The sequence below is a fragment of the Burkholderia sp. BCC0397 genome, from assembly GCF_902832865.1.
Classification (GTDB): Bacteria; Pseudomonadota; Gammaproteobacteria; order Burkholderiales; family Burkholderiaceae; genus Burkholderia.
The window spans coordinates 113,549-223,496 of the sequence record NZ_CADFDL010000007.1; the positions used below are offsets into that span (position 1 = coordinate 113,549).

Consider the following 109,948-nt stretch of genomic DNA (forward strand, 5'->3'; position numbering starts at 1 on the left):
GCGCGCGTCGATCTCGTCGGTGCAGCGGCAGTTGCGCATCGGCTACAACCGCGCGGCGCGGCTCGTCGAGCAGATGGAAGCGGCCGGCCTCGTGTCGGCGATGGGCATCAACGGCAGCCGCGAGGTGCTCGTGCCGGCCGCGGCCGACTGAGGCCGGCGGCCCGCCGGCCGCGATTCGTCGATACGGGCGCGTCGTGAAACCGGCCGCCTGAAATACGAAGGGCGCTGCATCGGCAGCGCCCTTCTTGCATCGCCCGGGAATCGACCGGGAGTTACTGCGCGACCGGCACCAGCTTGAAGTCGACCGGCTTGCCGACCGTGACCTTCTGCGGATTCGCGCCGAGCTGCCCCGTTTCGACATCACGGCTGAACACGTAGAACGTGTCGCTGTCCTGGTTGCCGACGATCAGCCACTTGCCGGTCGGATCGATCAGGAACTCGCGCGGCGTCTTGCCGAGGCTCGACTGGCGGCCGACGTGCTTCAGCCGGCCGTCGGCCTTGTTCACCGCGTAGATCACGAGGTCGTTCGCGTCGCCGCGGTTGCTCACGTACAGGAAGCGCCCGTCCGGCGACAGGTGGATCGCGCCGCCGCCGACCTTGCCCTTGAAGCCCGGCGCCGTCATCGGCACCGTTTCGACCGGCGTCAGCTTGCCGTCGTGATAGCCGAACACCTCGACCGACGCGTTGAGCTCGCTCGTCACGTACGCGAAGCGGCCGTCGGCGCCGAACACCATGTGACGCGGGCCCGAGCCGGCCTTCACCGGCGTGTAGCGCGTGTCGGTCGGGCCGATCAGCCCGCGGCTGCCGTCCACCGTGTAGCGGTAGCCGTAGATCTTGTCCGCGCCGAGATCCTGCACGAACAGGTAGCGGCCGTCCGGCGAAAACACCGTCGAATGCACGTGCGCGCCATCCTGGCGGCCCTTCACGGGCCCGGTGCCTTCGTGGTGGACCGTCAGCACGGCCTGGCCGGCCGCGCCGTCGTCGCGCAGCGGGAACACCGCGAAGCTGCCGCCAGGGTCGGCCGCGACCGAGTAGTTGGCCGTCACGAGGTACTTGCCGTCCGGCGACAGCGCGAGATAGCAAGGATCGTTCCCTTCCGACGACACGCGCTCGATGAACGTGAGCGCGCCCGTCTTCGCATCGAAGCGGAACGCGCTGACGCCGCCGCGCTGCGTCGCCGGCCCGTCGTCGCCTGGCAGCTCGTTGACCGCGTAGACGGTGCGACCGTCGCGGCTCGGCAACAGGTACGACGGGTTCACGGTCTTCGTCGACGACACCGGCGCGACGCTGCCGGTCTTGGTATCGAAGCGGTAAACGTAGATCCCGTCGCTGCCGCCGCCCGTATAGGTGCCGACGAGCAGGTTGTAGACGCCGTCGGCCGGGACGGATGATTGCTGCGCGAATGCGTGGGTCGCGGACAGGGAAAGCACGATCGCGAAACCTTTCATCCAGTGAGCGAACCTAAGCGGGAACCCTCGTGTCGAAGCGCGTGCGTCACGCTCCCGTAAACGGTTGGGCATTGAATCCTCCTTGCATCGAGTCGCTTCAAGTGTTGAGATAGGACGAAACGCCGGCCGTTCATGCGCTCCGCCGCCCGGCCGAGTATACGGGGCGCGGCGCCCGGGCGTGAAGTCCGGGCCGCCGACGTCCGCATTGTGAACTCGAATATTCAAGGATCGCCTGCCCATGCCCGCCCTGATCGAAGACTACGCCCTCGTCGGCGACGGCCACACGGCCGCGCTGGTTTCAAAAGACGGCTCCGTCGACTGGCTGTGCTGGCCCCGCTTCGATTCGGGCGCCTGCTTCGCGGCGCTGCTCGGCACGCCCGAGCACGGCCGCTGGCTGCTTGCTCCGGCCGCCGACGCCGCGATCACGCACACGACCCGCCGCTATCGCGGCGACACGCTGATTCTCGAAACCGATTACGAAAGCGCCGACGGCGCCGTCACCGTGATCGACTTCATGCCGCCCGGCAACGGCTGGTCCGAACTGGTGCGGATCGTCGTCGGCCGCCACGGCACGATGAAGATGCGCATGGAACTCGTGTTGCGCTTCGACTACGGTTTCTCGATTCCGTGGGTCACGCAACTGACCCGCGAGGATGGCATGAAGGCCATCGCCGGCCCGGATACCGTCGTGCTGCGCACGCCGGTGCCGCTCGCCGGCAAGAACCTCCATACGCTCGCGGAATTCACGGTCAGCGCCGACGAGCGCGTGCCGTTCTCGCTCGGCTACGCGGCGTCGCACATGCGGCTGCCGCCGGCGCGCGACCCGCTGTCGATGCTCGCGCGCACCGAGAACTACTGGCTCGAATGGTCGGGCCGCTGCCAGGTGCAGGGCCGCTACGCGGCGGCCGTGCGCCGCTCGCTGATCACGCTGAAGGCGCTCGCATACGAACCGACCGGCGGCATCGTCGCCGCGCCGACCACGTCGCTGCCCGAGAAGATCGGCGGCAACCGCAACTGGGACTACCGCTACTGCTGGCTGCGCGACGCGACGATCACGCTGCTCGCGCTGATGCGCGGCGGCTACTACGACGAGGCGCGTGCATGGCGCACGTGGCTCGGCCGCGTGATGGCCGGCTCGCCCGAGCAGATCCAGATCATGTACGGGATCGCCGGCGAGCGCCGGCTGCCGGAAATGGAACTCGACTGGCTGCCCGGCTACCAGGATTCGCAGCCGGTGCGGGTCGGCAACGGCGCCGCGAACCAGCTTCAGCTCGACGTGTTCGGCGAGGTGATGGCCGCGCTGCACCTCGCGCGCGTGGGCGGCCTGCAGGCCGACGACACGGTCTGGTCCGTGCAGTGCGCGCTGCTCGACCACCTCGAGAAAATCTGGCAGGAACCCGACGAAGGGATCTGGGAAACGCGCGGCGGCCGTCGCCATTTCACGTTCTCGAAGGTGATGGCGTGGGTCGCGTTCGACCGCGCGATCAAGTCGGCGGAAATGTTCCGGCTGCCCGGCTCGCTCGACCGCTGGCGCGCGCTGCGCGAGCAGATCCATGCGGACGTCTGCGCCAACGCGTGGCACGAAGGCAAGCAGGCGTTCGCGCAGAGCTACGGCAGCGACGAGCTCGACGCGAGCGTGCTGCTGCTGCCGCAACTCGGCTTCCTGCCGCCGGAAGACCCGCGCGTCGTCGGCACGGTCGCCGCGATCGAACGGGAATTGCTGCACGACGGGCTCGTGATGCGCTACCGCACGACCGAATACGACGACGGCCTGCCGCCGGGCGAAGGCACGTTTCTCGCATGCAGCTTCTGGCTGGTCGACAGCTACGCGCTGCTCGGCCGGATCGACGACGCGCATCGGCTCTTCAGCCGCCTGCTCTCGCTGTCGAACGACCTGGGGCTGCTCGCGGAGGAATACGACCCGGTCGCCGGGCGGCTCGTCGGCAACTTCCCGCAGGCGTTCTCGCACGTGGCGCTCGTGCATACCGCGATGAACCTGATGCACCATGAAGACGCGATGGCGCGCGCGGCCGGCCAGCCGACGCCGGCCGTGGCGACCGGGCGCTGAGCGGCAGCGCGAACCCTTGTTCATAGATCGTCAAATCGCAAAGATTTGATGAAAAAACCGGGAAATGTTGCATTGCACAACCGATCGTTGTCCGATATGATCGATGAGATTGTCCGGCTGCAATGCAACATGGCCGGCCGCTGACCCACACGGCACGCCGCGACGCCTCACGCCGCCCTTGCGCACCGTCCCCCCACGCGGGAGTAGCCTGCATGCTTTACCAACTGCACGAATTCCAGCGGGCAATGCTGAGCCCGCTCACGGCCTGGGCCCAGGCCGCCTCGAAGTCGTTCGCGAATCCGTCCAGCCCGTTCTCGCTGATGCCCGGCGCGCCGCGCATGGCAGCCGCCTATGAGCTGATGTATCGGCTCGGCAAGGATTACGAAAAGCCGGAATTCAACCTTCATCAGATCGTCAAGGACGGCCACAACATCCCGATCGTCGAGCAGACGATCATCGAGAAGCCGTTCTGCCGGCTGCTGCGCTTCAAGCGCTATTCGGACGATGCCGACGCCGTCACGCAACTGAAGGACGAGCCGGTCGTGCTGGTCTGCGCGCCGCTGTCGGGCCACCACTCGACGCTGCTGCGCGACACGGTGCGCACGCTGCTGCAGGATCACAAGGTCTACATCACCGACTGGATCGACGCGCGGATGGTGCCGGTCGAGACCGGCCCGTTCCACCTGCACGACTACATCGCGTACATCCAGGAATTCATCCGTCACATCGGCGCGCGCAACCTGCACGTGATCTCGGTATGCCAGCCGACGGTGCCGGTGCTCGCGGCGATTTCGCTGATGGCGAGCCGCGGCGAGGACACGCCGCTCACGATGACGATGATGGGCGGCCCGATCGACGCGCGCCGCAGCCCGACTTCCGTGAACTCGCTCGCGACGCAGCACTCGACCGCGTGGTTCGAGAACAACGTGATCCACACGGTGCCCGCGAACTATCCGGGCGAAGGCCGCCAGGTGTATCCGGGCTTCCTGCAGCACACGGGCTTCGTCGCGATGAACCCGGAGCGGCACGCGCAATCGCACTGGGATTTCTACCAGAGCCTGCTGCGCGGCGACGAGGACGACGCCGAAGCGCACCGCCGCTTCTACGACGAATACAACGCGGTGCTCGACATGGCCGCCGAGTATTACCTCGAGACGATCCGTGTCGTGTTCCAGGAATTCCGGCTCGCGGAAGGTACGTGGGACGTCGACGGCGAGCGCGTGCGGCCGCAGGACATCAAGCACACCGCGCTGATGACGATCGAGGGTGAACTCGACGACATCTCGGGCAGCGGCCAGACGCACGTCGCGCACGAGCTGTGCACCGGCATCCCGCAAGACGATCGCCGCAGCCTGACCGCCGAGAAGTGCGGCCACTACGGGATCTTCTCGGGCCGCCGCTGGCGCACGATCATCTATCCGCAACTGCGCGACTTCATCCGCGAGCATGCGCTGGAGCCCAAGCCCGGCGCGACGAAGTTGCCCGTCGATGCCCAGGATGCGACCACGATCGGCCTCGTGCCGGCCGCCAAGCCCCAGCCGGAAACGACGGTGCGCGTCACCGCCGCGAAACGCACGCGCGCGAAGGCGCCGGCCGTAACGGTCGCGCCCGCCAAGGCGCCCGCCGCGAAGGCCGCGCCCGCCGCGAAACGCGCGGCAGGCAGCCCGCGCGCCAAAACCGTGCGGGCCCGCAAGGCCGCCTGACGCGCCGCGTTCGGACGCAAAAACGCCGCCGTTGCTTGGCGCACGGCGGCGTTTTCTTATCCGGCCGCGGCCGCGAGCGGCCGGCTCATCGGCCCGACCATTCGGCGCGTCAGCGCCGCAGCAGATACGCGAGCAGCACCTCGGTGTTCATCCGGACCATCTCCGCGCGCTCGTCGGTGTCGGTGAAGTCGCGGCCGAGCGTCGCGGCGAGCGTGAAGCGGTTCGACACGATGTAGTAGCCGAGCCCCGACAGCGTCACGTAGAAGCGCAGCGGATCGACGTCGCTGCGGAACAGCCCGGCCTTCTGGCCGCGCATCAGCACGTTGCCGAGCTTCGCGACGATCGGCGACATCATCTCGCGGATCCGCGTCGACTTGTGCAGGTAGCGCGCTTCGTGCAGGTTCTCGTTGTTGATGAGCCTGAGCAGCTCCGGATGGTCGCGGTAGTAGTCCCAAACGAAATGCGCGAGCCGCGTGACGGCTTCGACCGGCGCAACGCCGTCGAGATCCAGCACGCGCTCGGCCTCGGTCAGCGCGGAAAACGCGTGTTCGAGCACCGCCGTGAAGAGCTGCTCCTTGCTGCCGAAATAGTAATAGAGCATGCGCTCGTTCGTTTCGGCCCGGCGCGCGATCTGATCGACGCGCGCGCCGAACAGCCCTCCATTCGCGAACTCTTCGGCTGCCGCCATCAGGATGCGGCGGCGGGTACCTTCAGGATCTCTTTTGATTTTTGGCTGATTCATGGTGGCGTTTTGCTATGTGAGCCGCTTGATCCGGACCGGCACCCCCACCGCCTCGGCGCCGGCCGCCCTGGAACGGGCGCCCCGCGGACGGCCGCCCTCCTGCTGAGCCCCTGCAAAAAAGCGGTTCGATTATGCGCATAGACGGCGTCCAGCGCAATGCGGGAAATCGGCGATAATTGAGCTTTGGCATACCTTTCCGGCCGCACGCGACGCAGCCGAGAGCCATTCGGCGCCGCTGCGCCTGTTGTCAGCCTGTTGTCACCGTGACCGACTCCAAAACACTCGCGGATCGCATCGAAGATCTGCTTCCCCAGACGCAATGCACGAAGTGCGGCTATAACGGCTGCCGTCCGTACGCCGAGGCGATCGCCGCCGGCGACGCGAACTACAACCAGTGCCCGCCCGGCGGCGCCGAAGGCATCGCGCGTCTCGCGAACCTGCTCGGCAAGCCGGTGATTCCGTTGAACCCCGTCAACGGCAGCGAGCATCCGCGCGCGGTCGCGTTCATCGACGAAAACCTGTGCATCGGCTGCACGCTGTGCATGCAGGCGTGCCCGGTCGACGCGATCGTCGGCGCGCCGAAGCAGATGCACACGATCGTCGCGTCGCTGTGCACGGGCTGCGATTTGTGCGTGCCGCCGTGTCCGGTCGACTGCATCGCGATGCTGCCGGTGACCGGCGATCGCACGGGCTGGGATGCGTGGTCGCAGGAACAGGCTGACGCCGCGCGCGAACGCCACGACCTGCGGCTCGCGCGCCAGCGTCGCGAGCGCGAGGCCGCCGAAGCGCGCGCCGCCGCCCGCCGCGCGGCCAGCACCGCGAAACCGGCCGCGGAACCCTCCGCCGCGCAGCCAGATGCGCCAGCCGCCGCGCCGGCCGCCGACGACGCCGAAGCGAAGAAACGCGCGATCATCGCCGCCGCGCTCGAACGCGCGCGCAAGAAGAAGGAAGAGCTGTCCGGGCAAGGCGCCGGGCCGCAGAACACCGAAGGCGTGAGCGCGGCCGTCCAGGCGCAGATCGACGCGGCCGAGGCCCGCCGCAAGCGGCTCGCCGAACAGCAGGCGCAGCGCGACGCCGAAGCGGCATCGGGCAGCCACGACAACGACGCAGGCAACGACGATCCGGACGGTCCGTCCACGCCGCCCGACCCGAACGCTCCATGAACGCCAGCAAACGACGCGCGATCTACGAAACGCTGCAGAGCCTCAATCCGCATCCGACCACCGAGCTCGAATACTCGACGCCGTTCGAACTGCTGATCGCCGTGATGCTGTCCGCGCAGGCGACCGACGTGTCGGTCAACAAGGCGATGCGGAAAATGTTTCCGGTCGCGAACACCCCGCGACAAATCGTCGCGCTTGGCGAGGAAGGCGTCACCGAGTACATCAAGACGATCGGTCTCTATCGCACCAAGGCGAAGAACGTGGTCGCGACGTGCCGGATCCTGCTCGAGCGCTACGACGGCGAGGTGCCGGCCGATCGCGAAGCGCTCGAAGGCTTGCCGGGCGTCGGCCGCAAGACCGCGAACGTCGTGCTGAACACCGCGTTCGGCCAGCCGACGATCGCGGTCGACACGCATATCTTCCGCGTCGCGAATCGCACCGGGCTCGCGCCGGGCAAGGACGTGCGGGCCGTCGAGGCCGCGCTCGAGAAGTTCACGCCGAAGGAATTCCTGCAGGACGCGCATCACTGGCTGATCCTGCACGGGCGCTACGTGTGCAAGGCGCGGCGGCCCGAATGCTGGCACTGCGCGATCGAGCCGCTGTGCGAGTTCCGGCCGAAGACGCCGCCGCCCAACGAATAAGCGTCAGGCACGACAGACGCGCCGCGCGGGCCGGCTCCGCACGCGCCGTCGCGATGCCCGCTTCCCTTTCCGACTACGCGTTGGATGTCGCCGTCGCGTCGTCGGCGGCCGCGCCGCCCGCGCGCACGAGCGCCAGCACGGCCGCGAGAATCGCGACACCCCCCGCCCACTGCAGCGGCGACAACGCTTCCCCGAACAGCAGCGCCGCGAGCGCGACCGTCACGACCGGTTCGAGCGTCGACAGCATCGACGTGCGCGCGGCCCCGAGCCGCTCGAGCCCGGCGAAGAACGCGAGCATGGCCGCGACCGTCGACACCAGCGCGATCGCGAGCATCGACGCCCAGCCGCCGGCCGTCGCGGGCCAGCGCGGCGGCGCGCCGAACGCCGCCGTTCGCACGACGGCGATCGCGACGAGCGTCGCGGTGGCCGACAGGCAGATGATCGCGGTGGTCGCGAGCGGATCGACGCCGCGCGTCGCCTTGGTGCCGCCGACGATGTACAGCGAATAGATCACCGCGGCGGCCAGCGCGAGCGCGATCCCGAGCGGCTCGCCATGCCCGCCGCCGACCATCAGCGCCGAACCCGCGACGCACAGCACCAGCGCGACGGCCTTTGCCCGCGTCAGGCGCTCGCCGAGCCACCACGCGGCCAGCAGCGTGACGAACGCCGGATACAGGTACAGCAGCAGCGCGACGAGGCTCGCCTGCGCGTGCTGCAGCGCGCTGAAATAGCAGAACGACTGCCCGACGTAGCCGAGCGCGCCCATCGCCACCAGCGGCGCGAGCGCCCGCCCGCGCGGCCATGCGACGCGACGGTGCCGCGCGATCGCGGCGAGCACCGCACCGCCGATCGCGAAGCGCACGATCAGCAACCCGAGCACGTCGACGCCGGCCGCATACGCGTAGCGGCCGAAAATCGCCATCGCGCCGAACGCGGCGGCGGACAACGCGACGTAGAGCGAGCCCTGCAGGGCGGCGGACGAGGGGCGAACGGTGGCGGTCATGATGAAACGGGCGAACCAGGCGCCGTGACGGAATCGTCGGAGTGTAGCGGCGCGGCGGCGGCAAGCCTAGCCCGCGCTTACCCGTTGCGCGGCGGGCGGCCGCAACGACCCGCGCCGTGCCGCCCGCCGCCAGCCGCCCCGGGGGCTGCCGCCAGCGCCGCACGCCGCTCCGGCGTACAATGCGCGACGCGGCATGACGCCGCCCGAATCACGACGTTTCCCCACCATGTTCAATCCAAGCCGCGACGAAGTGCGTCGCTTTTTCACCGAGACCTGGCGCAAGCAGCGCGCGGGCGAAATCCTGACGCCGCTGGAAGCGATCGCAGCCGACTGGATCGTCGAGCATCCCGAATACCACGACGAACTGGCCGACGCCGACGGCGCGGCCGCGCGCAACTACACGCCAGAAGAAGGCCGGACCAACCCGTTCCTGCACCTGTCGATGCACCTCGCGATCAGCGAGCAGTTGTCGATCGACCAGCCGCCGGGTATCCGCGCCGCGCACGACAAGCTGGCCGCGAAGCTCGACTCGACCCACGACGCGCAGCACGCGATCATGGAATGCCTCGGCGAGACGATCTGGGAAGCGCAGCGCACGAACACGCCGCCCGATACCGACGCGTACCTGCAGCGCATCCTGCGCCGCGCGTCGCGCGACTGAGCGCCCGGCCCGGCACACTCGTCTGCGCCGGCCGCGGCCAAAAAAATACCCCGCCGAGGCGGGGCATTTTTGCTGCTGCGCGAGCCCGTGAGGCCCGTCGCGCTTACTTCTTGAACACGAGGTCGGTTTCCTTCAGCGACTCGATGTAGGACGCGATGTCCTTCATGTCGCTGACCGACAGGTTCTGTACCTGCGCCTGCATGATCGCGTTGTTGCGGCCGAGCAGCGGGTTCGTCAGCCCCATCTGGTACTGGCGCATCGCCCACACGAGGTAGTCGGCGTGCTGGCCGGCGAGGCGCGGGTACTCCGCGTTGATCGGCTTGTTCAGCTGCGCGCCGTGGCAGGCCGCGCAGTTGTGCGATTCGACCAGTTCCTTGCCCTTCGAGATGTCCGCGGCGTGCGCGGTACCGATCGCGAGGCCGGCCGCCAGTGCCACCGCCGCCGTCTTGAATGCGTTGTTCATGAATGCTCCTGTCCCGCCGGAGAGATCGGCGGCGCGCGCTTTACTTGTAGGGGTTGTCCTTCGTGTCGGCCTTCTGGGCGGCGTAGTACGCCGACAGATCCGCGATGTCCTGGTCGGTCAGCGAACCGGCGATCGCATTCATCGACGGGAAGTGACGATCCTTCTTGCGGTAGGCCTTCAGCGCGTTCTCGAGGTATTGCTGGTTCTGGCCGCCGAGGACAGGCACCCGGTAGACCTCCGGGTACGCCGCGCGGTAGTCCTGGATGCCGTGGCAACCGATGCACATGGCGGCCTTGCTCGCCCCGTCCTTCGGGTTGCCGACCACACCGGCCGCCTGCGCGCTGCCCGCGAGCGCCACGAGCGCTGCGACAACAACGTGTTTGCCGACGAATTTGTTCATAGCTCTTGTAACCTAGCTTGAGGGGAAACTGGCGCCGAAGCGGCAACGGCCCGCGCCGTTGTGCTTATCGGATCGCCACGCAGGCCAAAAAAAACGGCCAGATTGTACCGCGTCGGCGGGGAACGCGTCCATACGGCGCCCCCGGTTCGCCCCGCCGCAGCCCCGCAACGATACGCGGGCGCGGCCCAACCGGACAGCCCTTCTGACTTATACTGGGTTTTTTCCCGATGAAGAAGAGCGCCGCCATGCGTTTCGAAGGGTCCTCGCAGTACGTTGCCACCGACGATCTGAAGCTCGCGGTCAATGCCGCACTGACGCTGCAACGCCCGCTGCTGATCAAGGGCGAGCCCGGCACCGGCAAGACCATGCTCGCCGAGGAAGTGGCCGCCGCGCTCGACATGCCGCTGCTGCAGTGGCACATCAAGTCGACCACCAAGGCGCAGCAGGGCCTGTACGAATACGACGCCGTGTCGCGGCTGCGCGACTCGCAGCTCGGTGATGAGCGCGTGAAGGACATCTCGAACTACATCGTCAAGGGCGTGCTGTGGCAGGCGTTCGACGCCGAGCAGCCGAGCGTGCTGCTGATCGACGAGATCGACAAGGCCGACATCGAATTCCCGAACGACCTGCTGCGCGAGCTCGACCGGATGGAGTTCCACGTGTACGAGACGCGCGAGACGGTCCGCGCGAAGCACCGCCCGCTCGTCATCATCACGTCGAACAACGAGAAGGAGCTGCCCGACGCGTTCCTGCGCCGCTGCTTCTTCCACTACATCCAGTTTCCCGATGCGTCGACGATGCAGAAGATCGTCGCGGTCCACTTCCCGAACATCCGCGAGGAGTTGCTGCGCGCGGCGCTCGAGAGTTTCTTCGAATTGCGCGGCGTGTCGGGCCTGAAGAAGAAGCCGTCGACGTCCGAGCTGCTCGACTGGCTGAAGCTGCTGCTCGCCGAGAACATCCCGGCCGACGCGCTGCGCGGCGCGGACGCGAAGCAGATCGTGCCGCCGCTCGCGGGCGCGCTGCTGAAGAACGAGCAGGATCTGAGCCTGCTCGAACGGCTCGTCTACATGAACCGGCACAACCGGTAATCCTCCCTCACCCGCGAAGGCCCGGCCATGCTGCTCAATTTCTTCTACGCGCTGCGCGCAGCCAAGCTGCCCGTCTCGGTGAAGGAATACCTGACGCTGCTCGAATCGCTGAAGGCCGGGCTGATCTCGCCGTCGATCGACGCGTTCTACTTCCTCGCGCGGATGACGCTGGTCAAGGACGAGCAGTACTTCGACAAGTTCGACCAGGCGTTCGGCGCGTATTTCCACGGCGTGTCCGCGCTGCCGTCCGAGGCGTTCGACATTCCGCTCGACTGGCTCGAGAAGCGCCTCGAGCGTGAGCTATCGCCGGAGGAGAAGGCGCAGATCGACGCGATGGGCGGGCTCGACAAGCTGATGGAGCGTTTGAAGGCGCTGCTCGACGAGCAGAAGGAACGCCACGAAGGCGGCAACAAGTGGATCGGCACCGGCGGCACGTCGCCGTTCGGGCACGGCGGCTACAACCCGGAAGGCGTGCGCATCGGCGGCCCGTCGAACGGCAACCGCACCGCGGTGAAGGTGTGGGAAGCACGCGCGTACCGCGACTACGACGATTCGGTCGAGATCGGCACGCGCAACATCAAGGTCGCGCTGCGGCGGCTGCGCCGCTTCGCGCGCGAAGGCGCGGCCGAGGAGCTCGACCTGCCCGGCACGATCCGCAGCACGGCCGCGAACGCCGGCTGGCTCGACCTGCGGATGGTGCCCGAGCGCCACAACAACGTGAAGGTGCTGATGCTGCTCGACGTCGGCGGCTCGATGGACGACCACATCAAGCGCACCGAAGAGCTGTTCTCGGCCGCGAAGGCCGAGTTCAAGCACCTCGAATTCTTCTACTTCCACAACTGCGTGTACGACCACCTGTGGAAGAACAACCGCCGCCGCCACTCGGAACGCACCGCGACGTGGGACGTGCTGCACAAGTTCACGCCCGACTACAAGCTGATCTTCGTCGGCGATGCGACGATGAGCCCGTACGAGGTGCTGCAGCCCGGCGGCTCGGTCGAATACAACAACCCGGAAGCCGGCGCCGTGTGGCTGCGCCGCCTCGCCGACCAGTTCCCCCATCATGCGTGGCTGAACCCCGAGCCCGAGCGGCTATGGGAGTACCGGCAGTCGGTCGCGGCGATCCGCGACCTGCTCGGCCAGCGCATGTATCCGCTGACGCTCGCGGGCCTCGAAACCGCGATGCGCGCGCTCAGCAAGTAACGAACCCCACCCGCAGACACGAAGGCCGCATCCGAGCGGCCTCCCCCCGGAGATAGCATGAACCCTTCGCCCACCGCGAGCGCTGGCCGCGCCGGCGGCCGCCGCTTTTTCGCCGATACGTCCGTGTCCGCGCTCGTCGCCGGCTTCGTCGCGATGATGACCGGCTACACGAGCTCGCTCGTGCTGATGTTCCAGGCCGGCCGCGCCGCCCACCTCACCGACGCGCAGATCTCGTCGTGGATCTGGGCGCTGTCGATCGGCATGGCGCTGACGACGATCGGCCTGTCGCTGCGCTTTCGCGCGCCCGTCGTCGTCGCGTGGTCGACGCCCGGCGCAGCGCTCTTGATCGCGTCGCTGCCCGGCGTGCCCTACCCCGAGGCGATCGGCGCGTTCGTCGTGTGCGCGCTGCTGTTGACGGCCGTCGGCGTGAGCGGGCTGTTCGACACGCTGATGAAGCGCATTCCGGCCGGCATCGCGGCTGCGCTGCTCGCGGGCATCCTGTTCGAGATCGGCATCGAGATCTTCCGCGCCGCGCAGTTCCAGACCGCGCTCGTGCTCGCGATGTTCTTCACCTACCTGATCGTGAAACGCCTCGCGCCGCGCTATGCGATCGTCACGACGCTGATCGTCGGCACGGCGGTGGCCGGCGGCCTCGGACTGCTCGACTTCAGCCGCTTCCACATCGCGCTCGCGCAACCCGTGTTCACGATGCCCGCGTTGTCGATCGCGTCGATCGTCAGCATCGGCATTCCGCTGTTCGTCGTCGCGATGGCGTCGCAGAACGTGCCGGGCATCGCGGTGCTGCGCGCGGACGGCTATTCGACGCCGTCGTCGCCGCTGATCGCGACGACCGGCCTCGCGTCGCTGCTGCTCGCGCCGTTCGGCTCGCACGGCGTGAACCTCGCGGCGATCACGGCCGCGATCTGTACCGGCCCCGAAGCGCACGAGGATCATGCGAAGCGCTACACGGCAGCCGTGTGGTGCGGCACGTTCTACCTGATCGCCGGCATCTTCGGCGCGACGATCGCCGCACTGTTCGCGGCGCTGCCGAAGGCGCTCGTCGTATCGGTCGCGGCGCTCGCGCTGTTCGGCTCGATCATGAGCGGGCTCGCGAACGCGATGCAGGACGTGAAGCAGCGCGAAGCCGCGCTCGTCACGTTCATGGTGACCGCGTCGGGCCTCACGCTGCTGTCGATCGGCTCGGCGTTCTGGGGGCTCGTCGCGGGCGTCGTCACGCAGGTGATCCTGAACGCGCGGCGCCCCGCGTGACGCGGCTCGGCGCCCGCCGCGGCGCACGCCGGGCACGCCAAAACGTGCTCGACACGAATCGGGCCTAAAATGATGGATCGGAAGCGGCGCCCGGCGCCGCTTCGCTTCGCCGCCGCGTTCGCGCGGCCCGTGAGAACCCGGCGCCCCGCGCGCTTCTTCCGAATCGCCATGACTACCGCACTCGACCAGTTGAAGCAGTACACGACCGTCGTCGCCGACACGGGCGACTTCCAGCAGCTTGCGCAATACAAGCCGCAGGACGCGACCACGAACCCGTCGCTGATCCTGAAGGCCGTCCAGAAGGATGCGTACAAGCCGATCCTCGAGAAAACCGTCCGCGATCATCGCAACGAAAGCACCGATTTCATCATCGACCGCCTGCTGATCGCATTCGGCACCGAAATCCTGAAGCTGATCCCCGGCCGCGTGTCGACCGAGGTCGACGCACGCCTGTCGTTCGACACGCAGCGCTCGATCGACAAGGGCCGCGAGCTCATCAAGCTGTACGAAGCGGCCGGCGTCGGCCGCGAGCGCATCCTGATCAAGCTCGCGTCGACGTGGGAAGGCATCCGCGCGGCCGAGGTGCTGCAGAAGGAAGGGATCAAGTGCAACATGACCCTGCTTTTCTCGCTCGTGCAGGCCGCCGCGTGCGCGGAAGCCGGCGCGCAGCTGATCTCGCCGTTCGTCGGCCGCATCTACGACTGGTACAAGAAGCAGGCCGGCGCGGAATGGAACGAAGCGACGGACGGCGGCGCGAATGACCCGGGCGTGCAATCGGTGCGCCGCATCTATACGTACTACAAGACGTTCGGCTACAAGACCGAGGTGATGGGCGCGAGCTTCCGCACGACCAGCCAGATCACCGAGCTCGCCGGCTGCGACCTGCTGACGATCAGTCCCGATTTGCTGCAGAAGCTGCAGGAGAGCAACGAGACGGTCGCCCGCAAGCTGTCGCCGGAATCGCTGCAGGACAAGCCGGCCGAGCGCGTCGCGATCGACGAGTCGTCGTTCCGCTTCCAGCTGAACGACGAAGCGATGGCGACCGAAAAGCTCGCCGAAGGCATCCGCGTATTCGCCGCCGACGCGGTGAAGCTCGAGAAGCTGATCGACGCGCTGCGCTGAGCCACGCTGCGCGTCAGCGGCTGTCAGCAAGACTGACAATAGGCGTCAGCACGCACGCTGCAAACGGTCGCGAACGTGATGTTCGCGGCCGTTTTTATTTTCATTCCATCGTCAAGCGCGCGCACTACAATCCACGTCACGGGTGCGACGGCCGCCTCCCGATGCGCCCTTTCCCCAGTCAAACTTGAACGACGCCACGCCAGCGCCGACGCGCCGGCACGGCTCATCCCAGGAGACAACGATGCAAGTCCAACCGTACCTGACGTTCTACGGTCGTACCGACGAAGCCCTTCAGTTCTACGAAAAGGCACTCGGCGCGAAGACGATGTTCAAGATGCACTTCAAGGACGCACCGCCGAATCCCGACTATCCGATGTCGCCGGAGATGAGCGACAAGGTGATGCACGCGAGCTTCACGATCGGCGACTCGATGATCATGTGCTCGGACGGCGACTGCAGCCAGCCGGCCGGCGCCGCGCACGCCGGCTATTCGCTGTCGCTGAACCCGGCGACGGTCGAGGAAGGCCAGAAGCTGTTCAATGCACTCGCCGACGGCGGCGAAGTGACGATGCCGTTCGGCAAGACGTTCTGGGCGCTCGGCTTCGGGATGGCGAAGGATCGCTTCGGCGTGCACTGGATGGTCAACGTCGAGGATCTGTCGCAGCGCGAGGATCTCGCGAAACGCGCGCAGGGCTGACGCAAAAGAAACGCCCGCCACCTTGCGGTGGCGGGCGCTTTCGTTGCTGCGCGGCGCGTACGCGGCACACGGCCGCGCACGGCCCGTATCAGCCTTCAACCACGTCGAAATAATCCTCCGGCCGCGTGCGATCCTCGGCATGCGCCATGCCCATCACGCGCACCAGCACGCTCACCGCCACCGACACCACCAGGTTCACGATCAGCGACCACACGGCCGCATAGCCGGGAATCGCGAGACCGAACAGGTGGATCGTGAAGATCGAACTCGCCAGCTTCAGCGAGATCGCCATCCACGTGCCGCACACGATGCCGGCCGCCCAGCCGGCCAGCAAGCCGCGATGGTCGAGCACGCGCGTGTACAGGCCGAGCACGATCGCCGGCAGCGTCTGGATGATCCAGATCCCGCCGAGCAGCTGCAACTGGATCGCGTAGGTCAGCGGCAGCCCGAGGATGAACGCCACCGCGCCGACCTTCACGATCAGCGACACGAGCTTTGCGACGTGCGTCTCCTGGTCGTGCGACATGTTGCGGTTCACGAACTCGCGGTGGATGTTGCGCGTGTACAGGTTCGCGGCCGCGATCGACATGATCGCCGCCGGCACCAGTGCCCCGATGCCGATCGCCGCGAACGCGACGCCGACGAACCACGACGGGAAATACTCGAGGAACAGCGCGGGCACCGCGAAGTTCGGGCCGAACGCCTTGAAGTACGGCGCGTACTGCGGCATGTCCTTCACGCCGGAGGCGAGCGCCATGTAGCCGAGCAGCGCCAACAGGCCGAGCACGAACGAGTACGCGGGCAGCATCGCCATGTTGCGGCGGATCGAGTTGCCCGACGACGACGACAGGATCGCCGTGACCGAGTGCGGATACAGGAACAGCGCGAGCGCCGAGCCGATCGCGAGCGTCGCATACGCGCTGTAGCCGTTCAGGCTCGCCGCGTCGGGCGCCTTCAGCAGCAGCTTCGCGGGCGGCACCGCGGCGAAGATGTGCCCGAAACCGCCGAGCTTCGCGGGGATCACGATGACCGCGGCGGCGATCGTGACGTAGATCAGCACGTCCTTCACGATCGCGATCATCGCGGGCGCGCGCAGCCCCGACGTGTACGTGTACGCGGCGAGGATCGCGAACGCGATGATCAGCGGCAGGTCGCCGACGAAGCCGGTCGTGTCGAAGCCGAGCGCGCCGATCACCACCTCGATGCCGACGAGCTGCAGCGCGATGTACGGCATCGTCGCGAGGATGCCCGTCACCGCGATCGCGAGTGCGAGCATCCGGCTGCCGTAGCGCGCGTTGACGAAGTCGGCGGCCGTCACGTAGCCATGCCGCTTCGCGATGCTCCACAGCTTCGGGAACACGACGAACGCGAACGGATAGATCAGGATCGTGTACGGCAGCGCGAAGAAGCCCATCGCGCCGGCGCCGAACACGAGCGCGGGCACCGCGACGAACGTGTAGGCCGTGTAGAGGTCGCCGCCGAGCAGGAACCACGTGACGATCGTGCCGAAGCGGCGTCCGCCAAGGCCCCATTCGTCGAGATGGGCAAGATCGCCGCGCCGCCAGTTCGCGGCCAGGAAACCGATGATCGTGACGCCGATGAACAGCAGGACGAAAACGAAGGTCGCGCCGAGATTCATTGCGCACCTCCTTGCGTGCCGCTCGCCTTCCACGCGTTCTTGGTCTTCAGATACACGAACGCGGTGATCACCGCGCTGATGAAGACCCAAAGCAACTGGTACCAGTAGAAAAACGGAAAACCGAACCATTGCGGTTCGATCTTGCTGTACGACGGCACCCAGACCATTGCGATCAGCGGCAGTACCAGCAGCCAGAGCCAGCGCTTGGCGGCCCGGTTGGCGTCGGCATCGTGAGCCATGACGTCTCCTCTTCTATCCCGGTTATCGATCTTGTTGAGCGGGTACGGCACCGAGAGGAGCGGCAAAACGGGTAGGCCGCGGCTCCCCTGGCTTCGCGCCAGTATAGGAGCCGCGAGCACGCGGTCAAGCAGGGGCGAACCCGAGGTGATCCGCCCCTTGTCGCGGGGTTGCACCGGCCTGCCGCCGGTGCATCCGGCGTCAGATCGCGAACGCGGTGTCGCGTGCGCCGGCCGTTGCTTTCAAAGCTTTCACCCACTTGCGCGCGGGCAGCTTCAGCGTGTCCTCGATCAGCTTCGCGCGGGCGTCGAGCTGCGCGAACGGCACGTCGAGCGCGGGGCCGGAAAACGCGATCGCGATCCGGTTGCCGTCGTGCACTTCGGGCAGCGCGATCACGCGGTGATCGAACGCCGCGTTCAGGTGCTTCATGTTGCGCACGAAGCTCGGATGATCGCCGAACAGGTTGATCGTCGCGATGCCGGCATCGGCGAGGCAGCCGCGCACCGCGCGGTAGAACGCGACGCTGTCGAGCACGGGGCCGCGCGCGGTCGCGTCGTACAAGTCGATCTGGATCGCGCCCGTCGTGCCGCGGTTGGCCGGGTCGTTGACGAAGTCCCATGCGTCGGCTTCGTGCACGACGAGGCGCGCGTCGTCGGGCGGCAGTGCGAACATCGTGCGCGCGGCGACGATCACGGCCGGGTTCAGCTCGACGGCCTCGACCTTCGCGTGCGGCAGGAAACGATGCGAGAACTTGGTCAGCGCGCCGGTGCCGAGCCCGAGCTGGACGACCCGCGCGGGCGTTTCGAGGAACAGCAGCCACGCCATCATCTGCTGCGCGTATTCGAGCTCGATATGCAGCGGCTTCGAGATCCGCATCGCGCCCTGCACCCACTCGGTACCGAAGTGCAGGAAGCGCACGCCGCCTTCTTCGGAGAACGTAACGGGTGCGAAACGCGGCTTGCGCGGCGCTTCGAGCACCGGCACGTCGTCGTGTTCGTCGATGTCCGGGCGGCGCTTCACGCGCGGCGGCTGGAGTTTTTCGGAGCCGTTGTAGGCAGACGGCTTGCGTTGCTTGAACGCGCGCGCCTCGGCGGACGCGCGCTTGATCAGTCGGGTCATGATGGTTGAATCTCGCTGGGTGAGGCTGGATGAGCGGACGAGAGGATAGCATTGGTGGGAGGCGGAGGCCGCGACGCGAGTCCGGCCACGCGTGACGCCAAATCCCGTCGGCGCTACGCTGCAGTCGCGGATCACAGGAGCGCGCATGACTTCGAACGACAAGAAGATCTGGTTTCCAGCGAAGCGCTACGGCTGGGGATGGGGGTTGCCGGTGGCGTGGCAGGGCTGGGTCGTGCTGCTGCTGTTCGCGCTCGGCATCGTCGCGAGTGCGTGGCTGCTGCCGCCGCAACGCTCGCCGATTGCGTACGGCGCGTGCATCGTGGCGCTGGTCGCGCTGCTGACCGTGGTGTGCTGGATCAAGGGCGAGAAACCGCGGTGGCGATGGGGCAAGGACGATTGAGCGTCGCAAGCGACAAAGCGCAACGGGCACCCTACACCGCAACGGCCGGTACGCCCCAAGGTTCCGGCCCATTCGACTGCTGATACGACGACCATCGAAATCCGCGAAACCCGCCGCCCGCCTGATCCGGGCACATATCGGTCATTGACTTTCTTGCAAATAAAAAGCCCGTTCGGTCGACCGAACCTATGCCAAACTGAAACGGCATTCGGGGAGGCTCGCAGCGGCCATGACTCATACAACGACGGACCACGCACCGCCAGATCGCCAGGGATGGCTCTCCAGGGAGCGGCTCGTCCTGTACAGCGCGGCGATCCTGTTGTTTCAGCTCGTGTTGCTGGGTATCTGGGCATTTTCGTACTGGGTGCTGCATCTCCCCGGCGTGCCGCCCCCGGGTATCGACTTCCGGGTTTTCTGGAGCGCGTCTTTCGTTTCCGTCCACAGCGGGCCGCTCGCCGCCTTCGACCTCCACCAGATGTTCGCGGCGGAAGCCCGATTGCTGCCGGACTTCCCGCCCGCGCAGATTTCCGCACCGTGGGTTTATCCGCCGACCTTCCAGTTGCTGGTTTATCCGCTGGCGTTGCTGCCCTACGCCGCTTCGTACGGCCTGTTCGTCAGCATCGGCATCGCAAGCGCGTTGGCGGCGTGCACGCTCGCAATGAAGGATCGCCCCCTGCCGTGGATCGCGCTCGTCGCGTTCCCCGGCATCTGGGTCGTGACGATCTGCGGCCAGAATTCCTTGCTGACCCTGGCGTTCGCCGCCGGCGCACTGGGATTGCTCGAACGACGTCCGGTTGTCGCCGGCGTATGCGCCGGCATGCTCGTCATCAAACCGCAGCTGGCGCTCCTGTTTCCCGTGCTGTTCCTCTGCGGCGGACATTTCCGCGCGGTTGGCGCGATGGCCGTCACGGCCGCGCTGTTCTGCGCGGTCAGCGCACTGGTGTTCGGCGTGCCGCTGTGGATGCGCTTTTTCGACACGCTGTCGTGGTTCAGCCACTTGATCCTGATGAACAATGCAGGCGGAATCTGGAACGCGATGCCGACGCCGTTCGCGATGTCGCGACGGCTGGGCGCCAGCCTGCCGACCGCCTTTGCCGTTCAGGCGGCCATCGCGATACCGGTCGTGATTGCGACCGCGAGTCTATGGGCGAGGAAGAAGCATGCCGACTTATGCGCGGCAGCGGCAATCGTCGCGACGCTGCTGACCCAGCCGTACCTCATCTACTACGATCTCGCGTGGCTGCTTCTCGCGATCATTTACGTGTGCAAATACGACCGGACAACCCGCGCGCTCGGGTGGGCGGACCATGCGGTCATGGCGTTGGCGTGGGTGCTGCCGGGGCTCTCGTTTTTCCTCGTGTTCAAGCCCGCGATGGGCCAACCGGGCGCCGTCCTGTTGCCGATCTTCCTGATGCTGATCGTCTACCGCGCATCGCGTCATCGCGCGGCTGACGCAAGCACATCGGTTGCCGCACGGCAATCGCCCGGCTAGCGCGGCGGCTCGCCGAGCACCACGCCAAGCAGCCGCCGGAACGGGTTGCCATTTTGTTCAGTTTGACACCGGCGTCGATCAGACAGCATGCTGCTGCGGCGCATGCATTTTCTTTCGACGTGCCCGGTTGTACCGTAACGTCATCGAAGCCTGCCAACATCCGCTCCAGCCATACCTGTTCCATCACACGGGATTTCGTAAGCATGAGTCACATCCACTTCATTGGCGGGGAAAAAGGCGGCGTCGGCAAATCGCTCGCGGCCCGCGTGCTGGCCCAGTATTTCATCGATCGGAGCATGCCTTTCGTGGGCTTCGATACCGACCGATCGCACGGCGCGCTACTGCGGTTCTATGCCGATTTTGCCGCGCCTGCCGTGCTCGACCAGCATGACAGCCTCGATCCGGTCATGGAATCGGCGCTCGAAGATCCGCAGCGGCGCATACTGGTCGACCTCGCGGCCCAGACGCGGCAGTCGCTCGCCAAGTGGCTCGACGATTCGGACGTAGTCGATTTTGCCGAAGAACACGGCCTCACGTTGACGTGGTGGCACGTGATGGACACGGGACGCGATTCGGTCGATCTGCTGCGGCAATGGCTGGACGAATTCGGCGGACGAATCAAGCTGGTGCTGGTGCTGAACGAAGTCCGCGGCGATCGCTTCGAGATTCTGGAGGCATCCGGCGAACGCGAGCGGGCCGAAGCCCTTGGTGCGAGCGTGATTACGCTGCGCCGCCTGCCCGATACGACGATGCAGAAGATCGATCGACAAAGCGCGAGCTTCTGGGCGGCGGTCAATCATCCCGACCGCGCCGCCACGGGGCTCGGCTTGCTGGAACGGCAGCGCGTCAAGGTCTGGCTGCATCGGACTTATGAGGAGCTGGGCACGCTCGCCTTGTAGCGCGGGCCCCCGCGACGGTGCGGAGGATGCGGCGAGTGGCTGGAATGGCTCATACCGGGAAAACTTGGAGGTTCAATGGCCGATCACGACAGACTGCATCCTCTACGTCCGTTCCTGAAAAACTGGATTTGGGAGCACGGTCGAATCGGGACGCGCTATCTCGACTGCGTCGATGGCGAAATCAAGTTCGACGAAGGCAAGAAATCGCATTTCGCTGCCGAGAAATACACCTACGTGCCCCTGGGCAAGGACGCTGACGACGACGCATCGGCGGAGGGTCCTGCGATCCACGAGGCGGGACTTGCCCGCTTCTTGCGGGCTGCGCAGTTGGGCACGCCCGGGGAAGCCGGTTCCGTGGCGGAGGTTCAGCGCGCCGTGCAGGATTGCGTGGAGATCGGCCTGTTCAGCGCGTATCAATGGGAGGCTCGACAGGCATTGGCCCGCTACGCGCAGGAACCCATGTTCGAGGACGAGATCCGCGCGGCGGTTGTCGACGACATCCGGCGAATTTACGTCGGCATGCGAGAGCAGCTGGCGCTGTACGATTTCAGTGTGCTCTACGGCTTGCCCACGCCGCTGCTGATCAGCGAGACACCCTTCATCGACTGGCGCGTGATCGCCAGCCCGGCACTTCCGTTCGTATCGCTTCCGCTGGGACCTTACTGCCTGCTGGTAGGCGCGCCGTCGGGCAGGAGTAGCCGAATCGGCCCGGTGGTCTGGAAGGCCGCTGCCGCGATGGGGCCATTGAAGGACCACAACCGTCGGATCGAGGAGCATGCACGTCTGTGGCTGGTGGCGACCACCGACGATCAACTCGTCGCTGCACAAAGTCGCATGACCTCGGCCACGGGCGCCAGGCAAGGCGACGCGAAGCCCTGACCGGTGGAGTCGAGTGGCGGCGCAGTATCGTTGAAACCGCCTCTCGACTCGAACACCTGCTGCCGCCCACCCGATACCGCTTCACCGAATACTCGGAATCCAACGCGTCTCAGGCGCGAAGGGCGCGCCAGAGCACCAGTTTCTGTTCGAACGACAACGTCGCATTCGCTGGACTCGACGAAGGCAACACGAGCGTCTCGTATCCGGCCTGGCCGATCACGTCGGCGAACCGCCCCGCCGTCTTGCCGTTGAAGCACACGCGCTTCAGCAATGGCGCATGCTCGCGCAGCGAATCGAAGTCGTTCGGCTTGGCATTGCGGATCGCCGAATCGAGACTGCCCTGGCGATGGCACGCATCGAGGACGTCCCAGATACCGATGCCGTGCGACAGCACGCGCGCCAGCCGCGCGTCGTACGGCAGTTCATGCAGCGTCGGCTCGCCGAGCACCGCGCCAAGCAGCCGCCAGAACTGGTTGCGCGGATGCGCGTAGTACTGCGCGGCGTCGAGCGACGCCTCGCCCGGAAAGCTGCCGAGGATCATCGTGTGCGTGTCCGGCGCGACGACCGGCGGAAAACCTTGCAGCATCACGCGTCTCCGTGCGGATCGACGGATCGCGGCCCGTCGCCGTGCGCGGCGAGATGACGCCACAGCGCCGGCAGCATGCACTCGGTGACCATCAGCGGCTTGCCGTGACGCTGGAACACCGAGCGCCGCGCGGCAAACGCATGCGGCGCGCGCACACCCTGCAACGCATGGCTCGCGAGTGCATACAGCGGATGACCGGCGATCACGCGCCGGCTCACGAGCGCCGAGCGCTCGACCTGCGGATCGCTGTACAGCAGCTCCGCGAGCGGCCGCGTGCGCAGCTTCCGCATCGCCTGCCACACGCCCTTGCTGGCCGCGAGCGGCGCGATGCTGTGCGCGGCGACGTACGGCGTGCCGTCGACCGACAGGATCACCTCGCGCACCCACATCGGTGCGCGCGGCGAACTGACGAGCGCGTCCGGCTCGTCGAACCACGGCGCGTCGACGGCCTCGCGCGTCACGCGCACGTTCACGCGGCCGAGCCGCGCGAGATGCGCGGTCAGCGATCCGCCGCGCGTCAGCCAGTCGCGCTGGTCGAGCGTGCAGCCGGGCCGGGGCGTTTCGCGCCAGCCCGCCTGTGCGGCGTCGAATCGCAGCCGTGCGTTCACGCGGCCCGCGACAGCAGCAGCGTGTTGGTCCGCTTCACGAAGCTCGCCGGATCGTCGAGCATGCCGCCTTCGGCCAGCAGCGCCTGATCGAACAGCAGATGGCACCAGTCGCCGAAATCGGCGCTGTCGGCGTTCAGCTGCTTCACGAGCGCGTGCTCGGGATTGATCTCGAGGATCGGCTGCATCGCCGGCGCGTTCTGGCCGGCCGCCTTCAGCATCCGCTGCAGGTAGCCGCTCATGTCGTTGTCGTCCGCGACGAGGCACGACGGCGAATCGGTCAGGCGGAACGTGACGCGCACTTCCTTCACCTTGTCGCCGAGCGCTTCCTTCATCTTCTCGACCACCGGCTTGATCGCCTCGCCGGCCTGCTCCTGCGCCTTCTTCTCCTCGTCGTTCAGCTCGCCGAGATCGAGATCGCCGCGGGCCACGCTCGCGAGCGGCTTGCCGTCGAATTCGTGCAGGAACGACAGCATCCATTCGTCGACGCGGTCGGTCAGCAACAGCACCTCGACGCCCTTCTTGCGGAACACTTCCAGATGCGGGCTGTTCTTCGCGGCCAGCCACGTATCGGCGGTCACGTAGTAGATCTTGCTCTGCTCGGGCTTCATGCGCGACACGTAGTCGGCGAGCGACACGTCCTGCGCGTCGGTGTCGCCGTGCGTCGACGCGAAGCGCAGCAGCTTCGCGATGCGCTCGCGGTTCGCGTGATCCTCGCCGAGGCCTTCCTTCAGCACCTGGCCGAACGCGCCCCAGAACGTCTTGTACTTCTCCTTGCCGGCATCCTCTTCCGCGTTCGCGAGCTCTTCGAGCATCGACAGCGCGCGCTTGGTCACGCCTTCGCGGATCGCCTTCACGTCGCGGCTTTCCTGCAGGATTTCACGCGACACGTTCAGCGGCAGGTCGGCCGAATCGACGACGCCCTTCACGAAGCGCAGGTATTGCGGCAGCAGCTGCTCGGCGTCGTCCATGATGAACACGCGCTTCACGTACAGCTTCAGGCCGCCGCGGTACTCGCGGTTCCACAGGTCGAACGGCGCGTGCGCCGGCACGAACAGCAACTGCGTGTATTCGCTGCGGCCCTCGACGCGGTTATGCGTCCACGTGAGCGGATCCTGGTGATCGTGCGCGATGTGCTGGTAGAACTGCGTGTACTGCTCGTCGGTGACGTCGCTCTTCGAACGCGTCCACAGCGCGCTTGCCTGGTTGACGGTTTCGTCCTCGTCCTTCAGGACCATCTCGCCCTTTTCCTGATCCCACTCTTCCTTCTGCATCAGGATCGGCAGCGCGATGTGGTCGGAGTACTTCTGGATGATCGACTTCAGGCGGTGCGACGACAGCAGGTCGTCCTCGCCTTCGCGCAGATGCAGCGTGATCGTCGTGCCGCGCTGCGCGCGCTCGATCGCGTCGATCGTGAAATCGCCCTCGCCCGCGCTTTCCCAGCGCACGGCTTCGTTCGCCGGCAGGCCCGCGCGGCGCGTTTCGACGGTGATCTTGTCCGCGACGATGAAGCCCGAGTAGAAGCCCACGCCGAACTGGCCGATCAGCGCCGCATCCTTCTGCTGGTCGCCCGACAGCTTCGTGAAGAATTCCTTGGTGCCCGAACGCGCGATCGTGCCGAGGTTCGCGATCGCCTCGTCGCGGCTCATGCCGATGCCGTTGTCGTCGATCGTGATCGTGCGCGCGGCCTTGTCGTAGCCGATGCGGATGCGCAGGTTCGGATCGTTCTCGTACAGCGCGTTGTTCGCGAGCCCTTCGAAACGCAGCTTGTCGGCTGCGTCGGACGCATTCGACACCAGTTCGCGCAGGAAGATTTCCTTGTTGCTGTAGAGCGAATGGATCATCAGGTGGAGGAGTTGCTTGACCTCTGCCTGAAAGCTCATCGTTTCGTGTGCCATGGATGCTGTTTCCTCTTACTTGAACTGAAAAGGGGTGACGCCGGCGCCCGGCGCGCGATGCCGGCGGACCCATGAAGGACGGCCCGTGTGGGACGGCCCGTGCGGGACGACCGCCTGGCGCCAGCGGTTTGCGCGCGTATCTGGGGACGGCGCGCGGCATTTCAAGAGCCGGCCTGCCGCGCCGCGTCACGACGCGCGCCGAACCGCCGAGTCGATATAGCGCGCCAGCAGCCCCGGCAGCGCCGGATCGCCACAGTTCGCAACGTTGAAGCGCATCCATGTGGACGGCGATTGCTGCGGCGAGAACAGGCTGCCCGGCGTCAGCAGGAAGCCGGCTTCGTGCGCGACCGCCGCGAGCGCGTCCGAATCGACGCCCGTGTCGGCCCACAGGAACATCCCGGCCGCCGGCATCGTGAAGAGCCCGAGCCCCGTGCGCTCGAGCATCCGCGCGGTCTTGTCGCGCACGCCGTCGAGCCGCGCGCGCAGCCGCTCGACGTGGCGCCGGTAATGCCCTTCGGTCAGGATCTTGTACAGCACGCGCTCGTTGAGCTCGGGCGTGGTCATCCCGACCAGCATCTTCTGGTCGGTGATCGCCTTCGCGATCTCCGGCGCGCAGGCCACGTAGCCGACCCGCAGGTTCGCCGCGAGCGTCTTCGAATAGCTGCCGAGATAGATCACGCGCTTCAACTGGTCGAGGCTCGCGAGGCGCGTGGCCGGATAGCTGGGCGGACACAGGTCGCCGTACACGTCGTCCTCGACGACGAGGAAATCGTAGGCCTCCGCGAGCTTCAGGATCCGGAACGCCTGTGCGGCCGACAGCGACGTGCCGGTCGGGTTCTGCAGCACCGAGTTGATCACGAGCATCTTCGGCCGCCACATCTGCACCAGGGTTTCGAGCGCGTCGAGGTCGGGGCCGTCGGGCGTATACGGCATCCCGACGAGCTGCGCGCCCTGCGCCGCGAAACGGCCGAACATCTGGAACCACGCGGGATCGCCGACGATCACCGCATCGCCCGGCCGCATGTAGATCCGCGAGATCAGGTCGATCGCCTGCGTGATGCCGGAAACCAGCACGATCTGCTCGGGCTTCGCGCCGATCTCGACTTCGGCGAGGCGCGTCTGCAGTTGCTGGCGCAGCGGCAGGAAGCCCTGTGCGGTGCCGAAGCCGAGCATCTGCGCGCCCGACTGGCGCCCGAGCGCGCGCAGCGCGCCGGTGATCAGCTCGCCGTCGAGCCAGCGGCCCGGCAGGTAGCCGAGGCCCGGGCCCTTCTCCGGGCTGACGGTGTGCAGCATGTTGCGCAGCAGCCAGACGACGTCGATCGTGTTGTGCACGGGCGCGGCCTCGGCCACGCGCGCGACGCCGTCGGCCGGCTGCGGGCCGGCGCCCGTGCGCTCGCGCACGTAGAAGCCGGAGCCGCGCCGCGAGTCGAGGTAGCCCTGCGCGACGAGGCGCTCGTAGGCCTCGACGACGGTGAAGCGCGACACGCTCTTGTCGAGCGCGAGCTTGCGAATCGACGGCATGCGCATGCCGGGACGGAATACGCGTTCGTCGATACGCCGCCGCGCCCACTGGACCAGCTGGTCGACGAGCGTGAGCGTGGCCGTGTCGTGCGGCGCGGGAATCTGGGCGAGTGGGACGGTGGACATGGGCGGCAGCTCCAACTGTACCGAAGGCTATCGCGCCGATTGTACCGTTACTGTGCCGGTAGCGACGATTACAGTTGACCGGAATGGCGATCCTGCGGCCGCCGCTCGGGCCCTGCCGCATGTGGCGCTGCGCCCGCCGGGCCGCCTCGCGGCCGGTACGCCGGCCGGTCCGGCCCCCGCCCGGCTCCTCGCCCGCTTACCATGACACTTTCGCTTCCCGACCCACGCTCATGCCAGCCCGCTCCCTGACACTCGACCACCTCGTGATTGCCGCGCGCACCCTCGACGAAGGCGTGCGCCATGTCGCCGACGCACTCGGCATCGAACCGGCCGGCGGCGGCCGCCATCCGCTGATGCGGACCCACAATGCGCTGTTCGGCGCGTGGGGCGGCCTCTACCTCGAAGTGATCGCGATCGACCCCGACGCACCCGCGCCGGACGACGGCGCAAAGCCGCCGCGCGCGCGGCTGTTCGGGCTCGACGATCCGGCGATCCACGCGCGGCTCGCGCAGGGCCCGTTTCTCGCGCACTGGGTCGCGCGCGTCGACCGCCCGCGCCAGCTTGCGCTGTGGCAGCGCCAGTATCCGACCCGCATCGCGCCCGTCGTCGCGATGCGGCGCGGCGACCTGAGCTGGGGCCTCACGGTGCCCGACGACGGCAGCTTCCCCGCCTGGCAAGGTGCGGGCGACGGCCTCGTGCCGTCGCTGATCCAGTGGGACAGCCCGCGCCATCCGGCCGAATCGCTGCCGGGCGACGGCGTCGCGCTGAAGGCGCTCAAGGGCGCCCACCCGCGCGCGGATACGATCCGCGAGCAACTCGACTGGCTCGGCGCCGCCCACCTGCTCAACGTCGAATCCACCGACGGTCCGCCGGCGCTCGTCGCCGAATTCGACACGCCGCAGGGCGTGCGCACGCTGCGCTGACCGCCCGCCGCCCCTTCGATTACATCAACCCGGCAATACGGAGACACCCACGACATGAATTCGCGCGAAACCCGGGGCATGCTGCTCGGCCTCATCGGCGTGATGATCTTCAGCCTGACGCTGCCGATGACGCGGATCGTCGTATCCGAACTCAACCCGCTGCTCAACGGGCTCGGCCGCGCGCTCGCCGCCGCCGTGCCGGCCGGCCTGCTGCTGTGGTGGCGCCGCGAGCCGCTGCCGACCCGCGCGCAGCTGAAAAGCCTCGCGATCACGTCGGCCGGCGTGATCATCGCGTATCCGGTGTTCTCGGCGTGGGCGATGAAATCGGTGCCGGCGTCGCACGGCGCGGTGGTCAACGGGCTGCAACCGTTGTTCGTCGCGCTGTACGCGGCATGGCTGTCGCACGAGCGGCCGTCGAAGGCGTTCTGGGCCAGCGCGGTGGCCGGCAGCGCGCTCGTGATCGCGTTCGCGCTGCGCGACGGCGGCGGCACCGTCCAGGCCGGCGACGCGCTGATGCTCGTCGCGGTCGGCATCGGCGCGCTCGGCTATGCGGAAGGCGCGCGCCTCGCGCGCCAGATCGGCGGCTGGCAGGTGATCTGCTGGGCGCTCGTCGTGTCGGCGCCGTTCCTCGTGCTGCCGGTCGGCTGGCTCGCGTGGATGCAGCACGCCGCGCATCCGGGCCCGCTCGCGCTGCGCACGTGGCTCGCGTTCGGCTACGTGACCCTCTTTTCGCAGTTCATCGGCTTTTTCGCGTGGTATGCGGGGCTCGCGATGGGCGGCATCGCGCGCGTCGGCCAGGTGCAACTGCTGCAGATTTTCTTCACGATCGCCTTTTCCGCACTGCTGTTCGGCGAAACGGTCACGTCGTCGACGTGGCTGTTCGCAGCCGCCGTGATCGCGACCGTGATGCTCGGGCGCCGCTCGGCGGTCGCCACGGCGCCGCGTCCCGCTCGCGCCGGCTGATGAGCTGCGCCATAATGGACGTTTTGCCTGATCGGTTTTGCCAGACTGGCCGTGCCTACCCAGCCGCGACGGCACGATCGCGCTCCCGCCCGCCCACCCGGCTGCGTCGACGCGCTCGGCCTGATCGACCTTTCTTGACTGACCACGCTATCCGAACGAGGAGACTATGAATCCGAGCGACCTGCATCCGCCGCACTGGCAGCTTTCCGAACGCGCCCGCAAGCTGACGAGCTCTGCGATCCGCGAGATCCTGAAGGTCACGGAACGCCCCGAGGTCATCTCGTTCGCCGGCGGCCTGCCCGCCCCCGCGACGTTCCCGGCCGAACGCATGCGCGCCGCCGCCGACCGCGTGCTGCGCGACGCGCCGGCCGCCGCGCTCCAGTACAGCGCGACCGAAGGCTACCTGCCGCTGCGCGAATGGATCGCCGAGCGCTACAGCGTGCGCGTGTCGCAGGTGCTGATCACGACCGGCTCGCAGCAGGCGCTCGACCTGCTCGGCAAGGCGCTGATCGATCCGGACAGCCCGATCCTCGTCGAAACGCCGACCTACCTCGGCGCGCTGCAATCGTTCTCGCTGTACGAGCCGCGCTACGTGCAGGTGCCGACCGACGAGCAGGGCCTGCTGCCGGAAGGCCTCACGCCCGAACTCACGCAAGGCGCGCGCCTGCTGTACGCGCAGCCGAACTTCCAGAACCCGACCGGCCGCCGCCTGCCCGTCGAGCGCCGCCGCGCGCTCGCCGCGTTCGCGCAGTCGAGCCCGTTCCCGGTGCTGGAGGACGATCCGTACGGCGCGCTGAACTACCAGGGCGAGCCGCTGCCGACGATGCTGTCGATGGCGCCCGATCATGTCGTGCACCTCGGCACGTTCTCGAAGGTGCTCGCGCCGGGCCTGCGGATCGGCTACATCATCGCGCCCGAAGAACTCCACTTCAAGCTCGTGCAGGCCAAGCAGGCCACCGACCTGCACACGCCGACGCTCACGCAGCGCATCGCGCACGAAGTGATCAAGGACGGCTTCCTCGACGAGCACATCCCGACGATCCGCGAGCTGTACAGCGCGCAGTGCGACGCGATGCTCGGCGCGCTCACGCGCCACATGCCGGAAGGCGTCACGTGGAACCGCCCGGAAGGCGGGATGTTCATCTGGGTGAACCTGCCCGCGCAGATCGACAGCATGAAGCTGCTCGCCGCGGCCGTCGACAACCACGTCGCCTTCGTGCCGGGCGCGCCGTTCTTCGCGGAGAATGCGCAGCAGAACACGCTGCGCCTGTCGTTCGTGACGGTGCCGCCCGAGAAGATCGAGGAAGGCGTCGCGCGCCTCGGCAAGCTGCTGCGCGAGCGCCTCTGATCCCCTTTTTCCTGTCACGACTCTCTACGAGGAATCGAACGCATGGCTAACGTCTACGACAAACTCAAGTCGCTCGGCATCGAGCTCCCGACCGCCGGCGCACCGGCCGCCGCCTACGTGATGAGCGCGCAAAGCGGAAACACGGTCTACCTGTCGGGCCACATCGCGAAGAAGGACGGCAAGGTCTGGGCCGGCAAGCTCGGCGCGGATCTGCAAACGGAAGACGGCAAGGCGGCCGCCCGCTCGATCGCGATCGACCTGCTCGCGACGCTGCACGCGCACACCGGCGACCTGAACAAGGTCACGCGCATCGTCAAGCTGATGAGCCTCGTCAACTCGACGCTCGACTTCACCGAACAGCACGTCGTGACGAACGGCGCGTCGGAGCTGATCGCCGAAGTGTTCGGCGACGCGGGCAAGCATGCGCGCTCGGCGTTCGGCGTCGCGCAGATCCCGCTCGGCGCATGCGTCGAGATCGAACTGATCGCCGAAGTCGCGTAACGGGCGCATCGCGATGCCAGCCCGTCTCGTTCGCTTCAAGCAGGTCGACGTGTTCACGTCGGTGCCGTTCAAGGGCAATCCGCTTGCCGTGGTGTTCGACGCCGATTCGCTCGGCGACGACGCGATGCTCGAGATCGCCCGCTGGACGAACCTGTCGGAAACGACGTTCGTCTGCGCGCCGACCGATCCGGAAGCCGACTATCGCGTGCGGATCTTCACGACGGGCGGCGAACTGCCGTTCGCCGGCCACCCGACGCTCGGCACCGCGCATGCGTTCCTGGAAAGCGGCGCGCGGCCGCGCACGCCGGGCCGGTTGATCCAGCAGTGCGGGGTCGGCCGGGTCGCGCTGCGCGAGCAGGCCGGCGGCTGGGCGTTCGCCGCGCCGCCGGCGCGCGTCACGCCGCTCGACCGTTCGGACTACGCGGCACTGGCCGCCGCGCTGCGCAGCGACGCGCTCGACCTGGACGCCGAGCCGTGCGCGGTGGACAACGGCGCGCCGTGGCTGGTCGTGCGGCTGAAGTCGGCCGACGCGTGCATCGGCCTGTCGCCCGATCCAGCCGCGCTGGCGGCGCTGACCCACCGCTACGGCGTGGACGGCCTGGCCGCCTACGCGCCGCACGCCGAAGGCGGCCCCGCGACGTTCGAGATCCGCTGCCTGATGACGGGCGGCAAGTTCGGCACCCCCGGCGAGGATCCCGTCACCGGCAGCGCGAACGCCGCGCTGGCCGGGCTGCTGACGCGGCAGGAACGCCGCCCCGGCCCGTCGTATACGGCCCGCCAGGGCACGGCGATCGGCCGCGACGGCCGCATCTTCGTCAGCTATGACGAAGACGGCACGACCTGGATCGGCGGCCACGTCGTCACGGTCGTCGACGGCACGTTCCGGTCACCCGCCTGACATTTCGCGATGTGCGATGGCGCCGGCTCGTCCGGCGCCCCACGCTTTGCCCAACTATCGCAAAAACGTTCCAGACAGTAATATCGGGCCTAATCCGTTGTTTCGGAGGTCTGTCCATGGTTGCGCGTCCCGCGAACGAACAGACGTCGGGACAATCCGAACCATAGCCGGCCATCCAGACGGATGGCGCACGCGAGCAGGACGCCGCCCTCTTCGATGAGCTCCGCCCGGTCCAACCACACGCCGCCGAACCGACCGCTGCGCGCGCCGCGCAAATCGCGCCGGCGGGCGCTGTTTGCCATCCCGCTGCTCGGGATGCTGGCGCTCGCGCTGCTGTGGGCCGTGATCATCGCGCGCCTGTCCGTTGAAAAGGACAGCGCGTACAAGGAAGCGGCCGCCTCCGCGGCGATCCTGTCGTCCGCGCTCGAGCAGCATACGGTCAAGGCGATCCACCAGGTCGACCAGATCACCCGCTTCGTCAAGTTCGAATTCGAGAAATCGCCGGCGCGCTTCAATCTCGCGAGCGCCGTCGAGAAAGGCGTCGTGCCGAGCGACACGCTGATCCAGGTATCGCTCGTCAACGCGAAGGGCATCCTGTTCGCGAACACCGCCGAACTCCATCCGCAGCCGATCAACCTGTCCGACCGCGAGCACTTCAAGGTCCACCTCGCGCACAACGACGACCGCCTCTTCATCAGCAAGCCCGTGCTCGGCCGCGTGTCGAGCCACTGGACGCTGCAGATGACGCGGCGCCTGAACAACCCGGACGGCAGCTTCGCGGGCATCGTCGTGGTGTCGGAAGACCCGAGCTACTTCACGAACGATTTCTACAACAACGCGGCCATCGGCAAGGAAGGCGTGATCGCGGTCGTGTCCGATACGGGCGCGGTGCTCGCGCGGCGCACGGGCTCGGTGAGCAACGCGCCGGGCGCGTTTTCGGCCTCGGGCGTCTATCCGATCGCGGAGCGCGTGACGGGCACGATCATCGATCCGATCGACGGCGTGACGCGCATCGTGTCGTACCGCCACCTCGACGGCTATCCGCTCGCGGTGATGGTCGGGCTGTCGCAGACGGAAGAGTTCGCGGACTACACCCATACGCGCAACGTCTACCTGCTGATGACGAGCTTCATCACGCTCGCGATGCTCGCGTTCTTCGGCGTCGCGACGGGCCTGATCGGCAAGCTGCTCGGCCGCGAGCGCGAAATGACGCAGCTCGCCGAATACGACCTGCTCACCGGCCTCGCGAACCGCTATGCGACGCTGCGCGGGCTGCGCAACGACGTGTCGATGCCCGCGAGCCTGTCGCGGCTCGGCCTGCTGTTCATCGATCTCGACAACTTCAAGACCGTCAACGATACGCTCGGCCACAACGCCGGCGACATCGTGCTGCAGATGACCGCGTCGCGCCTGGCCGATGCGGTCGAGGACGAAGGCTCGCTCGCGCGCATCGGCGGCGACGAGTTCGTCGTCGTGATGAAGGGCGACGACGTCGAGCGGCGCGCGGTGCGGCTCGCGGAAGCGATCATCCAGATGTTCAGCGAGCCGTTCGACGTGCGCGGCAGTTCGTTCGTGCTGCATGCGAGCATCGGCATCGCGCTGCACACCGTCGCGAACGAAAGCGAGATCGACCTGCTGAAAAAGGCCGACCTCGCGATGTACAGCGCGAAGGACGCCGGCAAGAACTGCTACCAGTTCTATGCGCCGCACCTGTCGCACCGCGCCGACCACCTGATGCGCTGGGAACAGCAATTGCGTGTCGCGCTCGCCGAGGGGCAGTTGTTCCTCGCGTACCAGCCGAAGATCGACCTCACGCACCGCACGATCACCGGCTTCGAGGCACTCGCACGCTGGGACCACCCCGAGCACGGCGTCATCTCCGCGAACGAATTCATTTCGATCGCCGAATCGACCGGCCTGATCGTGCCGATCGGCGACTTCGTGATCCGCACCGCGTGCGAGCAGATCGCGCGCTGGCGCGACGAGGGCCACGACACGCTGACGCTCGCCGTCAACATCTCGCCCGTGCAGTTCTGGCGCGGCGACCTGATCGAGACGATCTCGCAGGCGCTGCAGGACACCGGCATCGACGCGAACCGGCTCGAGATCGAAATCACCGAAACCGCGATGATGGAATATCCGGAACTCGTGTCCGAGAAGATCGTCGCGCTGAAAAAGCTCGGCATCCGGATCGCGCTCGACGATTTCGGCACCGGCTATTCGTCGCTGTCGTACCTGCACCGCTTCTCCGTCGACACGCTGAAGGTCGACCGCTCGTTCGTGCAGGCGATTCCGACCGATCGCAGCGTGTGCGTGATGGTGTCGTCGATCGTGCATCTCGCGCGCTCGCTCGGGCTGACCGTCGTCGTCGAGGGCACGGAGACCGAGGAACAGATCACGTGGCTGTCCGCGCTCGGCGAAATCGAGGCGCAGGGCTTCCTGTTCTCGCGCCCGGTGCCGGCCGATGCAATTCCCGCGCTGATCGCACGCTTCGGCGTGCGCGGCGATCATCCGAACGTCGTCGCGCATCGCGCGACCGGCAGCACGGGCACCTGAGCGCCGCACCGCCGCACCATGCAACCGTGGCGCGCGTTGCGCGCCGCCGCAATTATTACGTTTTCCGATCCGTTCGTTTAGTTCATCAACTAGCGTTTTCGCGCATGGCAGTGTCACGATGCGCGGCGGACAATCGGGAGGGCCTACGTGTCGGCGGGCCGCCGGCACGGCCATACGCGAGAGATCCGGCCCTGCGCCAACCACACAATCATGACAACCGTCGAAGTCGAAGCGACCGCTCGTGTCGAAGAGGCACCGGCATCCCTCTGGGCCTTGTTCAAGGTCGTCGCCGGCATTTCGGCCGTCTCGTGGGGCGGGCTTTCGATGATGGCGCAACTCGAACGCCATTACGTGGAGCGGCTGCAGCGCATCGAGCCGCACGTCTTCGGCGATCTCGTCGCGCTGGCGTGGCTCGTACCGGGCCCCGTCGGCTGCAATGTCGCCGTGCAGGTCGGCCAAGTGCTGCATGGTCGTGCGGGCGCATGGGTCGCCGGCATGGCGAGCGTGCTGCCGTTCTCGATCCTGATGACGCTGTTCGCGATCTTCTATCAGACGCCGCTCGTGCGCTCGCTTGCCGCGCCGATGCTGATCAATCACTTCGGGATGGTGCTCGCCGCGCTGATCGGCGTCACGTGGGTCAAGCAGGTGCGCTCGCTCGCGTGCACGCGGCTCGAACAGGCGATCGCCGCGCTATCGACGATTCTGCTCGCTTTCGCACATAGTCCGGCCGCTTTCGTCGGGATTCTGTTCGCTGCGTTTGCAGCGGGCTGGCTGACGGGGCCGTCGCAACGCGACGCGGTCGATTTCACGCTGTCGAAGCGCGACCGCAGCCTGCTCGTGCTGCTCGGCGTGCTCGTCCTGCTGTTCGCGGTGCCGCTGCCCGGCGATTACCAGGCGGAGCTGCTATGGCCGCGCCTCGCGGGCGCCGGCATGACGCTGTTCGGCGGCGGCTTCTCCGCGCTGCCGGTACTCAAGACGCTGTTCGTCTCGCCGGCGACCGGCATCTCCGATCACGACTTCACGCTGGCGTTCGCGCTGTCGCCGGTCGCGCCGGGGCCGTTGCTGAACGTCGTGCCGTTTCTCGGCTACCTGACCGACGGCTGGGTCGGCGCGCTGCTCGCCACGGCCGCGCTGTTCATTCCGTCGGGATGCCTCGTGGTGTTCGCGCAGAACCACCTGTCCCGGCTCAAGCGCCATTCGCGCTTCGAGTACGGGATGCGCCTGCTGCGCGCGGCGACGACGGGCTTTCTCGTGGTCGCCGTCGCGAAGATCCTGCATCGCGAGCCGGCCGACCCGGTTTACTGGCTGACGGGCGCCTTCGCGACGCTGTGCTTCACGCGCTTCAAGGTGCCCGTCTACGCCGTCTACGGCACGGTCGCCGTGGCGTGCAGCGTGTGGCTGTGGGCCGCCGCGCGCTGACGGGCGGCAGCCGCCGCCCCGCCCGAGTTAGCCTGCGTTACCGCCTCAACCAGCCTGCACCGCGACCCGGCGCGCCATCCAGCGGGCGCGCAGCGCGTCGTATGCGAGGTTGAAGCAGAACGTGTAAGGCAGGAAGAACAGCACGATGCCGAGGTCGAGCAGCAGCGCCTCGACGAGGCTCACGTTCAGCCACCACGCGGCCACCGGCACCACCATCGCGACGAGGCCGAGCTCGAACATCACCGCGTGAGCGACCCGCATGCCGAGCGTGCGCGACAACCCGGCCCGCCGCTCGAAGCGGTCGAACAGCGCGTTGAAGGTCATGTTCCACGCCATCGCGATCAGCGACACCATCACCGTCAGCACGCCGACGTGCGACACCGGCATGTCGAGCAGCCACGCGCCGATCGGCGCGCACAGCGCGATCGCCACCAGTTCGAACGTCAGCGCGTGCAGCAGGCGTTCCGTCACCGTTTTATTCATCTGTTTCATGATTCGCTCCAATGCATTACCTGATCCATGCCGGCCATTCTGATCGGCGATACCAGCTGAATCCAGTTTGATATCATCGGTTTTACCGATATAACGCCGCCAGGAGTACTGCATGCACCACGCTCCCGAAGCCCTGCTCGCGTTCGCCGAAGCGGCGCTGCTCGGCTCGTTTACGGCCGCCGCACGCAAGCTCGGCAAGCGTCAGTCGACCGTGTCGGAGGCGATTGCGAACCTCGAAATCGATCTCGGCGTGCAGTTGTTCGATCGCTCGACACGCACGCCGACGCTCACCGATGCCGGCCGTGCGCTGCTGCCGCAGGTGCAGCGCGCGCTCGAAGCCAGCGCGGCGATCGACCGCACGGCCGCCCGGCTCGCGCACGGCGAGGAAGCGCGGCTCACGCTCGTCGTGTCCGATACGTACCAGTCGAAGCGCTACGAGGAGACGTTGATGGCGCTCGAGCGGCGCTTTCCGGCGCTCGAGCTCGAATGCCAGATCGCCGAGCACGACGACGTGCTCGACCTGATCCAGCAGGGCCGCGCGCAACTCGGGCTGATGGCCGCGCGCGCGACCTACCCGGCCGATATCGGCGCGGCGACGGTGGCGGAGGAATCGGAGATCGGGCTGTTCGTCGGCCGCACGCACGCGCTCGCCGAATACGGCGACGCCGAGGTGCCGCACGCGGCGCTGCGCGACGTGCGCGAACTGCGCCTCAATACCTACGTGAAGACGGAAGGCCGCGGGACCGACGACCGGATCGTCGTCGGCACGCAGCACTGGCTCGCGCCGAGCTACCTGATGCTGCTGGAGATGGCCGTACTGGGGTTCGGCTGGGCGGAACTGCCGCGCTGGATGGTCGAGCACTTCGCGCGCGACCGCCTGTGCGAGCTGCGCTCGCGCGGCTGGCCGCGCCGCGTGCGGGTGGATGCGGTCTGGTCGCGCAACCGGCCGCTCGGACCGGCCGGTTCATGGCTGCTCGACGCGATGCTGGCCGCGTAGCGGCGCGTGCAGCCAGGCGTGCGGCCGAGGGCCGGCCGGTCAGAAACCGCGCGACAGCACGGCCGCGCCGATCGTGACGACGCCGAGCACGAGGTTCACGACGACGAGCAGGCGCACCGCGTTCACCGCGCGCGCGCCGTCCGGCCAGTTCTGCGCCTGCACCGCACGACGAATGCGCGGGAACAGCGCGAAGCGGATGTGCCCGAAGATCAGCATCATCACGACGCCGAGCCCGGCCATCGCATGCAGCGACCATGTCGCGTGCGCGCCGCCGAAGCTCGTCAGCAGGAAGCCGCCGGACAGCAGGATCACGATCACGGCCCCCGACACCCAGTTGAAGAAGCGGCCGAACACGCCTTCGATCAGCGGCAAGCGGAGCTGCGGCGACAGGTCGGACAGCGCCGGGCGCAGGCAGAAGTGCGCGAAGACCATCCCGCCCACCCACACGGCGACGGCCAGCAGGTGAAGAAACAGCGCGACGGCAACGGCGTGGGACATGGGGACGATCCTGTGATGAGTGAGGTGCAGCGAACGGCCGCGTCGCACGCGGCATCAAGCGACGTTCGACCCGCCAGCCGCGCCGCGGTTCAGGCCCTCGGCGCGATTTCACATTATTTTGCAAGTTCCGGGTGACAACGCCACGCTTGCTTACCCGAATCCCCACGCCAGAAAGAAAAAGCCGCACGCCCGCCGAAGCGGACGTGCGGCCTTCGATCGCGGCCGAACCGGGCGACCGCGCGCGGCGTCAGCCGAGCAGCGGACGCAGTTCGTTGACGACCTTGAGCTTCGTGTCCGGCGCGCGGCCCTTGCGTGCGCGCTTGCCGATGTGCGGCGCGAGCCCGGCATACGACAGCGTGTCGTCCTGCGCCTTGCCGCCGCGGCCGGTGCCGATCAGCACGACGCCCGCCGGATCGATCGCGAGCGCCTGCACGAGCGTTTCCTTGTCGTCGAGCGCCATCAGGATCACGCCGCGGCCGCCGCCGGACAGCGTCTTCATCTCGTCCATCCCGAACACGAGCAAGCGCCCGCCGCTCGACAGGCACGCGACCTGCGTCGCGTTCGGCAGCACCGGCATCGGCGCGAGCGGCACCGCGCCCGCATCGATGGTCATGAACGACTTGCCGGCCTTCACGCGGCTCACCATGTCGCCGACCTTCGCGAGGAAGCCGAAGCCGTTGCTCGACGCGAGCAGCAGTGGCTGGTCGGCCGGCGCCGCGTAGTAGTGCATCAGGTGCGAGCCCGATTCGAGCTCGATCAGCGACGTCACCGGTACGCCGTCGCCGCGCCCGCCCGGCAGCACCGACACGTCGACCGAGTACACGCGGCCGCTGCTGCCCCACGCGATCAGGCGATCCGGCGTGCGGCACTGGAATGCCGCGTACAGGTGGTCGCCCGCCTTGAACGTGAAGCCGGCCGGGTCGAGCCCGTGGCCCTTCAGCGCACGCACCCAGCCCTTCTGCGACACGACGACCGTCACCGGCTCGTCGACCACCTTCGCCTCGAACGTCGCGCGCTTTTCCTGCTGGATCAGCGTGCGGCGATCGTCGCCGTACTGCTTCGCATCGGCCTCGATCTCCTTGATCATCAGCCGCTTCATCGCGCTTTCGTTCGCGAGCAGTTCCTCGAGCTTCGCCTTCTCGTCGCGCAGCGCTTCGAGTTCCTTCTCGATCTTGATCTTCTCGAGCCGCGCGAGCTGGCGCAGGCGGATTTCGAGAATGTCCTCGGCCTGCCGCTCGCTGAGGCCGAACGCGCTCATCAGCGCGGCCTTCGGCTCGTCCGCCTCGCGAATGATGCGGATCACCTCGTCGATGTTCAGGAAGACGATCATCCGCCCTTCGAGGATGTGGATGCGGTCGTCGACCTTCGCGAGACGATGGCGGCACCGGCGCGTCATCGTCAGCTGGCGGAACTTCACCCATTCGTCGAGGATCGTCAGCAGGCCCTTCTGGCCCGGCCGGCCATCAGCGCCGATCATCACGAGGTTCAGCGTCGCGTTCGATTCGAGGCTCGTGTACGCGAGCAGCGTGTTCACGAATTCCGTCTGGTCGATCGTGCGCGACTTCGGCTCGAACACGAGCCGCACCGCCGCTTCCTTGCCCGACTCGTCGCGCACCGCGTCGAGCAGGTCGAGCATCGCCTTCTTCGTGTTGAGCTGCTCGGGCGTCAGCGTCTTCTTGCCGAGCTTGAGCTTCGGGTTGGTCAGTTCCTCGATTTCCTCGAGCACCTTCTGGCCCGACGTGCTCGGCGGCAGCTCGGTCACGACGAGCTGCCACTGGCCGCGCGCGAGATCCTCGATCTTCCATTTCGCGCGCACCTTCAGGCTGCCGCGGCCCGTTTCGTACGCGGCCGCGATTTCGGCGTCGCTCGAGATGATCTGGCCGCCGCCGGGGAAATCCGGGCCGGGGATCAGGTTCATCAGCTCCGCGTGCGTGAGCTTCGGATTGCGGATCAGCGTGACCGCCGCCGCTGCGACTTCGCGCAGGTTGTGCGACGGGATTTCGGTGGCGAGGCCGACCGCGATACCCGACGCGCCGTTCAACAGCACGAACGGCATGCGGCTCGGCAGCGTCTTCGGCTCCTCGAACGAGCCGTCGTAGTTCGGCATGAAATCGACCGTGCCCTGGTCGATCTCGTCGAGCAGCAGCTTCGCGATCGGCGTGAGGCGCGCTTCCGTGTAACGCATCGCCGCCGCGCCGTCGCCGTCGCGCGAGCCGAAGTTGCCCTGCCCGTCGATCAGCGGATAGCGCAGCGAGAAATCCTGTGCGAGACGCACGAGCGCGTCGTACGCCGACTGGTCTCCGTGCGGATGGTATTTACCGAGCACGTCGCCGACCACGCGCGCCGACTTCACCGGCTTCGCGTCGGGCCCCAGGCCCATTTCGTTCATCGCGAACAGGATCCGGCGCTGCACCGGCTTCTGGCCGTCGCACACGTCGGGCAGCGCGCGGCTCTTCACGACGCTGACCGCGTAGCTGAGATACGCCTGCTCCGCGTAGTTGCCGAGCGTCAGCGCGTCGCTCTCGGGCGCGTCGGGGCTGGCAAAGAGATCGGAAGTATTGTCGTCCATCTGAATTCCGTATTCGTAAGTGGCGTGAGGCCGGGCCGGGCGTCATGCCCGGCCGCGCGGAACGCTCCGCTTAAATATCCGCTTCGACGTCGTTGCCCTTTTCCTCGAGCCAGCCGCGCCGCGCGGCTGCCTCGCCCTTGCCCATCAGCATCGTCATGCGCGCGACGGTCGCCTCGTAGTCGAGCTCGCCGAGCTTCACCGGCATCAGGCGGCGCGTATCGGGATTCATCGTCGTGTCCCACAGCTGCTCGGCGCTCATTTCGCCGAGGCCCTTGAAGCGGCTGATGCTCCACTGCGTGTCACGCACGCCGTCCTTGCGCAGCTTGTCGAGGATCGCTTCGAGCTCGCCATCGTCGAGCGCATAGAGCTTCTGCGCGGCCTTCTTGCCGCGCGCGGGCGCGTCGACGCGGAACAGCGGCGGCCGCGCGACGCATACATGGCCGCGCTCGATCAGTTGCGGGAAATGCTTGAAGAACAGCGTGAGCAGCAGCACCTGGATGTGCGAGCCGTCGACGTCCGCGTCCGACAGGATGCAGATCTTGCCGTAGCGCAGGTTCGACAGGTCGACGGTGTCGTCCGGGCTGTGCGGATCGACGCCGATCGCGACCGAGATGTCGTGCACCTCGTTGTTCGCGAACAGGCGGTCGCGCTCGGTTTCCCACGTGTTCAGCACCTTGCCGCGCAGCGGCAGGATCGCCTGGTATTCCTTGTCGCGGCCCATCTTCGCGGAGCCGCCCGCCGAGTCGCCCTCGACGAGGAACAGTTCGTTGCGCGCGATATCTTCCGTCTCGCAATCGGTCAGCTTGCCCGGCAGCACCGCGACGCCCGAGCTCTTGCGCTTCTCGACCTTCTGGCCGGCGCGCGTACGCGCCTGCGCCTGCTTGATCACGAGTTCGGCGAGCTTCTTGCCGTGCTCGACGTGCTGGTTCAGCCACAGTTCGAGCGCCGGACGCGAGAACGACGACACGAGCTTCACCGCGTCGCGGCTGTTCAGCCGTTCCTTGATCTGCCCCTGGAACTGCGGATCGAGCACCTTCGCGGACAGCACGAACGACACGCGCGCGAACACGTCTTCCGCGAGCAGCTTCACGCCCTTCGGCTGCAGGTTGTGCAGCTCGACGAAGCTCTTCACGGCCTGGTACAGGCCGTCGCGCAAGCCGGACTCGTGCGTGCCGCCGGCCGGCGTCGGGATCAGGTTCACGTACGACTCGCGCACCAGCGAGCCTTCCTCGCTCCATGCGACGACCCACGATGCGCCCTCGCCCTCGGCGAAGGTGTCGTCGCCCGAACGCGAATCGGCGAAGCGCTCGCCTTCGAACAGCGGGATCAGCAGCTCGCTGCCGTTCATTTCGTCGAGCAGGTAGCCGCGCAGGCCGTCTTCATACTTCCACGTCTGACGCTCGCCGGTCTTTTCGTTGACGAGCACGACCTCGACGCCCGGCAGCAGCACGGCCTTCGAGCGCAGCAGGCGCTGCAGCTCGCCGAGCGGCAGGTTCGGCGAATCGAAGTATTTCGGATTCGGCCACACCTGCACGCGCGTGCCGGATTTCTTCTCGCCGCGGCCTGCGCCTTGCGTCGACAGCGGCTTCACGACGTCGCCGTCGGCGAAGCCGAGCTCGGCGATCTTGCCGTCGCGCCACACCGTCACGTCGAGACGCGTCGCGAGTGCGTTCGTCACCGACACGCCGACGCCGTGCAGGCCGCCCGAGAACGTGTACGCGCCGCCCGCGGCCTTGTCGAACTTGCCGCCCGCATGCAGGCGCGTGAACACGATCTCGACGACCGGCACGCCCTCTTCAGGGTGCATGCCGAACGGGATGCCGCGGCCGTCGTCTTCGACCGACACCGACTGGTCGGTGTGCAGCGTGACCGTGATCTGCTTGCCGTAGCCGCCGAGCGCCTCGTCGGACGCATTGTCGATGACTTCCTGAATGATGTGCAGCGGATTTTCGGTACGGGTGTACATGCCGGGCCGCTGCTTGACCGGCTCGAGACCCTTGAGCACCTTGATCGATGCTTCGCTATAGGCCGCGCTGGGTTTCTTTGTTGACATAGGCGCTGAATTTCGTCATTCATCGGGACGTTGTCCACACCTCGTGTGGATAACGTCGTGGACAAAACGTTGAGTTCCGTAAAAAAGCGAATCGAAACAACGGTGTGCTTGGACTGCTCCGAAAGCGGGCGCGCGGCGTGCGCTGCGCGACCCTGAACGCGCGGTATTCTACTGGTTCCGCGTGGCGCGCCAATCGCGGGATCGGCGCGCGCCGCACGCGTCACGCCGGCTTGCGCTTCGCCTCGAGCGTTTCCCACCGTTCGAGCGCGGCGAGCAGTTCGTCGTCGATCGCCGCGAACCGCTCGGTCAGGCGCGTGCCTTCCTGCGGATCCTTCGCGAAAATCGCGCCGTCCTCGAGCTGCGCATTGATCGTCTTCTGCTCCGCTTCGAGCGCGGCGATCTTCTCCGGCAGCGAATCGAGTTCGCGCTGCTCGTTGAACGACAGCTTCACCGTGCGCTGCGCGTTGCGGCCGGCCGCGCTCTTCGCCGGTTCATCCTTCGCGGGCGCCGCTTCCTTGACCGCGCGCTTCGCGGCTTCCTGCTGCGCGAGCTGCTCCGATCGTTCGCTCTGGATCTGCCAGTCGGTGAAGCCGCCGACATATTCGCGCCACTTGCCGTCGCCCTCGGCCGCGATCACCGACGTCACGACGTTGTCGAGGAACGCACGATCGTGGCTGACGAGCAGCACCGTGCCGTCGTAGTCGGCCAGCAGCTCTTCGAGCAGTTCGAGCGTCGGGATGTCGAGGTCGTTGGTCGGTTCGTCGAGGACCAGCACGTTGGCCGGGCGCGCGAACAGGCGCGCGAGCAGCAGCCGGTTGCGCTCGCCGCCCGACAACGACTTCACCGGCGAACGCGCGCGTTCCGGCGCGAACAGGAAATCGCCGAGATAGCTCATCACGTGCTTGCGCACGCCGCCGATCTCGACCCATTCGCTGCCGGGGCTGATCGTATCCGCGAGGCTCTTCTCCTGGTCGAGCTGCGCGCGCATCTGGTCGAAATACGCGACCTGCAGGTTCGTGCCGGTGCGCACCGTGCCTTCGTCGGGCTTCAGGTCGCCGAGGATCAGCTTCAGCAACGTGGTCTTGCCGGCGCCGTTCGGGCCGACGAAGCCGATCTTGTCGCCGCGCATGACCGTCGTCGAGAAGCGGTCGACCACCGTGCGGCCGCCGTAGCGCTTCGTCACGTCGGTCAGCTCCGCGACGATCTTGCCGGACTTCTCGCCCTGCGCGACGTCGAGCTTCACGTTGCCTTGCGCATTGCGGCGCTCCGCGCGCTCGTCGCGCATCTGCACGAGCCGCGCGATGCGGCCGACGCTGCGCGTGCGGCGCGCTTCGACGCCCTTGCGGATCCACACTTCTTCCTGCGCGAGCAGCTTGTCGAACTTCTCGTTCTCCACGCGCTCGACTTCGAGCTGCTGCGCCTTGCGCGTCTGGTACGCGGAGAAATTGCCCGGATACGACAGCAGCCGGCCGCGATCGAGCTCGACGATGCGCGTCGCGACGCGGTCGAGGAACGCGCGATCGTGGGTGATGAACAGCAGGCCCGCGCGCTGCGCGACGAGCAGCTCTTCGAGCCAGCGGATGCCGTCGAAATCGAGGTGGTTGGTCGGCTCGTCGAGCAGCAGCACGTCGGGCTGCAGCACCAGCGCGCGCGCCAGCGCGACGCGCTTCTGCATCCCGCCCGACAGCGCGTCGACGCTGGCATCGCCGTCCTGCAGGCCGATCTGCGCGAGCGTCATCGACACGCGCGTGCGCCAGTTCCACGCGTCGTGCGCATCGAGCGACGACTGCAGCGCGTTCATCCGCGCGAGCAGCGCATCGTGCTCGGCGCCTTCCGGTATCTCCGCGAGGCGGTGCGCGATCGAATCGTATTCTTCGAGCAGTTCGCGCGTATGCGCGAGCCCCGACGCGACCGCGTCGAACACCGTCGCGCCCGGCTCGAATTCGGGCTCCTGCGGCACGTAGACCGTCACGAGCTCCTGCTGGCGCGTGACCAGCCCGTCGTCGGGCTTCGCGAGATCGGCGACGATCTTCAGCAGCGACGACTTGCCCGCGCCGTTGCGGCCGATCAGGCCGACCCGCTCGCCGGCTTCCAGCGAGAAATCCGCGTGATCGAGCAACGCGACGTGACCGAACGCGAGCTGCGCGCCGGTAATGGAATAGAGCGACATGGGGAGACGGCGAAGAGAGAAATCGGAAGCGCCCATTGTACCGGGCGCGGAGGCCGGCATCGGCTCGGCTGGACGGACGAGTGCCGCGGGGTGCTCCTGGCGGGCGCCGACGCGGTATCGTGGGCGCGGTGTGGCCGACCTCCGGTTTTCGGATGCCGGCTACGGTTTGCGTGCCCGCATGAGCACGCGAATGCCGGCCGGATGCCCGGGGCCGGCCGATCGGTAGATCCCGCGCGCGGCGCATCGGGCGCCGGCGCGGGATGCACGGTTATTTCACGTTGACCGTGATCGTCGAGCTCAGTTCGGGACCGTACGAACGGTGCGCGCCGTCACCGAATTGCAGCGTCAGCGTGTGCTGCCCGGGCGGCAGCTTGATGTCGGTTTCGTTCTGGGCCTTGCCGAAGTGCAGCGAACGCTCGCTCGCGGGAATCACGTCGCCCTTCGGTACCGGCTTGCCGTCGATCAGCAGGTGATGGTGACCGGTATTCGGGGTCATGTCGCCGGCCGGCTTCAGCGCCATGCCTTCGAGACCGAACTTCACATGCACCGGATTCGACACCGTCGCACCGTCGCTCGGCGCTTCGAAATACACGCGCGCCTCGGCCCGCGCGATCGTCGACACGGCCATCGCCGCGACGCATACCGCACCTGCGATCCACTTTCTGTTCAGCATCGCATTCTCCTTATGATTGGACAGCCTTGGAAGCATACACCGCACGAACAGCGGGCGTGTTTCAGTTGCGTTGTTCGCGATGCGTACGTTTAAAACGAAGTTGCGCAGGCGTTCGGCGAAATTCCGGTACCATTGCGCCTTTCGTCCGCCGGCCAGGCCGCGGACGACATCGCCGAATTTTCATTATCCTGAGCGCAACATGAGCGAAGTAACCGAATACCAGAGCTGGGTCTGCCTGATTTGCGGGTGGGTCTACAACGAAGCGGAAGGACTGCCCGACGAAGGCATCGCGGCCGGCACCCGTTTCGCCGACATTCCCGCCGACTGGCGCTGCCCGCTGTGCGACGTGGGCAAGGAAGATTTCGTCGTCGTCGATTTCTGATTTTCTGTTCTGATCGCGGTTGATCACGCGATACGCGCGTTGGGGTGATGCATTCCGCCCCGCCGACGCGCCGCGCGTTTGCTATACTCTGCGCGCTGTCCACACCGCCGTCCGGCTCGCGTTTTTTTCGCGCGATTGCCCGGACTTGGCTCTCCCCGTAGTTCAGGGGATGGAATGATAAGCGCAAGGCTTATCCCGTAAGGCCCACACCCCTTGCTGTAGCAAATTTGTAGCACACACAAAAGCCCGCTTGCAGCGGGCTTTTGTGCTTCTGAGCGTCCATCCTGCCACTGATTCGAGACTCGGACGGGGCCGCCAGCGGTCGCCCCTCCTAAAGTAACTAGGTTGGCCTACGCGACGACCAATGAGAACATGGTTCGCGCCCGGTGTCGTTCCAGCGGGTGGAGAGTCCGATGAGCAAAGAGTCAAACGACGTCGCCGATCTGAGACGCTTCGCGATATCGCTGAGCGATGAGCTGGAAGTTGTCTCTGACGAGGTGGTCAGATTGATGCATTGCCTCGACGCATATCAAATGCTACTGGAGGGGCTGTGCGTCGCCCACCGAGATCCGCAGACCGTCCGACGGGAGGTCGAGAACCAGATCGAGCAGGTTGCCCGGATACTGTCGACCGAGCCGACGGCCCGAGACCGGTACCTCGGCCAGCTCATGGAGCACATCATTCCCCTACTGCTTGCACTTGGTCGACCAGGCTGCCCGTAATCAGGAGGAGCAACGGCAGCTTCGCCGCCAGCTACCGCACCCAAACTAAATCGTTGCAGAGGCAGCAGCCGACTCGCCACCGGCTAAACAGCTTTGCAGGCCGTCTCATTTCTTTTTAATTCAATAGCTTAACTTAATTAACCACTCAATCCAACCACCTCATCTCATCGAGATCCGCGATATGCACAGATCGCACGTAGGTCGATGTACGATGATGCCCTTCATCTCAAATATAAGAAGGAGCGGTCATGGCGACCCGTTCTGCCGAAGCAATTGAACGCGGGATCACCCGCCTGCAGGACCGGATCGATGCACTCAAAGCATTCGACTTCCAGGCTCTCACGACGGACGGAACCATGCCCGAGTTGGCAGCGCTGTCAGCCGCGATCGCGGATACGCTCGAACGGTGCTTTGGTCTGGATACGCCAGCTTTCCGCCGTTATAGGCCGGCGGCCACGCTGAGACCAATACGGCCAAGAAGCTACCGTAATAGCTTCTATCTTCGACAAGAAACCCGGGAACATTTCGAGCGTTCTGTCGCGCTTCTGCAAGATGCGCAGCGTGCACTTCGCGAAGACCTCGTAGATTCGGAGCATGAAATGCGATCAAAGAAACCGCCAACGCTTGCAGACCAAATGACATCCATTTCTCGACGTGTATTCGTAGTCCACGGACATGACGGCGAGCCCCGCGAGGCGGTCGCCCGCTTTCTGGAAAAAATCGGGTTCGAAGCAATCATCCTGCACGAGCAGGCGAACCAAGGACGCACAATTATTGAAAAAATTGAAGCCAACGACGACGTTAGTTTCGCGGTGGTGCTGCTAACGCCGGACGACGAAGGCTGTGTGAAGGGTGGCGAACTCAAGCCCCGGGCGCGACAAAATGTGATGCTTGAACTCGGCTATTTCATCGGTCGACTCGGCAGAGACAAGGTGTGCGCGCTCAAACGAGGCGAGCTTGAGATTCCAAGCGATTATCTTGGCGTAGTTTGGGTCGCAATGGATGCGGGCGACGATTGGAAACGGTCGCTCGGGCAGGAGCTTCAAGCCGCCGGGCATGACGTCGACTGGAACAAGGTTATGCGGTCGTAACACAGCCAAAGCAACTTTTCCCGGTCACACGAGCATGCACCCCACGGCAGCATCTGCAAACGTAACTCCAATGACGCAGCAGTACCTGAGCCTTAACTGACAAGGCTCAGGACGCAGACCTACGCCTTCGCGTCCCCGATAGACCGTAGCAGCGCTGACATCATGCGTTGCAACGATGCATTCGTGCTTACCAGCTAGTCAGCCTTAGCTTAAACAACATCAATCCCGGCGAAATTTACGAACGAACAGGATGCCACCGTCGTGCCCTACCCACGGATGGCACCTAGGCACCCGCACAATTGCGACGAATACGGCTACACTTATCCTGCAAGGCGCATCAAAAAAATTCAATTCGCCATATAAAAGCAAACGGGGTTATCGATGGTAACTAAACGGATTGTTATATTGGCCAACTCCGTAAAGGGAGCCGGTCATTGCGTTGCTGGTATCGAAATTCTGCCAGACGGATCGCTCGGCAATTGGATACGACCGATCGGTTCCGGACACGAAGACGCCCTCACGAATCGCGAGCAGGCTTACCCGAATGGCGCGAACCCCCAGCTACTCGACGTTGTTGATATGCGACTTTTGGGCCACGAACCCCAGGGCTGCCAAACGGAAAACTGGCGCGTCGATCCCACGTATAGGTGGGTCAAAGTCAACACCGCGACCATCGCACAAGCGTCCGCGCTTGCTGAAAGCCCCCCGATCTTGTTCCTCAACGCAGGGCGCTCGGGCAAAGGGTGGAACGATCAAATCGCCAATGACGTCGCCGACGCGCAAGTGACACGCTCGCTTCACCTGATCCACGTTGGAGCGGTGGAGATCCAGGTGACCCACGGCTATAACGGAGGCGCTCACGAAATTCGGGCCGAGTTCTTGCACCAGAGAGAGCTGTATCGCCTTAAAATTACAGATCCTGCGGTCAGGAACGCGTTTCTCCCAATGGGGATCGGATCGTACGATCTGGGCTCCTGCCTTTTGTGCATCAGCCTCGCAGCGCCCTTCCTGAAGGGCTCCGACGATATCTGGTATCGATACAAGGTGGTTGCGGGAATTGTTAGGCTGCCTTGAACTGTCCCATACTTGCTACGCACGCGGAGAACAGGATCGACATGGACGTTGCGACCATCGGATTTACCAACAAGTCGGCCGAGAAATTTTTTGGCTTGCTGCGCAAGGCTGAGGTGCGGACATTGCTGGATGTTCGTCTCAACAACATTTCGCAACTCGCAGGCTTCGCAAAAAAACCGGACCTTAAGTTTTTTCTGTCTGAACTTCTTGGTGCCCAATTCGTTGAGCTTCGCGAATTAGCGCCGGAGAAGGAAATGCTTAAGCGCTACCAGAAAAAGGAGCTATCTTGGGATAGCTACGCGACGGAATATATCGAACTGCTGGCAAAACGGCGAGTGGAGAGCAACCTCGACTTGTCTTTGTTTGACAGAGGATGTCTATTGTGCAGTGAAGACAAGCCGCATCATTGTCACCGTAGACTCGCAGTCGAGTATTTGAATACTCGATGGGATAACAGATTGAAGGTGACGCACCTATTCTGATGACAGATATGACGGCATCAAGCAAAGTAACATTACTCGTCGCTCTTTCGGAGGGTTTTGTATTCCCTCGCATTTTCGCTTCAAGAATGGATCGCATCATTGCCGCACTGACAGAGGTCGAGGTGGTGGTCGTTCAAGATCACAAGTTCATCGCACGCGACTACTTCGAGCGGTTAGCATTCCCAGTACGTGAAGAACGTGTCAACACCCGCATGGCTGCGAAAAGCGTTGTTGGCGCTTGCACGCATGTTGTTGTCTTCTGGGGCGGAAACGATCTTTCTGACATAATTTATTTTTCTCGACTACTCCAAAAGCAAACTCGTATCGTCCCGCTGCGCATCACAACCGTCAGGAATAAAAAAAAGGACGAAGAGTTCGATGTGTACATTGGTCGCGGAACCAGATGGGGGAATCCATTTGAAATTAGCCACGGCCCCGATGGAGCCTCGCGGGAAGAAGTAATTGAAAAATATCGCAAACACTTCGAGGCCGAGGTGTGGCCTGATCCGGAACAACGGTCGGCATTGCTGTCGCTGCGAGGTTATCGCCTTGGTTGTTTCTGCGCACCGTTACCATGCCATGGCGACGTAATTGCAGAGTATCTCAATAAATACGTGGATGAAGAGGAAACTTCCGGGGACGGCGAATAAGACTAGCTGCTGAACGGTGGATTTCAACTTAGCTCGGCCTTACGATATTGAATTAACGTTCCATCGCTTAAATGGGACCTGTCGCAACCCCAAAGCCGATTGCATCTCGCGTAAAAATAAAAGCTACTTTGGTCCGGCCCCCATCTCATCGGCTGGATAGAGCTGCAGCAGCGATCGCGCCGCTTCGATATTCGACGTGTGCAGCCACTCGTCATAGTCGGCCGGGCGCAACATCACCACGCCGCGCTTCTCGTCTTCCGGCCTGTGCATCAGCTTGAAGAGCGCGTGGTCGTCGGCATTGAGAGTCAGCATGGTCATGCCGAAAAGCACCTGTCCGTCGTCACCCTGATATCGTCGCCAGATCCCGGCAACGCAATACGCGCCCCAATCAGCGAGGCCGATCCGCTGCCACACGCACGGCCCACGATCCCATCCGCCGCCCGCCTTCGGTTTGGCGTTCGGATATGACGGCTCGACAACATACTCTGCGGGTATCAGGCAGCGCTGGCCGTCGTGCCACGCGCCCTTATACAGGCGCTTCTCTGCGACGTCTTCACCTCGCGCGTTGACGGTATCGAACTTCTTCAGCTTCTTGCCCTTGTCGTCGACTCTGTCTGGCTGTATGAACTTTGGCCAGAAGCCAAACACCCCAATCTCGACGAGTGAACCGTCACCGTCCGGAAGGATGACCGGCGCACGATAGTCGGGCCAGACATCGACATCCCACGGTTCGCGGCGAAACAAGTCGCCGATGCCGATCGTCAGCTCGTTGATGCCCGGATCTTCGTCTGGCGCTTTGTAGTTAGTGCACACGCGTCACGTCCCCTCTTCATTCGAGATGTCAGTGTCCGGCTAGTCATAGCCCAGCGGTGGAGGCGATTGAATCTGGTCCAGCGGTATAACGGGGCCGCTGAGCCAATCGTCCAGCGCGGTGCAAATGATGTCGTAATAGACCTCATCGAACCCGGAGCCTTCGGGCTGGCCCGGCGCGTCGGGGAACAATTCTCGGCCGAGCGTCACCTGATGCTCGCAGAAGCCATATTTCCCCACGACGATATTCCCTCCGAGATCGTTGCAGCACCGCGCTTCGTACCCTATGACCGTGACCTCCATGAGGCTTAGGATATGGTATTTGGCATCTGCAATACACATGTCGACGAATGCCGATTGCACGGCTGTCATGGGTCGCAACATATCACCCTCCGTCCGGTGGCCTCCCTCTTCAGATCTTACTGCGCCGCTCCTCGATCCCTATTTTTGGGACTTGACGGCACCATCTTGGCACAAGATAAACTGTATATCCATACAGTGTTATCCCCGCATCATGATATTGCCCCCATTTAGTCCGCCGCGCTTCGACGAGCTGTCGAAATGGTGGAACACGTGCACCTACGCCGAGGTTCATCGCCTTATTCTGGAGGTGCTGCACCTGCGGATTACGCTGAGGGAAATGGATTCGCTCACGGACGATGCCAAACGCATGATCGCGTACCTGGAGCAAGCGGATACGTTGAAATACGCGGCCCCGCTGCGACGCTTGTCGAACAAGATCGACAAAGAGATTACGCGGGCTGGCCGAATAGGCAACCCACGTGCGCCGGTCGCGCCGTTCTCTGACGAGTGGCGGGCACGCGAAGAGATGAAGCGCAGACTGTACGACACGCCCGGCGAGCCAGACCCCGGTTCCGATAAGGCCACCAAGTTGCCGGAGTTTCAGCGGCTGACATGGGCCGAGCTACGCGACGCGTGGAGCGCGACCCCGTTCCAGAAAAACAAGCTGCCGACTCTCGAACAGCGTTTCGTGCTGGAAGTTGTGCATGTCCGCCGAACACTGCGGCTCATGGAAAAAATGGTCTGCGCGGCCGAGCTGGAGTTGAAGAAGAACGGCTATCCGGATTCGTTCGCGCTCGACCAGCTCCGCCGAATGATCGACAGCGCTCGCTTCGACTGAAGCCGGCATTATGACCGGCATCGGCAGCGTTCAAATCTCGGCAAGAAGCGGGAGGAGATCCATCGAAATCAGTCGCGCCTCGATATTGTGTGCCACGGCCAGGTGCTCCTCATTGTCGGCCGAGAACACCTCATCCTTGATGCTGACAAGGATCGTCCCGAGCCGCCTCTTCCCATCTGCGGACAACACGGGAATGATCTCCTGCGCTTCAGGGATCTGTTGCACGGTCAGCTCCACCGGCAGATAGATCATCCATCCGACACCGGGACGATCCTGAAACGCCTGCTTCTCCGAATAACCGTCCGGCGCGGCCGAGATCACGGCCGGCAAAAACTCCTGTGCGGTCTTGACCACAATACTCGCCACAGTATCTTTGTGCTCGATGAACGCCCCGCGAGCTCCGAGCGAGACCGTGTCAGGGAAGTGCCCACCGCACGCGAAGACCTCGACCGATGCGCCAATGGAATCGTCCGTGCTACCGTCCCATATCCCGAGCGACGACGTTTCCTCGCCTCGGTATTCAGTCTCCAGCGCCGTTACCGCCGCGCTACTAGGCTGGCCATCGGCCGCATACACCTCGCCAGCCTGCGCCTCGTCGAGCGTATCGCCCTGCATACGCCACTTCGGACGCGCCAGTTCCGGAGCCGCGGCCGCCATTACATCAACAATTGCGCCGACCTTCGCAAGTGTTTGCGCGAATGCGAACACCTCGATCCCGCCGGCCTTGATGAAGGAATCAATTTTCATGATGGTAGGAAGTTACGGAAAATACTCCGACTCAATCGACATGGTCTTGAACCATACCGCCATTCGCTTATAGGTCAGCGGTCCTTGGAAATAGTACCGTAGCCGCGTTGGTGGGTTCGCCTTGACCCTCAACGCACGCTTGATCGCCTGATCGCGCATGTGGCGAAAGCCCTTGAAGAACTGTTCGGACTTCGGAATAGATCCATCAAGAAACTGGTCGTAGTTCCCCTTCGCTTCCTGCAGCAAACACTCTTGTGGCTTGAATCCGTCAAAATCGATCCCAAGCCACTCCCACTCGTCGCTCCACAGGCAGCTCTCCGCATCGAACGCGAAGCCGGTTACTCGCGCCTGATATCGATAAGCAGGCCAGTTGGCGCCGTGTCGGCTACGCACAAGTTTGCCGGTCTGTTCGGGCGGGCATTTCTTGCAGGGCGCAGTGGAGTCGGACATTGTCCGCGATTCCGTTTTTGCCTTCGCCTGCTCGTCCATCTTGCTAACGTCACCCCGAAGGCTACCTATCCCCGCTACTGCCGCGCCCCCCAGTAATACGCTTCCAATAGCCGACAATGCCGGCCCCGCTTCCGCCGCTGCGGCTGTCACTAGGGGGATTAACGGTGCCGCCATGCGGGACTCCTTTCAAGCTATCGGGATGTTGGGATCGCCAAGTGATCTCTTGGACGTAGACTTGGAAGCGCTCGTCAGCGTCGCGACCGGGCTTCGTCAGCCAAGCCCACGTTGCAGGCTTGTCGTAGAAGCTCGGCGAATACGCCTCGATTTTGAGGAACTGGACGAGGTGATCGCTTTGTTGGATGCCGAGCGTCCGCGCTGCTCGATACGCATCCCAGAGACGATGGTGAAGGTCGATGTCCTGCCCCAGGGTGGGGTCGGCCTTGATCAGATCGCGCCGCACGCCGTCGACGAAATTGCGCGCTTCACCTTCAGCGAGTGCCGACAGGTGCGCCGGGGTGAGATTAAGCGGCATAAGGGTGCGCCCTGAAGAGCTGTCCGTCGATCTCTATCAGCCAATCGAACGTCGGGGAAAAGAATATCGTCAGCTCGGTCGAGCTGAGTGCCGGCGCAAAATGGCGCATCACGCGCGCATCGTAGTAGCGAAGCATCACCGATCGACCGTCCGGAAGCGTACCGTCCAATCTCTCCCGAAGCTCGGCCGCGAGCTGGTTCGGCCCGTACGCGCTGATGACCCAGTTCACCCCATATTCGCTCTGCGCCAACTTCCCGATCCCGCGCCGGCAATCACCGTCGACAGCCGCGAAGTCGAATAGCCAAGGGCCGGCATCCGCGAGCGAGGCGTCCGGTGTTGCATCAAGCAACGCCATTGCCGAATCGCGCGCCCTGCGCGGCTCGGAACCGACCAGCTCGGAATACAACAGACCATCCACAAGCGCAAACAGACGAACCGGCAGGCTCGCCCGCTCCTGCACCGCCGAATAGATATCGTGAATGCCCATCACTGCTCACCCGCGAACGATCATCGCAGCCGCGTTCTTGGCAGCAGCAACCATGCACGAAAGACAGAATCCCTCTGATGGCTTCGGGGCAGCGAGTTCCAGCGCGACCGGACCTCCTGTCGCAGAGAAGCCCATTTTGACGAGTGCATCCGACTCGAAGGACTGAAACATCTCCGACTGCGATGCGATCATGGTCGGGAGCGGACTGCACCCGCATGCGACCTTATCGCCTTCCAGCGCAGCTTGGTGCCCCATCAAATTGCCCGGCCAACGCGGCCCGTCTGCAACGATGACGCCGACACGCTTGCACGCCGGACAAGTTACTTTGGCTCCAACGTAGGTAAGCCCAACCCCTTGGCAACTCATAGTCGGAATGCTGTCGACGACCACCCCGCCGCTGGTCGAATGATCTCCGACACGGAGATAGTTCCGCTTCACACGCAGGCCCTCTCGGTTTCTAATGATCCGACTATTACCCGAGCAACAGGCGGTTGTCGAGAGTCGGAAGGCGACTTGACCAAATGTGACATTTAGCCAATGCGCCTCCCGCCAAACAACCCCGCAGAATTGCGGGGTACGCCATAGGAACGGACCTGCGGCCGAGCCGTCCGCTAGAACAAACCGACCGGCTGCGCCGCGTCGTCCCAACTGAAAATGATCAGCTCGTTTCGCTCGACGCCCCTCCCACCGCCGACCGTGTATTGAATCGGCACGGTCTCGATGTGAAAGCCGTCGAACACGCGCCGAATGTCGGGATGGTCATTGAGGCTCACGATCGCGCGCCCTTTGATCGACCGCAGCCGTTGCGCCATCTTCTCGTACTCGTCGAATGGAAACGCCACGCCGTACCCTTCCGTCTCGTAATACGGCGGGTCCAAGTAGAACAGCGTATGGGGGCGGTCGTATCGATCAATGCAGGCAGCCCAATCCAGCCGCTCGATGAACGCGTTCGCAAGGCGCAGGTGCGCTGCAGACAGTTCCTCCTCGATACGCAGCAGGTTCAGACCGGGCGGCGTAGTTGTCGCCGTGCCGAATGTCTGCCCTTCGAGCTTCGCCCCAAAGCAACTTTTCTGCAGGTAGTAGAACCGCGCAGCACGCTGGATATCGGTGAGCGTTTCCGGGATCGTGTGCTTCAACCACTCGAACACCTGCCGGCTCGTCAACGCCCATTTGAACTGGCGCACGAACTCCTCCAGGTGATGCTGTACGACGCGATACAGGTTGACCAGCTCACCGTTCACGTCGTTGATGACTTCGACCTTGGCCGGCGGCCTCAGAAAGTACAGCGCAGCCCCACCCGCGAACACTTCGACATAGCAGTCGTGTGCCGGGAAACGCGGGATGAGGTGATCTGCCAGACGGCGCTTGCCGCCGATCCAAGGAATGATGGGATTTGCCATTGTGAAAGCCGTTTTTAAACTTGGTGTAGAATCCGGCCCGCCTACGTAGGTAAGCAGGGCCTTGGCTGATTCACTGGCTCAGACAGTGGAAAGGCGACCGGGAGAATGCTCCAACATTCCCCCGGTCGCCCTGTTTCTTTCGAGACCGCTCGGGCCTCGCCGCGCTACTGCGGCAAATTGGTTTGCGCGTCGCCGATCAACGCGTCGTAGCTGCGCTCGCACTGCTGGCCGGCGATGCCCCGCTCGTCAGCGATCTTCGCCAGCTCTCCCGCGCGCTCGTCAGCCCGGCCGAACATGTCGGCAAGCAGATCGAGGGCGTCGCCGGCTGCCGGGCTTCCGGCCGAAGCGCTGGCACGCCGGACGTCGGCAACGAGCACTGCGACCTGCTTGCGCAGGCCGTCAGCAGCAGCATCGGCAGTAGCGGCATCAGCGACCGCCTGATCACGTTTCTTTGCAGCATCGGTTGCGATCCCCTCTTGTGCCGCCAGCCGGTGGCGAATCTCGTTTCGTTCGTTCCGAAGGTCATCGATCTGCCTCGCCTGATCCGCGACCTTCGCGGATTGATCAGCGTCACGGTGTCCCTTGAAGTAACCGCAGGCCGAGCCGGCAATGACGCCGGCAACGACGAGCAGCCAGATACGCGGATCGATCCATGTCATGCGACCACCTCCCCGCCGGCCGCGCGATACGCGGCCAGCAAATGCTCGATGTCGTTCTCATGCTGGCCGTAGCCGGCTCCCGGCAAACTGGCCCATACGTTCGACACCTTGGCGATGGCTTCACGAAACCGTCCCGCGTCGATCAACGGCAAACCGCCTCGATCAGTGTCCCCGCCGTATTGAGGAAGCGGATAATTGATCTGGTGATCGTGGCTACCAGCGCCGGCCGTGTTGCCGTGGTGTGCGTGAAAGCCCTGCGAATCGGTCCAAGCGCCGTGCACGTGATCGCCGACCGCAGCAGCAGAAGCACCGTGCGCGTGCGAGCGATTCTGGCTGTCCTGCCACGTCCCGACTCGCCGGCCGGGATCGGCACCTCGACCTGCATCGGCACATCGGATTCCCTCACCCCGAAACTCCGGAATACGGAACGTGGTAGCTCCGTCGCCAGTCGAGAACGAGCCGAAGTTTCCGTTCCCCCAATCCTTGTCTTCGACCAGCGTGCCGCTACCTTGCGCGTATGCCCATAACGCCGGGTAGTCGGCGCGATTCAGCAACGTACCGTTCAACGTGAGACATCCTGCACGCGGCGCTGTCCGGGACTCGAAAATGATCTGGCCGATCGACGCCGATGCGATCGCGTCGACGACGTACGCTGTCGACGCTGCGTTATTCGACCTGTCACCGGCGGCAGGCGTCGGAACCTGTACCGCACGGTCGAAGATCGTGCCCTTGTTGGCCGTGAATCGTACGTTGACCAGACCGTTGCAGGTCACGCCAAACTCGCCGTCGGCGATGTGGTACAGACCGGTATCCGGCGCACCGTCCTTGTCGAACGTCAGCGACGGATTCTGCGGCGTACCTTCGGACAGGACGATGCGCGCCCCCGGAGCAAACGAGAGCGTGCCCTTCATAGTTCCGCCGACATTGAGATCGAGCGGCGTCAGGTTTCCCGAATGCCAGGCCGGTTTGCCGTTGATACGAAACGATCCGTCCGCCGCGTAGTATTGGAACGACCCGGCGTTGCCGCCCCACCAACCCACCGAAGTCGCATTACCGTAGAAGTACCCGTCTGCCGCCCCGACCTTGATCTGACCTTCGCCAGCCGCCGGCCCCACCGACAACTGACCGCCGATCCTTGTTCCCAAGCCGGTTCCATCGATCGTGACGTACCCGGTATCAAGCGACCACGCAAACGGCCGGTATGTGTTCCACGTGCCGAGCGGATCACCCTTCTTCGTCTGCAGCCAGTACGCCGACATGCCGTCGTGACGCAACAGCACCCCATAGTTAGGATCGGTCGTACGAAGGTGTCCACCGTCAGGCCCCTCCATCCCGGTGATTTGGAGGCCGTTCGCAAACGATGCGCGATAAGCGACCTGCAGCCCGTCCCGCCCGTTGTCCGCCATCGATCCGAGCAACAGTCGGCCCTCAGGCGTGAATCGACCACGCTCGACGCCGTTGGTTAAGAACGCAATCAAACCCGGCGAGCCGAGCGTCAAATTGTTGCCGAGCATGACGACGTACGGCACGCCGTTCGCCCCGAGCTGCAGATGGCCATCTGCCGGCGAGAACATGCCCGTATCGGGATCGCCATCGAACGCATACCCGACGTTTTTCGGATTGTTGCCAGCGATCGCACCGGGCTTCCCGAGCAGCGCCCCCGACACCGCACCGCCCGACTTGTCCAGCTTCCCGCTCCCGAGACCCGCGACGACCTTGTCGGCCGCATCCGCACGGTCTTTGAGGTATCGCGTCCGGTTGCCAAGTTGCTTGAGTGCGATGTTGTCGACACCGTCCGGGCCACCCTGCACCGGGTCTTCCGTCTCGAACTGGCGAATCCCCGGCTCCCACTTACTCTCTTCCTTCAAATCGGCCATGTTCCGATTACCCCTCGCGTATATTGACCATTGCGCGTCGCGCGTCCGTTATGCCGGATCGCAACCTCCGAAAAATCGAGCCACGCCAGCGCACTGCGGGCCGGCGCGTAGCGTTCGATAGCCCGCTTCAGGTTTTCCCCCTGATCCCGCGTCACCGGTTGCCGCAGCGTCACGATGTACTCGGCCCAAGCAGTCGAGCCGCCGTACCGGTATCGGCCGTTCCGCTTGAACGATCCGTCGCGGCGCTTGATCTGACGCCCCTCCTGAATATCGATCTCGCCGAACCCGAGCCGCCGCACGATCTCGCGAATCGCCCACGGCGTACCCTTGCGCTGGTAGATCGCCAGCGATGACTTGATCAGTGCGCGTCGCGCGTCTTCGGACTCCGCCAGCTCCCATCCGTCGACCGCGAGCGACCACGCGAGCCACGGCAGAAATGCAACCGGGCACCGATCCGCATCCCAGAGCGTGCGGATCACGTCAGGGTCAACGCTCGGGCGCATTACCTCCGCGAGCGCTGCCTCAAGGCTCGTCTGGTTTGTCGGCAGCAATGCTTCAGTCGTCATCGTTCACCTTTGGATTGAGCACGATCGACGTGCAGCGTGCGAACTCGTCAATCGCACACACGACATCGGCCGCAGGGAATTGCAGATCGACCCGCACGACGCCCGATTCCTTCGGATGCAGCGCCCCGGCTATCGCCGACCTCGGCATACCGACCCGCAATCCCCCACCTGCCGCAACAGCGATATCGAGATCCTGCCGTCGCGCAGCGAGCACAACGCCCGGATCAGGCCCCCGGCCGATGTAGACGTCAGCGACGATCGAGTAATTGACCGGTCGTGCCGGTACGACAAGCAGCGTGTCGTTGAGCGGCCGACGATCCTCTGGCGTAAGCGCGCGGCGCACTGTGTCGAGCAGCGCAGCACTTGCGATCCCGTCGTTCGAATACGACTTCACGACCACGCGCACAACACCCGGCTCGGGACGGTCGACGCGCGCGTCCGCGACATCCGCTGACGCGTCCATCGCGAGCGATCGATACGAGCCGAACGGCCCAGCCGTCGACGCCCGCTCGATCCCCATCTGGGTGCGCAGTCGCAAGCGCTCGTCGCGCTCGTACGTGACCGGAATCGGCGGGTGCGCCTCCGGATCTCCGGGATCGACGATCTCTTTCTTCAGGTTCCAGAGCGCCGCGAGGTGTTCGAGATCCGCCCCCGTTGCATAGGCCAGCAGCACGGCACGTCCGGCATCGTTGACACGCGCCCGAAACCGGATTTCTTCGTACGCGGCCAGCTCCAGCAGCTTCACGACCGGGTCGGATTCGAGCGCTGCGGTCCAATCCGGATAGATGCTTTTGAAGTGCTCCAGCTTGCGCTGATACACCTCCTCGAAGTCGAGCGTTTCGACGAGATCCGGCGGATCAAGCGCGGAAAGATCGATCACGGTCATATCGTCACCTCGAATACAACATCGTCGCCGTTGTACTGCCCGGCGATCCGAAAAGTTACTTTGCCGTCCACGACAGACAGCGCCTTCACGCTATCCAGTGCAATACGCGGCTCCCACCGTCCGATCGCACGCGCGGCTTCGGCCTGTGCCGCCGATATCCATCCGCGCGTGATCGGTAGGTCGACCATCGCAGGGATATCCGAGCCGTAATCGGGCCGCTGGCGACGGGTTCCCTTGCGCGTGCTCAGAATGTCCGCGATGCTCTGCACCAGATGCTCGACTCCGCCGATCAGTCGGCCCGTGCGGCGACACATACCGACCAGCGCGACCATCACCGCGCCTTCGTCGGAATGCGCTTGAAGCACTCGCGCGATTCGAGATATGCGATGTGCTCGGGCTCCGTCACCTCCGTTTTGCCGGCCAGCACGGCAACGTGTGAGCCGTCCGGAAACACGATCACGCGGCTGCGGAATTCGGTATCAATGAATGTCACGGGAGCCGCCGCCCCGCCTTGCTGTGCGTCTTTCGCCATAAACGCCTCCACAAATGAAAAACCCCGCACAGGGCGAGGCAAAGTAACTTTTGTTTAGAATTTCTCCGCACATCCGCACGGAGCCTACGCATGACCACACAACGCAGAACGACAATCAAGCGACGTACCAAGAAACCTGAAGCAACACGGAGCGATTCGATTGCTCATAAATTTCTTGCAGTGCTATCGTCGATTTGGCCGTATATCAACGCATTCCTGAAGCATCAATTTGTGCTAGTCGTAGTCGGATTCCTGCTTACCGGTTTACTCGCGACGCATCTCACCGAGAAGATCAACGACGAGCGCCGACAGCGAGAAGCGACGATCCACGACTACGATCAACTACGGTCCGCTATCGATGATCTACTCTCCTCGTTCGAGCTTTATGCTGCCGCGTCGAAGCATGCGATGCTTACACTTCAATCTCGGCCTACAGATGCAGTTCGCATGCAGTCGTACAAGGACTATCAGGCTGCTTATGCAACATGGATTCAACGTCAATCCTTTGACTACGTCTCGATTAATCAACGCTTCATACACGGCGAAACCGCGAGCACGATTAGCAAAATTGGCAGCCTTATGAAAATTGGTACCGAGCAGTTGGACAACTGCTTTCAGTCGTATTTCAACAACGCGGTACCACGCCAAGAAAATGGGCGAGCTAGTCTCGTCTGTTCCGCCAAACAGCCACAGGAGCCATTCACCATTGGATCAAGGCTATTCGCGATCCGGATGTGCATGGATTTTTTTGCGAGAGACATCAGGCTGCATCCTCTTTTCGACCTCAAAGGAGACGAAGCCCGAAATGCTGCAACCGCAATTCGACTCGATGGGATCGATTCCGTTTGCTCACCCGAGCGATTGGTCGGCCTCAAAATGCCACTGCGCGTTCTGCCCCGCAATATTCCGGAAGGCTCTAAACGGGCGGACTGACCAGCTCGCCATCACCTAGCTCACGGTGCCTGTGCTTCGTGAGCGACTTACCGCCGGCAACAACGTCGTCGGTATATTCAGCGCCACCCGCGATCTTCATCGCGACACCGCCCCCCTCGCCCGGCTTGCCCTGCATGCCGCCGTTGAACGTCAGCAGTTGTTCGGTCGTCGTGTTCCCCGTGAACGTAGAGTCCGGCACGTCCGCTAGCAACTTCGCGCTGCGCAGCATTGCGCCGTCCGCCTTCAACTCGAACTCCGTGCCACCGATGCGGAACACGATCCGACCACCGGCCGGCACCGACAGCACGTATTCATGGCTCGCATGGTTGTACTGCTCGAATGCGCCGTCCGGGAAGTCGGTCGCGGTCTCATCAGGACTCGACCGCCCGGACCCGCCGTGCTGCTCCGTGTAGTAGCCGGGCGCGACGAACGCACCGGCTAGATCGCCGGACGGTGCCCACAGGGCGACCTCTTCGTCGACGGACGGCGGACGCCAATGCCGAACCTTGCCGGCGGCACCGGCCTGCCATTTGAGCCAGTCGCTTACCCAATCGCCGACGCGGACTTTCACGCGTGGCGGGTCGTACGTGATCGCCTCCACGACCGCGGACTGCGTCAGGCACGCCATACGGCGATCCATCTCGCCAAGCTCGAAGTCGCTCATACGTCACCCCGCCCCTGTTCCGCTGGATTCCAGTAGTGGTCTTCGTGCCCCGGCCCCGTCTCCGGATCGACACCCCACACCACCGCACGCCCCTTCGTCGGCGGCTCGTACGCATCGCCCAGGTCGAATTCGTGCACCCACTCGACAAGCCAAACGAGATACGTATCCAGCTCGGGCCGAAACGGATCTTCACCGGCCGATCCGACCTGCTTGCCGGGCGTCATCGGCAGCCCCCATGTCGCGCCGTGCACCCGTGTACGTCATCGCGCCGAGCGCATCTTCGATCGCGTCCTGCACCTCGACGCACTTCTGGCGAATCTCGGTGGTCGCGGTCGACAGTTCGAACGGAATGACCGTCTGGTCGATACCGAAGTACTTCAGCAGATCGATCAGCACCGTCTTGCCGTCCGCGTCGAGCACTGCGCCCTTGATTGCGCCGATGCGGTGGAATTCGTGCGTCGCATCGAGCTGCTTACGCATCTTCGCGAGTCGGCGATTCACGACGGTCTGCAGCGCCTCCAGCTCCGTTTCGGAACCGAACGCACGCAGATTCGCGATCTCGTCGGCCATGATCACCGCGCGCTGCGGCAGATGCACCGTGTTGAACGGGATCATGTTGCGCTTGCTGCCCGCGACAACAGCGGCGGGGGCACCGCGCTGGCCAGACGCGACGAGCGACAGCGTGTCGCCGTCGCGCTCGATCTGGATCGTCGTCGTGGTGATGCCGTCCTCTTCGAACAGCCCGAGCGTGCCGATCCGGCCGGGAACATACGGCTGCTCGTTGATCGCAGCACTCAGGGACGACAGCGAAAACGCGTCGTCTTGAAACAGGGCGATATCCGCCATACAACCTCCGACATGAAAATGGATACAAAAAAGGCCACGCGGTCGGCGTGGCCTTGAATGGGGTGTGATGCGATCAGCGGACGATCACGTGTCGCTCGGCGAGATCCCCGCGACCGGCTGCATCGAGCCCCGTGAGCAGCCCGCCAGCGACTTCAGCCAACCGAACGACACCCGTCGCCGGTCGCGGCGCTTCGGACGCAGCCAGCGGCGCGTAGAGCACCGCTGCGGCGACTTCAGAACCGTCGTTCGCGGCGTTGTCGTACGGCGCGTATTCGCCGGTACTGGTCACGCCGAGCACCTGCCCGGCCGGCAGCGCCGGACCTGCCTTCACGATGATCCGCTCGCGCGAGATCTGCCCGTTACCCTCCGACACGAGAAATTCGGCCGGCAGCACCCCTTGTTGCTTCACATTCGACATGAGTTTTCCCCTCCTCGGGTTACGTCAAAGTTACTTGCCGCTCTTGCGAGCCGCGTAGATCGACGCCGCACGCGGCGCATTCGCGACCACGGGGGCGTCTTGCGACGCAACCGGGGCAGCACGATGGTTGATCGGCTTCTGCGAGGCCGTCACGCGCTCGAACAGCCGCGCTCGGACCTGATCGGGCGACAGGCCATCCGAGACAAAACCGGCCGTCAGTTCGGTCAGGCTCGCGGCCAGACAGATGCCCGCGATGTCCTGTGCGTTGCGGATGGCCGCGTCGACTGTCGCGCGATCCCGCAGGCCGGTCGCCAGCACGATGCCTTCGGCGCAATGCTCGATGCGCGCGTCACGGCATTCCGACGTACAAGGAAGGCGGCGGTCGATTCGCTGCATATGACGCTGTCGCCGACTACCTCGACCAAATGTCTGCCGAAGCGCGACGCATGGCAGCCTAATCCCCAAGTTACTTTGGAGTATCCAATTGAATCCAATTAGCGAAGAAGAAGCCCGCTATCGAGCGCTCGAACTGCTCAGAACACATTTCGACGGTATGTCGCTCGGCAACATCAAATATGTTCTTCGTCAGGCTGAAGGCTGGCTGAACGGGCAACTCGTCCTCGATTGCTCTACGAACGATTTTCGGACAGCATCTGCAGAATGCGCTCGCGCGATTGGGAAATAAGTCTCACTGCCTCGGGAAGGTAATAACCCGACGTTGTGTTTGTGTCCCTCTCACCCTGTATCAACTTCGCAAGAATCAGCACCTGCGTTACCAGCAAAGTATCAAGCTTGTCTTGTTCCATAAGGTCGCCTCTCGTCGAATGTCGGTTATAGCGGCAACCCGCATCCGCATTCTAACGAGAGGAGTACCCCACTCAATCGTTGTCCGCTGCAGCCACCCTCTCCTGCCCTTTCTTCGCCACCTGATCCGGCCGCAGGTTGGTGTACCGCTTCAGGTTACGCCAATCCTTGTGGCCGGTAACGGCAGCCACCTCCGGAATATCCCACCCGCCCTCGAAGAGCGCACTCGTCGCTTCGTGCCGCAGATCGTGCAGCCGAAGGTCGACGATGCCCTTGTCGACGCAGGCCAGCTTGAAATACTTGCTCGCCGTGCTCTTGTCGAACCGGAAAATGTACTCGTTCGGATGCGGCTCGATCTTCGGGTCCGCCTTGCGCTTCGCCTCGTATGCCGGTGGCACTGGATATCGCGCCTGACGCAGCAACACTTCGAGCGAGTCGCCGATCAGCGGCACCCACTCGTCGTTGCCCTTCTTCTGTCGCGGGTGTTTGCGATCGCGGACAAGCGCGAGCCGTCGCTCGACGTCGAGATCCGACCACGTCAACCGAAATAGCTCGCCACGCCGGAATGCGCTTTTCATCGCCACGCGGATGACATCCGGCACCGCCTGTTCGCGCTCTGGATGTTCCGCAAACCACTCGAAGATCTTCACGATCTCTTCACGAGTCGGCCGCCGATCGCGGTGCTTCCCCGGCCCGATGAGCTGCAGGTGATCGAGGGTCGGCCGCGCAATACTCGGAGCGTGCGGCAACCGCAGGTCGAGCAGCGAGGCCATGTGTTTGTACACCGTCCCGAGCTTGGATATGTCCATGTCGATCGTGTACTGCCCTGCACCCTCTTTCTTTCGCTCCTGGGCAAACTTGACCAGCCGCTTGGTCGATAGCTTCGCCGCCACCTCATCATCAAAGTGACTTTCGAGCCGCTTGAGCATGTAGTCTTCGTTCGACTTCTCGGCGACCGGCCGGCCGGAATCGTTGCGAGCGTTTCGATACAAGCGCACCAGCTCGCCGACCGTGATCGTCTGCTCGTCGACGGCGGCTTGCCCCTTGTCGATACCGCCCTCGATCTCTCGCGCCCATGCTTCGGCCGCGCCCTTGGTTCGAAACGTCTTTGCTATACTCTGTCCCCGCCGGCGGACTTGAGCACGCCAGCGGTCGCCGATCTTGAGGATCGAAGCCATGAAACACCCCGTTTGTGGACTGTAGCAATGCGTCATCCACATACGCTGCTACAGGGTCGATTTGTAGCAGAATTGTAGCAGGCGGGGCGTTAAACTATGCTTCACAACCCGTCATTTCGCGTCATGCGCGGAAAGACGAAAATCCCGGAAAGGCACACGGGACAAGGCTAAGAGTCTGATTCACAAGGGTTGAGTCTATCCCGCTCAAACTATCCGCTCCCCGTAGTTCAATGGATAGAACAAGCGCCTCCTAAGCGCTAGATACAGGTTCGATTCCTGTCGGGGGGACCAGAGAACCCCCAAAGTTTCACCAGCTTCGCCACATAAACCCCGTCACGCTTGGCTGTGCGGGGTTTTTTGTTGCAAACTTCCACCAGCGACCACCAGTGGAAACAACCCCCGAATTGGGGTTCTTTTGGGGGCTTCGCAAAACACCCCCTCTAGACAACCCCCGAGGCTCCAGCACATGGCGCTCACCGACCTCAAGGTCCGCACCTCCAAGCCAGCGGAGAAGCAGCAGAAGCTTTACGACGGCGGCGGACTGCTGCTCCTGATCACGCCGGCCGGCGGGAAACGTTGGATTTTTAAATACCGCATCGACGGCAAAGAGAAGAGCCTGGCGCTCGGTACATACCCAGACGTATCGCTCGCCGAAGCGCGCGGTCGACGTGATAGCGCGCGCGAAAAGCTCGCCGCAGGCCTCGATCCGAGCGAAGCCAAGAAAGCCGACAAGCGGGCTGCACAACGGGCCGCCGCCAACTCGTTCGAAATCGTTGCGCGCGAGTGGTTTGAGACTCAGCGCGGTGGATGGTCCGAGGTGTATGCAGGCAAGGTCATCAATTGCCTCGAAGTCGACGTGTTTCCTCGACTCGGCCGTCGCCCTATTGCTAGCATCGATGCGCCCGAGTTGCTTGCGATCATCCGCACCGTCGAATCTCGAGGCGTTCGTGAGACGGCCAAGCGAGTACTGCAGCGCTCGCGCGCCGTGTTCCAGTACGGCATCATGACCGGCCGCTGTACTCGAAATCCGGCGGCCGACATCGACGCCGAAACGGTTTTGAAGAAGAGCGCCGGCGTCCAGCATATGGCTCGAGTGAAAGCTACCGAGATCCCGCAGCTCATGCGCGACATTGACGAATATTCCGGCGATCTAGTCACGCGACTCGCCTTGCGATTCATGGCGCTGACGTTCGTACGGACAAAAGAAATGATCCAGGCCGAGTGGCCAGAGATCGATGTCGATGTTGCGGAGTGGCGGGTGCCAGCGGAGCGCATGAAAATGCGCGATCCGCACATTGTGCCGCTTTCTCGGCAGGCCCTCGATGTGCTCACCGAGCTCCGCGCGATCAATGGCCAGCATCGGTTCGTGTTCTATAGCGTACAAGGCCGCAGCCACATCTCAAACAATACGATGCTGTATGCCCTGTACAGGATGGGTTATAAATCACGCATGACCGGGCATGGATTCCGTGGCCTCGCCGCGACGGCGCTACGCGAACTGGGATACAGCCGCGACGTCGTCGAGCGCCAGATGGCGCACGCAGAACGCAACCAGGTAACGGCAGCCTACGTTCATGCTGAATACGTGCCTGAACGCCGTAAGATGATGCAGCATTGGGCTGACCGTCTTGATGAACTGCGGGCGGGCGCTGCCGTTATCCCAATCACGTCAGCAATGACCTAAATCTGCCATATGCATTCGGTGCGCAGCAAGAAGACTCGCGAATCCGATCCAAACTACTGGGCGGAGTGCCACCTCCCGACCGTGGTCGCAAGCCACGTCTCCGAATTGGCGCGCGTCGGAACCCCGCGCTCCGGCCTATTGGTGGAGCGCGCGCGTCGCTTCCGATCATTCTGGGAGAAAAATCCGGACGAAGACGATCAACTGAAACGGCAATGGCTGGCCCTTGAGCGAGCTGCTCACTCCCCCGATCGACTTCTTACACTCTTTCTGGTGATGCCAGATAACGCGGAGCGCAATCCGTTTCCGCTATTAACTGGCGCTCGAAAGCGTGGATCTCGTGATCTTTCGGTAGCCGAAGAGCGTCAGATCTATAGCGATCTCGCGATTCAGGTCCGCGACATCCGCACCTTTCTCTTTTCCGGCGCACACAAAAATTTCCGCAACCTCCTGCGGGACGCCGTAGCCACCGGAGGAGACGCGCACGAAGAAGCCGTAAAGTTCCGCGCTTCTAGTAGCGACCTACGAATGGCGCTATTTCATCTTGAGAGGTTACTCGACCTTATCGATCCTGCAGCCAAGTACCCATATGGTCAGCCGGACGGCGCGGATGCCGCGATTCAAGCCTATGTCGCCGTAGTGGCGTCGCTAAACTCCCATTTATCTAAGCCTAGGCACGCAGCACTCGCGTACATAGCCCAGGTAAATAACCCGCTGACCCCTGTCACAAGTGACGCACTCCGCAAGGCTTGGGACCGAACGCGGACAAAAATGCCGGCAAATAATTGATTTGTGTCCGCGCCGGAGATTTCGCGGCGCGTGGATATGACAATAATCGGGAACCATGTTCAACAACCTTTTACGAGGTTACAACATGGTTGCCAAGGCACCGTCACTTCAACCCAATGCCGGCCCGCTCAATCCGACACCCCAAGGGCTCCCGCTCGACGGTTACTCCCGCTGGGCGGATCTGAGTCGCTTGGTCCCGCTCTCTCGAGAATCCATCCGTCTGCGTGAGAACGCTGGCCGCTTCCCGCGTCGCGTTCAACTAGGTTCGCAGCGTTGCATTGCATGGCCGAATCGCGAAATTCACCGCTGGCTCGCCGATCCGTCGAACTACCGGGTGGAGGGCTAAGCAATGAAAAAAGAAAACGCCCGACCCAGCAAAGCCGAATCGAGCGCCGTCGAACAGCGCGAGTTTACCGCACTCATCCTCAATGAGTCACGCAGCGAGCCCCGTGTCGACAGTCGAATCCTCGCCCAGCATTTGGAGAATTCTCATCAACACGTGCGTGAGTTGCTCGAGAGCTATTCGAGTGACTTCGAAGCGCTGGGGGTTTTCCGGTTTGAAACCGGGAAACCGCCCCGCGGCTCGCTCGGTGGCCGCCCCGAGCGCTACGCGCTGCTGAACGAAGACCAGTGCTATTTGTTGCTGACCTACAGCCGGAACACCGATCGCGTGCGTGCGTTGAAATTGCGGCTGGTGATCGCGTTCCGCGACGCCAGGAGCCGTCAGGCTCTCCACGACGGGGTGTATCTGCCGAGCTACCACGCTCTGCACGATGAGGTAGCCGAGATGGCCCGGCGAGCGCAAGAGGCCGGGAGCGTGGCTGGCGACGAAGTGTTCCACTGCAACGTCAACAAGCTTGCCAACAAGGTTTGCGGCTTGCGAGCCGGCGAACGCCGATCGTTGAATCCAACCAAGCGGGCAATTCTAACGGCAACGCAGGAGGTGATCCGCGCATCGCTGCGCCGGTCAATGGCCGCTGGCGACGATCACCGCTGCGCATACCGTGCGGCGAAGCAGGCTGCCGAGGAGTACGCCTCTATGGCCGGCCGTCTTCTCGGGGGGGTGTGATGACCTCATCCACCGAATTTCTGGACATTCGACGCTCCGATTCGGAACGCCTCCGCGTAACGGTCGGTGAATACCGCGGCCGCATGCTCATCGATCTCCGGATATGGTTCGCCGCTGAACACGGCGAATGGAAACCGGGCCGCGCCGGCGTCTCGCTGCGCCCCGACCAAGTTGGCGAAGTCATGCAGGCGCTCCGCTTGGCTGCACAAGCGGCAGATCCGGCAGGGTTGCGCTGATGGCAAATCACAAGAAATCAATCTTGACGCATAGGGCTTTTGGGCCTATCTTGTGCATCAGCGGCTGCGCTCTCGCGCGGCCCACCACAGCCGAGAGGATCCGAAAAATGACGCACCCGTTCTGGGAGGCCTTGTGCCGCCCTATCTCCCATGCGATATACCCCACCGACTCCCAGCGATCTGGAGCAGTTGAAGCAAACCCTGCAGCTCAGCAGCGCGCAGATGGCGGATCTGTTCGGCGTGCAGGGTGGGCGGCAATGGCGGAAGTACACGGGCGGAGAGGCTCCACGCGAAGTCAGTCCGCACATTTTGTTCTTCGCGATGGCTCGGCTCGAGCTGGATGCGAAGACGCTCGACCGAATCTTGAACCGGATGCGCGACGTCGGCGCGACGATCGAGCTGGACGGCGAGTAACTGTCGGCGGCACGTTCGCTGCCGCGGCCCCGAATGCCCTCACCCGGTCGGCTGACCCATTCGACCTTATCCCGAACGCCTGGCGCACCGGTCGGCAAGCAAAGCCGACGCTGACCGTCAGCCCGGATCTGTTTGCGATTGCCGGCACCCGTGCTGCTGAACACTGGCTGGCGACTCATCCCACGTCGCGCCCGAACCAATGGTGTCGGTCGACGTTCGACAATCTCGTCGCCGGCCTCGGCCGTATCCCCGCCTACGCAGATTGCCTCGCGGCTTTCGAACGCTCGTTCAAGCGTCGCATCGAAGCTGCCTCCCACACCGACCGTAAAGCTGCGGAGGTGCGCGCATGAACTCGTCAATTCTCGAAATTGTCCGCGCATCGCTGCGCGATTCGGCTGGAGTCGAACAGGCCCTTACCGCCGGCCTGCAATTTCCCCTCTTCGTTCGTGCTGGATCTCGAGCAGCTGAGCTTTGGCTCGGGCAGTCAGCGCGGAGCATGGCCGATTTCCGTGATCACCGCTTCGCGTACCTGTTGGCCGGTCTGGAACCGGCACCGACCGATGAGGACCGCCGTACTGCTTTCAATGCCGCCTTCGCACGCCGCATTGCTTCCGCAATCGTTCATGGAGAGGTGTCGCATGGCTAATGTGGACCGAGCACATCCGGCGGCACCGTTTGCATCGACCGCCATCCAGCAACTCGAGCAACTCGAAGCGATGTTCCATGCGATCCGCAGTGAGCTCGAATCCGGCTGCTACGCGTATCAATTGGCAAATCTGGGGCAAGAGATTGCAAGCGGCTACGTAGCCGCGATGGGGAAAATCGCACAGATGGAGGTTCACCATGTCTAAGCGGCAACCTGACGCAGCCGGATTGCTCGCATTTTTTTGGGGGCGGTTGGATACGAATACGGCGTCCGACGATGATCTGATGTATCTGTCCGGGGCGGCAGACGAAGCAGCAAACGCGGCCTTCAAACTCAGCGCACACATCGCTGACGTTGCCGGCCTAATTGACGGCGACCGCGGCATCGATGGCAAGCCGCAATGTGGATCTCTTCAAGATGCAGATCAGACAGCATTGCTCTATCGCATCTCCGACGAGGTCGAGGCGATCGCACGCATGGCTCATATCGGAAGCGAATCAGAATCCATTTTGCGCTTTCGACTGATGGAAAAACTCGAGACCAGCAATTCCCGTCGTATCCGGACCGCTGAGCAGTCCTCAACGCTCGAGGAGGTTTGATGGGCGTTTATGCAGACGAAGAACGCATCCGCGCGGCACTAAGCCATGTGCCGGCGGGTGACCGCGACACTTGGGTCCAGATGGGCATGGCTATCAAGGCCGAGCTCGGCGAAGCCGGATTCGATTTGTGGGACGACTGGTCACGTTCTGCATCGAGCTACAGCGAGGCCGATGCGAAATCGGTCTGGAAATCGTTTCGCTCAGGCGGAATCACGATCGCCAGCCTGTTCAAGCGAGCGATCGAGCATGGCTACCGTGAAAGCGCACCCACGACCGCGCTGTCGGCCGACGAGCGCGAGCGCCGCCGAGTTGAGCGCGATCGCGAAGCGGCTGCCGCGGCCGAGCTCCGCCAACACGCCCAGGCTGACGCGGCCGCCAATGCACGCAACCTCTGGGAGAGGGCCGAGACCGTTCGCGCGGATCACGCCTACGTCCGCGCGAAGCGGATCAAGTCATACGGAGCGAAGCAACTGCGCGATCAGCTCGTCGTCATGCTGCAGGACATTGACGGCGAGCACCACTCCGCGCAATACATCCAGGCGGATGGTCACAAGACCTTCCAAGCAGGCGGCCGAATCAGCGGGTGCTTCGTTGCGGTCAGTGCCGGAGTCAAGCCGAATGTCAAGGCACCGCTGCTGATCTGCGAGGGCTATGCGACGGCCTGCTCACTTCACGAAGCAACTGGCTACCCTGTCGCTGCGGCTATGAACGCCGGCAACCTGCCGAACGTCGCGCGCGCCTGGCGCGAAAAACATCCTAAGCTGCCCATCGTGCTCTGTGCGGATGACGACACGGAGACGGCCGGTAATCCGGGCATGAACAAGGCAACCGAGGCAGCGCGCGCGATCGGCGCTTTATTGGCCGTGCCTGACTTCGGTAAAGACCGCCCTGACCACGCATCGGATTTCAATGACCTGCACTGCCTCGCCGGGCTCGAGGCGGTGCGACGCTGCGTCGACGCGGCGACTGCGCCGGAAGATGCCACCGCCCCGAAGAAGCGCACTGCGCCGACCGTCAACCTGTCCTGCGCAGCCGACATTGTGCCGGAGCCGATTCACTGGCTCTGGCCTGGCTGGCTGCCTGCCGGCAAGCTCTCGATCCTCGCCGGGCAACCTGGGTGCGGAAAGACGACCATCGCCATTTCGCTGTCGTCTGCCATCTCCAACGGCGCAGAGTGGCCGGACGGTGCGCGCTGCAATGCGCCGGGGAACGTTTTGATCTGGACCGGCGAAGACGGACTCGCGGATACGCTCGTTCCTCGCCTCATGACGGCCGGCGCCGATCTCAGGCGCGTGTTCTTCGTGGAATCGATCACGGATGAGGCGGGCGCGCTCCAACCATTCGATCCGAGCCGCGACGTTCCCATTCTCGCCGAGCGTATCGAGCAGATCGGCGGTGCGAGCATGCTTGTCGTCGATCCGATAATCAGTGTGGTCGCCGGCGACTCTCACAAGTCCGGCGACGTTCGGAAATCACTTCAGCCGCTGATCGACCTCGGGGCCGCCCACCGATGTGCAATCCTCGGTATCACGCACTTCTCGAAGGGCTCGAAGGGCTCATCGCCGACTGAACGCATTCTTGGCTCGCAGGCATTCGGCGCCGCTGCGCGGATGATTCTTGTGGCCGGCAAGGATGACGCGTCCGACCGCCGAATCTTCGCCAAGTCGAAATGCAATATCGCCGGCGATTCCGGGGGATTCGAGTATGCGATCGAAACGCTCGACGCTCAAGACGGTCTCGCATCAAGCCGAATCGCATGGGGCGAGCCTCTCGATGGCTCGGCTCGCGAGATCCTCCGCGAACTGGAGGCCGACGACCAGGGCCCCGACGAGCAGAACGAGCGCGAATCGAAGTTCGAGCGGGCGCGTTGCATGCTTTACGAATGGCTAACGCCTTTCATGAGCACCAAGGAGATGAAAGCGGCGGCCCAGGCCGAAGGCGTGAGCTGGCGCATGGTGGAAGCGGCCAAGGCCGCCGAGGTGAAGGCCGGCAATAAAATCCGAGCCGTGAAGCATGGCAAGGATTGGGGATGGATTTGGGATAATCACGACGCCAAGTACGGTGATTCAACTCCGCACTTTCAGCTCGTCTCAAGTCCGCAAGGGATTCAACTCCGCAAAGACGATTGCGGAGTTGAATCCCTTATCCGGCAGGGCTCAGACGCCAAGTCCGCAACTCCGCAGTCGGTTGACGGAGTTGCCGACATTGTCGCCACAAGTCCGCAATCCACCGTCAACTCCGCACACTCAGGAAATCATTGCGGAGTTGCGGACTTGACCGCAAACCCTTACCCATCAAGGGAATCAACTCCGCAATCAAGTCCGCAACTTGAGACAGGCTGCGGACTTGACGGTGACGTCGCGGCGGCGGCCGAACTGGAGGACGACGTATGAGCATTGTTGCGATTTTGAGCAAAGCCAGATCGCTGGGCATACGTCTGAGCGTCGCGGGAGACGTTGTCAAAATGAAGGGGCCGCCCGATGCGATCGCGGCAATCAAGCCCGAGATCGCCGCGCGCAAGCCGGAGATCATGGCGTACCTGCTTGCCGCTACGGACGGCGGTCAGCAAATCCCGGCCGACTGCATTGGTGCGCTGTGCTCTTCGGATGGCGGCCTGTATTTGCCGTGGATGCCCGCCCTCGAGCCGGAACAGCTGCAATCGATGCAGCGGGAGCTACTCGATGTCGTCGACGAGCTTGCGCGGCTTGAGCGCTGGCCCGACGATGACTACGACATCATCGTTGAAGCAGTCGAGCGCCAACCTCCCTCAACGTTGCGCCCGGATCTTGCACACTTCCGTGAGCGGCTTCGGGTTGCTCGACTCGAAGCGGAAGCCAGGCAAGCAGCGAGCCGGCGGGCATGGAGGTTCGATCGATGATCGCCATCAATACGAGCCGTCACGACCGGCAACGAGGGAAAGATTCGTCAATTTGACGACATGGGATCATATTTGGCTGCGGCAGAGCTCTGCTCGCCGCGACTTACGACCAGAGGGGTAAATGATGATCGATGGCTTGATAAGTGGCCGCCTCTACGGCGAAGCCCAGATCGGGACAGGACAGAATGGAAAGCGGTACGTGACGTGCAAGGTGCGCGCCACTGCTGGTGACGGCGAATCGCTATTTGTGAATGTGATTGCCTTCAACGACGAGGTACAGACAGCGCTGCTCGCTCTCGGAGACACGGATAGCGTATCGCTTTCGGGCGCGCTCACGCCGAAGGTCTGGACCGATAAGAACGGGCTCGTGAAGCCGGCACTCGATATGGTTGCTCACGGGCTTTTGACGGCGTACCACGTGCAGCACAAGCGGAAGGCCATTCATCCGCCCGCATCAGGCGGGCACGCGGCGGTCGGCACGGACGACGACCTTTGAGGGAAAAATGAATTTCTACACGCTCAACGAGGCCGCCACGGAGATCGCTGCGGCGCTCTATCCTGCCGATGCTGACGACGACAGCAACGATCCGCGTGGCGATGTCCAGCGGCGCTACCTCGCCGCACTTCAGAACGCAGTCTGCGAAAACGAGATCGTCTATCGCGAGCCGGATGGCAGGCTGCCTATCAGGCAAGAAGGCATCGCCGCCTACATGACCTCGCACTGGTGCGTCGTCAGCGTTGCAGATCTCAATGCGTGGTTGCAGGCGAAGGGGGTTGGAATTCAGGTTCCATCCGCCCAGAACGATTCCGAAATCGTGGAGCAATCCGCGGACGCGGCCCAAGGCGGCGACGGCGCTGAATCCGAATGGCCGACCAGCGCCCAACTGGCGGATGCACTCGGCCCCTATCTGGTAGCTGGTCGCGACGGCGAATGGCTGAAACGTCGGTTGAACGATGCAGATCGATACGCTGAGCTTGTGAAATTCAGGCGGAAAAAAGGAAAAAGGCCTGTCGCCAGATGGAACGTCGGCGGTGTGACCGTCTACCTGCGCTCGCTGAATGAATTGACCTGGAAGGGCGCAAAAGCTGCACTAGAAAAGCACTATCCCGATTCGCTGCCCGTGCTCGACGGTCTCGGGCAGAGCGATGATATTGCGCCTGAACAATGGTTCCCCATCCCTCGCGATTAACCGCAGCGCTCCCCCTCCCCTGCATTACACACTGCGGTGGCCATACGGTCACCGTACGGTCGCGCTGACCGACCACCGTAACTACAGTGTCCTCAACATCTTGCGACCGCCTCACGCGGGCGCCCAGACCGAGAGGACTCTATGCCACGCCCCCACCAGTCCGGCATCGCCGCCCAGGCGACGCCCAATCTGAGCATCGACGCTGAGACGATCAGCAATCTGCGCGAGCTGCTCGACCAACGCAAGAAACTCGACGACGCTGTCAATGTTGCCCCGTCGGAAATCAAATTCCTCGAGGACGAACTCTCGAATCTTCGCCAACAAATGGCGGCCCTCGATGCCGAAGTGGTGCTCGTCGACGAAGCGCAGCTTCCCGCGAAGCAGAAACAGATCAAGGTGCTGGACGGCGTCATCGCAGAGAAAGATTTCGCCGTACGTCGAGCGAAGGCGCGTATCGATACGCTCGAAGCACTGGCGCCGGGCCTCGACGAAAAAATCGAGATCGCCATTGGCTTCGTCCGCGTCGAGGCCAGTATCGCTTCGCAGTCGCTGCGATCCGACATTGCCGAAGAGCTGCGCGACAAGGTCCACGAACTGCAACTGATTTACGCGAAGGTTCGAGCACTTAATGGTCTCGTGCGAGATGACCGCACGTCCGACTTCCTGCAGAGCGCACTCATTCCCGATCTCGATCATTGCATGCGTGTCACTACGCGCTCCGGTACCTACGAAGCGTCCACCAACTTACTGGAGCTCAGAAGCGACGACACCGCAGCAGCGGAGACGCTGATTTCCGAAGCAATGCGACCGATCACAGATGTGTTGGCGCTCGCGCGGAAGCACCGCCCGTATGTGCCACTCGCCAAGCGCCCCGCCCCGTATGTCCGCAAGGGTGCGTGGGACGGCCCCGGCGGCCGCGTCGATCGACCGGAGGGGCCCGAGGAACCGCCGGCGCGCATGAAGACGATCGAAGAGGCACTCGCCGAGCCGTACGAAATCAAGGGCGATTCCAGTGGTTTCCGGACGTGGAAGCAAGCTCAGGAAATGAACATGACTGCTGCGATCACCGACGCGCAGCAGTCAGCCGAGCAGTGAGGGTTGAACGATGAACAAGACCCCGAATTCGATTTCGGCTGCTCGAACTGAAGCGATGAACAAGCGTATCTCCGCACATCCAAACACCTATGTGATCACCGAGAACAGACGCAAAGGCCTTGTCACGGTCAGAACGGCCAGCGGGATCCACATCGCGACTATGCGAAGAAGTGCCGCAATCAGAGATGGACTGATTGACGCGGACAGCAGCCCCCCACGAAACAGCCGCCGGCGTTGAGTGCGAAGCCCCAGCTGGCGGTGGGTCAAAACTCCAGCGCTGTCGACGTTCATGGAAGCGGGCACCCTTCCGGGCCTTTCGGCCGGCCAACCCCGCGGCGGGCGGCAGTAATCCCTTAGGAACGACCACACGCTATCGAATGAAAGGAGAAGTCTTATGGAAACGAAGGACTACGAAGAAAAATCGAATTCTGAAGAAAACGGCGACGCGCTGCTGTACGCCGAAGACGGCCAGACGGATCACGCCCAGCGCTGTGTTTTGCGCACCGGCGATCGCTGTAACGGCAATGCGGCAAAGCCCGATGCTGACGAATCACAGCCGACCACGAACGCTGCGGAGTAACTCATGTACGGAACCGACCAAGCTACAGCAGTCTCGGCTATGCCGACGCCGGCGCCCGCCGGCACTCCCGGTTATTTCACGAGCGGCAACCCGACCACCGGACAGGCCGCAACGATCCTCGACGCTGACTGGCTCAACATGGTTCAGCAAGAGTTGCTGAACGTGCTGACGGCCGCCGGAATCACGCCGAGCAAGACGAACTACAGCCAAATCGCCGCCGCAATTCAAACGTTGCTCGGCGAGCAACCGGGTCGTGTCCTCCGCACGTCGGTCTACGCGAACGTCGGCGGCGTTCAATATGTGTCCGTCGACGGCGGCGCGCCGACCACGACAGGCGCATCGTCGTGGACCGCCCTCCCCGGCACGACCTCCATCGAATACGAAGGTTGCGGTGCTGGTGCGGGCAGCAGCGGTGCCGGTGGTCAGGGTCCGAGCACCATCGGTCTGGGCGCCTCGGGCGGCAGCGGTGCATGGGGTAAGGGGAGATTGACCTCCGGCTTCAGCGGCACGCAGACGATCGCAATTGGCGTCGGAGGTACTGCAGGCACTGCGGCACCGACGAACGGCGGAAACGGCTCCGCGACCACGTTCGGGACACTGGCTTCGTGGCCTGGCGGCCAGCCGTCGTCGTTCGTGAACGGCGTGACAACCCCTGCGGTCGTCGGCGCTGGCGCGGGTGCGGCTGCGCCGACCGGTTGCAACCTGTTTGGGAGCGGCGGGAATGCGGCTGAGTCGGGGGTTTTCGCATCGACGTCGGCCGGCGTGAGCGGGAAAGGCGGTGATACGCCGTATGGCGCCGGCGGCGCGTCCGTGGCCGCGGGGAGCGCCGGTCAAGCCGGGACCGGATATGGTTCGGGCGCGAGTGGTGCCGCGGTGGGCGGATCCGGTGCGGGGCAGCCGGGCGCCATCGGTCGAAACGGCATTCTGATCGTCACCGAACGTAGCTGAGGTGAATCATGCGAACGATGAAAGCAGCAATCGCACTCCTCTGCGTGATGGCTATGTTCGTCGGTACGCCGGCGAATGCTCAATTCAATCCCGGCCAGGTCCTGAAAGCCACGGATCTGAATGCCGCCATCGCATCGCCCACGATCACCGGCGGCACGATCAACGGATCCGTGATCGGAGGCACGAACCCGAAGGCCGGCACGTTCACGGCACTGAACGTTACCGGCTCTCTGACGGCCACGGGCCTCGTCACGCTTCCTAGCCTCGCGACGCAGGCTGCCAACACGGTCATCGCCAATGCAACGGGATCGACCGCCAGCCCGACGGCATTCACCATGCCGAGCTGCAGCGGCGCGAACAATGCGCTTCGCTGGACGTCTGGCACCGGCTTTGCATGCGCGAGCTCTATCGCACTGACGTCGAGCGGCCTGAACCAGTTCGCGGCAACGACGTCGGCGCAGCTGTCGAGCATTGTATCGGACGAAACGGGCTCCGGCTCGCTGGTCTTCGGCACGAATCCAACGATCGCCGGCGCGACGTTCACCGCTCCGACAAGCATCACGGGTAATGGTACGACGCTGACCGTATCGAATGGCAACAACACCGACGCACTCGACATCTATGGCACGACTGGCGGCAATGGTGCGATCGTCAAGCTGATCGGTAACGGTTCGACGACGCCGTCGAAAACGATCCGTGTCGCCGGCGGTACGTTCAGCATCATCAACGACGCATTCAGCAATTCGATTTTCTCGCTGACCGATGCGGGCAGCATGACGGCGTCTGGTGGCCTCAACAACACGGCCATCGGCAACGTGACAGCCAGCACTGGCGCATTCACAACGGTTTCAGCGAGCGGCTCCGTCAGCGCGAATGCTCGACTGTTCGTCTCGGACTCGACGAACAGTCCGACGACGTTGTCGGTAACGAACGCCGGCAGCAATGGCGCGAATATTCTGCTTGCCGGCAATGGTGCGACGACTCCCAATAAATCGATTCGCGCCAATGGCGGATACCTGCAGTTTTGCAATTCTGCATATACCGCGTGCCCTGTAACGATCTCCGACGTCGGGAATGTTTCGTCTGCCGGCGGCATCGACAACACCGCGATCGGTGCAGCTACGCCGAACTCGGGCGCCTTTACGACTCTCACGTCGACCGGCACAACCGGTCTTGGTACTCCGACGAGCATCGGCACGTCGGTGTTTCCGACGATCGTCGCGCCCATCAGCACGACCGCCACGACGACGAACGGCTCGACGAGCATCACGGTCACGAGCTCGACCGGGATCGCGGTCGGGATGGGGATCTACGGGAGCTTCTCCCCCAATCAATGCGGAGGCAATGAAACTGGGTTCATGGGCGTGTACGTGACCGGGATCTCTGGATCAACCGTCACGATGAGTTGCGCTGCGAACGCAACCAACACGACGCCAGTCGCGGTGCAATTTGGTCAGCAACGATACAGTCCAACCTCCACAATCCTGGCGAGCGACGTCGGTACGCAAACCCTGAAAGTCGGAAGCGCCGCTCAAGGGAATTCGGCTGCATGGCTGAATCAGATTTCGACGGGCCAGGATTACCGGTTGACGAGTGCAGCCCAGATCATTGCGCCTCCTGGTGGGGGTTACGGCATAACCGTCGCATCTCGCACGTCTGACGCTACTGGTGGCGCGGTCGCGTTTCCGCTGCAAGCATTGTTTTATGCCGATAGCGGCAATCCGAATGGTAGCGAGGTCGCATATTTCCAAAGCAATTTGAATCCCGCGACGGCCGGCCACGGTCCGCACATTCAGTTCGAGCAGACGATTGAGAGCGCATGGGCTACTGGCCCTGAAGACCCCTACACGATTAACGCGATCAATGCGACTATCGCGCATCGCATCGACTGCGGCTCCGGAGGCCCTGGTGGTATCGGCCCGACGGATCAGAATTGCACGACCGCAATCGACATCGTGCCGAACAACCAAGCGTTCGAAAACGGCATCGTGTTCGCAAGCGGGTCGCTCGACCCGGCAGCCGGCCGGAATGCGCTGTCGATGCCGCTCAACTACGCCACGACGTGGTTCTCCGGTGCAAATCAATATTCCGCATTTGTCACCTCGAATGTTGCTGGCAGCCTGCTATTTGGTACGCCGTCTGGCGGCCAGTACAACTTTCAGGTCAATGGGGCCACCGCCGCACAAGTCAACAGTTCCGGCGTCAACGCACCGATAGGCCAGACCACGCCGGCAGCGGGGGCATTCACGAACCTCACGTCATCCGGAACGACGAGTTTCGCGGGGACCGCTGGCACTGCCGCATCCGCTGGGACTGTTGGGGAAGTGAAGTCATCGCTGTTCTCAAACACCAGCATGACATCTGGGACGGTCGCCAATCTCGCGAGCATCAATTTGACGGCCGGCGTGTATCTGGTTTGGGGATCGGCCACGTACTCGACAGGTACCGGTGCAACGATGAATTCGTGGCTGGCTGGCGCGAGTCAGAATTCTGGTGCCCTTCCCGCCCTAGGTACCTACTTCCAGGGTAGCGGCACGGTGGGCTCTGGACTTGCATCGACCGCCAATGCGCCCATGCAGTTCATCACACTCACCTCCAGTGCGTCTGTCTATCTGACGGGCGAGGCGTTGTTCGGCGGAGGAAGCGTAACGGCCACCGGGTTTTTGGCCGCTCACCGGATTCATTGATCTCCTGCCAGCGCAGCGCTCGTTCGATTTTTCGTGATGAGCGCTGCGACTGATCTGCGACTAATGGAGCGCCAAAGGAAAAGCCCCCATGGCAACAAACTCATTCAACATCGTCATAAACGCGACCGACAAGGCGACGGCTGTAGCCAAGCGCGTCAACGAATCGATCGCGAAGATCACGAAGCCGATCGCCGACGTTAAATCGTCGGTGGCCGCCTTCAACAAGGAAACCGGCCTCGATCAGCTCGGCAAGAAATTCGAATCGGTCGGGAAGTCGGCGCAGACGGTCGCGCGCAGTGTCGCATCGATTGCGCCGCCCCTTGCGGCCATCGTCGGTGTTGGGAGCGTGGCGGGGATCGCGGCGTTTGCGACGAGCTGGGGCCGCGCTGCTGCAGAGCTCGCCAACACGTCGAGCGTGATCGGTGTCACGACAACTGACCTGCAGAGGTACCGCGGCGCCGCTCGCGTCGCCGGTCTGTCGGCCGATGCGATGACGAGCAGCATGCAGTCGCTCGGCGATGCGTTCGAGGATGCGTCGGCGGGGCGGAACAACTTCGTCGCTGGTGTCCTCTCCGACAAGGGGATCGGCATCCATCGCCTGAAGGATGGCACGGTCGACGTCGTACGAGGGCTGCGCGACGTTGCATCGGCGGCATCGAAGATCACGAACACGCAGGCGCAGCGGAAGTTCCTCGATATTTTCGGGCTCGGCGGCATCCAGGCGATGATTCGCCGCGGCACGATCGACCAGTTCGTCGCGAAGTTCGATGAATTGCACGCGACGATGTCGCCGGAGCAGATCGCGCAGGGCGAGAAGTTCAATCAGTCCATGATCACGCTCGATGCATCGGTCGACAAACTGAAAAATTCGGTCGGCTCTGCCCTCGCGCCGGCGCTTGGTCGAGCCGTCGATGAGTTTGCGCGGCTTGCTGACGATTACGGTCCGAAAATCGCGCATTGGATCGACAACGTTGACTGGGACAAGACCGCAAAATCCATTGCGGGCGTCGGTGAGGCTCTGGGCGGCGTCAAGGGCGTTGCTCTCGCTGTCGCAGCAGTCACGTTTGCCGGGCCGATCGCTGGGCTGGCATCTTTGATCGGGAAAGCAACGACGCTTTCCACAATCCTGATGCCGTTGGCCGCGAACCCGCTCATCGCTGGCTCCATAGCCGCCTTTTATAGCAAAGGACTCAACCAAGGCGAAGGCGACATCCGCCTAACCCAGCCTGGCGATGTGTGGGACGGGGATCCGATTGGAAAGAAGCGCCGCGAAGGTGCCGCCAAAGACCCGATGACGCCCTATGTCGTCAAGTACTTCATGATGAAGGGTTGGACACGTCCACAAGCGTCCGGGATTGCTAGCAGCCTTTGGCCAGAGAGCGGATACAACCCTCGCGCTATCGGTGACAACGGACATGCATTCGGGGTTGCCCAGTGGCATGAGGATCGCCAAGCGGCATTCAAGAAGATCTTCGGAATCGACATCCGGAATTCGACACTTGAGCAGCAACTCGACTATGTCGACCACGAGCTTCGCTACGGACCGGACAAGGGCGCTCGCCAGGCGGGGATCGAGCTCATGGCACAAGACTCGCCTGTGGGCTCTGGCGGGGTGGTATCGCGATTGTATGAACGACCGAAGGATCCGCGGGAAGAATATCGACGCGGCCAGATGGCTGCCGAAATCGATTCGGCGGTCCGCGGGAACTACGGAACGCAAAAGCTCGAGGTCACGATTCACATGCCGGGCGCGCCGCATGGCACGCGGGCGAGCGTGCATTCGAACGGCGAAGTGATGGCGACCGGCCAGATCGGGCACTCGTTACTCATGGGGCCGTAATGCCGGCCGTCGACCAGGCGGCCCAAGGTACTTCCCCGAAAGCTCAGGGCGGGCGGGAGCTCAGACGCGCGGATTTCGACCAGCTACGAACTTCCGGATTTGCTTGACAGAATCGTCGATAGAGAAATTCTATTGCTTGACAAAACGGACTTAACCTCATGAAACGTAAAGATTTTTGCGTGCTGGTTGACCGGCGAAATTCTGTCAAGTTGCTTGACAGAAGGTTGACAAATTGACTGGCAAACGAGAACAAGCACCCAATTTCGCGGCCGTGCCGCCGCACCCTGTCGGAGGAAATCAATATGGCATTCATGAAGCAGTCGGAGTTTGCAGACCTTTGCGGCGTGTCACGACAGGCCGTGCTCAACTGGAAGCGCGAGGGCAAGCTCGTGATGCAGGGAGCGCGCGTCGATGTCGATGCGTCTCTGGCTCGGCTCGGCCGAGTTCGGCGCGGAGGCTCGCCCGTTCAGCCCGGTGTGGGTAAAGATGCGGTAGTCGACATTGAGATTCAGCCCGGCGAATCGCTCGACCAGGCCGCTGAACGCCTCACCGGCGAGATCGACGTCGATGCTACGAGCTTCGACGAAGCGAGACGCATCAAGGAAGTCTATCTCGCCCTACTGCATCGCCTCGACTTCGAGAAGAAGTCCGGCGCCCTGGTGGAGCTCGACACCGCGAGCACGGTCCTCTTCGAGGAATTCCGGGCTCAGCGCGATGCGTGGCTCAACTGGCCGGCCAAGGTCGGGCCGCTGATCGCCTCCGAGCTCGGCATCGAGGCCGACAAGATCACCGCGGCACTGGTCGCCCATGTCCACAAGCAGATCGCGCAGCTCGGCGAGCCGGAGGTGCAGTTCGATAACGTCGATTGAACGGGTCACCACGTACCGATACCGAATCCGATCGCCGGCCGGCTCAAGCGCCGGCCGGGCACATCGCGGCCGCCGTATCCTGTCTACCCCATAGGAGCCACCAACGTAGACGGGCAAAGCTCTATTAATGCGTAGCCGCGATCAAACGCCAACGGATGCGCCCCTGTGCCGCCGTATGCTGATGGTGATTTTGTGGGGGCAATGAATTACCAAACGTCGAAACTGCGTTTATCCCACATCCTTCGCAGCGGTAGATACCTGAATGCGGGGCAGCTTGCCCGGGTTCGTGGATCTTATCGAATGCCTCATGGTTACTGTGATTCAGATAGTCTATATACTTGTAATTTGCCATTTTGGTCTCCTTCCCCGTAAGTGAAGTAACCAATCCTCGCACAACTACTCGCCTGATAAATTGAGGTAAACCCTCGCGTGCGCATTTCCTGACTGGCGCGCGGATGACTACCCTTAGATTGGTAAGTTGATGATGCTTTTTGGTGTCTTAGACGACTGCTGTAGGCCGACCTTGATCAATTGAAGTTGTTGTGCCGTGAAGTCTGGCAAATACCCGACGTACAATCCATTCGTGATATTAGCCTGAAGGTCTCTGATAAAAATCTCTCGAGCCCGGGCGTAGTAGACGTAACTGTCGTGTTGGATGAATGGATGTGATCCAGCTTGGAACACACACGTCGTATCGTATGGGATTCCGGTGGGTGGCGTCGAGAAATTCACAACGCATACACAGGCTTGGCTTCCCATGTTCGGAAACTGCATGGGATCGTTCAGAATCACGAAAAGATGATTGTGATTCCCAGGGCCGCTCGGTGCCAAAAATGCTGCGCCGGCATGGATTGCCCAGCCGTTCGGCGTACTCACGCGTGTGTGAGGAGAGCGTTTATTTGAGCGATTTCGCCAAGGCGAGACATAATTTCCGGAATCGCGGAATCCGAATAATTCAATTCTCGTAGCAAGCGCTTATGCGACACCTCGGTCGGATTGCCCTGCTTGTCAGTCCATTCATGACAGGACATATGAAGGTAGTCGGTCAGCGCGTAATGATTGCGCTCACCGAACTTTTCCCATATCGAATCGAGGATTGCGATTTCCGCGCTGCTGAGCCTCGTCGAGCGATCAAAATACTCTTCGGGGGTCTCGGACATTATCGGCCTGCGAACATCGATCTCATGATTCGCAAGGTAGGAGATACGATCTTCCCAGCCAGCAACGTCACCAGCTAGACGCTGATATGTCGCGAATAGAACAGGGGATGTTTCGAAAACTTGCAGCTGGTCGCCAGTCAACGGCTCTGCGTGTTGAGCAAACGACTCACGCTCTGCGAGATACAGAAGACGATTCAACTTCACCACGTTCATTGGGGCACGAGCGCGGACGAGCAGATACATCGCGGCATCTACTGCCTTCCTCTCGTCGTACAGGTGCGGGAACATGGAACCTCCTAGCCGTCAATAGGCCTTGTTATGAGCGTACCGAGGTCACAACGCTCTGTCCATAGGGTTAACGGTCGCAGTCGCACAAAGTTGACACGCATGGGTAAAGTGATGCAACCCCAATTAATCAGAAACCCACCTATGAACACTGTCTTCCTGCTGATGGCTCAGTACAACGCGACCGCGATTGTCCCAATCGATCTCGTCTGTAGGGACTACTTCGGCGCGATGACGGTGCAGACGCTCGTAAGGAAGATCTCCGCAGGCGAGATTCCCCTCCCTCTGATCCGGATGGAAAAATCGCAAAAATGTGCGAAGGGCGTCCACATTCAGGATCTGGCGAACTACATCGACGAGCGTCGGGCAGCTGCGGTGAAGGAGTGCGCACAATTGAACTCCTAACCGAGTCAGGTCTTCTTTCGCGATTTTTTCGGCGGGAGGCCGATCAGCTTCTCATACTCTGCACGAATCTCTGCCTGTCGTGCAGAGGGTATCGGATCGGGAAGCCTTGCTGCGTTTTGCCGGCGCTTGGCCGCAGGCTTCAATGATTTCAGTAGGGCATCCAACTCCTTCTCCGCCTGCCGAGCGGACGGCGACAACGTCTGCGGTCGAAGAGGCGGAATCCAATCAGGCGGCAGGCTCGGGTCAATGCCAGGGGGCTTGGAACTCGGTTTCTTCGTTCGCCGTTCCATTTCCTCCCGCAGCGTTTCCGGCCATATACGCCACTGGCGCCCAACCTGGAAAAATCCCAGGGCTCGCCTATTCGCAAAAACGGTTGAGTACGAGACGTTGAGCAAGTCCGCTGCTTCTTGCAAGCCAAGAGCCGGCGCCGTCGACGCTGCAAGCGATTCCGGCACTCCGGCATCCATCGGAGGTTGCGCGGGCGCAGCGGCGGCATGTCGTTCTACTTCCCCCATCTCTCTCCGCAATGACCGCGTTTCGGCCACCAACCTCGCGCATTCAGCCTGCAGATGGTCGATCGCATTTGCGGCCTTCCAGTCGAGCGACTGCTCGCGACTCGCGCTACGCTCCACGCGAGCACGAAGCCGTCGCACCAAATGATCAAACTTGCTCGTATCACTCATCAGATATGTCCATCAGTTAGGCGTGTCACGCCATACGTCGTCAGGCCGTACTAGAATGAGTGGCCCACCGCAGGGTCAATTTCGCCGAGAAAAACACACATGGACCAGCAACTCGTCGCACTATATGAACTCAAGCGTCAATCGTTCCTGATCGGTTATATCCAAAATCCGGAACATTTTGATAGCGCTCTCGCGTTCGCGTACTTCAACCGCCTCGCTCCGATCTTTCACGAAGACAGCATGAGAGAGAAGCATGGGGGCGACCCGTTCGCGGAAGTCTATTCCGTCCAGGCCGACTTCATGGACGAGGTGCTCAAATACGTCGACGACCGCGAGCATGAAGGCGACTTCACTGCAATCGAGTTCTACCACCTCGAAGACAAATTCGGGGGCTACAAAGCAAACCGCATCGAATTGATTTACACGTTGGAGTATGCGCGTATAGACGGCCGCTTCAACGATGAAGTCTGGGCCGCTATCGAGCGCAATGCGCCGTCTGAAGCAAATCAGCTCCAGAAAGAGTTCTCACCGAAAGACGTACACTTCGGTTAAATCGGAATCGATGCTGTGCCGGCAAGACCGGCGCAGCAGCAACATCGTCACCGAGCTTGGCCGACGCTAGTAGCCGCGCCTCCCCGACATCACGTCGAAGGCGGCGCTCACGCAGCCCCGCTCGAACCGATATTCGCACTCGATTCGATTTTACGTTGACATGGCACCCTCTATCGCAATCACCTGGGGGTTGTTCTGGGGGTCTTTCTGGGATCGCCAACCGTAGATCCCAAATCACCTATACAGGCATGAATTCTGTCGGGGACCAGAGATACCCCATCCCAGCCTTACGCGACAAATCTCTTCGCCGAGTTTGGCGTAGCAGCGAATTGCTTCCACTCACCTCCTGTTCCGCGAAGCCAAAAGGGCGACCCCTCCCGGTATCGTATGATGTATATCGATCGGAATCGGAGAGCAGTCGCATGGCGTCAGTGACTATCGATATAGGGTCTGGGAAGCGAGCCACGTTGTCTAACAACGGTGGAGTAAGTCGATCCGCGGAACAGCGGGCAGCCGTCTCAGAATTGATGCTCCATTGGCCGAAATACTCTGGACTACTGACAGGGGCCGTTGGCTATCTCCGAGACTTGGGACTAGCCGGGTCACTCACCGGCGATCCCGTAGCCGCGCTCCGGTCTGCCATAGAGGACGGGAGAGTGTCCGTATCAATCGATCATCCAACGGCCCGTGGCGGGGCGGCTGAAGGCTCGCCCTCAACCCCGCCTTTCCCCAAGGCTAGTAGGCTCGCCAGCGCGCCGGCGTCGGCTGGACTACCGATAGATAAGCCGCTATCGGTTCAATACGCTGCACGCGTTGACCGACAAGGAAAAGCCGATGGAGATCGAACGGGCAAAGGCCGCCGCCCCGGCCTCCGACAAAACGTGTGAATCAATATGCATCATGATGCGACGGTCTCGACCAGACGCCTCATCGTTCCGGCATTACGCTGCGCGACGTCGCGGTAGCAGTTATTGAACATGACATGCGTGTATGCCGCGCGCCCCGCCACATCCATGATCGGTCCAGCGAGGTCATGCAATTCCTCCTCGCTGTACTCATAGTTGAACCGCTCGGCCACCGACGCCGACCCGCTCCAGGTCGACGCATTGCGGCCATGCAGCCGCACGATCGCGAGGTCGGGTGACGTCACCTCCCACACCGAATGCACACGCTTCGTCACGCCTTCCGGCGCATCGACGATGACATGCACGATTCCGCGCGCGCGCTCCATCGCAAGCGTCGACGCACGGTGCTTGTCGTCGAACCAGCTCTCATGCCGAAACTCGAACGCGGTCAGCAGCGGTTGCATGCGCTCCGCACAGTGCTCGACGTGCGCGAGGGACTTCGGCGCCGCGGTCACCCAGTGAGGGAACTGGAACAGCACCGCCCCGAGCTTGCCCGCCTCGTACAGCGGGCGCAGTGCTTCGAAGAAGCGCGACCACAGTTCCTCAATGATCGACGGCGGCACATCCTTGTAGTACAGGTTCTTTTTTCCCGTGCTCGGAAGTTCGCCCTGCAGATCCTTCGGGAAGAACTTTGGCTCGGTCTGGTGGCCGGTGAAGAGTCGGAACGCCTTCATGTCGAAGACGAATCCCGGCGGCGTGCGTTCGACCCACAGCGCGCTGTTGCTGGCGCTCGGCATCGCGTAGTAAGACGAATCCACCTCGACCACCGGGAAAACGCTGGCGTAGTAGCGCAGGCGCGCCTCGGCGCTACTGCAACCGGGAGGATAAAAGGCACCCGACTCGATCAGCGTCTTGTCGGTCCACGAAGCCGTACCCACGAGAATCGACATGGCCGTCGCCCCCGTATCGGATCTTGACTGCCGCAGCTTATCGCGAAATATACTGGCTACACGGAAAGGCCGTCGTGCTGTAGGGCATGTTCCGGGGGACGGGTCCAGCTCTATGCTCCCGGATTCACCAGCCCCCTTACGCAACAACAACCGTAAACTCCACCCCCGACTCAAAATCCAGCGTCGTGGTCGAAAACCGCGGATCTGCGTCGAGGTAGTGCTTGTACGGTCGAACGGCGTCCTCGGCCGTGTACATGTTGTCGGCGAGTACAACCGCCCCCGGTCGTAGCAGGCGCTCGATCTGCTTGAACAGCTTCAGATAGGCATCTGCCCATACGTCGATAAACACCATGTCGACGGTACCGTCCAATTCGGCAACCGTCTCGAATACATCGCCCTCCCGCAAGTCGACATAGGCATCCAGGCCCGCTGCTTCGACGTGCGCCCGCAAACGCGCGCACTTGAGCGCATCGCCTTCGGTCGCGATGACGACGCCACGGCCGAACGTACGCAGCGCGTCGGCGAAATACAGGGTCGACACGCCGCAGGAACTGCCGAGCTCAAGGATTCTGGTCGGCCGTTGCGCCAGCACCATGTTGCGCAGGAACCTTCCCGTTTCCGCTGACACGGCTAACGATAGAGGACTGCCTGCCGATGACTCGAAATCTTCGGTGAACAAGCCGAACGTTTCGAGAAAACGCCCTCGCAACCGAGGGGCGAGTGTTTCGTATTCGTCGACGAGCGTCGGAAACGCCTCGTGCGGCCCTTGGAACTGCGCTAGAGCGCGGGCAATGATTTCGCTCCGGCTTTCTTCATGAAGCCGTTGCAGAAGAACATGAGTAGTTGGAGTCAAGTGGGTTCCCTGATGAGGTTGATCACTTGGACGGCGTATGCAGCAACCGCCAATCCGTCGTCAGGCCCCGAGCCGCCGTTCATCATCGGCAAGCACGGACGATGCTATGCCCGTCGCGCAAGCGTAATTGCGCGCTCAGGACACGCCGTCACGCAAAGCCCGCATGATCTGCACGCGTCCGCATTCGGCGTGTACGCGACCTTCATTCCATGCACGCGCAGCTTCAACCGATGCATCAGGCTAAGATCGAGGTAATCGGCCTGATCGATGCGTCGGATCTCGAACACGTCTTCAGGGCAAACGGTCACGCAATCCCCCTTCCCTTCGCAACGTTTCAGATTGACGACCGGCGCAATCACGCCCGCCTTCTGCTTGCAGTCGGCTGTTGATTTCTCGTGCATGTTCACTCCTCGGTAGGCCGCTTGCCGCGCGATCGCCATGCGGCCCGGAATTGCTCGCGTTCTTCGGGCGTCATGGCCTCCCACTTGCGCCAGTGACGCCGGCCGTGCCAGCCGCGGTGTCCGCGGAATCCGCCGAACAGGATGCGACTCAACACGAGCAAGCCCAGCGCATGGGCGAAGTCGATCGTCCGGGCGCCGACGAATAGCGCTGGAATCACCCAGTTCCACAGCATCATGACGACCCATCCGAGCACGCCGATGGCGACCACCACGAGCAACGCTTTGCCCGCACATCTGATTCGAAAATTCATCAGTTGCTCCGAGAAACCCCGTCCTTCAGGACGGGGAGGAAAGGAGCGCCGCTGTTTGACAGCGGCATTCCACAGTTAAAATGGCCGGCATGATCCTTGTCTATCGCTACCGGGTGAAGTCGCTCAACGGACTGCTTAACAAGCAGAACCGTGCGGTGAACTACGTCTGGAACTTCTGCAACGACACGCAGAAGCACGCGCTCAAGTGGGGCAAGAAGTGGCCTACAGGATTCGACCTGAACGTGCTGACGACCGGCAGCAGCAAGGAACTCGGTATTCACTCCGGCACGGTCAACGCAATATGCGAGCAATACGCGAAGTCGCGCAGTCAGCACCGACGCCCCTACCTGCGCTATCGCGGCATGAGATCGCTGGGCTGGGTGCCGCTGAAGGGGCGTGACCTGAAGCGCGAGGGTGACGCGTTCCGTTTCGCCGGCAACATCTTCCGCGTGTTCAACAGCCGACCGCTTCCCGAAGGCAAGATCAAGGACGGGACCAACTTTGCGCAGGATGCACGCGGCAACTGGTTTCTCAACATCGTGATCGAGATGCCTGATGTGCAGGCCCGCCCGATCCGTTCCGGTGTGGGCATCGATCTCGGCCTGAAAGACTTCGCCACACTTTCGACCGGCGAGAAGCTGCCTAACGATCGGTTCGGTCGATGCGCGGCCGAGAAACTCGCGAAAGCGCAACGGGCGCGAAAGCACAAGCGACATATCGCGAAGCTGCACGCCAAGATCGCTAATGCCCGCGCCGATTTCCAGCATAAGCTCGCGCTCGATCTGGTGCGGCGCTTCGATTACATCGCGGTTGGCAACGTGTCGGCCGCAAAACTCGCCAGAACCAGGATGGCGAAAAGCGTCTACGACGCGTCCTGGTCGTCCTTCCGAAACAAGCTCCGCTACAAAGCGATCGCGCACGGAGTCACGTTCGACGAAGTCGACGAAAGCGGTTCGACCCAGTCCTGTTCGTCGTGCGGGTCGAAAGACAGCACGACGCGGCCGAAAGGTATCGCGGGACTGAGAATAAGAGAGTGGGTTTGTGGTGGCTGTGGTGTCGAGCATGATCGAGATACCAACGCTGCGTTGAACATTCTCCGATGCGGACGTGCATCGCCAGATGTGGGAATCCTCTCCCTTTAGGGAGCGGAGGACGTCAACCGTCGACTCCTCTAGATATCCAGTTCGTCATAAATGGGTTGCAGTCGAGCGCGCAGATGCAGGACCGCATAGCGTTTGCGCGCGAGCAGCGTATTGAGCGCGACACCGCTCTGCGTGGCCATCTCCTTGAAGGACAGCCCTTCCAGTTCGTGCGCGATAAAAACCTCGCGCTGATTCGCCGGCAACTCGTCGAGCGCATCCTGTAACGCCTTGAGCAGCAGCGTGCGAGCGTAGAGGGCCTCGGGGCCGGCATCGTGTGCCGGTAGCGCGAGATCCAGGCGATACTCGCTGTCCGCTTCGTCCTCGGCATCGAGCAGATCGGTCAGCGGCTGCTCCTTCTTTTTGCGAAAACGATCGATGATGCGGTTGCGCGCGGTACGGAACAGCCACGCGCTCGCCTGTTCGATTGGCGCAGGAAGTCGATAAGCCTGTACGAATTCGTGAAACACATCCTGCAGAACGTCCTCGGCATCGTCCGGGTCGCGGATCCGGCGCCGAATAAAATTCCCTAGCCTCGTTCGTTCACGCATCACAGTCGCAGTGATGTCGCGGTCTGAGTCGGTCATCGTTTGCGAAGTGGGTGGCGGTTCCATGCGTCTGAAGACGTTTCAGGCGCGCGAATATTGTGGCGAGTGCGAAAAATTTGCGGCTGTACGCGTCGGCTTCGCTGCGTTGCAGGGGTTTCAACGAACAGGCCCGATGTGGCATCCACCGGTATTCGCACGAATCGATTGACTCCCAGCATCAACCCGAAGTACACTTCGCGCCGCGGGGTGGAGCAGTCTGGCAGCTCGTCGGGCTCATAACCCGAAGGTCGTAGGTTCAAATCCTACCCCCGCAACCAAATGCCGAAGCCCGCTTTGCGAAAGCAAGCGGGCTTTTTGTTGTCCAGGGGATGTTGCTTGCGCGTGCAGCGCAGCTGCAGCATACGAACGGCGATGCAATCGCGCGTTCACCACGACGTGCGACACGCGACCGAACCTCGCCCATTCGCCGCAGACATGCGCCGAACGTTGCGTAGAATTCCGAACCTTCTTCGGTTCAGCACACGGACTTCACCAATGATTCGAACGATCGCGGCGCTCGCCGCCCTTTCGGCGATGACCGGCACAGCCAACGCCGCCGACACCGGCACGGCCCCCGCCAAGCAACGCTACGTCAGCCCGGGCATCGCCAACGTCACTGCCTCGGCAGCCCCGCGCCCGGAAAGCACTGCCTCTAATGCCCGCTGCCGGGAACTGGCCGCCGGCATCGACGCGGTCACGCACTCGCCCGATCGCGGCCACCGAGTCGTGCGCGGGATGGGCCCGGACGGCAAGCCGCGCAACGAACTGCACGCCTACGATAAACGGGCCGACCTGGAAACCGAGCACCTGCGCCTCGGCTGCCAATAACGAACCGCGACGAAAGACGAACGCACCGTTACCCGGCTCCCTCACGCCGGGCATCGGCCTTTAAGCATTCGCCCCGCCGTCGATCGTCAACCCCGTCCCGTTGATCGACCGCCCTTCCGGCCCGACGACGAACGCCACGAGCGCGGCCACGTCGTCGGCCTTGCCGTACTGCTGAATCGCCATCCGCGAACGCTGCGCATCGGCATGTTCGCCATCGGCCGGGTTCATATCGGTATCGGTCGATCCCGGATGCACGATGTTGACCGTGATGCCGCGCGAGCCGAGATCGCGCGCGAGCCCCTGCGTCCAGCCGATCAGCGCGGCCTTGCTCGCCGCATAGAGGCTCATCCCCGCATCGGGCACGCGCGTCGCGAGGCAACTGCCGGTCGACACGATGCGTCCGCCCTCCCCGAGATGGCGCGCCGCCGCCTGCGAAGCGACGATCACCGCGCGCACGTTCACGTTCAGCGTCGCGTCGATATCGTCGAGCGAGAGGTCGTCTAGCGCACCGGCCCGGAAAATCCCCGCGTTGTTGACGAGAATGTCGAGGCCGCCGAATGCTTCCGCCGCACGATCGACCGCGTTGCGCACGGCAACCGGATCGGCGCTGTCGGCCTGGATCGCAATGGCTCTGCGGCCCAGCGCCTCGATGTCGGCGACGACGGCCTGCGCGCGCTCCGCCGATTTCTCGTAAGTGATCGCGACGTCCGCGCCGTCCGCCGCCAGCCGTTTCGCAATGGCCGCGCCGATGCCGCGACTGCCGCCCGTGACGAGTGCGCGCTTGCCCTGAAGTCGATTCATGAAAGCTCCTTTTGGTCATTTATGTAACGACCGACACAGAATGTGGCAGGTTGCGCGGCGCTGTCAATTGAATTATTTTATCGATCGATACAGATATCGACGAAGGAACGAACGTCATGGCTGAACGGGGCCGACCGAGAAGCTTCGACAAGGAAGCGGCGCTGGATCGCGCGATGGAGGTGTTCTGGCGCCTCGGCTACGAGGGGGCGTCGATGGCCGACCTGACGGCCGCGATGGGAATTGCATCGCCGAGCCTGTATGCGGCGTACGGCAGCAAGGAAGCGTTGTTCCGGCAGGCGATCGAGCACTACCGCGAAACGGAGGGGCGCGAGATCTGGGACGGCGTCGAACAGGCCGCCAGTGCGCACGACGCAGTCGAGAATTACCTGATGCAGACCGCGCGCGTGTTCACGCGCCGGTCGAAACCGGCCGGCTGCCTGATCGTGCTGTCGGCGCTGCATCCGGCCGAGCGGTCCGACACGGTCCGGCAAACGCTGATCGCGATGCGCGAGCAAACGGTCGCCGCGCTGCGCGCGCGGCTCGCCCAGGGCGTTGCAACCGGCGAAATCTCCGCGCGCGCGAACCTCGACGCAATCGCGCGCTACTACGTGACGGTGCAACAGGGGATGTCGATTCAGGCGCGCGACGGCGCGAGCCGTCGCGATCTGGAAGCGGTCGCGCAAGCCGCGCTGGCCGCGTGGCCGGCGCTCGCGGGCGCGAGCGGCGGATAACGGCGCAACGCGGAAAACCCGCGCACGTGCGCCGCTGCCTTACTGCGTCACGGCGTGCTGCACGTCCTTCGACGCATGCCACACGCGGTAGCGCACGTCGAAGCCGTCCGGCACGTACACGACGAGCGGCAGACGGCTGTTGTAGCGCAGCAGCTGGCCATCGCCGCGCACCTGCACGAATCGCTGCTGCGGCGCCTGGCCCGGGCAGGCCATCAGCGTCGATGCCGGCCCCTTCACGTCGGTCAGCCGATAGTACGGATAGCCCCAGCCCTTCACGTCCTCGGCGGTCAGTTCGCCGCCGAACCATTGCTGGTTGCAATCGGTCTGCAGTGTCTTGCCGATCATCAGTTCGACGCGTGCGTCGCCTTCATTCTCGAGCGCGGGCAGCGCGATCACGGCGCGCTGCTGACCGGCCGCCGGCTGCGGGAACATCTTGATCGACTCGGCCGGCACGGCGGGCGCCGATGCGGGCCCTGCCGCGCAGGCGGCGGCGGTCGTCACGCAACAGGCGGCCAGGACGGCCCGGATCGCGAATTTCATCGATATGCTCCTGATAAACAAAATAGGCTTTGGATGCTAACACTTTCGTCGCAAGACCTTACGACGCTGTAATTTGACGACACAATTGCAAACAGCCGGCAATCCCCGCGCGCGGTACTTATACGGGAATCAACGGAGAACATCATGCTGAAGCTCATTGCGGCCGCCGGCGTCGCCACGCTGCTGGCCGGTTGCGTCGTCGGTCCGGACGCCGGATACGGCTACGGATCGACCTACTATTCCGATCCGGGCTACGCGTATGGCCCGGCCTACGCGCCGTCGCCGGTGTACGGCACGGTCAATATCTGGGGCGGTGGCGGCGGGCGCGACTGGGACCGTGGGCGCCGCGATTGGGATCGCCGCGGCTGGGATCACGACCGCGGCGGCTGGGATCGCGACCGCAGCGAGCGCGCCCGTCACGGCGGCTGGGGCCGCGGCGACGGACGCCGCGCCGACTGGAACGACGGCGGCGGCGGACGCGGCCAGGGCAACGGCGGCGGTCATCGCCATTGACGCAATTGCAACCGTTTGTATCCGCGTACGGTTCATACGCGATCGGTACGAACCGATAGACGACCGCCAAAAGACCAAGGCCCTCGCATCACCGCGAGGGCCTTTTGTCGTCCGCCCTACCGGGAGTCAGGCAGGTTCGCCGATGCAATGGCTAACCTGCCCACTCGTCATACGCGTGCCGCTTACCACCCGGCCGGCTGCGCATAGCCGCGCGACACGGGCGCTCCGCACACGTACGCGCGCTGATAACGGTCGTAGCAATAGTTCGGGCCATCGTCGTCCTGGTACTGCGCCTGCTGGTAGGTCGGATAAGCCGGCTGCTGATAGGCCGGTGCCTAGTAGTACGTCGGCGGCTGATAGGCCGGTGCCTGATACACGGGCGCCTGGTACGCGACGGGCGGACTCATCGCGGACGTCACGATCGCGCCGAGCACCGCACCGCCGATCAGCGCGCCGATGACGGCGCCGCCGTCGCGGCCATGCGCGGACGCGGGCCCCGCCACCGCGAGCGAACCGGCGAGGACACAGACTGCGGCGATTTTTTTCATGATGGACTCCCACGCGAAGTGGTACTGGATGCGATGCATTGTGGCGGTCCGCGGCCGTAATAGATGCAGCAAGTGGTAACGCGCGATTACCGGTATCGCACCCGCCGAAACGCGTCGTCGCCGTGCTACGATTTTCGGCATCCAGGAGACGCCTTCATGCAGCCCGAAACCGCCCGCCGTTTCGATACCGAATTCGCGCCGCGCATCGCGCAGGCGATCGCCGCGGTCTTCGCCGATCACGTGCAGACCGATGTCGTCCCCTATGGCGGGCACGGGCACCCGACGCGCGTGCAGATCCGCAGCACACCGCACGAACACGTGAGCGGCTTCGTGCATCCGCTGAATCTCGAACTGACGTGGGACACCGACGAGATAGAGCGGCTGATGGAGCCGGACGGCCCGCAGCGCTTCGAGCACTACCTCGCCGCGTTGCCGAGAAAGCTCGGCGCATGGCAGGGCGCGCGCGATATCGATCTCGCGTCGCGCACGCAAGCCACCCCGCTCGTGCGGCTCGGCGGTCTCGACTTCGAAGGCTGAATGCGCGCGCCCGCCGGCCACCGTGCGGCGCGGCGTCGCGCGATGCGGCCCGGTGATACACTCGACCGGCCCCGTGCCGGCGCAGCCGCGCCGGCCGGGCCGTTCATCGCCGCCGCCACCCTTGCACATGGTTGCGCACGCAACCGGCAAGCGGGCACACGGACAACCACGCTCTCGCTCCCGTCATGAACGCCGATACCGGCCTGCCGCTTCCGCAACGCTACTGGGCGATCGTCTGCGTCGCCCTGGGCATCACGCTCGCCGTGCTCGACGGCGCCATCGCGAACGTCGCATTGCCGACCATCGCGCGCGACCTGCACGCGTCCGACGCCGCGTCGATCTGGATCGTCAACGCGTACCAGCTCGCGGTCACGATCACGCTGCTGCCGCTCGCGTCGCTCGGCGAACGCATCGGCTATCGCCGCATCTACATCGCTGGGCTCGCGCTGTTCACCGCGGCGTCACTCGGCTGCGCGCTCGCCGGCTCGCTGCCGATGCTGGCCGTGATGCGCGTGATCCAGGGGTTCGGCGCGGCCGGCATCATGAGCGTCAACGCGGCGCTCGTGCGGATGATCTACCCGTCGTCGATGCTCGGGCGCGGGCTGTCGATCAACGCGATGGTGGTCGCGCTGTCGTCGGCGATCGGGCCGACGGTCGCATCCGCGATCCTGTCGTTCGCGTCGTGGCCGTGGCTCTTCGCGGTCAACGTGCCGATCGGCATCGCGGCCGTGCTCGGCAGCCTGCGCGCGCTGCCGGCCAACCCGCTGCACGACGCGCCGTACGACTTCCCGAGCGCGCTGATGAACGCGTGCGTGTTCGGCCTGCTGATCACGGCAGTCGACGGGCTCGGTCACGGCGAAGGCCATGCGTACGTCGCGGCCGAACTGGCCATCGCATGCGTGGTCGGCTACTTCTTCGTGAAGCGTCAGTTGTCGCAGCCGGCGCCGCTCCTGCCGGTCGACCTGATGCGCATCCCGATGTTCGCGCTGTCGGTCTACACGTCGACGGCGTCGTTCACGTCGCAGATGCTCGCGTTCGTCGCACTGCCGTTCTGGCTGCAGAATTCGCTCGGGTTCTCGCAGGTCGAGACGGGCCTCTACATGACGCCGTGGCCGCTCGTGATCGTGTTCGCCGCGCCGCTCGCGGGCGTGCTGTCGGACCGCTATTCGGCCGGCGTTCTCGGCGGGATCGGGCTTGCGCTGTTTGCCGCCGGGCTGCTGTCGCTCGCAACGATCGGCGCGCACCCGGGCACGGTCGACATCGTGTGGCGGATGGCGCTGTGCGGCGCGGGCTTCGGGCTGTTCCAATCGCCGAACAACCGCGCGATGCTGTCGTCGGCGCCGCGCGAGCGCAGCGGCGGCGCCGGCGGCATGCTGAGCACCGCGCGCCTGACGGGCCAGACGCTCGGCGCCGCGCTCGTCGCGCTGATTTTCGGGCTCGCGCCCGACCGCGGGCCGACGATCGCCCTCTATGTCGCCACGGTGTTCGCGGCGGTGGCCGCGGTCGTCAGCCTGCTGCGCATCGCGTCGCCGCAGCCGGACACGGCGGCCTGACACCATCGCGCGCCGCACACGCGGCAGGCGTCATGCGGCGTCGAGCGTATCCATCACGAAGCGCACGCGCGCCTTCACGCTCACGCGCGGCAACTCGATCAGCCGATAGCCATACGACGTATAGCAATCGACCATCGCGTCATAGGTCCGCACCGCTTCCGCGAAATCCTGCCGGCGCTCGGTGTCCTGCGCATAGATGTCGGGCCACGGCGGCGCGATGAACACGCGCCGGTGATAACGGAAACGCCGCGCCGCGGCTTCCGCGTGTGCGGGTACCGCCAACCCGGTCAGCTTCAGATAGCCGATCACGTCCGGCACGCCGCGGTCGAAGAACACGGGCCCGCGCGCCTGCCGCGCGAGATGGTAGGACCGCATCTCCCAGCTCAGCATCAGCTCGGCGAACGCAGCCGGGTCGCGCCACGGCAGCGCAGGTCCGTCGACGGCCGCCTGGTCGCGGATCACGCCCCGCCCCGCCTCCTGCGAGCGCGCGAACCCGGCGCGCTCGAGCGCATCGAGCAACGTGCTCTTGCCCGAACCCGGGCCGCCCGTCACGACGAAGAAGCGGCCGGTCGTGTCGTCGGCCGCTTCGTCGTCGCTACCGGCGGCACCCGGCGCGCACTCACGCATGCGCAGCCCGCCGGCCCGCGCGCTGCGTGACCGACGCCGCTGCCGCGACGCTGCGCAAGTCGGCGACGAACGTATCGCGCCAGACCGACAGGTCGTTCTCGCGCAGCCGCGCGAGGTTCTCGTCGTGACGCGCCTGCCGCTCCGCGAGCGGCATCGACAGCGCGCGTTCGAGCGCCTCGGCCATTTGCGACAGGTCGTACGGATTGACGAGGAGCGCGCCGGTCAGCTCGGCCGCGGCGCCCGCAAACTCCGACAGCACGAGCACGCCCGGATCGGCCGGATCCTGCGACGCGACGTATTCCTTCGCGACGAGATTCATCCCGTCGCGCAGCGGCGTCACGTAGCCGACCTGCGACATCCGGAAGAACGCCATCAGCAGGTTGCGCTCGTACTTGCGGTTCAGGTACTGGATCGGCGTCCAGTCGAGCTGCGAGAAGCGGCCGTTGATGCGGCCGGCCTCGCCTTCGAGCGTTTCGCGGATGTGCTGATAGGTCTGCACGTCGGAACGCGTCGGCGGCGCGATCTGCAGGAGCGACACGCGCCCCTGCCAGCCCGGCGCATTCGCGAGCATCCGCTCGAACGACTGGAAGCGCTCGACGAGCCCCTTCGAGTAATCGAGGCGGTCGACGCTCATCACCAGCTTGCGGTCGCCCAGCGCCTCGCGCAGCATCTTCACCGGCTTGCGCGTGCCGTACTGGACGGCCGCCTGCTCGATCGCGTCGGGATGCACGCCGATCGGATAGGCGGCGACCTTCACGACGCGGCCGTGCGCATGCAGCATCCCGTCGTCGCTCGCCGCGCCGATGCCGCGCCGCTCGATGTAGTCGGTGAACGCCTGCTTGTCGGTCTCGGTCTGGAAACCCGCGACGTCGTACGCGCACATGAACTTCACGAGCTCCTCGTGCGGCGGCACGAGGCGCAGCATGTCGGGCGACGGAAACGGGATGTGCAGGAAGAAGCCGATCGGGTTCTTCACACCAAGCTCGCGCAGGCAGTGCGCGAACGGCAGCAGATGGTAGTCGTGCACCCAGATGAGGTCGTCCGGACGCAGCAGCGCGGCGAGCTGCTTCGCGAGCATCGCGTTCACGCGCAGGTAACCGGCGTACTCCTGCCGATCGAAGCGCGCGAGATCGCCGCGGTAATGGAACACCGGCCACAGCGTCGCGTTCGAGAAGCCGCGGTAGTACTGGTCGTAGTCGCGCCGGGTCAGGCCGACCGTCGCATACGTCACGTTGCCGTCCCGCTGGATCGCGGGCTCGGCATCCGGCGCACCGACGATCTCGCCGTTCCAGCCGAACCAGACGCCGCCCGTTTCCTTCAGCGCGTCCATCACGCCGACGGCCAGTCCGCCTGCGCTCGGGCGCGTGTCCTCGCCGGCGGCGACACGATTCGATACCACGATCAATCTGCTCATGCGACTTCCCCTCCTCGATTCGATTGGCTGGCGCGCGACGCGCGCCGAAGCAGGCGCGGCGGCCCGAAGGCGGCCGCGCGGCGATTCAGTTCCGAGAATTGCAATGAAAACGGCGGTGGAATGCGGCGACGACCGTATCAAGCGTCCTGCTCCTGACCGAGGTCGCGTTGATAGTCGAGCCCTTCCGGGCGAGCACCACCCTGGTTGTGATCGCCGTCCGACGGCGTCTCGTCCGGCGCGCCCGCAGGCGGTGCCGAGGGCGCGTCGGTCTGCGGACGCGGGCGGTCTTCCGGATGGCCGGCCGCCGCGTCAGGCGGCCGGTGCGACAACCGTTTCGAACGGCGCATGGCTGGGTGTCTCATATGCGGCGCGGCTCGAGGCCGTCGTAGAAACGTTCCATAACAAAACAGTCTAGGTCGCTTGGTCGCATCCGAAGGTAACAATTACCTTCAATTTGTAACGTTTCGACCCCTCGTCGATCATCTATCCGACAATAACGCCGCCCGCGCGCACGCGGCCTGCCGCACGGCGATTTGTCAAAGCTTTGCAGTTTTCCTATGACAATTGCGAAACAATGACGCGGCATCAGGACGTGCACGCGTCGCCGCTCACCCAGACAGGACTTGCACTCAGGGATGAACACTCGTTTCGAATCGCCGCGCCGGGCCACGCCGGCGCGCGTCGTGCTGGCCGTGATCGCCACGGCCGCACTGCTGTCCGGCTGCAATTCGCTGTACAGCGAAGGCTCGACAGCCGGCGCCGGTATCGCGGGCGCCGCGATCGCCTCCAAGGTCACCAACAACGCCGCCGTCGCGACGGGCATCGGCCTCGGCGCCGTCGCCGGCGCGCGGGCTGGCGTCCAGTACACGCAACGCGTCGCGCACCGCTACACGCAGGAGCAGATCGCGAAGGCGGCCGGCCCGCTCGACGTCGGCGGCGTCGCGCCGTGGTCGACGCATCATTCGTTCCCGATCGAGGACGACGAGCAGGGCCGCGTGACGGTCAGCCGGATGATCAGCGTCGGTCCGCTCGACTGCAAGGAAATCGTGTTTGCCGTCGACACGCCGGCGAAGGGCGACAAGGCCGCACAATCGGCGTTCTACGTCGCCACCATCTGCCGCGACGGGCCCGCATGGAAATGGGCGTCGGCCGAACCGGCAACTGAACGCTGGGGCGCGCTGCAATGAGCGTCGCGATCCGTATCGCGGCGGTCGGCGCGCTGTGCGCGGCGACGGTCGCGCTGTCCGGCTGCGGTTCGGTCGGCGCGGCGAGCGGCGCGCTGGCCGGCGCGGCGACCGGCCTCGTCACGGCGAACCCGGCGGTCGGCGTCGGCGTCGGGATTGCCGTCCAGGCCGCGACCGACGAAGCCGTCAACCGCACGATGAAGCAGCTCCATCAGAACCAGCAGGACGCGATCGCGAAGACGGCCGGCGGTCTCGCCGTCGGCGAAGTGAAGCCGTGGAAGGTGAAGAACACGCTGCCGCTCGAAAACGGCGAAGGCGAAGTGCGCGTCACGCGCGCGTACTCGTCGGCGCTCGCGCTGTGCAAGGAATTCGCGTTCTCGGTGAAGGACGGCGACAAGGCCGACTGGTATTTCGCGAATGCGTGCCAGCAAGGCACGCACTGGAAGTGGGCGTCGGCGGAACCGGCCGTCGATCGGTGGGGGAATTTGCAGTAATCGCGCCATACGCCGCGCATCGGTCAATCAATGCGCGTCGCTCATCGGGCACACTGGTGGCCGGGCGATCAGATCGATGCGCCTGTACGTCGATTGAACGCAGCCCGCATGACATCCGGGGCGATCATTTCCATTCGACTCAGCTCGGCAAGCACCGCCGCAAGCATGCCATCGACATCAGGATCCACCGCCCTCATCTGCTTCAACAATGCAGGCCGGAAGGCTTCGTCTTCGTTGATACCCGACTCCCCCGTCTGGCGTCGCGCACGATACAGCACGCCCACCCAATAACGAGTGCGCTCGATTGCGCTCCATCCCGCATACGTATTCGGGAACTTCGCTCGTTCGATCGCCTGCCGAACGACCGTCTCGGGTTCGTCCGGAAACCGCACAAAGAACATCTGTTCGCCGACTGCAAGCTTCGACGACGTCACAGGATCGTATACGGTATAGGTTTCGTAGCGAACGTCGGTATCGGCCTCGAGCCTATTGCCTACGTGCACGCGGATCCCGTCTTGCAGCACCATCTGACGCTCCGGCGGAAATTGCGCTTCGCGCTCGCCGCGCGACAGCAGACGCCCTAGCCTCGGCGAAAACTCGATTTCGTGCTGACGACCGATTTGCTCGTCCGAGTACCAAACGATGACCGTTTGCGACTCGGCATTCTCGAACGCCTTCAGAAAAACTGTCTCGGGGATCAACGCTGCCAACGATGACGGCAGCGCGGAATACGGCAAGCTGTCCCGCTTCAACATCACAACTCCCCCAAGCCATTCGCCCGGATTCTTCCGGGCCGGGTGCCGCACATCTCACCTCCGGAGACAGCCGTTACAGACGCGCGAAGCTGCGCCACCCTTTCCTTGATCTTCGCGGACAGCGCATCGTCCGGGTTGTAAGTCAGGCAGCGCTCCAGATCGGCAATCGACGCCTTGATATCGCCCAGCGTCTCGTATGCCCTGGCGCGATTGAAATAGACGAAAGGCTGGTCGGGATTGAGCTTCAGCGCCTGGTCGAAGTAATCGAGCGACTTCTGATAGGCACCGCCTTCGAGGTAAATCGTCGCGAGCGTGCAATACGCCGACGGATCCGTGTAGCCCAGCTCGATGGCCCGATTCAGATCGTTCAGCGCGAGATCCGTCTTCTTGATCATCGCGAAGGTCGTGCCGCGATCGGCATACGTCGCCGCATCTTCCGGCGCAACTTTCAGGATGTCGCCGTACAACCCGAGCGCATCCTCGATGCGGCCCTGCGACACGAATCCGCGTGCCCGCATGCGCATCGGTGAAAAATCGGGATTCTTATCGGTCATTCAATTCAGTTCCAGGAATCTCGCCGTTCCATCAATTTCAGGACTCGACATCCTCGAGACTGAAAATCTCGGTCTGGTCGTTGTACGAGAAGATCTCGCCGTACCGCCCCCAGTCGATCACCGCGTCGAGCGTTTCCTCGGCCGCGCCGTCCGACAGGAAATCCTCGAGCTCCTGCTCGAAGCGCACACGCGGCGCACGGTGGCCCGGACGCTCGTTCAGCACCTTCTTGATCCGCGCGGCGAGCGGCACGTGTTTCAGCAGGTGATCCGCGAACATCAGCTTGCGCTCCTGCGTGCCGAATTCCGCGAACACGCGCCCCGGCGGCGTCAGGAACACGTCGCCTTCACGCACGTCCGCGAAGCCGAGATACTGCAGCACTTCCGCGATCGGGAACAGGTCGTCGACCTCGAGGTGCAGCGTGCGCGCGATTTCCGGCATGTCCGCACGGCCGTGGTACGGCGCCATCGCGAGCGTCTCGATCAGGCCGGCCATCAGGTTGGTCGACACCTGCGGCAGCCAGCTGCCGAGCTCGAGCCCCTTCTTCGTCGCTTCGCCGGTCTGACGCGCGGTCATCTTCGCGTAGATGTCATCGACCAGCTTGCGGAACGCCGGGTCGAGACGATTGCGCGGATGCTTGAACGGCACCTTGATCTCGGCGATCACCCGGCCCGGGTTCGACGACAGCACGAGGATCCGGTCGCACATGAACACCGCTTCCTCGATGTTGTGCGTGACGATCAGCACCGACTTGATCGGCATGCGGCCCTGCGTCCACAGATCGAGCAGGTCGGTACGCAGCGTCTCGGCGGTCAGCACGTCGAGCGCGGAGAACGGCTCGTCCATCAGCAGAATGGTCGGATCGACGACGAGCGCACGCGCAAAGCCGACGCGCTGACGCATCCCGCCCGACAGCTCGCGCGGATACGCGTTCTCGAAACCGTCGAGACCAATCAGGTCGATCGCGGCCAGCGCACGCTCGCGCCGCTCGCGCGCGCCGACGCCGAGTGCCTCCAGCCCGGCTTCCACGTTCTGCAACACGGTGAGCCACGGGAACAGCGCGAAGGTCTGGAACACCATCGCGACGCCTTCGGCCGGGCCGCGCAGCGGCTGGCCGAGATAGGTCACTTCGCCGCCGGTCGGCTCGATCAGGCCGGCAATGATGCGCAGCAGCGTCGACTTGCCCGAGCCCGAGCGGCCGAGCAGGCCGACGATCTCGCCTTCGCGCAGCGACAGGTTCGCGTCGTCGAGCACGAGCAACTCGCCCTGCGTCTTGTTGAACCCGCGGCAGACGTGATCGACGCGCAGGATCTCTTCACCGAGGCGCGGCGGCTGGGACGTCTGGACGGGGGCGTTTACAGCATTCGGATTGTGCATCGCGTTTCGCTCTCAATCGGTCTCAGTCGAGCCGCAGCTTCGCTTCGGCGAAGGCATACAGCGGGCGCCACAGCAGGCGGTTGAACAGGGTGACGAACAGGGACATCACGGCGATGCCCAGGATGATCTTCGGAAAATCGCCGGCGGCGGTGGTCCGCGCGATGTAGGCGCCGAGGCCGTGCGCCTCGATCCGGGTGTTGCCCCACTGCACGGCTTCCGACACGATGCTCGCGTTCCACGCGCCGCCCGATGCGGTGATCGCGCCGGTCACGTAGTACGGGAAGATGCCGGGCAGGATCGCCTGACGCCACCACTGCCAGCCGCGGATGCGGAAGTTGGTCGCCGCTTCGCGATAGTCGTTCGGGTAGGACGTTGCGCCGGCGATCACGTTGAACAGGATATACCACTGCGTGCCGAGCACGATCAGCGGCGACAGCCAGATATCCGCGTTCAGGTGGAAGCGCGCGATCACGATCACGAACACCGGGAACAGCAGGTTCGCCGGGAACGCGGCGAGGAACTGCGCGAGCGGCTGCAGCTTCTCGGCCAGCTTCGGGCGCAGCCCGACCCACACGCCGATCGGCACCCAGATCACGGAAGCGATCGAGATCAGCACGACCACGCGCAGCAGCGTGATGAGCCCGAGCACGAGCACGTGGCCGACCTCGGCCATCGTCACGCCGGTCGCGACGAAGCTGACGACGCGCCACACGATATAGGCCGTGCCGAGCAGCACGAGCCCCGCCCACACGATGTCGACCGTGCGCGACCCCTTCTTCTCGACGCGCGGCAGCGTGAAGCGCATCGCGCCCGACAGCGGCAGGCGCAGCGGGATCCGCGCGGCCTTCGCGAAGAACCAGCCGGCCGGCACGAGCAACTGATGGATCAGCCGCGTGCGGCGCACGAGATCGAGCAGCCACGATTGCGGCGCATCGCCCGACGCGGTGTTCTCCATCCGGAACTTGTCGGCCCACGCAATGAGCGGGCGGAACAGCAACTGGTCATAGGCGAGGATCACGACCGTCATCGTCAGGATCACCCAGCCGATCGCGCCGAAGTTCTTGTCCGAGATCGCCTGCGCGAGATACGCGCCGATGCCCGGCAGCGTGATCGTCTGGTTGCCGACGGTGATCGCCTCCGACGCGACGACGAAGAACCAGCCGCCCGACATCGACATCATCATGTTCCAGATCAGGCCCGGCATCGAGAACGGTACCTCGAGCTTCCAGAAGCGCTGCCACGACGTCAGGTGGAAGCTCCGCGCCACTTCGTCCAGGTCGCGCGGCACCGTGCGCAGCGACTGGTAGAAGCTGAACGTCATGTTCCACGCCTGGCTCGTGAAGATCGCGAAGATCGCGGCCAGCTCGGCGCCGAGCACGCGGCTCGGGAACAGCGCGAGGAAGAACGTGACCGTAAACGAGATGAAGCCGAGCACCGGCACCGACTGCAGGATGTCGAGGATCGGGATCAGCACCATGCCCGCGCGGCGGCTCTTGGCCGCGAGCGTGCCGTAGACGAGCGTGAACGCGAGCGACGCGACCATCGCGGCGAGCATCCGCAGCGTGGTGCGCAACGCGTATTCGGGCAGGTTCGACGGATCGAGCGAGATCTTCTGCGTCTGCAGCACGCCGATCGGCGCCATCGTTTCGTGAAAGCCGACCACCGCCATCGCGATCAGGCAGATGATCAGCGGAAATGCGATGAAGTCCCACCGGTTCGGCAACACGCGCCACGCGGATGCGTTGGCGGTCCGGTTCGGATTGAAGAATCCGACGTTCATCAGGCGCCCTCCCCGGTAAGGCCGATCGAAGCCGGCAGTCGATGTTGATTCATGGCAAAGCGCACGGGCGCGGTAATTCGATTGACTGGCGATCTCGCGCACACGCGGCGCGCCGTGCGCGCATGCGCTGCCGCGGCCGGTCGAGCCGGGCCGCGACGGCACGACACTACACCAACCTGTATTTCAGGTACAACCGTCCGGGGACGGCGCAGGCAGCGCATGGATCGTGCCCGGCGCGTGGGCGAATGGCGGGCGCGCGGTACGGAATAGCCCGGCCGCGGTCCTGCGGCCGGTACGCAGGCCCGAATTATGCCGTGATCCGGCCCGGCCGTGAACCCGCCACCCGCACGCGGGCACAAACCGTGTCCGGCATCAGCAGCCGGATACGGCGAAGCAGGTATGATCGGGGCTAGCCCCCGGGGTTCGTTTCGGCCGTGTCGCGGCAATGCGCACGCGCCCTATGTCAACCGGCCCCGGGGATCGACCGACGAGCGGGAGGAAGGGAATGGCAGGAAACTTGGTGATCGTCTGTCGCGATCAGGATGCCGACGCGTTCTATGAACTCATGCAGGAGTACGGGTCGTTCCAGGTGCGGCTGTCGTCTACGGCGTGGTACCTGAACATGAACGTCGTGCCGGAATCGCTGCAGGAGGAAATCCTGGAGCGGCTCGGCCGGTATACGACCGTCTATATCTTCGAGGCCACCACGGTGACCTACAACACGATCGACAGCAACGCGGCCGAGACGCTCGGCACGCTGTTCGGCGAATGACGCCGCGCGGCGCCTGCCCGGCCGGGCAGGCGCCGCAACCGCTCATGCGGCCTGGGCGTGAGGTTCGTCCTTCGGCACGGCCTCGAACGGGAACGTCATCGACACACGCAGGCCGCCTTCGGGCCGATTGCCGATGTCGCACGTGCCCCCCAGCCTGAGCACGAGCCGCTCGACGATCGCGAGCCCGAGCCCGCTGTGGCCGTTCCCGCCGCGCGCGGGGTCGAGCCGCACGAACGGCCGCGTGGCGGCGGCGAGATCGCGTGGCGCGATGCCGCCGCCGCTGTCGCTGACCGACAGCACGTAGCCGGCCGGCGTGCGCGCCGTCTCGACGAACACGGGCGGCGCGCCATACGCATGCGCGTTGTCCAGCAGGTTCGACAGGATCCGGTCGAGCGTCGCCGTCGGCAGCCGGAAGCCGGGATCGGCCTCCAGCCGCGTCTGGACCGTCGGCGCGTTCGGCGCGACCGCACGATAGCTGCGCGCGATCCGCTCGCACGCGTGGTCGACCGGCACCGGCTCGCTGCGGTCGGCCCCGCCATGCGCAAACACCAGGAACTGGTCGACGATGTGCGACATCGAGTCGACGTCGCGCACGACGCCGTCGCGCAGCCGCGCGTCGTCCATCATTTCCGCCCGCAGGCGCATCCGGGCGAGCGGCGTGCGCAGGTCGTGCGCGACACCGGCCAGCATTACCGCGCGATCGCTCTCGGCCTGCGACACCTGCTCCACCATCTGGTTGAAGCCGTGCGTGAGCTGGCGCAGCTCGCGCGGCCCGCGTTCGCGCAGCGGCGGCACCGGCTGCCCGCGGCCGAAACGCGCGACCGCGCGCGCGAGCGAGCGCAGCGGCTGCTGCAACTGCCAGGCCGCGAACAGCGCGGCGATCACGCCGGCCGAGAAGATCGTGCCGAGCCACAGCAGCATCCGGTCGAGCGAGCGCGGCGGCCGCAGCGGCTGCACGGGCACCACGATCCAGTTGCGGTCGGCCGGCTCCTTCACCCACAGCACGGGCGGATGGCCGGGCGTGCCGATCTCGACCTGCGTGCCGGGCGGCATGCGGTCGCTCACGTCGTCGCGGAACCGCTTCAGCGGCGGCGGCAGCCCCGAATCGCCGCCCTTCGGCACGTCGGCACTGTCCGGCGACACGAGCCGCACGCGCGACGGCAGCGGCTGGTCGGGCGTGCGCGCCACGTGCTGGCGCACCGCGTCGACGAGGAACGCGGCCTCCTCGACCGCATAACGCGTCTGCATCTGGTTACGCTCGAGCCGCATCGCGAAGAACCACGCGAAGTGCGACAGGAGCAGGACGCCGACGACGAGCAGCGCCAGCCGCCCGAACAGTGAATCAATGGGTTTGCGCATGGGCCTCGCCGTCGGGCACGAACACGTAGCCGCGCCCGCGGACCGTCTGGATGAAGCGCGGCGTCGACGGATCCGTTTCGAGGATGCGGCGCAGGCGCCACACCTGGACGTCGATGCCGCGGTCGGTGCCGTCGTACTCGGGCCCGTGCAGCAGCTCGAGCAGCCGCTCGCGCGTGAGCGTGCGCAGCGCGTGGTTCACGAAGATCTTCAGCAGCGCGAATTCGCTGCTCGACAGCGTGGCCGGCTTGCCGTCCACCGACAGCGTGCGCGCCTGGAAATCGAGCAGGAAGCGGCCGAACGCGAACGGCTCGCGCTGCTCGGGCGCGGCCGCCGACGGCGTCGCGCGGCGGCGGCGCAGCACGGCCTGCACGCGCGCGAGCAGCTCGCGCGGGTTGAACGGCTTGCCGAGGTAGTCGTCCGCGCCGAGTTCGAGCCCGACGATGCGATCGACGTCGTCCGCCCGCGCGGTCAGCATGATCACGGGGATGTCGTCGCCGGCCGCGCGCAACTGGCGCAGCGCGGTCAGGCCGTCCACGCCCGGCATCATCAGGTCCAGCACGATCAGGTCGGGCCGCTCGCGCTCGAGGCGCTTTTCGAGCGTCGCCGCGTCGTGCAGCACGGACACTTCCATCCCCTGGCGCACGAGATAGTCGCGCAGCAGGTCTCGGAGTTCTTGGTCGTCGTCGACGATGAGGATCTGGGTAGTCATGGCTCGAAGTTTACCGCGCGAGGGCGGAGTCGAAGAACGAAACAAAGGGACGAAAGGGTTACTGCGGGTTACCGCGCAAGGGAACTGTAATGCGCGGTAACCGGGCAGCCACCCCGCGTAACACCCGCCGGGGCCTGCATCGCTAACCTGCGTCTTACCGGATGCGGTACCCGACTTTCCCGGCGCCGCATCGCCGGACCCTTTGGATACAAGGAGTTTCTGAAATGTATAAGAAGACTTCCCGCGTGGCCATCGCGGCCGCCACCGTGCTCGCTCTCGCATTCGGCGCCGCGCATGCCGCGCAGTCCGACGACATGCCGCCGCCGGGCGGCCCCGGCATGCACCGGATGCATGACGGGCACGAAGGCGGCCCGTTCGGCGCAATCATGAAACTGCACGACCAGCTGAAGCTCAACGCGTCGCAGGAACAGCAATGGCAGGCGGCCGTCAACACGATGAAGCAGAACCGTGACGCGATGCGCAAGAGCCACGAGCAGATGCGCGAGCAGTTCAAGGCGCAGCAGAACCAGCCGATCCTCGACCTGAGCGCGATGCACTCGGCGCGCCAGCAGGCGGAGGCGCAGAACGCGCAATTGCGCGAGCAGACGTCCGCCGCGTGGCTCACGTTCTACAACGGGCTGAACGACCAGCAGAAGACGATGGTCAGCACGGCGCTCAAACAGCAGTTCGCGAAGATGGAACAGCGCCACGAGAAGATGAAGGAGCGCTGGGAGCAGCATCGCGCGGCTGCCAAGGGCGCGTCGGCGCCGGCGCAGTAAGCCGGCGGGCCGCTCCCGCAGCGGCGCCGAAGGGGGACGCAGGCACCGGCCTGCGTCCCCTTTTTCGTTTCAGGCGACGTCGAACAGCAGCACCTCGGCCGTTCGGCCGCGCGCGAACGCCACCGCGTCCACGCCGCCGATCCGCGCGCCGTCGCCGGCCGCCAGCGCGCGGCCGTTGACCTCGACCTCGCCGCGCGCCACGTGCACGTAGAGGCTGCGTCCGGCCGGCACGTCGAACGCCGTCGTCTCGTCGCCGTCGATCAGCCCCGCGAAGATGCGGGCGTCAGCCCGCATCGACAGCGCGCCGTCGCCGCCGTCGGGCGCCGCGACGAGCCTGAGCCTGCCGCGCTTCTCGTCGTCGGCGAAGCGCCGTTCCTCATAGCCGGGCCGCCCGCCCCGCTCGGCCGGCTGCAGCCAGATCTGCAGCAGATGCAGCGGCCGGTCGCGCGACGCGTTGGTTTCGCTGTGCATGAGCCCCGTGCCGGCGCTCACTCGCTGGATGCCGCCGGTCCGGACGATTGCGCCGCAGCCGAGGCTGTCGCGGTGCGCGAGCGCGCCATCCAGCACGTACGTGACGATCTCCACGTCGCGGCGCGGCTGCATCCCGAAACCGCGGGTCGGCGCGATCAGATCCTCGCTCAGCACGCACAGCGCACCGACGGGCGGACGCACCGGCGCATGCGCGGCGTGGCAGGCAGACGAAAAACTGTGACTCGATTCGAGCCAGCCGTGACGCGTGTGCCAGCGGTCTTCGGCGCGCAGGATCTGGAACATTGGGGTGGACGCTCGGGGGCGCAGATGTTCTGTTCGGGTTTACCTCCACTGTAAGGGGAGGCCGACAGCGCCACAATCCGCCGCCCGCGCACCGCATCGTTGCACCCGCGCAACCAATTGCCGAAATATTCGTTGCGAATACCACGATTGCCGCAACAGCCGATTCGAGGAATCGGTCGACCGTGCCGGATTGCCGTTTTCCGGGTATCGCGTTCGGGTAAAATACCGCCCTTTTGGCGTTCGCCGTTCCGGCGGCCGTCAACGCCAGAGCGCCGATCGGCGATTTTTGGCCGTCTAGAATACGCCGCGGCGCCCGGTCCGACCGGCCGCGAGCGCCCCCGGTAAGTCAGCAACAGAAGGATGGAAATGAAGAAGGCCGCCCTGTGCGCCGCCCTCGCCCTCGTGGCGGGCAGCGCCTTCGCGAAGGAGTGGAAGACCGTGCGGATCGGCGTCGACGCCAGCTACCCGCCGTTCGAGTCGACCGCGCCGAGCGGCGAGATCGTCGGTTTCGACGTCGATCTCACCAAGGAAATCTGCAAGCGGATCAACGTGAAATGCGTGTGGGTGGCGCAGGATCTCGACGGGATCATTCCGGCGCTGAAGGCGAAGAAGTACGACGTCATCGTGTCGTCGCTGACCGTCACGGACAAGCGCCGCGAGCAGATCGACTTCTCCGACAAGGTGTACGACGCGCCCGCGCGGATGATCGCGAAGACCGGCTCGCCGCTGCTGCCGACGGTCGCGTCGCTGAAAGGCAAGCGCGTCGGCGTCGAGCAGGGCTCGACGCAGGAAACCTACGCGAAGGCGTACTGGGAACCGCAAGGCGTGACGATCGTTCCTTACCAGAACCAGGACCAGGTCTATACCGATCTCGGCTCGGGCCGCCTCGACGCGACGCTGCAGGACGAGCTGCAGGCCGACTACGGCTTCCTGCGCACGCCGCGCGGCAAGGGCTTCGCGTTCGCCGGGCCGGAAGTGAAGGATCCGAAGACGATCGGCGACGGCACCGCGATCGGCCTGCGCAAGGAAGACACCGACCTGAAGCTCAGGATCAATCAGGCGCTGGCCGACATGCACAAGGACGGCACGTACGACCGGCTGTCGCACAAGTACTTCTCGTTCAGCGTCTATTCGGCGCCGGCCCGCTGAGCGCCGACAAGCAGCGG

At 64.2% G+C, this 109,948-nt stretch carries 117 protein-coding genes, 2 tRNA genes and 4 pseudogenes (1 of these 123 only partly in view); 67 read left to right on the forward strand and 56 right to left on the reverse strand.

The genetic code is table 11. The annotated features are described in order from the left end of the window. On the forward strand, nt 1–151 hold the 3' portion of the coding sequence (locus HWX03_RS36990; protein WP_244132740.1) for a DNA translocase FtsK. Its footprint begins 4,403 nt before the window's first position; only the last 151 of its 4,554 coding nucleotides appear in the window; the start codon falls outside the window, past its left edge; its stop codon occupies nt 149–151. Nucleotides 152–272: 121 nt separating this feature from the next. On the opposite strand, the gene HWX03_RS21840 is transcribed toward HWX03_RS36990, so the two are convergent. After that, nucleotides 273–1,520: a lactonase family protein gene (locus HWX03_RS21840; protein WP_175872646.1), complete on the reverse strand. Its 1,248-nt coding sequence runs from the start codon at nt 1,518–1,520 to the stop codon at nt 273–275. Between the two features lie 166 nt (nt 1,521–1,686). On the opposite strand from HWX03_RS21840, the gene HWX03_RS21845 reads away from it, so the two are divergent. Beyond that, a complete protein-coding gene (locus tag HWX03_RS21845; protein ID WP_175872647.1) occupies nt 1,687–3,516 on the forward strand; it encodes a glycoside hydrolase family 15 protein in 1,830 nt (609 codons plus the stop codon). 212 nt (nt 3,517–3,728) lie between these two features. Next, entirely contained in the window at nt 3,729–5,219 is a 1,491-nt protein-coding gene (gene phaZ / locus HWX03_RS21850; RefSeq protein ID WP_175872648.1) for a polyhydroxyalkanoate depolymerase, read from the forward strand. 109 nt (nt 5,220–5,328) lie between these two features. Here phaZ and HWX03_RS21855 read toward each other — a convergent pair whose 3' ends face one another. Continuing rightward, nucleotides 5,329–5,961, reverse strand: coding sequence for a TetR family transcriptional regulator (locus HWX03_RS21855; protein ID WP_059583716.1), 633 nt, complete (start codon nt 5,959–5,961; stop codon nt 5,329–5,331). Nucleotides 5,962–6,224: 263 nt separating this feature from the next. Here HWX03_RS21855 and rsxB point away from each other — a divergent pair, with 263 nt between their 5' ends. After that, nucleotides 6,225–7,124, forward strand: a complete 900-nt coding sequence (gene rsxB / locus HWX03_RS21860) for an electron transport complex subunit RsxB (RefSeq protein WP_175872649.1) — start codon at nt 6,225–6,227, stop codon at nt 7,122–7,124. Further along, a complete protein-coding gene (gene nth, locus HWX03_RS21865) occupies nt 7,121–7,765 on the forward strand; it encodes an endonuclease III (protein ID WP_006478196.1) in 645 nt (214 codons plus the stop codon). The genes rsxB and nth overlap by 4 nt, the downstream gene beginning before the upstream one ends. A 73-nt stretch (nt 7,766–7,838) precedes the next feature. On the opposite strand, the gene HWX03_RS21870 is transcribed toward nth, so the two are convergent. After that, nucleotides 7,839–8,768: a DMT family transporter gene (locus HWX03_RS21870; protein ID WP_175872650.1), complete on the reverse strand. Its 930-nt coding sequence runs from the start codon at nt 8,766–8,768 to the stop codon at nt 7,839–7,841. Between the two features lie 226 nt (nt 8,769–8,994). Between HWX03_RS21870 and HWX03_RS21875 the strand changes: the two genes are divergently transcribed. Further along, complete coding sequence (locus tag HWX03_RS21875; RefSeq protein WP_174389113.1) at nt 8,995–9,429, forward strand: DUF1841 family protein; 435 nt, start codon at nt 8,995–8,997, stop codon at nt 9,427–9,429. A gap of 103 nt (nt 9,430–9,532) precedes the next feature. Here HWX03_RS21875 and HWX03_RS21880 read toward each other — a convergent pair whose 3' ends face one another. Together HWX03_RS21880 and HWX03_RS21885 are read right to left on the reverse strand one after the other, a co-directional pair. Beyond that, complete coding sequence (locus HWX03_RS21880; RefSeq protein ID WP_006490657.1) at nt 9,533–9,892, reverse strand: cytochrome c; 360 nt, start codon at nt 9,890–9,892, stop codon at nt 9,533–9,535. A gap of 40 nt (nt 9,893–9,932) precedes the next feature. Continuing rightward, nucleotides 9,933–10,292, reverse strand: a complete 360-nt coding sequence (locus HWX03_RS21885) for a cytochrome c (protein ID WP_006478192.1) — start codon at nt 10,290–10,292, stop codon at nt 9,933–9,935. Nucleotides 10,293–10,537: 245 nt separating this feature from the next. Between HWX03_RS21885 and HWX03_RS21890 the strand changes: the two genes are divergently transcribed. The 5 genes from HWX03_RS21890 to HWX03_RS21910 all read left to right on the forward strand — a co-directional run bounded on the left by HWX03_RS21890 (nt 10,538) and on the right by HWX03_RS21910 (nt 15,671). After that, on the forward strand, nt 10,538–11,380 hold the full coding sequence (locus HWX03_RS21890; protein ID WP_174433021.1) for a MoxR family ATPase: 843 nt from the start codon (nt 10,538–10,540) through the stop codon (nt 11,378–11,380). A gap of 27 nt (nt 11,381–11,407) precedes the next feature. Next, entirely contained in the window at nt 11,408–12,583 is a 1,176-nt protein-coding gene (locus HWX03_RS21895) for a VWA domain-containing protein (protein WP_174389115.1), read from the forward strand. Nucleotides 12,584–12,640: 57 nt separating this feature from the next. Further along, nucleotides 12,641–13,852 (forward strand): benzoate/H(+) symporter BenE family transporter, encoded by a 1,212-nt coding sequence (locus HWX03_RS21900; RefSeq protein ID WP_175872651.1) that lies wholly within the window; start codon nt 12,641–12,643, stop codon nt 13,850–13,852. A gap of 168 nt (nt 13,853–14,020) precedes the next feature. Continuing rightward, nucleotides 14,021–14,974 (forward strand): transaldolase, encoded by a 954-nt coding sequence (tal, locus tag HWX03_RS21905; RefSeq protein WP_174433018.1) that lies wholly within the window; start codon nt 14,021–14,023, stop codon nt 14,972–14,974. A gap of 241 nt (nt 14,975–15,215) precedes the next feature. Continuing rightward, complete coding sequence (locus HWX03_RS21910; protein WP_175872652.1) at nt 15,216–15,671, forward strand: VOC family protein; 456 nt, start codon at nt 15,216–15,218, stop codon at nt 15,669–15,671. Nucleotides 15,672–15,759: 88 nt separating this feature from the next. On the opposite strand, the gene HWX03_RS21915 is transcribed toward HWX03_RS21910, so the two are convergent. The 3 genes from HWX03_RS21915 to HWX03_RS21925 all read right to left on the reverse strand — a co-directional run bounded on the left by HWX03_RS21915 (nt 15,760) and on the right by HWX03_RS21925 (nt 18,666). Next, entirely contained in the window at nt 15,760–17,310 is a 1,551-nt protein-coding gene (locus HWX03_RS21915) for a sodium:solute symporter family protein (protein WP_175822311.1), read from the reverse strand. Beyond that, entirely contained in the window at nt 17,307–17,549 is a 243-nt protein-coding gene (locus HWX03_RS21920) for a DUF3311 domain-containing protein (protein ID WP_175822310.1), read from the reverse strand. Before HWX03_RS21920 ends, HWX03_RS21915 begins: the two co-directional genes overlap by 4 nt. A gap of 199 nt (nt 17,550–17,748) precedes the next feature. Beyond that, nucleotides 17,749–18,666 carry a spermidine synthase gene (locus HWX03_RS21925; protein ID WP_175872653.1) on the reverse strand — a complete coding sequence of 306 codons (918 nt, stop codon included), beginning with the start codon at nt 18,664–18,666 and terminating at the stop codon, nt 17,749–17,751. A gap of 145 nt (nt 18,667–18,811) precedes the next feature. Here HWX03_RS21925 and HWX03_RS21930 point away from each other — a divergent pair, with 145 nt between their 5' ends. The 4 genes from HWX03_RS21930 (at nt 18,812) to HWX03_RS21945 (ending at nt 22,336) form a co-directional block, all read left to right on the forward strand. Further along, nucleotides 18,812–19,066 carry a hypothetical protein gene (locus tag HWX03_RS21930; protein WP_175872654.1) on the forward strand — a complete coding sequence of 85 codons (255 nt, stop codon included), beginning with the start codon at nt 18,812–18,814 and terminating at the stop codon, nt 19,064–19,066. Between the two features lie 229 nt (nt 19,067–19,295). After that, nucleotides 19,296–20,558: a glycosyltransferase family 87 protein gene (locus HWX03_RS21935; RefSeq protein WP_244132741.1), complete on the forward strand. Its 1,263-nt coding sequence runs from the start codon at nt 19,296–19,298 to the stop codon at nt 20,556–20,558. Nucleotides 20,559–20,761: 203 nt separating this feature from the next. After that, nucleotides 20,762–21,457 carry a mobilization protein gene (locus HWX03_RS21940; RefSeq protein ID WP_011545877.1) on the forward strand — a complete coding sequence of 232 codons (696 nt, stop codon included), beginning with the start codon at nt 20,762–20,764 and terminating at the stop codon, nt 21,455–21,457. 75 nt (nt 21,458–21,532) lie between these two features. Next, a complete protein-coding gene (locus HWX03_RS21945) occupies nt 21,533–22,336 on the forward strand; it encodes a hypothetical protein (RefSeq protein WP_175872655.1) in 804 nt (267 codons plus the stop codon). Nucleotides 22,337–22,445: 109 nt separating this feature from the next. Here the strand turns inward: HWX03_RS21945 and HWX03_RS21950 are convergent, their stop codons facing one another. From HWX03_RS21950 to HWX03_RS21965, 4 genes are all read right to left on the reverse strand, one after another. Continuing rightward, a complete protein-coding gene (locus HWX03_RS21950) occupies nt 22,446–22,922 on the reverse strand; it encodes a DNA-deoxyinosine glycosylase (protein WP_174388013.1) in 477 nt (158 codons plus the stop codon). After that, nucleotides 22,922–23,518 carry a chorismate lyase gene (locus tag HWX03_RS21955; protein WP_175872789.1) on the reverse strand — a complete coding sequence of 199 codons (597 nt, stop codon included), beginning with the start codon at nt 23,516–23,518 and terminating at the stop codon, nt 22,922–22,924. Before HWX03_RS21955 ends, HWX03_RS21950 begins: the two co-directional genes overlap by 1 nt. 8 nt (nt 23,519–23,526) lie before the next feature. Further along, nucleotides 23,527–25,425: a molecular chaperone HtpG gene (gene htpG, locus HWX03_RS21960; protein WP_175872656.1), complete on the reverse strand. Its 1,899-nt coding sequence runs from the start codon at nt 25,423–25,425 to the stop codon at nt 23,527–23,529. A gap of 186 nt (nt 25,426–25,611) precedes the next feature. Then, nucleotides 25,612–27,072 carry a PLP-dependent aminotransferase family protein gene (locus HWX03_RS21965; protein ID WP_175872657.1) on the reverse strand — a complete coding sequence of 487 codons (1,461 nt, stop codon included), beginning with the start codon at nt 27,070–27,072 and terminating at the stop codon, nt 25,612–25,614. 230 nt (nt 27,073–27,302) lie between these two features. Here HWX03_RS21965 and HWX03_RS21970 point away from each other — a divergent pair, with 230 nt between their 5' ends. The 7 genes from HWX03_RS21970 (at nt 27,303) to HWX03_RS22000 (ending at nt 35,680) form a co-directional block, all read left to right on the forward strand. Further along, entirely contained in the window at nt 27,303–27,995 is a 693-nt protein-coding gene (locus tag HWX03_RS21970; protein ID WP_175872658.1) for a VOC family protein, read from the forward strand. A gap of 54 nt (nt 27,996–28,049) precedes the next feature. Beyond that, nucleotides 28,050–28,958, forward strand: coding sequence for a DMT family transporter (locus tag HWX03_RS21975; RefSeq protein ID WP_175872659.1), 909 nt, complete (start codon nt 28,050–28,052; stop codon nt 28,956–28,958). Nucleotides 28,959–29,124: 166 nt separating this feature from the next. Then, nucleotides 29,125–30,306: a PLP-dependent aminotransferase family protein gene (locus HWX03_RS21980; protein ID WP_175872660.1), complete on the forward strand. Its 1,182-nt coding sequence runs from the start codon at nt 29,125–29,127 to the stop codon at nt 30,304–30,306. A gap of 42 nt (nt 30,307–30,348) precedes the next feature. Beyond that, nucleotides 30,349–30,807, forward strand: a complete 459-nt coding sequence (locus tag HWX03_RS21985) for a RidA family protein (protein WP_006478174.1) — start codon at nt 30,349–30,351, stop codon at nt 30,805–30,807. 13 nt (nt 30,808–30,820) lie between these two features. Next, complete coding sequence (locus HWX03_RS21990) at nt 30,821–31,705, forward strand: PhzF family phenazine biosynthesis protein (RefSeq protein ID WP_175872661.1); 885 nt, start codon at nt 30,821–30,823, stop codon at nt 31,703–31,705. Nucleotides 31,706–31,921: 216 nt separating this feature from the next. After that, on the forward strand, nt 31,922–34,261 hold the full coding sequence (locus HWX03_RS21995; protein ID WP_175822300.1) for an EAL domain-containing protein: 2,340 nt from the start codon (nt 31,922–31,924) through the stop codon (nt 34,259–34,261). A 210-nt stretch (nt 34,262–34,471) separates the two neighbouring features. Then, nucleotides 34,472–35,680, forward strand: coding sequence for a chromate transporter (locus HWX03_RS22000; RefSeq protein ID WP_175822299.1), 1,209 nt, complete (start codon nt 34,472–34,474; stop codon nt 35,678–35,680). A 45-nt stretch (nt 35,681–35,725) separates the two neighbouring features. Here HWX03_RS22000 and HWX03_RS22005 read toward each other — a convergent pair whose 3' ends face one another. Next, entirely contained in the window at nt 35,726–36,172 is a 447-nt protein-coding gene (locus HWX03_RS22005) for a multidrug/biocide efflux PACE transporter (RefSeq protein ID WP_174388024.1), read from the reverse strand. 112 nt (nt 36,173–36,284) lie between these two features. Between HWX03_RS22005 and HWX03_RS22010 the strand changes: the two genes are divergently transcribed. After that, nucleotides 36,285–37,169: a LysR family transcriptional regulator gene (locus HWX03_RS22010; protein WP_027785082.1), complete on the forward strand. Its 885-nt coding sequence runs from the start codon at nt 36,285–36,287 to the stop codon at nt 37,167–37,169. 39 nt (nt 37,170–37,208) lie between these two features. Here HWX03_RS22010 and HWX03_RS22015 read toward each other — a convergent pair whose 3' ends face one another. The 5 genes from HWX03_RS22015 to HWX03_RS22035 form a co-directional block, all read right to left on the reverse strand. After that, nucleotides 37,209–37,667 carry a CopD family protein gene (locus HWX03_RS22015; protein ID WP_006487629.1) on the reverse strand — a complete coding sequence of 153 codons (459 nt, stop codon included), beginning with the start codon at nt 37,665–37,667 and terminating at the stop codon, nt 37,209–37,211. Between the two features lie 247 nt (nt 37,668–37,914). Next, complete coding sequence (gene parC, locus HWX03_RS22020) at nt 37,915–40,236, reverse strand: DNA topoisomerase IV subunit A (RefSeq protein WP_175872662.1); 2,322 nt, start codon at nt 40,234–40,236, stop codon at nt 37,915–37,917. 70 nt (nt 40,237–40,306) lie between these two features. After that, nucleotides 40,307–42,289, reverse strand: coding sequence for a DNA topoisomerase IV subunit B (locus tag HWX03_RS22025; RefSeq protein ID WP_175822296.1), 1,983 nt, complete (start codon nt 42,287–42,289; stop codon nt 40,307–40,309). A gap of 220 nt (nt 42,290–42,509) precedes the next feature. Then, nucleotides 42,510–44,495 (reverse strand): ATP-binding cassette domain-containing protein, encoded by a 1,986-nt coding sequence (locus HWX03_RS22030; RefSeq protein ID WP_175872663.1) that lies wholly within the window; start codon nt 44,493–44,495, stop codon nt 42,510–42,512. Nucleotides 44,496–44,727: 232 nt separating this feature from the next. Next, nucleotides 44,728–45,132, reverse strand: a complete 405-nt coding sequence (locus HWX03_RS22035) for a DUF4399 domain-containing protein (protein WP_175872664.1) — start codon at nt 45,130–45,132, stop codon at nt 44,728–44,730. A gap of 199 nt (nt 45,133–45,331) precedes the next feature. On the opposite strand from HWX03_RS22035, the gene HWX03_RS22040 reads away from it, so the two are divergent. From HWX03_RS22040 to HWX03_RS22065, 6 genes are all read left to right on the forward strand, one after another. Beyond that, on the forward strand, nt 45,332–45,514 hold the full coding sequence (locus HWX03_RS22040) for a rubredoxin (RefSeq protein ID WP_034190709.1): 183 nt from the start codon (nt 45,332–45,334) through the stop codon (nt 45,512–45,514). Between the two features lie 413 nt (nt 45,515–45,927). Continuing rightward, the gene (locus HWX03_RS22045) at nt 45,928–46,236 is read left to right on the forward strand and encodes a hypothetical protein (RefSeq protein ID WP_175749746.1); all 309 of its coding nucleotides are present in this window, start codon (nt 45,928–45,930) and stop codon (nt 46,234–46,236) included. 248 nt (nt 46,237–46,484) lie between these two features. Beyond that, nucleotides 46,485–47,327 (forward strand): nucleotide-binding protein, encoded by an 843-nt coding sequence (locus HWX03_RS22050; RefSeq protein ID WP_175872665.1) that lies wholly within the window; start codon nt 46,485–46,487, stop codon nt 47,325–47,327. A gap of 405 nt (nt 47,328–47,732) precedes the next feature. After that, a complete protein-coding gene (locus HWX03_RS22055; protein WP_175872666.1) occupies nt 47,733–48,401 on the forward strand; it encodes a hypothetical protein in 669 nt (222 codons plus the stop codon). Nucleotides 48,402–48,442: 41 nt separating this feature from the next. Continuing rightward, on the forward strand, nt 48,443–48,883 hold the full coding sequence (locus HWX03_RS22060) for a DUF488 domain-containing protein (RefSeq protein WP_175872667.1): 441 nt from the start codon (nt 48,443–48,445) through the stop codon (nt 48,881–48,883). An 86-nt stretch (nt 48,884–48,969) separates the two neighbouring features. Further along, entirely contained in the window at nt 48,970–49,533 is a 564-nt protein-coding gene (locus HWX03_RS22065; protein ID WP_208456815.1) for a DUF4326 domain-containing protein, read from the forward strand. Nucleotides 49,534–49,656: 123 nt separating this feature from the next. Here the strand turns inward: HWX03_RS22065 and HWX03_RS22070 are convergent, their stop codons facing one another. Together HWX03_RS22070 and HWX03_RS22075 are read right to left on the reverse strand one after the other, a co-directional pair. Beyond that, on the reverse strand, nt 49,657–50,346 hold the full coding sequence (locus HWX03_RS22070; RefSeq protein ID WP_175872668.1) for an SOS response-associated peptidase family protein: 690 nt from the start codon (nt 50,344–50,346) through the stop codon (nt 49,657–49,659). A 39-nt stretch (nt 50,347–50,385) separates the two neighbouring features. Then, a complete protein-coding gene (locus HWX03_RS22075; protein WP_175872669.1) occupies nt 50,386–50,727 on the reverse strand; it encodes a hypothetical protein in 342 nt (113 codons plus the stop codon). A 130-nt stretch (nt 50,728–50,857) separates the two neighbouring features. On the opposite strand from HWX03_RS22075, the gene HWX03_RS22080 reads away from it, so the two are divergent. Further along, complete coding sequence (locus HWX03_RS22080; RefSeq protein WP_175872670.1) at nt 50,858–51,484, forward strand: hypothetical protein; 627 nt, start codon at nt 50,858–50,860, stop codon at nt 51,482–51,484. A gap of 30 nt (nt 51,485–51,514) precedes the next feature. Here HWX03_RS22080 and HWX03_RS36995 read toward each other — a convergent pair whose 3' ends face one another. Together HWX03_RS36995 and HWX03_RS22090 are read right to left on the reverse strand one after the other, a co-directional pair. Continuing rightward, the gene (locus HWX03_RS36995; protein WP_244132742.1) at nt 51,515–52,231 is read right to left on the reverse strand and encodes an Imm52 family immunity protein; all 717 of its coding nucleotides are present in this window, start codon (nt 52,229–52,231) and stop codon (nt 51,515–51,517) included. A 12-nt stretch (nt 52,232–52,243) separates the two neighbouring features. Further along, nucleotides 52,244–52,855, reverse strand: a complete 612-nt coding sequence (locus HWX03_RS22090; protein ID WP_074800580.1) for a restriction endonuclease fold toxin 5 domain-containing protein — start codon at nt 52,853–52,855, stop codon at nt 52,244–52,246. A 61-nt stretch (nt 52,856–52,916) separates the two neighbouring features. On the opposite strand from HWX03_RS22090, the gene HWX03_RS22095 reads away from it, so the two are divergent. Then, entirely contained in the window at nt 52,917–53,228 is a 312-nt protein-coding gene (locus HWX03_RS22095) for a hypothetical protein (protein ID WP_175872671.1), read from the forward strand. On the opposite strand, the gene HWX03_RS22100 is transcribed toward HWX03_RS22095, so the two are convergent. The 8 genes from HWX03_RS22100 to HWX03_RS22140 all read right to left on the reverse strand — a co-directional run bounded on the left by HWX03_RS22100 (nt 53,203) and on the right by HWX03_RS22140 (nt 59,581). Next, nucleotides 53,203–53,700: a DUF4123 domain-containing protein gene (locus tag HWX03_RS22100; RefSeq protein WP_175872672.1), complete on the reverse strand. Its 498-nt coding sequence runs from the start codon at nt 53,698–53,700 to the stop codon at nt 53,203–53,205. The genes HWX03_RS22095 and HWX03_RS22100 overlap by 26 nt on opposite strands. A 611-nt stretch (nt 53,701–54,311) precedes the next feature. Beyond that, nucleotides 54,312–55,100, reverse strand: coding sequence for a DNA adenine methylase (locus HWX03_RS22110; protein ID WP_175872673.1), 789 nt, complete (start codon nt 55,098–55,100; stop codon nt 54,312–54,314). A 164-nt stretch (nt 55,101–55,264) separates the two neighbouring features. Then, complete coding sequence (locus HWX03_RS22115; protein ID WP_175872674.1) at nt 55,265–55,759, reverse strand: DUF2514 family protein; 495 nt, start codon at nt 55,757–55,759, stop codon at nt 55,265–55,267. Continuing rightward, the gene (locus tag HWX03_RS37000) at nt 55,756–57,636 is read right to left on the reverse strand and encodes a tail fiber protein (RefSeq protein ID WP_244132743.1); all 1,881 of its coding nucleotides are present in this window, start codon (nt 57,634–57,636) and stop codon (nt 55,756–55,758) included. The genes HWX03_RS22115 and HWX03_RS37000 overlap by 4 nt, the downstream gene beginning before the upstream one ends. After that, nucleotides 57,624–58,202, reverse strand: a complete 579-nt coding sequence (locus HWX03_RS22125; protein WP_124632623.1) for a phage tail protein I — start codon at nt 58,200–58,202, stop codon at nt 57,624–57,626. Before HWX03_RS22125 ends, HWX03_RS37000 begins: the two co-directional genes overlap by 13 nt. Next, nucleotides 58,192–59,088: a baseplate J/gp47 family protein gene (locus tag HWX03_RS22130; protein WP_175872675.1), complete on the reverse strand. Its 897-nt coding sequence runs from the start codon at nt 59,086–59,088 to the stop codon at nt 58,192–58,194. Before HWX03_RS22130 ends, HWX03_RS22125 begins: the two co-directional genes overlap by 11 nt. Next, nucleotides 59,085–59,420, reverse strand: a complete 336-nt coding sequence (locus HWX03_RS22135; protein WP_175872791.1) for a GPW/gp25 family protein — start codon at nt 59,418–59,420, stop codon at nt 59,085–59,087. The genes HWX03_RS22130 and HWX03_RS22135 overlap by 4 nt, the downstream gene beginning before the upstream one ends. Next, nucleotides 59,420–59,581 carry a hypothetical protein gene (locus HWX03_RS22140; RefSeq protein ID WP_229290837.1) on the reverse strand — a complete coding sequence of 54 codons (162 nt, stop codon included), beginning with the start codon at nt 59,579–59,581 and terminating at the stop codon, nt 59,420–59,422. The genes HWX03_RS22135 and HWX03_RS22140 overlap by 1 nt, the downstream gene beginning before the upstream one ends. A 129-nt stretch (nt 59,582–59,710) precedes the next feature. On the opposite strand from HWX03_RS22140, the gene HWX03_RS22145 reads away from it, so the two are divergent. Next, entirely contained in the window at nt 59,711–60,553 is an 843-nt protein-coding gene (locus HWX03_RS22145; RefSeq protein ID WP_175872676.1) for a hypothetical protein, read from the forward strand. On the opposite strand, the gene HWX03_RS22150 is transcribed toward HWX03_RS22145, so the two are convergent. The 5 genes and pseudogenes from HWX03_RS22150 to HWX03_RS22170 form a co-directional block, all read right to left on the reverse strand. Next, nucleotides 60,537–61,217 carry a phage baseplate assembly protein V gene (locus tag HWX03_RS22150; RefSeq protein WP_175872677.1) on the reverse strand — a complete coding sequence of 227 codons (681 nt, stop codon included), beginning with the start codon at nt 61,215–61,217 and terminating at the stop codon, nt 60,537–60,539. The two genes, HWX03_RS22145 and HWX03_RS22150, sit on opposite strands and share 17 nt — an antisense overlap. After that, nucleotides 61,214–61,468, reverse strand: a pseudogene (locus tag HWX03_RS22155) (hypothetical protein); the annotation flags it as partial. The pseudogene HWX03_RS22155 and the gene HWX03_RS22150, both read right to left, overlap by 4 nt. A 1-nt stretch (nt 61,469) precedes the next feature. Next, nucleotides 61,470–62,063 (reverse strand): annotated as a pseudogene (locus tag HWX03_RS22160) (major capsid protein); the annotation flags it as partial. A gap of 73 nt (nt 62,064–62,136) precedes the next feature. Next, complete coding sequence (locus HWX03_RS22165; protein ID WP_059463537.1) at nt 62,137–62,481, reverse strand: head decoration protein; 345 nt, start codon at nt 62,479–62,481, stop codon at nt 62,137–62,139. 30 nt (nt 62,482–62,511) lie between these two features. After that, nucleotides 62,512–62,835 (reverse strand): annotated as a pseudogene (locus HWX03_RS22170) (Clp protease ClpP); the annotation flags it as partial. A 130-nt stretch (nt 62,836–62,965) separates the two neighbouring features. On the opposite strand from HWX03_RS22170, the gene HWX03_RS22175 reads away from it, so the two are divergent. Beyond that, entirely contained in the window at nt 62,966–63,166 is a 201-nt protein-coding gene (locus HWX03_RS22175; RefSeq protein ID WP_175749781.1) for a hypothetical protein, read from the forward strand. 193 nt (nt 63,167–63,359) lie between these two features. Here HWX03_RS22175 and HWX03_RS22180 read toward each other — a convergent pair whose 3' ends face one another. Then, nucleotides 63,360–64,505, reverse strand: a complete 1,146-nt coding sequence (locus HWX03_RS22180) for a site-specific integrase (RefSeq protein WP_175749782.1) — start codon at nt 64,503–64,505, stop codon at nt 63,360–63,362. A 174-nt stretch (nt 64,506–64,679) separates the two neighbouring features. Between HWX03_RS22180 and HWX03_RS22185 the strand changes: the two genes are divergently transcribed. The 20 genes from HWX03_RS22185 (at nt 64,680) to HWX03_RS22280 (ending at nt 81,984) form a co-directional block, all read left to right on the forward strand. Continuing rightward, nucleotides 64,680–64,754, forward strand: a tRNA-Arg gene (locus HWX03_RS22185). A 175-nt stretch (nt 64,755–64,929) separates the two neighbouring features. Beyond that, nucleotides 64,930–66,147: an integrase arm-type DNA-binding domain-containing protein gene (locus tag HWX03_RS22190; protein WP_175872678.1), complete on the forward strand. Its 1,218-nt coding sequence runs from the start codon at nt 64,930–64,932 to the stop codon at nt 66,145–66,147. An 18-nt stretch (nt 66,148–66,165) separates the two neighbouring features. Further along, on the forward strand, nt 66,166–66,933 hold the full coding sequence (locus tag HWX03_RS22195; RefSeq protein WP_175872679.1) for a hypothetical protein: 768 nt from the start codon (nt 66,166–66,168) through the stop codon (nt 66,931–66,933). An 85-nt stretch (nt 66,934–67,018) separates the two neighbouring features. Next, on the forward strand, nt 67,019–67,279 hold the full coding sequence (locus HWX03_RS22200; protein ID WP_175872792.1) for an AlpA family phage regulatory protein: 261 nt from the start codon (nt 67,019–67,021) through the stop codon (nt 67,277–67,279). Between the two features lie 3 nt (nt 67,280–67,282). Further along, a complete protein-coding gene (locus HWX03_RS22205; RefSeq protein ID WP_175872680.1) occupies nt 67,283–68,002 on the forward strand; it encodes a Rha family transcriptional regulator in 720 nt (239 codons plus the stop codon). Continuing rightward, nucleotides 68,002–68,238, forward strand: coding sequence for a transcriptional coactivator p15/PC4 family protein (locus tag HWX03_RS22210; protein WP_043291418.1), 237 nt, complete (start codon nt 68,002–68,004; stop codon nt 68,236–68,238). Before HWX03_RS22205 ends, HWX03_RS22210 begins: the two co-directional genes overlap by 1 nt. Before the next feature lie 150 nt (nt 68,239–68,388). Then, complete coding sequence (locus HWX03_RS22215; RefSeq protein WP_175872681.1) at nt 68,389–68,652, forward strand: XRE family transcriptional regulator; 264 nt, start codon at nt 68,389–68,391, stop codon at nt 68,650–68,652. 346 nt (nt 68,653–68,998) lie between these two features. Then, nucleotides 68,999–69,298, forward strand: a complete 300-nt coding sequence (locus tag HWX03_RS22220) for a hypothetical protein (RefSeq protein WP_244132746.1) — start codon at nt 68,999–69,001, stop codon at nt 69,296–69,298. Then, complete coding sequence (locus tag HWX03_RS22225; protein WP_175872682.1) at nt 69,291–69,503, forward strand: hypothetical protein; 213 nt, start codon at nt 69,291–69,293, stop codon at nt 69,501–69,503. The genes HWX03_RS22220 and HWX03_RS22225 overlap by 8 nt, the downstream gene beginning before the upstream one ends. Further along, the gene (locus HWX03_RS22230; RefSeq protein WP_175872683.1) at nt 69,496–69,897 is read left to right on the forward strand and encodes a hypothetical protein; all 402 of its coding nucleotides are present in this window, start codon (nt 69,496–69,498) and stop codon (nt 69,895–69,897) included. Before HWX03_RS22225 ends, HWX03_RS22230 begins: the two co-directional genes overlap by 8 nt. Next, nucleotides 69,897–72,290 carry an AAA family ATPase gene (locus HWX03_RS22235; RefSeq protein WP_175872684.1) on the forward strand — a complete coding sequence of 798 codons (2,394 nt, stop codon included), beginning with the start codon at nt 69,897–69,899 and terminating at the stop codon, nt 72,288–72,290. The genes HWX03_RS22230 and HWX03_RS22235 overlap by 1 nt, the downstream gene beginning before the upstream one ends. Then, nucleotides 72,287–72,775 carry a hypothetical protein gene (locus HWX03_RS22240; protein ID WP_175872685.1) on the forward strand — a complete coding sequence of 163 codons (489 nt, stop codon included), beginning with the start codon at nt 72,287–72,289 and terminating at the stop codon, nt 72,773–72,775. Before HWX03_RS22235 ends, HWX03_RS22240 begins: the two co-directional genes overlap by 4 nt. Nucleotides 72,776–72,899: 124 nt before the next feature. Beyond that, nucleotides 72,900–73,271: a single-stranded DNA-binding protein gene (locus HWX03_RS22245; RefSeq protein ID WP_175872794.1), complete on the forward strand. Its 372-nt coding sequence runs from the start codon at nt 72,900–72,902 to the stop codon at nt 73,269–73,271. Nucleotides 73,272–73,278: 7 nt separating this feature from the next. Next, entirely contained in the window at nt 73,279–73,965 is a 687-nt protein-coding gene (locus tag HWX03_RS22250) for a hypothetical protein (RefSeq protein WP_175872686.1), read from the forward strand. A gap of 141 nt (nt 73,966–74,106) precedes the next feature. After that, nucleotides 74,107–75,060 (forward strand): hypothetical protein, encoded by a 954-nt coding sequence (locus tag HWX03_RS22255; RefSeq protein WP_175872687.1) that lies wholly within the window; start codon nt 74,107–74,109, stop codon nt 75,058–75,060. Between the two features lie 394 nt (nt 75,061–75,454). Continuing rightward, on the forward strand, nt 75,455–75,640 hold the full coding sequence (locus tag HWX03_RS22260; RefSeq protein ID WP_175872688.1) for a hypothetical protein: 186 nt from the start codon (nt 75,455–75,457) through the stop codon (nt 75,638–75,640). Between the two features lie 3 nt (nt 75,641–75,643). Then, a complete protein-coding gene (locus HWX03_RS22265; RefSeq protein WP_175872689.1) occupies nt 75,644–76,588 on the forward strand; it encodes a hypothetical protein in 945 nt (314 codons plus the stop codon). A gap of 17 nt (nt 76,589–76,605) precedes the next feature. Continuing rightward, entirely contained in the window at nt 76,606–79,275 is a 2,670-nt protein-coding gene (locus HWX03_RS22270; RefSeq protein ID WP_175872690.1) for a hypothetical protein, read from the forward strand. A gap of 88 nt (nt 79,276–79,363) precedes the next feature. Then, nucleotides 79,364–81,115 (forward strand): phage tail tip lysozyme, encoded by a 1,752-nt coding sequence (locus HWX03_RS22275; RefSeq protein ID WP_175872691.1) that lies wholly within the window; start codon nt 79,364–79,366, stop codon nt 81,113–81,115. A gap of 302 nt (nt 81,116–81,417) precedes the next feature. Next, nucleotides 81,418–81,984 (forward strand): hypothetical protein, encoded by a 567-nt coding sequence (locus HWX03_RS22280; RefSeq protein WP_175872692.1) that lies wholly within the window; start codon nt 81,418–81,420, stop codon nt 81,982–81,984. A gap of 872 nt (nt 81,985–82,856) precedes the next feature. On the opposite strand, the gene HWX03_RS22285 is transcribed toward HWX03_RS22280, so the two are convergent. Further along, on the reverse strand, nt 82,857–83,432 hold the full coding sequence (locus HWX03_RS22285) for a Panacea domain-containing protein (protein WP_175872693.1): 576 nt from the start codon (nt 83,430–83,432) through the stop codon (nt 82,857–82,859). A gap of 141 nt (nt 83,433–83,573) precedes the next feature. Here HWX03_RS22285 and HWX03_RS22290 point away from each other — a divergent pair, with 141 nt between their 5' ends. Then, nucleotides 83,574–83,834, forward strand: a complete 261-nt coding sequence (locus HWX03_RS22290; RefSeq protein ID WP_175872694.1) for a pyocin activator PrtN family protein — start codon at nt 83,574–83,576, stop codon at nt 83,832–83,834. A gap of 5 nt (nt 83,835–83,839) precedes the next feature. On the opposite strand, the gene HWX03_RS22295 is transcribed toward HWX03_RS22290, so the two are convergent. Next, entirely contained in the window at nt 83,840–84,517 is a 678-nt protein-coding gene (locus tag HWX03_RS22295) for a helix-turn-helix domain-containing protein (protein ID WP_175872695.1), read from the reverse strand. A 99-nt stretch (nt 84,518–84,616) separates the two neighbouring features. Here HWX03_RS22295 and HWX03_RS22300 point away from each other — a divergent pair, with 99 nt between their 5' ends. Next, nucleotides 84,617–85,069 carry a hypothetical protein gene (locus HWX03_RS22300; RefSeq protein ID WP_175872696.1) on the forward strand — a complete coding sequence of 151 codons (453 nt, stop codon included), beginning with the start codon at nt 84,617–84,619 and terminating at the stop codon, nt 85,067–85,069. A gap of 898 nt (nt 85,070–85,967) precedes the next feature. Here HWX03_RS22300 and HWX03_RS22305 read toward each other — a convergent pair. From HWX03_RS22305 to HWX03_RS22320, 4 genes are all read right to left on the reverse strand, one after another. Continuing rightward, complete coding sequence (locus tag HWX03_RS22305; protein WP_175872697.1) at nt 85,968–86,864, reverse strand: DUF72 domain-containing protein; 897 nt, start codon at nt 86,862–86,864, stop codon at nt 85,968–85,970. Between the two features lie 136 nt (nt 86,865–87,000). After that, entirely contained in the window at nt 87,001–87,717 is a 717-nt protein-coding gene (locus HWX03_RS22310) for a class I SAM-dependent methyltransferase (RefSeq protein WP_175872698.1), read from the reverse strand. A 104-nt stretch (nt 87,718–87,821) separates the two neighbouring features. After that, on the reverse strand, nt 87,822–88,118 hold the full coding sequence (locus tag HWX03_RS22315) for a 4Fe-4S binding protein (protein WP_174431312.1): 297 nt from the start codon (nt 88,116–88,118) through the stop codon (nt 87,822–87,824). 2 nt (nt 88,119–88,120) lie between these two features. Further along, nucleotides 88,121–88,429, reverse strand: a complete 309-nt coding sequence (locus HWX03_RS22320) for a hypothetical protein (protein ID WP_174431313.1) — start codon at nt 88,427–88,429, stop codon at nt 88,121–88,123. Between the two features lie 89 nt (nt 88,430–88,518). On the opposite strand from HWX03_RS22320, the gene HWX03_RS22325 reads away from it, so the two are divergent. Then, a complete protein-coding gene (locus HWX03_RS22325) occupies nt 88,519–89,571 on the forward strand; it encodes an RNA-guided endonuclease TnpB family protein (protein WP_174431320.1) in 1,053 nt (350 codons plus the stop codon). Between the two features lie 29 nt (nt 89,572–89,600). Here the strand turns inward: HWX03_RS22325 and HWX03_RS22330 are convergent, their stop codons facing one another. Then, nucleotides 89,601–90,182, reverse strand: a complete 582-nt coding sequence (locus HWX03_RS22330) for a sigma-70 family RNA polymerase sigma factor (RefSeq protein WP_175872699.1) — start codon at nt 90,180–90,182, stop codon at nt 89,601–89,603. Between the two features lie 174 nt (nt 90,183–90,356). Between HWX03_RS22330 and HWX03_RS22335 the strand changes: the two genes are divergently transcribed. Both HWX03_RS22335 and HWX03_RS22340 read left to right on the forward strand, forming a co-directional pair. Beyond that, nucleotides 90,357–90,433, forward strand: a tRNA-Met gene (locus HWX03_RS22335). 217 nt (nt 90,434–90,650) lie between these two features. Continuing rightward, a complete protein-coding gene (locus tag HWX03_RS22340) occupies nt 90,651–90,983 on the forward strand; it encodes a hypothetical protein (protein ID WP_175872700.1) in 333 nt (110 codons plus the stop codon). 60 nt (nt 90,984–91,043) lie between these two features. Here the strand turns inward: HWX03_RS22340 and HWX03_RS22345 are convergent, their stop codons facing one another. After that, entirely contained in the window at nt 91,044–91,784 is a 741-nt protein-coding gene (locus tag HWX03_RS22345; RefSeq protein WP_175872701.1) for an SDR family NAD(P)-dependent oxidoreductase, read from the reverse strand. Between the two features lie 116 nt (nt 91,785–91,900). Between HWX03_RS22345 and HWX03_RS22350 the strand changes: the two genes are divergently transcribed. Continuing rightward, entirely contained in the window at nt 91,901–92,515 is a 615-nt protein-coding gene (locus HWX03_RS22350) for a TetR/AcrR family transcriptional regulator (protein WP_175822287.1), read from the forward strand. A gap of 39 nt (nt 92,516–92,554) precedes the next feature. Here HWX03_RS22350 and eco read toward each other — a convergent pair whose 3' ends face one another. Continuing rightward, nucleotides 92,555–93,055: a serine protease inhibitor ecotin gene (eco, locus tag HWX03_RS22355; protein ID WP_175822286.1), complete on the reverse strand. Its 501-nt coding sequence runs from the start codon at nt 93,053–93,055 to the stop codon at nt 92,555–92,557. A gap of 144 nt (nt 93,056–93,199) precedes the next feature. On the opposite strand from eco, the gene HWX03_RS22360 reads away from it, so the two are divergent. Further along, nucleotides 93,200–93,568, forward strand: coding sequence for a hypothetical protein (locus tag HWX03_RS22360; RefSeq protein ID WP_175822285.1), 369 nt, complete (start codon nt 93,200–93,202; stop codon nt 93,566–93,568). Nucleotides 93,569–93,750: 182 nt separating this feature from the next. On the opposite strand, the pseudogene HWX03_RS22365 reads toward HWX03_RS22360, so the two are convergent. Further along, nucleotides 93,751–94,116: pseudogene (locus tag HWX03_RS22365) on the reverse strand (hypothetical protein). A gap of 156 nt (nt 94,117–94,272) precedes the next feature. On the opposite strand from HWX03_RS22365, the gene HWX03_RS22370 reads away from it, so the two are divergent. Continuing rightward, the gene (locus HWX03_RS22370; protein WP_175872702.1) at nt 94,273–94,653 is read left to right on the forward strand and encodes a DUF5594 family protein; all 381 of its coding nucleotides are present in this window, start codon (nt 94,273–94,275) and stop codon (nt 94,651–94,653) included. Nucleotides 94,654–94,838: 185 nt separating this feature from the next. Continuing rightward, entirely contained in the window at nt 94,839–96,206 is a 1,368-nt protein-coding gene (locus HWX03_RS22375) for an MFS transporter (protein WP_175872703.1), read from the forward strand. A gap of 30 nt (nt 96,207–96,236) precedes the next feature. Here the strand turns inward: HWX03_RS22375 and HWX03_RS22380 are convergent, their stop codons facing one another. The 3 genes from HWX03_RS22380 to HWX03_RS22390 all read right to left on the reverse strand — a co-directional run bounded on the left by HWX03_RS22380 (nt 96,237) and on the right by HWX03_RS22390 (nt 98,594). Next, nucleotides 96,237–96,833, reverse strand: a complete 597-nt coding sequence (locus HWX03_RS22380) for an AAA family ATPase (protein ID WP_175822281.1) — start codon at nt 96,831–96,833, stop codon at nt 96,237–96,239. Continuing rightward, nucleotides 96,826–98,247 (reverse strand): alpha,alpha-trehalose-phosphate synthase (UDP-forming), encoded by a 1,422-nt coding sequence (gene otsA, locus HWX03_RS22385; RefSeq protein WP_175872704.1) that lies wholly within the window; start codon nt 98,245–98,247, stop codon nt 96,826–96,828. Before otsA ends, HWX03_RS22380 begins: the two co-directional genes overlap by 8 nt. 137 nt (nt 98,248–98,384) lie before the next feature. After that, nucleotides 98,385–98,594 carry a hypothetical protein gene (locus HWX03_RS22390; RefSeq protein ID WP_082742018.1) on the reverse strand — a complete coding sequence of 70 codons (210 nt, stop codon included), beginning with the start codon at nt 98,592–98,594 and terminating at the stop codon, nt 98,385–98,387. Nucleotides 98,595–98,882: 288 nt separating this feature from the next. Between HWX03_RS22390 and HWX03_RS22395 the strand changes: the two genes are divergently transcribed. Together HWX03_RS22395 and HWX03_RS22400 are read left to right on the forward strand one after the other, a co-directional pair. Next, on the forward strand, nt 98,883–99,434 hold the full coding sequence (locus HWX03_RS22395) for a hypothetical protein (protein WP_175872705.1): 552 nt from the start codon (nt 98,883–98,885) through the stop codon (nt 99,432–99,434). After that, a complete protein-coding gene (locus tag HWX03_RS22400) occupies nt 99,431–99,925 on the forward strand; it encodes a hypothetical protein (RefSeq protein WP_175872706.1) in 495 nt (164 codons plus the stop codon). The genes HWX03_RS22395 and HWX03_RS22400 overlap by 4 nt, the downstream gene beginning before the upstream one ends. Nucleotides 99,926–99,993: 68 nt before the next feature. Here HWX03_RS22400 and HWX03_RS22405 read toward each other — a convergent pair whose 3' ends face one another. Genes HWX03_RS22405 through HWX03_RS22420 form a run of 4 tightly spaced genes read right to left on the reverse strand, consistent with a single transcriptional unit; the run spans nt 99,994 to nt 104,389 of the window. Continuing rightward, complete coding sequence (locus HWX03_RS22405; protein WP_175872707.1) at nt 99,994–100,680, reverse strand: hypothetical protein; 687 nt, start codon at nt 100,678–100,680, stop codon at nt 99,994–99,996. Next, nucleotides 100,680–101,234: a tetratricopeptide repeat protein gene (locus HWX03_RS22410; protein WP_175872708.1), complete on the reverse strand. Its 555-nt coding sequence runs from the start codon at nt 101,232–101,234 to the stop codon at nt 100,680–100,682. The genes HWX03_RS22405 and HWX03_RS22410 overlap by 1 nt, the downstream gene beginning before the upstream one ends. Nucleotides 101,235–101,271: 37 nt before the next feature. Then, nucleotides 101,272–102,609 carry a nitrate/sulfonate/bicarbonate ABC transporter ATP-binding protein gene (locus HWX03_RS22415; RefSeq protein ID WP_006497149.1) on the reverse strand — a complete coding sequence of 446 codons (1,338 nt, stop codon included), beginning with the start codon at nt 102,607–102,609 and terminating at the stop codon, nt 101,272–101,274. 22 nt (nt 102,610–102,631) lie between these two features. Continuing rightward, the gene (locus HWX03_RS22420) at nt 102,632–104,389 is read right to left on the reverse strand and encodes an ABC transporter permease subunit (RefSeq protein WP_175822277.1); all 1,758 of its coding nucleotides are present in this window, start codon (nt 104,387–104,389) and stop codon (nt 102,632–102,634) included. 505 nt (nt 104,390–104,894) lie between these two features. Between HWX03_RS22420 and HWX03_RS22425 the strand changes: the two genes are divergently transcribed. Then, nucleotides 104,895–105,161 (forward strand): hypothetical protein, encoded by a 267-nt coding sequence (locus tag HWX03_RS22425; RefSeq protein WP_175822276.1) that lies wholly within the window; start codon nt 104,895–104,897, stop codon nt 105,159–105,161. Between the two features lie 42 nt (nt 105,162–105,203). Here HWX03_RS22425 and HWX03_RS22430 read toward each other — a convergent pair whose 3' ends face one another. Next, nucleotides 105,204–106,520 carry an ATP-binding protein gene (locus HWX03_RS22430; RefSeq protein WP_175822275.1) on the reverse strand — a complete coding sequence of 439 codons (1,317 nt, stop codon included), beginning with the start codon at nt 106,518–106,520 and terminating at the stop codon, nt 105,204–105,206. Further along, nucleotides 106,504–107,229 carry a response regulator gene (locus HWX03_RS22435; RefSeq protein WP_006493394.1) on the reverse strand — a complete coding sequence of 242 codons (726 nt, stop codon included), beginning with the start codon at nt 107,227–107,229 and terminating at the stop codon, nt 106,504–106,506. The genes HWX03_RS22430 and HWX03_RS22435 overlap by 17 nt, the downstream gene beginning before the upstream one ends. Before the next feature lie 224 nt (nt 107,230–107,453). On the opposite strand from HWX03_RS22435, the gene HWX03_RS22440 reads away from it, so the two are divergent. Further along, nucleotides 107,454–108,008, forward strand: a complete 555-nt coding sequence (locus tag HWX03_RS22440) for a periplasmic heavy metal sensor (RefSeq protein WP_175872709.1) — start codon at nt 107,454–107,456, stop codon at nt 108,006–108,008. 69 nt (nt 108,009–108,077) lie between these two features. On the opposite strand, the gene HWX03_RS22445 is transcribed toward HWX03_RS22440, so the two are convergent. Next, nucleotides 108,078–108,782: a pirin family protein gene (locus HWX03_RS22445; RefSeq protein ID WP_175872710.1), complete on the reverse strand. Its 705-nt coding sequence runs from the start codon at nt 108,780–108,782 to the stop codon at nt 108,078–108,080. 366 nt (nt 108,783–109,148) lie between these two features. On the opposite strand from HWX03_RS22445, the gene HWX03_RS22450 reads away from it, so the two are divergent. Further along, nucleotides 109,149–109,931, forward strand: coding sequence for an ABC transporter substrate-binding protein (locus tag HWX03_RS22450; RefSeq protein ID WP_174389126.1), 783 nt, complete (start codon nt 109,149–109,151; stop codon nt 109,929–109,931). Nucleotides 109,932–109,948 lie beyond the last annotated feature (17 nt).

What these genes read in the sequence shown, in the direction of transcription:
- HWX03_RS21840 (WP_175872646.1), bottom strand. Translation starts at nt 1,520, where the DNA reads ATGCCCAACCGTTTACGGGAGCGTGACGCACGCGCTTCGACACGAGGG.
- HWX03_RS21845 (WP_175872647.1), top strand. Translation starts at nt 1,687, where the DNA reads ATGCCCGCCCTGATCGAAGACTACGCCCTCGTCGGCGACGGCCACACG.
- phaZ (WP_175872648.1), top strand. Translation starts at nt 3,729, where the DNA reads ATGCTTTACCAACTGCACGAATTCCAGCGGGCAATGCTGAGCCCGCTC.
- HWX03_RS21855 (WP_059583716.1), bottom strand. Translation starts at nt 5,961, where the DNA reads ATGAATCAGCCAAAAATCAAAAGAGATCCTGAAGGTACCCGCCGCCGC.
- nth (WP_006478196.1), top strand. Translation starts at nt 7,121, where the DNA reads ATGAACGCCAGCAAACGACGCGCGATCTACGAAACGCTGCAGAGCCTC.
- HWX03_RS21870 (WP_175872650.1), bottom strand. Translation starts at nt 8,768, where the DNA reads ATGACCGCCACCGTTCGCCCCTCGTCCGCCGCCCTGCAGGGCTCGCTC.
- HWX03_RS21875 (WP_174389113.1), top strand. Translation starts at nt 8,995, where the DNA reads ATGTTCAATCCAAGCCGCGACGAAGTGCGTCGCTTTTTCACCGAGACC.
- HWX03_RS21880 (WP_006490657.1), bottom strand. Translation starts at nt 9,892, where the DNA reads ATGAACAACGCATTCAAGACGGCGGCGGTGGCACTGGCGGCCGGCCTC.
- HWX03_RS21885 (WP_006478192.1), bottom strand. Translation starts at nt 10,292, where the DNA reads ATGAACAAATTCGTCGGCAAACACGTTGTTGTCGCAGCGCTCGTGGCG.
- HWX03_RS21890 (WP_174433021.1), top strand. Translation starts at nt 10,538, where the DNA reads ATGCGTTTCGAAGGGTCCTCGCAGTACGTTGCCACCGACGATCTGAAG.
- HWX03_RS21895 (WP_174389115.1), top strand. Translation starts at nt 11,408, where the DNA reads ATGCTGCTCAATTTCTTCTACGCGCTGCGCGCAGCCAAGCTGCCCGTC.
- HWX03_RS21900 (WP_175872651.1), top strand. Translation starts at nt 12,641, where the DNA reads ATGAACCCTTCGCCCACCGCGAGCGCTGGCCGCGCCGGCGGCCGCCGC.
- tal (WP_174433018.1), top strand. Translation starts at nt 14,021, where the DNA reads ATGACTACCGCACTCGACCAGTTGAAGCAGTACACGACCGTCGTCGCC.
- HWX03_RS21910 (WP_175872652.1), top strand. Translation starts at nt 15,216, where the DNA reads ATGCAAGTCCAACCGTACCTGACGTTCTACGGTCGTACCGACGAAGCC.
- HWX03_RS21915 (WP_175822311.1), bottom strand. Translation starts at nt 17,310, where the DNA reads ATGAATCTCGGCGCGACCTTCGTTTTCGTCCTGCTGTTCATCGGCGTC.
- HWX03_RS21920 (WP_175822310.1), bottom strand. Translation starts at nt 17,549, where the DNA reads ATGGCTCACGATGCCGACGCCAACCGGGCCGCCAAGCGCTGGCTCTGG.
- HWX03_RS21925 (WP_175872653.1), bottom strand. Translation starts at nt 18,666, where the DNA reads ATGACCCGACTGATCAAGCGCGCGTCCGCCGAGGCGCGCGCGTTCAAG.
- HWX03_RS21930 (WP_175872654.1), top strand. Translation starts at nt 18,812, where the DNA reads ATGACTTCGAACGACAAGAAGATCTGGTTTCCAGCGAAGCGCTACGGC.
- HWX03_RS21935 (WP_244132741.1), top strand. Translation starts at nt 19,296, where the DNA reads ATGACTCATACAACGACGGACCACGCACCGCCAGATCGCCAGGGATGG.
- HWX03_RS21940 (WP_011545877.1), top strand. Translation starts at nt 20,762, where the DNA reads ATGAGTCACATCCACTTCATTGGCGGGGAAAAAGGCGGCGTCGGCAAA.
- HWX03_RS21945 (WP_175872655.1), top strand. Translation starts at nt 21,533, where the DNA reads ATGGCCGATCACGACAGACTGCATCCTCTACGTCCGTTCCTGAAAAAC.
- HWX03_RS21950 (WP_174388013.1), bottom strand. Translation starts at nt 22,922, where the DNA reads ATGCTGCAAGGTTTTCCGCCGGTCGTCGCGCCGGACACGCACACGATG.
- htpG (WP_175872656.1), bottom strand. Translation starts at nt 25,425, where the DNA reads ATGGCACACGAAACGATGAGCTTTCAGGCAGAGGTCAAGCAACTCCTC.
- HWX03_RS21965 (WP_175872657.1), bottom strand. Translation starts at nt 27,072, where the DNA reads ATGTCCACCGTCCCACTCGCCCAGATTCCCGCGCCGCACGACACGGCC.
- HWX03_RS21970 (WP_175872658.1), top strand. Translation starts at nt 27,303, where the DNA reads ATGCCAGCCCGCTCCCTGACACTCGACCACCTCGTGATTGCCGCGCGC.
- HWX03_RS21975 (WP_175872659.1), top strand. Translation starts at nt 28,050, where the DNA reads ATGAATTCGCGCGAAACCCGGGGCATGCTGCTCGGCCTCATCGGCGTG.
- HWX03_RS21980 (WP_175872660.1), top strand. Translation starts at nt 29,125, where the DNA reads ATGAATCCGAGCGACCTGCATCCGCCGCACTGGCAGCTTTCCGAACGC.
- HWX03_RS21985 (WP_006478174.1), top strand. Translation starts at nt 30,349, where the DNA reads ATGGCTAACGTCTACGACAAACTCAAGTCGCTCGGCATCGAGCTCCCG.
- HWX03_RS21990 (WP_175872661.1), top strand. Translation starts at nt 30,821, where the DNA reads ATGCCAGCCCGTCTCGTTCGCTTCAAGCAGGTCGACGTGTTCACGTCG.
- HWX03_RS21995 (WP_175822300.1), top strand. Translation starts at nt 31,922, where the DNA reads ATGAGCTCCGCCCGGTCCAACCACACGCCGCCGAACCGACCGCTGCGC.
- HWX03_RS22000 (WP_175822299.1), top strand. Translation starts at nt 34,472, where the DNA reads ATGACAACCGTCGAAGTCGAAGCGACCGCTCGTGTCGAAGAGGCACCG.
- HWX03_RS22005 (WP_174388024.1), bottom strand. Translation starts at nt 36,172, where the DNA reads ATGAAACAGATGAATAAAACGGTGACGGAACGCCTGCTGCACGCGCTG.
- HWX03_RS22010 (WP_027785082.1), top strand. Translation starts at nt 36,285, where the DNA reads ATGCACCACGCTCCCGAAGCCCTGCTCGCGTTCGCCGAAGCGGCGCTG.
- HWX03_RS22015 (WP_006487629.1), bottom strand. Translation starts at nt 37,667, where the DNA reads ATGTCCCACGCCGTTGCCGTCGCGCTGTTTCTTCACCTGCTGGCCGTC.
- parC (WP_175872662.1), bottom strand. Translation starts at nt 40,236, where the DNA reads ATGGACGACAATACTTCCGATCTCTTTGCCAGCCCCGACGCGCCCGAG.
- HWX03_RS22025 (WP_175822296.1), bottom strand. Translation starts at nt 42,289, where the DNA reads ATGTCAACAAAGAAACCCAGCGCGGCCTATAGCGAAGCATCGATCAAG.
- HWX03_RS22030 (WP_175872663.1), bottom strand. Translation starts at nt 44,495, where the DNA reads ATGGGCGCTTCCGATTTCTCTCTTCGCCGTCTCCCCATGTCGCTCTAT.
- HWX03_RS22035 (WP_175872664.1), bottom strand. Translation starts at nt 45,132, where the DNA reads ATGCTGAACAGAAAGTGGATCGCAGGTGCGGTATGCGTCGCGGCGATG.
- HWX03_RS22040 (WP_034190709.1), top strand. Translation starts at nt 45,332, where the DNA reads ATGAGCGAAGTAACCGAATACCAGAGCTGGGTCTGCCTGATTTGCGGG.
- HWX03_RS22045 (WP_175749746.1), top strand. Translation starts at nt 45,928, where the DNA reads ATGAGCAAAGAGTCAAACGACGTCGCCGATCTGAGACGCTTCGCGATA.
- HWX03_RS22050 (WP_175872665.1), top strand. Translation starts at nt 46,485, where the DNA reads ATGGCGACCCGTTCTGCCGAAGCAATTGAACGCGGGATCACCCGCCTG.
- HWX03_RS22060 (WP_175872667.1), top strand. Translation starts at nt 48,443, where the DNA reads ATGGACGTTGCGACCATCGGATTTACCAACAAGTCGGCCGAGAAATTT.
- HWX03_RS22065 (WP_208456815.1), top strand. Translation starts at nt 48,970, where the DNA reads ATGGATCGCATCATTGCCGCACTGACAGAGGTCGAGGTGGTGGTCGTT.
- HWX03_RS22075 (WP_175872669.1), bottom strand. Translation starts at nt 50,727, where the DNA reads ATGTTGCGACCCATGACAGCCGTGCAATCGGCATTCGTCGACATGTGT.
- HWX03_RS22080 (WP_175872670.1), top strand. Translation starts at nt 50,858, where the DNA reads ATGATATTGCCCCCATTTAGTCCGCCGCGCTTCGACGAGCTGTCGAAA.
- HWX03_RS36995 (WP_244132742.1), bottom strand. Translation starts at nt 52,231, where the DNA reads ATGAAAATTGATTCCTTCATCAAGGCCGGCGGGATCGAGGTGTTCGCA.
- HWX03_RS22090 (WP_074800580.1), bottom strand. Translation starts at nt 52,855, where the DNA reads ATGGCGGCACCGTTAATCCCCCTAGTGACAGCCGCAGCGGCGGAAGCG.
- HWX03_RS22100 (WP_175872672.1), bottom strand. Translation starts at nt 53,700, where the DNA reads ATGGGCATTCACGATATCTATTCGGCGGTGCAGGAGCGGGCGAGCCTG.
- HWX03_RS22110 (WP_175872673.1), bottom strand. Translation starts at nt 55,100, where the DNA reads ATGGCAAATCCCATCATTCCTTGGATCGGCGGCAAGCGCCGTCTGGCA.
- HWX03_RS22115 (WP_175872674.1), bottom strand. Translation starts at nt 55,759, where the DNA reads ATGACATGGATCGATCCGCGTATCTGGCTGCTCGTCGTTGCCGGCGTC.
- HWX03_RS37000 (WP_244132743.1), bottom strand. Translation starts at nt 57,636, where the DNA reads ATGGCCGATTTGAAGGAAGAGAGTAAGTGGGAGCCGGGGATTCGCCAG.
- HWX03_RS22125 (WP_124632623.1), bottom strand. Translation starts at nt 58,202, where the DNA reads ATGACGACTGAAGCATTGCTGCCGACAAACCAGACGAGCCTTGAGGCA.
- HWX03_RS22130 (WP_175872675.1), bottom strand. Translation starts at nt 59,088, where the DNA reads ATGACCGTGATCGATCTTTCCGCGCTTGATCCGCCGGATCTCGTCGAA.
- HWX03_RS22135 (WP_175872791.1), bottom strand. Translation starts at nt 59,420, where the DNA reads ATGGTCGCGCTGGTCGGTATGTGTCGCCGCACGGGCCGACTGATCGGC.
- HWX03_RS22145 (WP_175872676.1), top strand. Translation starts at nt 59,711, where the DNA reads ATGACCACACAACGCAGAACGACAATCAAGCGACGTACCAAGAAACCT.
- HWX03_RS22150 (WP_175872677.1), bottom strand. Translation starts at nt 61,217, where the DNA reads ATGAGCGACTTCGAGCTTGGCGAGATGGATCGCCGTATGGCGTGCCTG.
- HWX03_RS22165 (WP_059463537.1), bottom strand. Translation starts at nt 62,481, where the DNA reads ATGTCGAATGTGAAGCAACAAGGGGTGCTGCCGGCCGAATTTCTCGTG.
- HWX03_RS22180 (WP_175749782.1), bottom strand. Translation starts at nt 64,505, where the DNA reads ATGTGGATGACGCATTGCTACAGTCCACAAACGGGGTGTTTCATGGCT.
- HWX03_RS22190 (WP_175872678.1), top strand. Translation starts at nt 64,930, where the DNA reads ATGGCGCTCACCGACCTCAAGGTCCGCACCTCCAAGCCAGCGGAGAAG.
- HWX03_RS22200 (WP_175872792.1), top strand. Translation starts at nt 67,019, where the DNA reads ATGGTTGCCAAGGCACCGTCACTTCAACCCAATGCCGGCCCGCTCAAT.
- HWX03_RS22205 (WP_175872680.1), top strand. Translation starts at nt 67,283, where the DNA reads ATGAAAAAAGAAAACGCCCGACCCAGCAAAGCCGAATCGAGCGCCGTC.
- HWX03_RS22210 (WP_043291418.1), top strand. Translation starts at nt 68,002, where the DNA reads ATGACCTCATCCACCGAATTTCTGGACATTCGACGCTCCGATTCGGAA.
- HWX03_RS22215 (WP_175872681.1), top strand. Translation starts at nt 68,389, where the DNA reads ATGCGATATACCCCACCGACTCCCAGCGATCTGGAGCAGTTGAAGCAA.
- HWX03_RS22220 (WP_244132746.1), top strand. Translation starts at nt 68,999, where the DNA reads ATGAACTCGTCAATTCTCGAAATTGTCCGCGCATCGCTGCGCGATTCG.
- HWX03_RS22225 (WP_175872682.1), top strand. Translation starts at nt 69,291, where the DNA reads ATGGCTAATGTGGACCGAGCACATCCGGCGGCACCGTTTGCATCGACC.
- HWX03_RS22230 (WP_175872683.1), top strand. Translation starts at nt 69,496, where the DNA reads ATGTCTAAGCGGCAACCTGACGCAGCCGGATTGCTCGCATTTTTTTGG.
- HWX03_RS22235 (WP_175872684.1), top strand. Translation starts at nt 69,897, where the DNA reads ATGGGCGTTTATGCAGACGAAGAACGCATCCGCGCGGCACTAAGCCAT.
- HWX03_RS22240 (WP_175872685.1), top strand. Translation starts at nt 72,287, where the DNA reads ATGAGCATTGTTGCGATTTTGAGCAAAGCCAGATCGCTGGGCATACGT.
- HWX03_RS22245 (WP_175872794.1), top strand. Translation starts at nt 72,900, where the DNA reads ATGATCGATGGCTTGATAAGTGGCCGCCTCTACGGCGAAGCCCAGATC.
- HWX03_RS22250 (WP_175872686.1), top strand. Translation starts at nt 73,279, where the DNA reads ATGAATTTCTACACGCTCAACGAGGCCGCCACGGAGATCGCTGCGGCG.
- HWX03_RS22255 (WP_175872687.1), top strand. Translation starts at nt 74,107, where the DNA reads ATGCCACGCCCCCACCAGTCCGGCATCGCCGCCCAGGCGACGCCCAAT.
- HWX03_RS22260 (WP_175872688.1), top strand. Translation starts at nt 75,455, where the DNA reads ATGGAAACGAAGGACTACGAAGAAAAATCGAATTCTGAAGAAAACGGC.
- HWX03_RS22265 (WP_175872689.1), top strand. Translation starts at nt 75,644, where the DNA reads ATGTACGGAACCGACCAAGCTACAGCAGTCTCGGCTATGCCGACGCCG.
- HWX03_RS22270 (WP_175872690.1), top strand. Translation starts at nt 76,606, where the DNA reads ATGAAAGCAGCAATCGCACTCCTCTGCGTGATGGCTATGTTCGTCGGT.
- HWX03_RS22275 (WP_175872691.1), top strand. Translation starts at nt 79,364, where the DNA reads ATGGCAACAAACTCATTCAACATCGTCATAAACGCGACCGACAAGGCG.
- HWX03_RS22280 (WP_175872692.1), top strand. Translation starts at nt 81,418, where the DNA reads ATGGCATTCATGAAGCAGTCGGAGTTTGCAGACCTTTGCGGCGTGTCA.
- HWX03_RS22285 (WP_175872693.1), bottom strand. Translation starts at nt 83,432, where the DNA reads ATGTTCCCGCACCTGTACGACGAGAGGAAGGCAGTAGATGCCGCGATG.
- HWX03_RS22290 (WP_175872694.1), top strand. Translation starts at nt 83,574, where the DNA reads ATGAACACTGTCTTCCTGCTGATGGCTCAGTACAACGCGACCGCGATT.
- HWX03_RS22295 (WP_175872695.1), bottom strand. Translation starts at nt 84,517, where the DNA reads ATGAGTGATACGAGCAAGTTTGATCATTTGGTGCGACGGCTTCGTGCT.
- HWX03_RS22300 (WP_175872696.1), top strand. Translation starts at nt 84,617, where the DNA reads ATGGACCAGCAACTCGTCGCACTATATGAACTCAAGCGTCAATCGTTC.
- HWX03_RS22305 (WP_175872697.1), bottom strand. Translation starts at nt 86,864, where the DNA reads ATGTCGATTCTCGTGGGTACGGCTTCGTGGACCGACAAGACGCTGATC.
- HWX03_RS22315 (WP_174431312.1), bottom strand. Translation starts at nt 88,118, where the DNA reads ATGCACGAGAAATCAACAGCCGACTGCAAGCAGAAGGCGGGCGTGATT.
- HWX03_RS22320 (WP_174431313.1), bottom strand. Translation starts at nt 88,429, where the DNA reads ATGAATTTTCGAATCAGATGTGCGGGCAAAGCGTTGCTCGTGGTGGTC.
- HWX03_RS22325 (WP_174431320.1), top strand. Translation starts at nt 88,519, where the DNA reads ATGATCCTTGTCTATCGCTACCGGGTGAAGTCGCTCAACGGACTGCTT.
- HWX03_RS22330 (WP_175872699.1), bottom strand. Translation starts at nt 90,182, where the DNA reads ATGGAACCGCCACCCACTTCGCAAACGATGACCGACTCAGACCGCGAC.
- HWX03_RS22340 (WP_175872700.1), top strand. Translation starts at nt 90,651, where the DNA reads ATGATTCGAACGATCGCGGCGCTCGCCGCCCTTTCGGCGATGACCGGC.
- HWX03_RS22345 (WP_175872701.1), bottom strand. Translation starts at nt 91,784, where the DNA reads ATGAATCGACTTCAGGGCAAGCGCGCACTCGTCACGGGCGGCAGTCGC.
- HWX03_RS22350 (WP_175822287.1), top strand. Translation starts at nt 91,901, where the DNA reads ATGGCTGAACGGGGCCGACCGAGAAGCTTCGACAAGGAAGCGGCGCTG.
- eco (WP_175822286.1), bottom strand. Translation starts at nt 93,055, where the DNA reads ATGAAATTCGCGATCCGGGCCGTCCTGGCCGCCTGTTGCGTGACGACC.
- HWX03_RS22360 (WP_175822285.1), top strand. Translation starts at nt 93,200, where the DNA reads ATGCTGAAGCTCATTGCGGCCGCCGGCGTCGCCACGCTGCTGGCCGGT.
- HWX03_RS22370 (WP_175872702.1), top strand. Translation starts at nt 94,273, where the DNA reads ATGCAGCCCGAAACCGCCCGCCGTTTCGATACCGAATTCGCGCCGCGC.
- HWX03_RS22375 (WP_175872703.1), top strand. Translation starts at nt 94,839, where the DNA reads ATGAACGCCGATACCGGCCTGCCGCTTCCGCAACGCTACTGGGCGATC.
- HWX03_RS22380 (WP_175822281.1), bottom strand. Translation starts at nt 96,833, where the DNA reads ATGCGTGAGTGCGCGCCGGGTGCCGCCGGTAGCGACGACGAAGCGGCC.
- otsA (WP_175872704.1), bottom strand. Translation starts at nt 98,247, where the DNA reads ATGAGCAGATTGATCGTGGTATCGAATCGTGTCGCCGCCGGCGAGGAC.
- HWX03_RS22390 (WP_082742018.1), bottom strand. Translation starts at nt 98,594, where the DNA reads ATGCGCCGTTCGAAACGGTTGTCGCACCGGCCGCCTGACGCGGCGGCC.
- HWX03_RS22395 (WP_175872705.1), top strand. Translation starts at nt 98,883, where the DNA reads ATGAACACTCGTTTCGAATCGCCGCGCCGGGCCACGCCGGCGCGCGTC.
- HWX03_RS22400 (WP_175872706.1), top strand. Translation starts at nt 99,431, where the DNA reads ATGAGCGTCGCGATCCGTATCGCGGCGGTCGGCGCGCTGTGCGCGGCG.
- HWX03_RS22405 (WP_175872707.1), bottom strand. Translation starts at nt 100,680, where the DNA reads ATGTTGAAGCGGGACAGCTTGCCGTATTCCGCGCTGCCGTCATCGTTG.
- HWX03_RS22410 (WP_175872708.1), bottom strand. Translation starts at nt 101,234, where the DNA reads ATGACCGATAAGAATCCCGATTTTTCACCGATGCGCATGCGGGCACGC.
- HWX03_RS22415 (WP_006497149.1), bottom strand. Translation starts at nt 102,609, where the DNA reads ATGCACAATCCGAATGCTGTAAACGCCCCCGTCCAGACGTCCCAGCCG.
- HWX03_RS22420 (WP_175822277.1), bottom strand. Translation starts at nt 104,389, where the DNA reads ATGAACGTCGGATTCTTCAATCCGAACCGGACCGCCAACGCATCCGCG.
- HWX03_RS22425 (WP_175822276.1), top strand. Translation starts at nt 104,895, where the DNA reads ATGGCAGGAAACTTGGTGATCGTCTGTCGCGATCAGGATGCCGACGCG.
- HWX03_RS22430 (WP_175822275.1), bottom strand. Translation starts at nt 106,520, where the DNA reads ATGCGCAAACCCATTGATTCACTGTTCGGGCGGCTGGCGCTGCTCGTC.
- HWX03_RS22435 (WP_006493394.1), bottom strand. Translation starts at nt 107,229, where the DNA reads ATGACTACCCAGATCCTCATCGTCGACGACGACCAAGAACTCCGAGAC.
- HWX03_RS22440 (WP_175872709.1), top strand. Translation starts at nt 107,454, where the DNA reads ATGTATAAGAAGACTTCCCGCGTGGCCATCGCGGCCGCCACCGTGCTC.
- HWX03_RS22445 (WP_175872710.1), bottom strand. Translation starts at nt 108,782, where the DNA reads ATGTTCCAGATCCTGCGCGCCGAAGACCGCTGGCACACGCGTCACGGC.
- HWX03_RS22450 (WP_174389126.1), top strand. Translation starts at nt 109,149, where the DNA reads ATGAAGAAGGCCGCCCTGTGCGCCGCCCTCGCCCTCGTGGCGGGCAGC.